This window comes from Paenibacillus tyrphae, from assembly GCF_024158745.1.
Taxonomy (GTDB): domain Bacteria; phylum Bacillota; class Bacilli; order Paenibacillales; family NBRC-103111; genus Paenibacillus_G; species Paenibacillus_G tyrfis_A.
Map to the genome: position 1 here is coordinate 1 of NZ_JAMZAW010000004.1, position 115,343 is coordinate 115,343.

Below are 115,343 nucleotides of genomic sequence, written 5' to 3' on the forward strand. Positions count from 1 at the left end.
CCATTACAACCTGAGCTGTGGTTTTCGACGCCTTTCCGCTGTTCGAATCTACTGAGAGCCTTGATGGTTTTTGTACAACTGACAATCAAGAGCAGCCTTTTTCATGATTGGCATGCTCTCCTCTATTTCCGGTTTGATTTCAATTCATCTACCGTCACAAACGAATAGCCCTCTTCCTGCAACTCCTCGATCATCTTGGGCAGGAATTCGATCGTATTGCTCAGATCGCCCTTTTTGCCGCCGAAGCTGTGCATCAGAATGATGCCTCCGGGCTTCAGATTTGCCTTGACGTTCTTCAGCATGTCCTCCGGCGTCGCTCCCGCCCAATCGCGCGTATCGACATTCCACAGCATATTGTGCTGACCGTTTTGCTCGATGGCCTCGGTCACTTTTTTGGAAACTGCACCATAAGGCGTCCGGACATACTTGGGGACCTCGCCCGTTGCATTTTGGATCACCTTGTTCAGCTTGACGATTTCGTTGTTGATTTGCTGCCCGTTCAGCTTGGTCAGATCTTTGTGGCTCCACGTATGATTCCCCAGCGCATGCCCTTCTTTGACGATGCGGGACAGAACGTCCGGGTATTTCTCCGCCTGATAGCCGACGACAAAAAAAGTCGCTTTCGCGTTATATTTTTTCAAAATATCCAAAATTTTGACGGTATATTTCGCATCCGGGCCATCGTCAAAAGTCAATGCGACCTGTTTATCCTTCTTCGGCGGCTTCGGGTTCGCTTGACTCTGGACTTGCTCTCCCTTCACCTCTCTCACTTTTGCCTCCGTCTGGGGGAGCATCGCATCGGCGATGAAATAGCCGGATAGTATCGCGAGCACAACGATACCAATCCGCAAACGCAGCAGTCGTTTTGTCCTCTTCATCTCGTTCTACCTTTCTATGAAATTTGTTTCCCTGAACCTAGTTATAAGTCAACGTTGTTACCAAAACTTCTCCAACTTGTAAACAAAATGTAACCGAGATGGACAACGATGGACAACATGGTACAAATTCCAGCAAAATAACGGGTCCTCAGGTTTTCGTGGTGAATAATGTATGACAGGTTTGGCCATGGTTTGACACCATTTTTGTGGGCAACTTGTGGGAAACGATTCTCTGGAATTAGAGTTGAATAACGCAAAAAGTCCCTGACCAGTATTGTACTGGCGGGGACTTTTTTATAAAAATGATCACCTTGAACCGTACACCTGCCACCAGCTGCTTCCCTTGTCTCCTTTCCCCCGTTCCCACGCTTGGATCAACGTGATCCGTTCAGGATCGGCCATGGACCAAGAAATATATCCTTCCCTCGCCAGCTCCGCCAAAGTCTCCAATAGCTTTTTTTCGCTCTTTCCCGTTTTCCTCTCTAATTCCCGTAATGAAGGCATCCTTCGACGGCCGGACGAGTAATTCGCAATGATCCGCAGCACTTTCCGTTCAGCATCAGCCAGCATGACGCACCACCTGTTGTACGGCAAGGATATTCTCCAGTTTGAAAACTCGCGCCGCTTGCCGCTGGAAACAAAACGCTTTGACCCTGCCTCGTTCAACCGACCGCACTGCAATCCTTCGCTGTGTCATGCTGCCGTCATTCCCAAGGTAAATGATTTCAACCTATCGGCCAACATTTCGAAGCATTTGCTTTTCCACTGTGTTCGCCTCCAGATAGAAACATTTGTTTGTATTTATTATATGCAAACAAAATGCGAACATACAACAAAAAGAGTAATTCGCTATCCCTCCTCCCCCGTGAAATCGAGATACCCGTCAAATCCGTCTCGCTCCATCTTTTCTTTAATCGCTTCCAAAATGTAAGCGTTCCTGCTCGTTTTGGCCTGCTCCGCAGCGGCATCGATCGTGTCCCGCCCGCCCTTTTTGACGACGAATTTAACCTGGTCGTAATGAGCGGCGTTGTATTTTTCCTTGGCCCGCGTGGCGGCGTTCTGCTTTTTTTCTACCATAGTTAACGCCTCCCTCTGTTCTTATAATATCAGAAAAAAATATACTGGTACCAGTACATAATAGAGATAGAAAGGAGGTGAACAAGAAACATGAAAGATTGGGTACTTCTTCTTACGGCGCTGATCCAGCTAGTAACAGCTATCATTACATTAAAAATGGCAGCCGCAAGAACAACAAAAAAGGAACCAAACGCAGCCACCCCGGCAAACGTAAATAGGTTCCTCCGAGAGGGTCGGATGCGACCCGGCCCTCTCTTCCCAATCTTAACATAAAGCAAAATTAAAATAAATGGAGGGATTAGGCATGGACAAACTCTTTTGGATCGTTTGGGTTCCGGTTTTAGTCCTCTCAGTGATCGGTCTTATTCAGGCTTTACGAAGTCGGAAATAGTTGCAGGAGGTTACGACCATGAATGAAATTCAGCAAGCATATGCGACAGCAAAAGCAGCATATGATGCGGCTGTCGAATCTGAGAATTGGGAACTGGTTGAACAAGTCGAAGACATTTATCTCGATGCTGAATCAGTCCTTGTAGAATGGGCCTTGAACGTAGCAGAAAAGACCGGCAGGCTCTCCGCTAATGAAATGGAGCTACTACGAAAAAACTGGATTCAACATCATGAACGAATCGTGAAACTTGCAATGAAGCTTTCAGTATAGGCCGGGACTTCGGTCCCTTAAAGGAGGCAAAAAGCAGCATGGTCGGTGAGCTGCGAAAATTTATAAAAACTTGCAATTCCTTCAACAATTTTGGAGTGCCGAAGCATTGGAACGGACAGACGAAGCCGGGCAGGAATTTGCCAAGGGGGACAGCTACGGCTTCGAGCTCGCAACGGCGATCATTGAAACGAAGGGACCAAAATAGCGAGGGGGCTTCGGCCCCCCGGATATAAACGCGGGAGGTATGCAGCAGGGTCGTTCAACAGTGAAAAAGCACCCATTGCGGGTGCTTACGGTTCCTGCCATCATTTATCTGTATAATATCCCAGTAAAGACTCCAATATAGCCTATCAGTTCAATTTCATACCAATCATACAGACCCAAGATACCTTTATAACCGTCCTCTTCGTACTCAATCCAATTCGGAATCTCTTCTCTGGAACTGTACACTCTTTCAACTCTAAATTCTTTCTGTTCAACTGTGGATTGAGAAGATTCTGTAACAGTAGGACTAAACTCGCGTGACGGTATTTGTTCAGCGCTTGCAGCAGAAGTAATGGAAGTGATGGCTAATGCTGAAAGTAAAGTCAAGGATGCAATTTTTTTCATGACAATCGCTCCTTTATCTTTTTTTTGTTCAGTTAATCTGAACAAGATCAACAATACAATATTTAAAATTAACTTTTGACCTTTTTGATTATCTGGCAGAAAAACGGTATTATCCTGAACAAAATTAGTCGAACTTTCCAAAAATCTTGTCGGATGCACTTCGTAAGCCGGAGGTTTAACACTTTGGCGGCCTCGATTTAACCCACTGGCTAGGCTGGCGGGGATTTCGGTTTATTACACCCTTGCCAGCCGTATCATTTCATTTCAGTGTGCGTAAGTAACCTGAGCCGCTACATTCGTTGCCTTCATTCCAGGACCAACATTGTATAGTAAGATAATAACCGTTCGATTTCGGCGCAGCAATCACCTCTCCTCCGGCTTCGCCCCCTCTACGGACTTCATGGTAAGCAACATGTTCTACTTGAAACTTATCGTAGAAATATGAAAGTGAAATTTTCGTGAATGAATCATCAAAGGGTTTTTCCGGTCTATCATCCTTGTAATGGTATGAAATTACAGTCCCTTCGGGAACATAGAGAGTAATAGTGTTCTGGTACGTTGAAAGTCCGGGAATCAGATCGGCTGCTTGACAGTAATAAAGTTTATCGCTGCAATCCCAATAAGTCTCAAGAGGATATGCCAAAGCCTCCCTTGTGCCTAAGCCCGTGAAACAAACCGCACTCAGAAGTATTGCGAATACCTTTTTTAACCCTTGCCCTTGAAAATTAAAGCTCATTTCAAACACCCTCCCACATATTAGATTTGAAATCGGTAAGCTGCATACATCGTTATATTCGGAAACGCACGGCACTAGAACATAGAAAAATCCCCGCTAGTAAATAGCTGGGGATTTTCGTTATTTATTGGCGCTATGCCGCTGCAACTTTTCCGTGATATCTCGAATATGTCGCGCCAGCTTTTCGGCAATCAACGCTTTGGCTTCCTCACGGCTAATATCGATCTTTTCCGCCCGAATCCCGCGCTGTCGCATTTCCTTCCGAACACTAGCCAGCTCATTCGTCAGCCGGACGTGTATCACCTTCGCGGCTGCAAGGTGTAGCCGTCGGGTAAGATTGCTTGAGGTGGAAATTGTCCGCGCCTCCTCTTCGATTAAGGCCAGCGCCTTCGGCAGAAGAACGGAATCGCGAAGCAGCTCTTCATTTGTCGCCGATCTATTCAACAATAAATTCAGCTCCGGCTACATCCGCGAAATTTAACAACATCCATCTGCGTTCCAGCTCCAGTTTTACGTACAGTTGATCCATTTCCGACACAATGCCGGAGATTTCGCGGTACTGACGTCCGTCGTAAAACGTGACTGTCACCTTGAGTGTGTTGGACCATGATGAGCGCAGCCGACCGAAAAGCTCCCGCTGCTCATCCTCAGTCAGTTCGGGCCGCACCTGTTTCTCTGTTTCCCTTTCCTGCTGTACAGACCTCTCACGATGCTGCGGGATCATCATATTGGACGATTCCCAGATTCCGTTCCCGCTTAATTTAGTACTCATCTCATTCGCCTCCAAATAGGAACATACGTTTGTATTATATGCGAACGGAATACGAACATGCAACAAAAAGAACGCCGCGGTTACACGCTGGCGTCCTAATTCTGAGATGTCCTCGATATAAAACTATTTACAAAAGAAAATCGCTCTGGCTCAGTCTGGCGAGGCATTTAGTTTATTTCCCATTAAGTATTAAATTTATTATTTGGAATATCCACCGTTTTTCTTCTTCGCTTTTATCTCTTAATGCCGCCAATATTGCAGCAGTAGTAACATCGTCAGTTATGTCTAAATCCTCGAATTCAAAAAGCTCATATAATTCCACATTTAAAGCCTTAGCAATCTTTTCGAGGTTCTGAAGAGTTATGTTCCTCTCCCCACGTTCCATACTCCCGATATATACATAGTGCAAGTCGGCTTTCTCTGCCAAAGCTTCTTGCGAAATTCCCATTAATTTTCGCAAAGTGCGTATTCGGGCACCTGTCTTCTGAAGAACATTCACAGTAGTCCACACCCCCTGTAGGTTAGTGTAGACAATTCCCACAAAATAGATAATGATCATAAACGTTTCTTCATTGAAACTTTTAAGTTTATATCGTAAAATTTTATTCATTGGCATAAATGTTTCAACTAGAAAACGTAAAGTTTGCCTAAAATATAGGATATGGGAGTTTGAAGTAATGCTTTTACAATTTCTTCGTTTCTTTGCGTACGTTTTAATTTGCGGGTATTTAGTTCTAATTTTCTTATGTACGATTGACTAAGTTACAAGGATACTGCGATAATTCACCAGCAAAAGAAAATCCCCGCCAGCCTAAGCCAGCGGGGATTCGTTATATTATTTTGTTACTGGCGTATACTCATTCACTTCATATGTGAGAATCTTATCGAAGATCACATAATCTTTTCTGCTTTTGAAAGGTCCTTTGTTATTGTCGTGTTTATCGATCGCATAGGAGGCCGGACCGGTTCCAGCAGCTTTTCCTTCGTACCAGGTGATGAATGCATTTACTTCAGTCGTAGAGAGATCGAACTCTTTTTCAAGGCCAGTATCTAAGGTAACGACTAAAATTGCTCTACCACCAGAAGGTGGCGTTACTTGTCTTTGTGGCGTTGCGGAAGCTTCATTAGAGTTTGCACTCTCTCCGTCGGGATTGTTTGCCGTAACAACGTAGTAATAAGTAGTTCCATTGGTAACTGTAGTATCTGTGTAGGTTGAACCATACACATCACTAGCAACAGTAGTATATGGACCTCCTGGAGTAGTTGCTCTTTTTATATTATATCCATTAGCACGGTAAACTGAATTCCAATTAAGTGTGACCGTTGCATCTCCCCCTGTAGCAGTTAGATTAGAGGGGAAACTCCCAGGAACATTAATCCGGTTCTCGAAAACATCAAATTCATAAACTAAAATGTCATAAGGTGCAAATAGAGCAACAAATTTTACATTTGCAATTGAATTAGGAAAATTAATTTGTTGGACACTCGCAGGGCCAGATGGAACATATTTATACTTATAAATAACATTTTTAGAATCATCATAAAAAATAATATCGATATTAGAATTCACAAGAAATTTAGTAGAATTTATTGTCTTAACATTATCGAATTTATACCATGCGTAAACATCTTTATTCAGTTCTGCGTAGGTAGATTCATTGCCATCAGTCCATTCTCCACGTAAGAAAACTGGACCTTCACCCACTTGATAACTTTTAGACAACTGTTTTCCATGCAAAAGTCCATTTTGATATGCAAAGGCAGGCACAGATGAAAAAAGCATAATTAACATAATTATGGATAATAATAAAGAAATTCTTCTTTTCAAAACAAATCTCTCCTTTTTTCTCATATATTTCATGTCGAATAAAATAAAATTCTACAAAATATTACATAGGTTGTCCAAACAAATATATACAAATATTATATATTAAGTAATTTATTAGCATTTTTTAGATGGTTATCCCGGTTATGTCGGCGCCTGCCCCGAAGCCTTCCGCATCTCGTTCCCAACCAGTGAATGTAATCGGCCTGCTGTTCATACGCTGCGGCCGCGGTGCCGTCTCCGGCCTGTTCTGCCTCCTGCCGTTTTGCGTCCAGCTCCTTCCATGCCGGACTCATCCAAGTATCGATAATGGTGCGGCTGTAATTCAGGAACGGCTCGGTCACAAAAACGATGAAATAACCAAGCGCATCTATCTTCATGTGACTGCGGAGCAGCGCAAGGCAATTCCGAATCGTTTTGAAAGGATCATGAGCTCATAAGATGATCAGTAGGTAATTTGTGGGTAAATCATTCTTAAACTCCCCGAAAGTCCTCTCCACACAAGCAACTTTCCTGAATTCTCCAACTTGTAAACAAAATGTAACCGAGCAGCCAAAGAGGATACTAGTCAACAAAAAAATCCCCGTATCTTGCGCAGCAAGACATAGGGACGCTTCACTTAAACTCAATAATAAATAGGGAATTGTTTTGGGAAAATGGGGCGGGACTCGGAGCGCTGACAACAGGACGGGACTCATACCATTTCCTGCCGTTCAGCAGCATCCTCCGGTTGTCCGGACTCCACTCGATTTGCTCGGGAACGATTCCCTTGTAGATTTCTTTTTCGTTCATGATATTGTTTCCTTGCAGCTTGGCCACGTACAGATTTTCGCGGCCTTTGGAGTAGGCGATATATTTGCGGTCGCGCGAGAGCTGAAACACGCCGCTCCGTTCCAGCAAAATCGTTGTCTTCGCATTCCGGCGGTCGAATAGCGTTAACGAGCCTTCCTCCCCGACAAAAACGATTTGATCGTCATTCACAAAATCGCCGTTTCCCTCGCTGCTTACGGGATGCTCATACTGGCTTACGAAGGCATCGCCTTGAAGTGAACCGAAAGCGATGTAGGGCTGACGAGCCGCTATTTTGAAAATTAATGCGCTTGCCCCGTCATCCGAAACCCGAACGGAGTAAAAATGATGGTTCTCCGTTTTCCCGGGGAACTTGAATTCCTTCGTCTCCTGACGTGTCACGTCATAAACGACAATGACAGCCTCCTGGTTCCCATTCTCTTGCACAAAGGAGACGTAACGCCCGTTATTCGACCACGACATCTGCCCCGTCACGACAACTCCCTCTTTGTTGGCCCACTCTCGCAGGACGGTTTGCTTTTGATCCGCCAAATGAAGCAGCATTAGCTTCTCTTTGCCGCCGGTCTGAACGGAAAACGAAGCATACGCGCCGTCAGCAGATACTTTGATGCCGTGCACAAATCCATTGATGTCCGGCCAGGACTGCCGGGTCTTGAATTCGTAGTCCAACTGCTCGAAGCCTCGCTCCCGGCCCCTTTTACCAAAATAGCCAAGCACGTGCTCCTTGTCGGTCCAGCCGAACAGCTCGCCTTCCTCGTTCTCCGGCAGCTTATAAATTTTGTTCACTTCGAATGTCTCGCCTAAGCTCTGCAGCTCGCGGCCTTCTTCCGCGTCGGGAATAATAACGGTCTTCGATTTCAGCGCCCCCGTACAGCCGGTGACGATAACGGCCAGCAGAACATACGCCGCCGCCCACAGGAATATCCGTTTCATTCTGCAGTTCCTCTCTTCGGCTTCGTATAAGGAAGTTCAATCGCTACGCTCGTTTCCTGATCGGCGCTCCAGATCACGATGCTTCCCTGGTGGTCGTCGATAATCGCTTTGCAGATGCTGAGTCCTAAGCCGCAGCTGCCCATCTCTTTGGACTTTCGCATATTGGCCCGGTAGAACGGCTCGAAAATTTTCGACAAATCCTCCGGACGGATGTCCTCCCCTTGATTCGTAACCGTCATGTGCACGCGACCTGTGACAAGCTGCGCCTTCACCGAAATCGCCGTATGCGCGAAGCCGTACTTAATCGCATTATCGATAATATTGATGAACAACTGCCTTAGTTTGGGTTCGCTTCCATCAACCCACAGCCCCTCCTCCACCTCGCAGCGAATCGTTTTCCGGTATCGTTCGGCTTTGAATTTCATGCCCTCGCAGACGTCTTGAAGCAGCCGCCCGGCCAACACAGGCTCGAACGCTTCCTGATCGGACGTTTCCTTGGAAAGCTCCAACAATTTGACTACCATGTCGTGGAGCCTCTTGCTTTCGTCGACGATATGGTTCATGCCTTTGTCGAAGAAGGCTTCGTCGGTTTGCCCGTTTTCCTTGATCATTTGGGCATAGCCCAGGATGGACGTGAGCGGCGTTTTTAATTCGTGCGTCACATTGTCGAAAAACTGCTTGCGATGGCGGTTCAACTCCTCCAAGCGGTCCCGGTCCTTCTGGATGCGTCCGATCTGGGCCTTGATCTTCTCGATCATCGTCCCGAAGTTATCCGCCAATTGGCCGATTTCGTCTTTCCTGCGAAATGAAAGGCGGATATCCAGATTGCCGTTCGTCACTTCCGTGGAAGCCTTGGTCAGCTTGACGATCGGGATTGTGATGTTGCGCGATAAAATATACGAAAAGATAAACGCAGCAGCGAAGATAGCGATGGTAACGTACGAAATAACATCCAAAATATGCCTGCTCTGCTCATACAGCAAGGAGAAGTCTTTGGCGAAGCGCAAAATCCCTACTTTTTTCCCGTCGATGACGACCGGGTACGAGTAGTAAGCTTCGGCCGTGCTGTCCGTGTAATTGATCGTGTAAGAAGTTTTGCCGTTCAAGGCATGGTCCAGATCGTCGCCCGTCTTACTTGGCTCTTTCCAGTTGCCCGAAGCGTAGATCAGCTCCCCATTCACACCGTAAGCGCTAATCTCGCTGGAAGTGACCTGCCGAAGCTCTTCCACCACGTCTTTCGCCATTTGGCGGAAATAGATCTCGTCGTTGCCGAAATGATTGATCATAAAAGCCTGCTTCACATAGACGCTGCTGTTCTTCTTGAGGCCGATCAAGTCCTGGGTCATGATCTTCTCGTTGCTGGTCTCGATAATCTGCACGATAAAGTGGTTGAGCAGCAAAAACGAGGCGGAAAAAATAACAAAGAGACCCAGCAAAAATTTTACTTTGATGGTCGGCGTCGGAATCATGCCATCAATCCACCTGTTTGTCAAATTTGTACCCCACGCCGAACACGGTCACGATCACGTCGCCCGCCTCCAGCTTTTTGCGCAGCCGTTGGATATGAATATCGACCGTTCGCGTATCGCCGACATATTCGTAGCCCCAAACGAAGTCCAGCAGCTCCGTTCGGGTAAAAATTTTGCCCCGGTGCCGGTACAGCGTCATCAGAAGATCGAATTCCTTGGGCGTCAGCTCGACGATCTCGTTATTTTTCCGGACCAGGCGCTCGCTTTCGATGATTTCAATATTTTTGAAACGGACCGGCTCGTCGGCCAGCTCCTCCGTAGGCTTGTGGGCCTGAGTCATTCTCCGAAGTATCGTCCGGATACGCGCGATCACTTCCCGGAGGTCGAACGGCTTGGTAATATAGTCGTCAGCGCCAAACTCCAGGCCGACAATTTTGTCCGTAATGTCCGATTTGGCCGTCAGCATGATGATCGGAATGTTCCGGGTCTCCGTTACCTTTTTGCATATATCGAGCCCGCTGACGTCCGGGAGCATCCAATCGAGCAGCAGCAGATCCGGCTGGAATTGCTCGATGGCCTTGAGCCCGTCCGCTCCGGTATGGGCAATCGTCGTAAGAAAGCCTTCTTTATTCAAGCCGTAGGCCAGTAAATCCGCGATAGCTTCTTCGTCTTCGATAATTAAAACTTTCACTTTGTCCATCTTGTCCACTCCATTCCTACCGAACATGGTAGCATACCTCATGGCTTTCGATCTACTTCGCTGTTAAAAGCGCCGGCATTTGGCTGACAAACCTTGCGGGTTCTTTTACAATTTTGGATAGGACGGCTGTAACGAAAATGGGGCTTGCAGGCACTAATAAGAGAGAGAGAAAGCTTTTACGAAACCCAGCCGACAAGAAGGTGCATTAATGTATGATCCGATAACGAAGATCTATCTGCTTTATTACGACGATTTGTACCGTTTCCTGGTTACCCGGTACCCGAACCCCGACCATATTGACGACATTATACAAAATACGTTCCTCGAAGCGCTCCGGCATATGGACAGCTTCAATGGCAGTTCTTCGCTCAAAACGTGGTTGTTCGGCATCGCCAAGCGCCAGTTGTACCGGAGTTTGCGAAAAAACAAACTTCAGCTTCCACTGGACGATTCTCCCGAATCGGAGCTCGCCGCCCATACGGATTTTAGCGACAAGGTGCTGGCTGAGCAAATCATGGAACGTTTGAACCGGCTCGATCCGCCCCATCGGGATATTATGCGGCTGCGGCTGCTCCATGGGCTATCTTTTAAGGAAATTGCGCAATTGACGGACCGGACCGAAACGTACTGCCGCGTTAACTTTTACCGGATGAAAGAAAAGCTGAGAAAGGAGTACGGCGAGGATGAACACATGTAGTATCGTGAAAGATTTAATGCCGCTCCATGTGGAGGGGCTAGCAAGTGAAGAGAGCGCCGCGCTCGTCGAACGGCATATCGCGGATTGTGAGGAGTGCCGCCGCTATTATGAGACGATGAAGCAGGATTACGAGAGCCACGAGCAGAGCCGTCCCGAGCCGGACAAGAAGCGGCAGATTGAGGAGCTGATCGCGCAGCTCGGCAAATATCAGCGCAGGATCAAGCTGGTCAGCGTACTGGTGGCCATGCTGATGACCTGCATTATCAGCGGTGCGGAAGTTCATTTTCTGTCGACAATTCCGTTCCTGATCCTCACACCGTTCGTGTGCCGCTTATACTACTCCCGTTCGCTGCCGATTGTTGCGTCAACGATTCCGTTTGGCTTGCTCGGCGGGCTGTTAAGCGAACACAATTCGAGCTATATTCCATTCGATACCGTTATCGCTCTTGTCAATGCGGCGGTCGGCGTCGGGGCTGCGCTATTGGTAAAGCAGGGGCTCAGGCAGGCGAAAACAGCAGCCAAAACGGGATTAATCGCGCTTGGAGCGGCGATCCTTTACTTCAGCTGTGCCGGTTATTTCTCCTTCTGGGGCAATCCGGTCGGATATACGAAGGCGCTGCTTCAAACGAACGACTACGTCAACCGGACGTATGAACAAGGGACGCTCGACTTCAAGAAAGTGTTCTTCAACTTCAAAGACAAGCGGCATTACGGGAAGTTCGAGTTTGTGATGAACGGCGTGCGGCAGACGGCGAGCATCGGCTTCTACCGGGACGGAAGCGTGACCGACGAGTACAAATTTAAGCTGGACAACCAATTTGGAGAAGAACGCAGCGACGATTTGAAAACTGCGATTGCCGCTGCGGTCGATCCGATGCCTTCGCTCAACGTGCAAGCTTCTCCGCAAGCCAAGCTGGAGATTACGCAGGACGAATTGGACGCCAACTTTTATTATTTGGCCCCCGACAAACTGGACAAAGCGGAGAAGCTGCGGGCCAGCGAGAGCGGGAAGCTGCGCTACGTGATCCTATTCGGCGCGTCCGATGCAAGATACGAAAAGCTGACGAAGGAAGCGTTTTTGACCAAAAGCGCAGCCGTTCTGCGAACGCTCAAAGAGCGGAAGCTGAATTATCATAGCGCCGAGATTAAAGCGATGGACCCGAGCGGGAACATTCAAACCGTCGAGCTGACCAAGCTGACAACGGAGCAGGATTTGCCCGGCAGCTACCGGGCGTTCGATCCGGAGCGGTCAAAAGATCAGCCTTAGCCGGAGCAGACGCAGGTTAGTAAACAGGTCTCGATATGGAGGCTCTTAGGGTGTTAAGAAAATGGGCTTTTACAAAAATAGAGATACAAACGGAGGTGGGGTATCCACTGGAGAAGCGATAGCGGCCGCCTTTGTCTTCGGGAAATGTCCGCTACTTAGCGGCTTCAAATCAAATTTCCCGAGGACAACAGCGGTCGGAAGTGGATACCCCACCCCATCGTAACCTCTATTACCTCATTTGACCACTTTCTTAACAGTAACACCGGCCCGATATGGCCGGTGTTTCTTGTTGCTTCGCCTGTCTCCGCCCTATCTTGTAAAAATGCACACCTTGGCATCGACGTTCAAGACTTGCGTTCCGCCGGGCAGGCAAGCCAGCGGGTCGTCCCAATGAGAATGGCCGCAGAATACGAGCGCTTCCGGCCCGCTCTCCAGTACCGCGCGAATCTCGGGGCTGCCTGGGCATCCCGTTCCGGCACATCCGGGCTTTGGTGAAGCAGCAGCGCATGAGGCTGCTTGTGGAGCAGCTTGCGCAACACTTGCAGGTAGTCCGCTTCCGTCATCCGGTTCGGCTTGTCCGGTCTGCCGATCACGCCTCCGAGACCGCCCCATGCCGCGCCGCCGAATTCGACGATTCCCGGCCGGTCGATCAGACAGATATTGCTTCGGCCGGAAAGCTGCCGCTTCTTGGCATCGTCCATCAGGTCGTGATTGCCAGCCACTCCGACGACCCAGCGAAACGTTTCGCCGAATTTAAACCATACGCCGGACGGGTCGCCGCTGCCCCCTCGCCGGAGGTCGCCATACAGATCGCCGCATAGCAGAACGCCGACCCGATCGGGAGCAATATCGGGGCGCTCGATGCCGATCAGCAGCGATAAATAGTCGGGAAGTCCTTCGCCGAGCATGACGTCTTTCCCGTCCGTGGTCCGCATCATCCCCTGCAAATCGGAGGTCACGATCAGCGCATCGACCGATGGCGGCAAAGCGCTCATCTGTCCCACGTACACAGGCAGCTGCGCTTCCGTGATACCGTCCGAACCGGTCGCGGTCCGATAGGCGAAACATTCCACAGGCTCCGCGCCGAGCGTTTCGATCCTCATGATCACGATAACCTCTCCCGGTCCGTCGCCGTAATCCCTAAAGCTTCAAGCTCCAGAAGAGCTTCCTCTACGTTTCGTTCCGGATTCAGAGAACGGATCGCCTCTACGCTGATCGCGAGGGCCGCATACAAAGCTTTGACAGGCTCGACCGGAATCGGCATGTCGAAGTAGCCTTCCGCCCAGTCGGCATAGTCCTCCGGCGTTTCGAAGATCGTTCCGAGCAAAAAATCCGAGCCGTCGTCTGCGCCTTCCGGTATCCGTACCTCCCCTATTCTCCACTGCGAATCACCGGTTTCGCGCCATATGCAGAAGGTTACGTCTTCTTTCTCCAGCGCTTCATCCTCAAGGAAAGCCAGCAAAGCTTCCGGCGCCCCGTCGTAGATTCCCGGCCATACCGCATACTCGTCTCGGGCGTGCGGGCTTAGCTCGGATTCGTGGTCGAACCCTTTCAAAATGACGCCCTCCGGCTCAAACAAAACGAACAAGTGGTCTCCGGCGCCGTTGTCGATTTTCGCAAGCGAGACGTTCGGCGCCCAATTTGGAATAAACGTATGATACCGGAGCCATTCTTCCGGGCATAAGATTACATTTAACGCCGCAAGAGTCAGCAAACGCCGCTTCAAATCATCCGGCGCCGGCAAAGCAGTCCGTGATGCCATCTCGATCCCCTTTCTTCCTGCATAAGTTCGGTACGTGCAGGACATGTACCATTTTAACAAAAATGTTGCCGTAAACCCACACGCCGAATAGTTTGGATTAATGCCGCTTTATAAATTCTTCAGAATTCCTTTAGAAATTTCTGCACTCGTTCTGAAGATTTATTCGATAGGATGAAGAAAGCAGATGGAGAAGGGAGAGCACTGGCATGAGTACGCTTCAGGAAAAGCTGCTGTTCTTGTATAAGTTCTCGCGCGCGCCTCAACAAATCGGCAGCGTGACGCCAAGCTCCGCGTTTTTGGCGAAAAAGATGGTCGAATCGGTGGCTTGGGAGAAAGTGAACGCTATCGCGGAGCTTGGCGCCGGTACTGGTGCGATTACGGAATATATTCAGAAGGCCAAAAAGGACAATACCCGCGTTCTTTTGTTCGAAAGAGATGCAGAGCTGCGTGGTCGGTTGCAGGAGAGATTCGCCGACTGCGCCTGTTACGACGATGCTCGGTGTTTGCAATCCGTTCTACGGACAGAAGGAATCAATTCGCTCGACTGCGTGATCAGCGGACTTCCGTATTTCAATTTCCCGCAAAGCTTGCGCGATCGTCTCCTCAGCGAAATTACAGCCTCCCTCAGACCGGGCGGACGGTTCGTCGCTTTTCAATATTCGCAGCAAATGCGCAAGCAGTTCGGGAGACAATTTGCCATTGAAGGGATACATTTCGTTCCGTTCAATGTCCCTCCGGCCTTCGTGTATGTTTGCCGTAAGGAGGAGGGCTGACGATGGATATCGTGTCGCTTCTCTCCTGGCTCTCACGGATGACGACAGGCGAAACGATCCCGTTTCAAGACCTCGGCTATCTTATTTATGGCTATGCGCTGGGCTGGCTCGAATCTCCTTATCGGATGATCGTACTATTGCTCGTTTGCGTATTTCTAATCCTACCGTGGAAAGGAAGAGATGACCAACGATGCAAGCCATAGTCCGCACTTGGATTGCCGATAGCGCCTTGGCGCAGGAAGGACGGTTTAAGATCAGCCGGGCAAGCTCGCAAATGCCCGTTCTGGGCCGAATCCGGGAACGGTTCGCGCTCGGGCAGCCGCTCAAGGGACTGAAGATCGTCCTTGCTCTTCCTCTGGAAGCGGCGACAGCCTGTCTCGGGAAGACGCTCCAGGGCGGGGGCGCGGAAGTGGTCCTAACCGACGGCGGCCCCCTTTCGAACAATGGCGAGATAGGTGCCGCCTTGGCAGCCGACGGGATAACCGTGATCGCCGAATCCGATTCGGAGCCGGAGTCTGCCAAGGCACGGTTTTTCTGCGCCATGGAGACGGGGCCTCATCTGATCGTCGACGACAACGGGGAACTGATACGCACGCTTCAGTCGGAGCGCCCCGACTTGATGGCGGGCATTCGCGGCGCCGTAGCACGGACGAGAGCCGGCTTGCTGCGACTGACGAGACTGGAAAAGGAACAACGGCTTCCGTTTCCGATGATCGTTCTGGACGATGCGCTCGGCATGGATCCGTTCGACCGCCGGTGCGGCACCGTACCGTCCGTATGGGATGACTTGCTGCAAACGGCGGACTTCGCCGCAGCGGGCAAAACCGTCGTGGTCGCAGGCTACGGCCGGTGTGGCAAAGCGATCGCCATGCAGGCCAAAGCCCTCGGCGCCCATGTCGTGGTCGCGGAAATCGATCCCTGGAAGGCGGTCGAAGCTTTTATGGACGGCTGCCAAGTCATGCGCTTGCAGGAAGCGGCCTTGATCGGAGACCTTCTGATTACTGCGACCGGAGCTCAAGATACGATCGGCGGGAAGCATTACTTTTTGATGAAAGACGGCGTCTTGCTCTGCCAGGCAGGACTTCCCGGCGGCGAGATCAATACGAACGAGCTTGCGGATATCGCCGTATCGCACCGCACCGTTCGGGATAATCTAGAGCGGTACGAACTGATTGACGGTCGGAAAATTTATATTTATGACGCAAAGCCGCCCGTGAACAGGAGGTCCGCGGATGATGACTGCGCAGAGATGACCGACATGCGCTTGGCCATGCTGGCTTTGTCGCTCCAATACATGAACGAGCATTACGACCGGCTAGGCAATGAAATCATGAAGGCGCCTTACTCGCTGGACGAGGAAATCGCGGTCTTAAAGCTTCAATCGCTCGGAGCGAATATCGACGAGGCTGCGGACCGATAGTCTGGTTATGGCTTTTTTAACAAATCAAGCAAGTCGAGACCAATCCGGTCGACGGAATCGCTCAAGAGACCGGACCGGTAATTCGAGAGCACGACGATGCCGGACGACCGGTCTTGATGAAATCCCATAAAACTGGAAAACCCATGCGTAGATCCGTTATGCCAAACGAACTTGCCGCGCTCGTCGATGATCCATCCCAGACCGACGCTGATCGTCTTGCTGTGACGAGCATAGGCCTGTTGGCTGATCAACAGGTCCTGACACAGCTCTTCGTTGGGATGGTCGCCCAAATGGGCGGACAGGAACGTGAGCTGATCGTTGAGCGTGGAGCGAAGCGCTCCGGCCCCGGCATAATCGCGCAGCAGCGTCTCGGGCCGCTGCACGTCTTTCCCGGCATAACCCGGAAGCATTCTCGCCTGCTGCTTCAAAGTCAGCGTGATGCCCGTGTCCGGTAAATGAAGCGGTACACATAGACGTTCGGTGATGGCCGTCTTGTAGTCCGTTCCAAGCCATCCCGCCAGAAGCCGGCCGAGTATCCCCGTTCCCTCGTTCGAATAACGAAATTTTCGCCCCACTTTGCCCGATGGTACGTTTTGCAGATAGGAAATGGCTTCCTGCAGCGTAAAGTGGCAGTATGGATCGCGATGCTGCGATTTATCGAAACGGTTGCGCCATGCTTTGAAGACCGGATAGCCCGGCAGCCCCGACGTATGCGTGGCCAAATGGGCAAGCGTCACCGGATGACGGCCGGGAAGCGATGGCTCAAACTTCCCCAGCGAATCGTCCGGGCGGAGCGAGCCCTCGGCGATCAGCAACGTGAGCAGCGAGGTAGTAAATACTTTCGTGATCGAACCGATTTCGTACATAAGGTTGTCATAGGACACCGCTCCGAACGGCCGCAAATCCCCGAAGCCGAACACAAGCCTCTCCCCTCCGCACAAGATGCCGACCGACAGCACCGCATGTTTCCTTTTGCTGACATAAGGCTGAACGATACGCTCGACAGCTTGTTCAAAATTCGTCGTATGATTCACGCGCAATCGAGTTGATCTCCTCTCTTGGAAGTCGTTTCGTTATAAACGATTAATCAATATTAATATTTTAGTAAACTTAATAATAGTTCAAAAAAATTAGTCTCCTTTCGCCTGTTCCTCTTCAACAATCGCCTTCAGCTTCAAAACAATTTTTCTCAAAGTCAAAATATCGTCCAACCCCAGCTTCGAATAGTAACGTTCAATAATGGAACGCTCGATCTGCTCGTTTCGGGCCATATATTCGGTGCCCCGCGAATCCAGCTCGACGATGATCTCCCTGCGGTTACTCGGATTGATCGACCGCTTAATGTACCCCGCTTTCTCCAGCTTGCCGAGAAATTGGCTGACGGCGCTCGGCGTAATTCCCATTTTATCAGCAATCTCGCCCGTATTAAGGCGGCCGTGCTCATGAACCATACCAAGTACAATGAGCTGCTTATCCGTAATCGTCTCATCGACCAACGCGGCATATTCCAGCGTTAGCATCACATTGGTGTCGTATTCGGCTTGGTTGATCTCTTTTACGTAACGGATCAGTTCTTCATTCATCTTAATCACCTTAACTATTAAGTTAACTTCACTATTAGTTTACCCGTTTTCCCGGCCGCATGTCAAATTTACCGAAGCCAGCCGATAAATCAATCCCGGAGCGGATGCGAAATTCGCAAGAAGCCCCTCTTTGAGGTTTCGCCGCATAGGGTCGCGGAATATAGTGGTTTATGCCACTGCGTGGGCTGCGCACGATCCTAGGAGGAATGAACGTTGAGCGAGAAATCTCCTTTTACGAAGGACGATATTACCTACGCCCTTTTCGACATCGATCCCGCCGCTTATTACCAGGAACGATACGCATACAACAATGTGATGGGTGTCGTAGCGAACGAGAGTCGGGCAACGCGGAACACGCTTGTCTACCAAAAAGCGCATTACCTGTATGAAGCGCTTCGCCGCTGCTTGTCCGACACAGCAAACAACCCGGTCAAGGTGCTCGAAGTCGGATGCGGCTCCGGAACCTTTGGCGCAAGATTGAAGCATTTTTTCCCGGAAATTGAATTGTTCGGCGTCGATATGAGCTCAAGCTGCATTGAGATCGCCAAGCAGAACGGCTTCGACCATGCGGTGACGTACGATGTCGTGCAAGGGCTGCCGTATGCCGACAACGAGTTCGACTTCATTTATACGATGGACTTCTTCGGTCATGTCGAATTCCGGAGCAAGGATCGAATGATTGCGGAACTAAGCCGCATTACGAAGCCCGGCGGATACGGCTTTCACGGGATTGAGTCGGGGTTTATCGACTATCTGAACTGCAACCCCAAGAACCCGGACGATATCGTGCGCAAATACGTGTACATGGAAGGACACGTCGGCGTCGAAACGTTGGAAGATATCCTCGACCGGTTTGCCAAGCACTTCGAAATCGTTCAAGCGTTCCCTTTTCCGATCCGCCCTCTTCTCAATATCAGCAATATTCTCAACAGCCGGTTCTGGGGAGAGGAATTCTGCTCGGCGTTCGCCGACATCGACAATCCGACGAGCCGCGTCGCAGCAGACCTTGTCATGGGTTGGTTCAACAAATATTTAACCGATCAAATGCTGCAAATCTACGGCAACGAGCTCACGCAATCCCGCGTTGCGGATACGGGTAATCCCGCTTTAAACCGGTTTATCGACACGCTGCTGCAAGGCTGCGGCTTCTCGATGACCACCTTGCGGAAGAAGCCTCAAGCTTAGCGTCTACGAGGCAGGTTCTCGGGCAAAGTCAGGAGCCTTTTCAACGAAGAAGTCTCCTGACTGCATCCATTTAATCGATGTAGCTAAGCCGCTCCATCCCTTCCTGACATATCGCCCGGATTTGCTCGATATCGATGGCCGGCCGTTCGGTACGGGTACTGTTCAAATTCACGTCCAGCACGTTGTCGATCTCGTCGCGCGAAACGTCGGCCAGCTTCGCCAGCAGGCCGAGCGCGGTTTCGTCCCGCTCGACAAGCTCCTCGTACCGCAGCAGATGAATGCCCCGGTCCGGATCGTGAAGCTCCGCATACTGCAGCGCCCGCTCGTTCCAGATCCGGGCGAACAAGCCCGCATCCCCCGACCAGTAAGACGTTTCGCTTTTCCATACAGCAGCGGGATGACGGACCAACAGTACGATAACGGCGGCAGGGTAACATGATTTCAGCAGTTCGATTTCCTGTTTCCCGTAACGGACTTCCTTGAAGCCGATTCGGTCGTGATCGTCCCGGTGTTCCGCATACATGGCGCTGAAGCATGCCTTGAGGGCTTGCGCGACCCCTTCCCTGATTCGCTCCACATCGGGCGACATATTGGCAATCCAAGTGTTCGGATCCTCGCCGCTCTTGAAGTAAGCTTCCTTTTCCTCCCTGCCTTGGATCGAGAAGTATCCCGCCAGCTCGCCGATTCTGACGAATTCGGATACGATTCCCCCGTGCTCTCCCCAAATCAGCGTTTTCCGGCGGGCATTGAAAATGCGCTGGACCAGGGTTGAGCCCGTACGGTTGGCGACGGCCGAGATGATGACATCCATTCCGATTTCCCCTTTTCGTTCAATATGGCATCCGAATCCGGATGCGGTTCGTTAACCATAGGTGCCATCTTCAAGCTTCTTTCTTATGTCTATGTCCGTCAAATTTAAAAAGAAGGAGAATTGCATATGTCTAGCGGAGCTACAGTTTGGTTAACCGGTCTGTCCGGCGCCGGAAAATCAACGATCTGCCGGCTGGTCGAAGAAAAGCTCGCAGCCGCCGGATTCCCCGTCGAGCGGTTGGACGGCGACGAAGTAAGGCGGCAGCTTTGCGCCGATCTTGGCTTCTCGCGCGAAGACCGGTTCCGAAACATCGAGCGGGTGGCCTACGTGGCCAATCTGCTCACCCGCAACCGGGTTATCGTACTGGCCTCTTTTATATCCCCCTACCGGTCCATGAGAGACTATGTACGCCGGGAGACCGATCCTTTCATCGAAGTATATGTGAAATGTTCGCTGGAGGAATGCATCCGCAGGGACGTCAAAGGACTTTACCGGAAGGCGATAGACGGGGAAATTGCTCATTTCACGGGGATTTCCGATCCTTATGAGGAGCCGGAGCAGCCCGAGCTTGTCGTCGATACGGAACAGGAAACCGAAGAAGCAAGCGCAGCCAAAGTCGTGGAATATTTAATCGCGAGGGGTTACATCAACGCGTGCATCTGAGTAAACCGCCCCTCGTCTCGCTCTCAAAAAAAAGAGGACAGGTCCGTCCCGCTTCCCGCGGAACTCCCTGTCTCCTCTTGATGCTCATTTCATGACAAGGCAAGCAGCGAGGAAAGATAACGGAACAGCATCGTCGCCGCAATGCCCGTCACAACCGTACCCAACAAGCTCCGTGTGAAATAAGCTACGGCAAATGCCGGAACGGCGGCCAGCAGAGCAACAGGCTGCGGCGAGAAGGCGCCTTTCGAAACGAGCAGCTCTTGCGCCAGCAAGGCGGACATCACGGCAATCGGGATATGACCGAGCCAGCGCAGCCCCCAATCCGGCAGCCGGATGCGGCTTAGCACGATAAGCGGCAATATTCTCGGGAGCAGCGTTACGAGCGACGCTCCCAGAAGCATCCATAGAAAGCTCGGCCTTATTTCCATTTTTCAATCCACACTCCTATACTTGCGGCAAACAAGATCGCGATCAGCACGCCTGCGCTTTCGGATATAAAAACACTTCCGGCAATGGCCGTCACCACGGCGCTAAATGCAACGAGGATATCTACGCCGGGCTTCGACCGCTCCATCAGTTGAAGCATGAACAGCCCGATGAACATGGCAGGCAACGCATAGTCCAACCCGAATTTTTCCGGGTCGGGGATCCATTGACCGAAAATGCCCCCGGCCACATTGGCGACGAGCCAGTTGAGATAGGCGGTCACGTTTAAGCCGAACATCCACTTCTCACTGCCCTTGGACTTGCCCGTTAGTCGGGAAGCGGCTACGCCGAACGTCTCGTCGGTTAACAGGGAGCCGATCCCTGCATTTCTCCATATCGGCAGATGCCGAAAATAAGGCGCCAGCGCTGCGCTCATGAGAAGATGGCGCAGGTTGACGAAAAATACGGTAAAAATGATAGCCGTGGAGGGGCTGCCCGCCGCCATCATGCCGGCAGCGATGAACTGCGCCGAACCGGCATACAGCAGCAAGGACATCAGCGCAATTTCGGCAAGGGACATACCCGCCGTCTTCTCGACGACGCCGGCCGCGAATCCGATGCTCAAATAGCCCAGCACCGTAGGCAAGCAGTCCTTCACGCCTTGAATAAAGCCTTCTTCGTTTCCGGTACTTCCCGGGTAAACCGCATGCATTGGCTTCTCGCTCATGATTCCTCCCGGGACTCGAACCGCTTTCCGGTCACGACATGAGTCAGAGCCGGGTTAATCCGCCACAGCGCATCCAGTTTCTCCGGACCGAATTGGGAAGTAATTTCTTCGAGCATGATGTCGTGCCGGACATATTCCGTCGCCACCAGCACGAGAGCCGGGTCGTGCGTCTTGACCGCCCAAGCGGTCGATTCCCCCGAAAAATTGGCAATTAGCACCTCTTCCCCGTCCCGGGCGGCAATCGTCAAGCAGCCGCCGGTACGCTCTTTCACCACCTCGGGCGTCATGTAGTCATGGTGAAACGTCGTCCCGATCTGCGTCTCCGGTGCCCCGAACAGAACGGAAAACACAGGAACGCCCTCCCGGAGATGACGCTCCACCGACGCCTTAACCTCGGGTACCTGCGGCTCCCAGACGGAAAGCCACAGCTCCTTCTCCGCTCTGCCGATCAGATCAGCGATTTCGTTCATGACCGATTCGTCGCTGCGGATGTGCCAGATGACATCCATTTCCCGCTCCTGCTGAAGCATCGTCAACGATTTCTCCAAATACGCAAAGGACTGGTCGAATTGCTTCCTCAAACGGCCGATCCATTCGTCCGCCGGCACCGGAGCGTATTTTACCGGCTCGGATGGGACAAGATGAACCGCGCCTTTGTCCATCAGCTTCCCGAGCACCTCGTAAATCATCGACCGGGGCACCCCCGAGCGCTTGCTTATTTCGTAGCCGGTGACAGGGTGCGATTTCAGCAGGCCGACGTAAGCCTTGCACTCGTATGGCGAAAGGCCGAGCTTTTGCAGTTCCTTGAATACGTCTTCCATAAATCCCTCTCATATCCTTAGTAGTTAGTATACTACCTACTTTAAACGAAAGGGATTCCGATTGTCAAAGTATATCTATTTGATGCCGGTCTTACCTCGTAAAATACGAAGTGTTCACGTCCACCTGCTGAACGCCCATAGCAATCTTATTCCTCATCTGGAGAAAAAGCGGCGTCCGGCGCATCATCGGCGCGAGCATGCGCCGCAGTCTGAGCAGCGCCGGGGCCTTCATGGCGATCAAGCGGGCCTGCATCGCTTGCATGCTCTGAATTTCAGCCACCGCCGGCTTGCGGTAAAGCTCGTACGTTGTCAGAAGCTCGGCGGGCACAATGCCGCAGCCCCCGGATTCCAACGCCTTCATCACCGTATCGTGCGCGATGACCGCATCCTGAATGGCCAGACTGTTGCCCTGCCCGGAAAACGGCGAAGCGATATGCACCGCATCTCCAAGCAAGAGCAAGCCGTCCTTCACCCATGTATCGGTCATGCCAACCTGAATATCCAGCACCGAACACTGTTTAAAGCTCCTAAGATGATGAGGCAGCACGTTCTGCAGATCCGGCTCGACGGCAATCAAAGTGCGGACAAAATCCTCGATTCCTTTTTTCACGAGCTCCGGATACGTCTTTTTCGGAATCACCCAGCCGACCTGTACTTGATCCTCGCCTTTTGGAATATAGATCAGCATGCCTTCATCTTCGATTTGAATTTGCAGCGGGTACTCCTTGCCCGGAACTTTGGGCATATCGAACCACACGAAGTCGAACTCAAACTTCCCCATCGTTTGGCTTAAGCCCGCCAGCTTGCGAATCGTGGAGTGGCGCCCGTCCGCCCCGGCGAGAAGCCGGCAGCGCATTTCGAGCTCTTCGCCCTCGTGATTTTTCGCAATCAAGCCGTGAACTGCACCCTCCTCTTCGATCAGGTCCGTCACCGCCGTCCCTCCGAAGTACGTAAAGTTAGGGTAACGGGCTGCCTGCCGGATGAAAAATTCCAGCAACGGAGGCTGCGGAATGTTCAGGCCGTAATTGTAAGGCGACTCCAGCTCGTCGAAACGAACCTCGAACAACGTCTTGCCGTGGTCTACGAACGTAAATTTGGACACATGCTGATGCGGAATATGTAAGATGTCCTCCAGCACACCGATCTGATCGAACACCTTAACGACGGACGGTTGAAAAAAATACCCCCGGAACTCGCGATCCAACCGGTTATGCCGTTCCAGCAGCGCCGTTCTCACGCCGCTCCGCGCAAGCAAATAACTGAGCATGCACCCTCCAGGTCCGGCTCCGACAACCGCGACGTCCACATCGATTATTTTCATAACAAACCAGCCTCCATTTTAGCTTATTAAGTATTTAATTAATTAAATGGTTAAAAAAATTTACGCGACGATTTTCAAAAACTGCTTGACCGAGGTCCGGATATACTCCGTACTCTGCGTGTCATCGTCTGCGAACCGGGCGGTCATTAAGAAATAAAAAACCATCGACGTCTGCACATTGCGGATCGCGACCAGCAGCTCCTGCGGGTCCAAACGAACCAGCGGCGCAACAAACGCATGCAGCAGCTCGACGCCTGTTCGTATAATTTCTTCCACCCGGGCACGTATCTCAGGATTGCGCTGCGCCTCGCCGAAGCACATCACGATCAAGTCCTGCTGCTCGCGCAAATTGCGGAACAAGGCTTGAAAATAGGCCGTCAAATTGTGCTCTAGCGAAGCTTGCTTGTCCATGGCCGCCAGCGCTTGCCGAATGGAATGCAGGAGCGTGTATTTGTCCAGTATGGCCCACAGCAAATCTTCCTTGGACTGAAAATAATGATAGATCAGGCCATCCGTAACTCCCGCTTCCTTGGCAATGTCCTTGGTCGTGCTTTCGCTGAAGCCTTTGCGGGAAAACGTCCGGAGGGCGGCATCGATCAGCTTGCTTTTCGTTTCCAACGCCTGCTGCTGGCGGCTTGTTCTTGTTTTCATCGGTACTCATCCTTTTGCGCAATGGAATTCACATTCATTAAGTGATCACTAAGCAAAATGATATATGACCCTGTCGGCTTTGTCAATCTCCGTAGAAAGCCCGGCTCCTAGGAAAACCTCCCTCCGATGCAAAAAAGCCGGGCTTCCTAATCTAAAAACAGGAAATCCGACTTTTTTGCACCTGAGCGGATGCTATTTCACTTCAAAACGCTTCAAGATGTCGTCCAGCAATAAATTGGCCGCTTTAATGCCGCCCGCCGTGTTCCAGATCGTCTCATTCACCTTGAACACCTTATTATTTTTGGCGACGTTTAAGTTTTTAAATACCGGACTGTCGAACCATTCTTTCGCTTTGTTCGAGACATCGTTTTTCCCTTTGGATTCGGATACCCAATAGAACAACATGTCGCCATCCATGAGATCCATTTTTTCCTGCGAGATCATTTCGGCAAACTCCGGCTTGTCCTGAGATGCCGGACGGGCGAACCCGAGCTGCTCCAACAGCACGCCGCTGAACGTATCCTTCTTGTAGATTTGCGTGCCTTTGAACGAGAATTTGACGATGGACACTTTGCTCGCCAATTTCGGTCCAAGCTTGGTTTTGGCGTCAGCTACGCGCTGATCGAACTCCTTCAGCGCTTTCTCGCCCTCGGCTTTTCTGTTCAGGACGTCCGCATAGAACGTGAAATTGACTTTCCAGCGTCCCGAAAGCTCTTCGGAAAATACCGTTGGCGCAATTTTCGTCAATTGTTCGTAAATTTTTTCGTGCCTCACTTTGTTGCCGATAATGATATCGGGATTGAGCTGGGCAATCGCTTCGAGATTCGGCTGATCCTCATAGCCGAGCACCGCAACGCCGTCCATCTCCGCTTTGATATGATCGTGCCAAGGCTCGCCTTCCCAAGATTGAATGGCTCCGACTGGCTTGATACCCAGCGCGAGCACGGCTTCCGTCCCTTCGTTCGTCAAGACGACGACGCGCTTCGGCGTTCCCTTGATTTCCGTCTCCCCCATGATGTGCTTGATCTTCCGTACCTCGTCCGCTTTGGCCGCAGGTGCGGATGAAGAAGCGGCTCCCTTACTCTCCGTGCCGTTAGCTGCGTTCCCGCCCGTTTCCGACGCCTTCGTTCCGCAGCCCGCAAGGACGATCATCATGCAAAGCAGAAAAAAAGCAGACATTCTAAATCGAAACTGTTTTAACAACTACGCTCTCCCCCAATGTGTTTAATAAACGGCTGCCACAAAAAAATGATAATGATTATCATTGTCATGAATGAAATTACCTGATATTAGCTGTTTTGTCAATACATTTTCGGCTGTGCCGGCCCTCCCCGACCACACGTGCAGGACAAACGCTCACACCTTGCCGGTGGAACCGAATATATTGGATTTAGCGGAACGACACCGAGAGGAAGTGGGAGCATGCCGAGCGATACGGCGAAAGAATTGTATCTCGAGTTGCTGAAGAAAACGATTTTGCATGAAATATGGCTGGAACACGAACCCGGCGCTACCTTCGAGAACCGCAGGCAAGGCTTGGACTGGCCGATGCTCGCGCACAGTATGATCGGCAGGCTGCGCATGGACAGCTTGCATCGGCATATGGATTCTGTCCTCGCGAATAACATCGAAGGCGATTTTATCGAGACGGGGGTATGGCGTGGCGGGGCATGCATCTTTATGAGAGGCTTCCTGAAGGCGAACGGCGTGAAGGACCGACGCGTCTGGGTAGCCGATTCGTTCGAAGGCTTGCCTGCCCCGGACGAAGCCCGCTATCCCGTCGATAAAGGGTCTGTATTCCACGAACAGGAGTTTCTGAAAGTCTCGTTATCCGACGTGATCAAAAATTTTCAGCGGTACGATCTGCTGGACGATCAAGTGCGCTTCCTGAAAGGCTGGTTCGAAGATACGCTGCCGACGGCTCCGATTGAGAAAATCGCCATCGCCCGGCTGGACGGCGACATGTATTCCTCGACGATGGACAGCTTGACGAACCTGTACCCCAAAGTATCTGTCGGAGGCTATGTCATTATCGACGACTATTCGATCGGTTATTGTTCGGCCGCGGTACACGATTACAGGAAGGCGCATAACATCGAAGAGCCGCTCATTCCGATCGATACGACCGGCGTGTATTGGCGCAAGACGAAACCGTAAAGGCTCGCGCCGCATGAGGGGCTGAAGAAAAAAATCTCTCGATTGACAAATTCATGCAATCGAATTTACAATAATCTTGTAGAAAATCAACATAAGGGCCATGCATTTTTTAGACCGATATCGTTATCGGTTTGAAAAACAACCCCGGTATCTCTTAGGAGACGCCGGGGTTGTTCGCTTTAAAGGGGGTGACTCATCGGAAGCCGGATCAAACGACAAAATGTAAGCGTTTCATTTTTTTGCACACACTTAGGAAGCAGGAGGACATGATATTGAAAACATTCCCGAAATTTCTTGCAGCCGTTCTTGCATTGTCGCTGACCGCAGCCCTGCCCCCGCTTTCGCCGGCGGCATCGGCTTCTCCGGATACGTCCGTGTCCAACAAACAAAACTTTTCGACGGACGTCATTTACCAGATCGTGACCGACCGGTTTTCCGACGGCAATCCGGGCAACAATCCGACGGGGAATGCATTCGACGGCACCTGCAGCAGCAATCTGAAGCTGTATTGCGGCGGCGACTGGCAGGGCATCGTCAATAAAATCAATGACGGCTACTTGACCGGCATGGGTATAACCGCAATCTGGATTTCTCAGCCTGTCGAAAATATTTATTCCGTCATCAACTATTCCGACGCGAACAGCACCGCCTACCATGGGTACTGGGCGCGCGATTTCAAAAAGACCAATCCCGCCTTCGGTAACATGACCGATTTTCAGAACCTGATCAACGCCGCTCACGCCAAAAACATCAAGGTCATTATCGATTTTGCGCCGAATCATACGTCCCCGGCCATGGAGACGAACACCGCCTTCGCGGAAAACGGCAAGCTTTACAATAACGGCGCCTTGGTCGGAAGCTATACCGGAGATACGAAGCGTTATTTCCACCATAACGGCGGAACGGATTTTTCGACGCTGGAAAACGGGATCTACAAAAACCTGTTCGATCTTGCGGATCTGGACCATAATAACAGCTTCATCGATACGTATTTTAAAGAAGCGATCCGGACCTGGCTGGATCTCGGTATTGACGGCATCCGGGTGGATGCGGTCAAGCATATGCCTTTCGGCTGGCAAAAAAATTGGATGGCTTCCATCTACAACACGAAGCCCGTCTTCACGTTCGGCGAATGGTTTCTGGGCACAAATGAGGTTGATCCCGCCAATCATCATTTCGCCAACGAAAGCGGCATGAGCCTGCTCGACTTCCGGTTCGGGCAAAAAGTGCGGCAAGTGTTCCGCGACAATGCGGATTCCATGCTTGGCCTGGACGGCATGATTACCGGGACAGCCGCAGACTATGCCCAAGTGAACGATCAGGTGACTTTCATCGATAACCATGACATGGACCGTTTCCAGTTGTCGGGCACAAGCAACCGGAAGCTGGAGCAGGCGCTTGCCTTTACGCTGACATCCCGTGGCGTACCGGCCATTTATTACGGAACCGAGCAGTATATGACCGGGAACGGCGATCCGAACAACCGGGCGAAGATGACCTCGTTCTCGACGGCAACCACCGCCTATAACGTCATCAAGAAGCTGGCCCCGCTCCGCAAGTCGAACCCGGCGATCGCTTACGGAACAACACAGCAGCGGTGGATCAACAACGACGTCTATATCTACGAGCGCAAATTCGGCAGCAGTACAGCTGTCGTTGCCATCAACCGCAGCCTGACCTCCCCCGCCTCGATCAGCGGGCTCGTTACTTCGCTGCCGGCAGGCACTTACACCGATGCGTTGGGAGGACTGCTTAGCGGTGGCGGCCTGACGGTAGGCAACGGCGGCGCCGCATCCTCGTTCACGCTGGCCGCCGGCGGAGTATCCGTCTGGCAGTACACGGCTGCGCAAACGGCTCCGGCGATCGGACATGTCGGCCCGATGATGGCGAAAGCCGGCAATACCGTCACCATTGACGGCAGAGGCTTCGGCTCGACGAAGGGCACGGTCTATTTCGGCACGACGGCCGTTACCGGCGCCAATATCGTCTCTTGGGAGGATACCGAGATCAAAGTCGTCGTACCGGCGGCCGCAGCGGGCAAATACGGACTCAAAGTCAGAACGGCCGGGGCTGCGGACAGCAACGTGTACGGCAGCTTCAACCTCCTGACCAAAGAGCAGGTCAGCGTTCGCTTCGTGGTGAACAACGCCTCGACGACGTTTGGGGAAAACGTTTATTTGACGGGCAGCGTGAGCGAGCTCGGCCAATGGGAACCGGCCAAAGCGATCGGTCCGCTGTTTAACAAGGTGATGTACGCTTATCCGACCTGGTATTACGATGTCAGCGTTCCTGCGGGGACGGCCATCGAATTTAAATTTTTCAAGAAAAACGGCAGTTCCGTCACCTGGGAAGGCGGGTCCAACCATACGTTCACCACGCCTTCCAGCGGTACGGCAACCGTAACGGTGAACTGGCAGCCGTAATGCGGCCGGATTGCAGCCGGCAAAAAAACTCGGCGAGTAAGTCGAATCACTCTTGAGTTTCCGCCGAAGAGATGCTATAGTATTGCTAAAATTAAAGGCAATGCTACCAAGCAAAAAGGTACAACCTCGTATTTCTATCGGGGCTGTGCCTTTTTTTATTGCCAAGGAGGATGCCATCATGTTACTGGAAGCTATTTACCATCGTCCAAAATCCAACTGGGCTTATGCCTATGACGAGCACACGATCCATCTGCGCCTGCGCACCAAGCGGGATGACGTCGAGCGGGTCGCCTTGATCGTCGGCGACAAGTACGCGTGGGACCAGACCGTCGAAGAGCTCCCCATGACCAAGTGGGTCAGCGATACCCTCTTTGATTATTGGCATATAGCGGTCCAGCCGCTCATGCGCCGTATGAAGTACGCCTTCCGGCTGGAATCGGGCGAAGAAACCGTCTGGTTTGTCGAAACCGGCATGCTGAGCGATGCGCCCAAGGACAGCATCAAAATGTTCGATTTCCCTTTCCTGAATCCGGCGGACGTATTCACGCCCCCGGCTTGGGTCAAAGATGCTATTTTCTACCAAATATTCCCTGAGCGCTTCGCCAACGGGGACCCGGACAACGATCCGGAAGGCGTGGAATCGTGGGGCGGCGAGCCGACGCCCAAAAACTATTTCGGGGGCGATCTGCAAGGCGTCATCGATCATTTGGATCACCTGAGCGCGCTTGGCGTCAACGCCATATATTTCAATCCGGTCTTCAAAGCGACCACCAACCATAAATACGATACCGCCGATTATATGACGGTAGACCCTCACTTCGGCACGAACGAGACGCTGAAGAAGCTGGTCAAGGCTTGCCACGAACGCGGCATCCGCGTGCTGCTGGACGCCGTCTTCAACCATTGCGGGCACACATTCCCTCCCTTCCTCGACGTCAAGGAAAAGGGAGCGGATTCCCGTTACGCCGGCTGGTTCCACGTGCGGGAATGGCCTCTCGACGTCAAGGAGGGTATTCCGACTTACGATACGTTCGCGTACGAGCCGATCATGCCCAAGCTGAATACCGAGCATCCCGAAGTTAAAGAATACTTGCTGAATGTAGCCAAGTACTGGATCGAAGAAGTGGACATCGACGGCTGGCGTCTGGACGTAGCCAATGAGGTCGATCACCGCTTCTGGCGAGAATTCCGCCACGTCGTGAAGAAGGCCAAGCCTGACGCCTACATCCTCGGCGAAATTATGCACGACTCCATGCCATGGCTCATGGGCGACCAGTTCGATGCGGTGATGAACTATCCGCTGACGAATATCATTATCGAGTTTGCCGCCAAGAAGGAACGGGACGGCGCAAGCTTTGCCAACGCCTTGGGCGCCCTCCTGGCAAGCTATCCGCAGCAAGCGAACGAAGCCGCCTTCAACCTGCTCGGAAGCCACGATACGGTGCGTCTGCTGACCCTTTGCGATGAAGACAAGCAGCGGATGAAGCTGGCTACGCTGCTTCAATTCACGCTGACCGGCACGCCCTGCGTCTATTACGGCGACGAAATCGGCCTGACCGGAGGCTACGATCCCGGCTGCCGGAAATGCATGGAATGGGACGAGGCGAAGCAGGACCGCGAGCTGATCGCGTTCTTCCAGCATGTCATCGCGCTGCGCAAACAATACGAAGCGCTACGCACGGGCGACCTGACCTTCCGGTTTGCGCAGAAAAACGATATGCGCCTTGCCTATGAACGCTCGCTGGGCAGCGACCGTTTTATCGTCGCCGTTAATGCGGACTCCACAGCCAATACGCTCGTGTTGCCGGTCACTGGCCGTCATTGGAGGGACCTAATGACCGAAGAAGACCTGATCGCAGACAATGGCGAATTGCATCTTCACTTGCCCGCGAACGGCTTCCGTCTTCTGCTCGCGCAATAAGAGCGGCCCACCGCCAATGGCCGTACGAAAAAAAGGACAAGTTCCGCAAAAATGCGGGACTTGTCCCCCAGTGTTTAGAAAGTGAGCTTCTACAAAAATAGAGAAGCATACGGAGGTGGGGTATCCACTGGAGAAGCGATAGCGGCCGCCTTTGTCTTCGGGAAATGTCCGCTACTAAGCGGCTTCCAATCAAATTTCCCGAGGACAACAGCGGTCGGAAGTGGATACCCCACCCTTTCGTAACCCTCTATAATCCTGTTTGTCCTCTTTCTCAATAAACTCAGGGACAAGCTCCGCAGATGCGGGACTTGTCCCCTTTCCTTTTGTTGCTTCGATTTGTCTCCCAACTCATACCTCAGCCTTTGCTTGCCCCTGCTGTCAGCCCTTCCACGAGGAAACGCTGCAAATAAATGAACAGGAGCGAAATCGGAACCGCGATCAGCACGGCCGCCGCCGCAAACAGCGTAAAATTGCTGTTCTGGTTGCTGCTGATCTGGTCGTACAGGCCGACAGCGAGCGTCCATTTGTCTCTTGTGCGCAGCACCATCCGCGCGAAAATAAAATCGATCCAAGGGCCGACGAACTGCGTCAGCGCAGCATAAGCGAGCATCGGCTTGGAGAGCGGAAGCATGATTTTGACGAAGATCGTAATATTGTTCGCCCCGTCGATTCGCGCCGCTTCATCCAGACTGCGCGGGATCGTATCGAAAAAGCCTTTGGCAATAAAGCTTCCGAGCAGCGGAGCGCCGAAGGAATAGACAATGATCATCGCCAGATGCGTATCCAGCAGATTCAATTCCTTCAGCAAAATATAAATGGCGATCAAGCTCATGAAGCCGGGAAACATCCCGAGAATCAACAAGGTGGACAGCGCGGTTTTGCGTCCCTTGAACCGGAACCGGGACAGCGCGTAGCCGCACAGCAGCACCATTAACGTCCCGAAAATCATCGATAAGGTTGCAATTTTGAGCGTATTCCAGTACCAGGTGCCGAACAGGAAGCTTTTGGACGTGAACAGCTCCGTATAATGCTCGAAAACGAATTGCTCGGGCAGCAAAGTTTTGCTGTACAAGGAACGGCCCGGCCGGAAGGAGGCCAGAATGACCCACAGCGCCGGATATAAGCAGCATATGCACGCCACGATCAGAAACAGATAGCTGAACGTCAGCCGAATCGCATTGCTTAATTTTCTCCCTATCATTGGATCATATCCTCCTCCCGGAACGAACGGGTCCTGCGATAATTGTAGATCGAGAACGAAGCGATGATCAGGAAAATGATAATACCGACGGCCGAGGCCATGTTGAACTGGCTTTGATTCAGCGTCAGCTTATATAACCAGGTGACAAGAAGGTCGGTTGCGCCCGCATATTGATACTCCCCTTCGACCGGATTACCGTCCGTCAGCAGAAAGATCGCATTGAAGTTGTTGATATTTCCCGCAAACTGCGTAATGAGAATCGGAGCCGTCGTGAACATGACCATCGGCAGCGTAATGATTCGGAACTTTTGAAACGCAGTCGCCCCGTCCACTTCCGCCGCCTCGTACATATCGCGCGGGATCGTCGTCAGCACACCCATGATCAGCAGCATGGAAACGGGCACGCCGACCCACATGTTCACGACGATAACCGTCACCTTGGCCCACAGCGGGTCCGTCAGCCACGGCAATTTCCCCAGTCCGAAATACGATAAATATTGGTTGATCGGTCCGAACTGGCCGTTGAACAGATTTCGCATCACCAGCAGAGAGATCAGCTGCGGAATAGCGTAAGGGATGATCATGATCGTCCGCCAAAACCCTTTGAAGCGGATATCCTTTTGCTGAATGATCAGGGCCACCAGAAACCCGCCGAAAAAGGTCGTGACGGTCGACAATACCGCCCAAATGATCGTCCAGCGCAAGACGCCGAAGAACGTATGGCTCCAAGTCTTGAGTCCGACAAGGTCCTTAAACGTCTGAAACCCTACCCAGTCGACCAATTTGGCCGGGGGCATATGGTTCGGAGAAGAATAGTTCGTGAAGGACAGCAGAATCATAAAGATAATCGGCATGACGGTAAAAAACAAAATGCCCGCCGCCGGCAGCATCAGAAACGCTTCCGCAAATTTTCTGTCCCGGATAAAGGCAAGCGACTGAATGAAATTATTCGGTCTTCCCCCCGCTTCCCGCAGCTTTCCGACGAGATACGCATCCTTGACGACAAGCACGTACAGAAGGATGAACAAGGCAAGTACCAGCAAGGTAATGACGCCCTTGATCAACAAAAAGATGGAGTGGTCGCCGGGAACCATTTTGGCAATACCGTTCACCTTCTCCAGATGCATCGCCTGTTCGCCAAGCGTTACAATCCCCCACAGCGCCTGGCCTAAATTTTGGACGAAATACTTCAGCGCCGCCGCCTCGATGAGCAGCAGCACCAGCCCTTTGAGCCATTGCCGGTTATACCATTGTCCTAAGCCTAATCCGATGCATGACAGCACCGCTGCGGTGATCCGATGTTGAGACATAGTACGACGATGCTCCTCTCCCCGAAAAAAAATTTGGAATCACCCGCCGTATTCGCGACGGGTGAACCCTTTGTCCGGCCTCCCGGTCCGTCCGTTATTGCTTTTTGCCGCTGCTGATGAGCTCTTTCAGACGGGTAGCCGCCGTATTGAGCGCCTCTTTCGGATCTTTGCCGTTGTTCCATACTTCCGTCAGCGCAGAATCAAGCGGATTCCAGACGCTGTCCATTTCCGGGATCGACGGCATCGGCTGCGAGTTTTTGAACTGCGCGACAAAACCGGAGATCATCGGATCGTTCTTGATTTGCGGGTCCTCTTGCGCCTCTTTGTTCGTCGGGATCGCTCCGACCTTCTTGTGCAGCAGAAGCTGCGCTTCTTTGCTGGAAGCGAATTTGGCGAACAGCTTGGCCGCGTTCGGATATTTCGAGAAGGAGTTGACGTACCATGCTTTTACCCCGGAGAACGATACCGCCGGCTTGCCTCCGATCGTCGGAATCGGAGCGATGCCGAGCTTGTCGCCAAGCGCTTTCTTGTAGCCGGCCAGCTCCCACGGACCGTTGATGTCCATCGCGACATCGCCTGACGTGAACAGCCCCCGCTTGATGTCCGGGTTGATGTCGCCGGATTTCACGGGCAAAATTTCTCTCAAGCTGGAATACACTTTCATCCCTGCTATTGCGCCTTCGCTGTTTAAGCCGATATCGGTTTTGTCCGTGCCGTTTTTGCCGAACAGGTATCCGCCCGTCGAAGCGATGAACGGATAGTTGAAGTACGTATTGCCGGTTTCCCACATGATGCCGAATTTATTTTTGTCTTTGTTCGTGAACGTTTTGCTGAACGCAACGACGTCCTCGAACGATTTCGGAGCTTCCTTCACCAGCTCTTTGTTGTAGTACAGCGCATAAGTTTCAGCGGCCCGCGGGAAACCGTACAGCGTGTTGTTGAAGGTAACGGCTTGAATCGCGTTGTCCGTATTGTTTTTCCTCGTTTCCTCGGCAAACGAATCGTTCGGCAGAATCAATTGCGCCGATGCGGCCCGGCCCAAATGGTCGTGCGGAAACACCACCACGTCGGCGCCAACGCCTGCCGGACCGTCGTTAGTCAGTCGGGTAACCTGGTCCGTCGGAGCGATTTCGTCGATCTGAACCGGAATATTGTATTTTTCGGTAAACAGCTTCGCTATTTCATCAGTGAACACGCGTTCATCTTTGCTCTCCCAGATTACCAGCTTGGCGCCCGTTTCCGGTGACAAAGCACCCGCTTCTCCTGCTGCCGCCGGCGACTGGGCGTTGTTGTTCGCGGCCGGAGTCTCGGCTTCCGGTTTGTTCGTGCCGGAGCAAGCTGCCATCGAGACGGATAAGGAAGATACGGCAACCAGCGCCAAGAGCTTTTTCTTAAATTCCATTTTTTTGAGTACCCCTTTCAGATTCTAAGATAGTCGTCCTGCCTTCGCGCTTGCGAAAATCAATTCGCGCAAACCTTTGCACACCGAGCTGCAATACTTGTTAAAAACAACTTAACTTCCGTCGACATTCTAGTTTGGAAACGCTTCATTCACAACACATCATACCTCGTGCACGAAAAATTGTAAAAACGTTTGCACACGCCATTTTAGCCGATTTTGGCAAAATTACTCGCTCTGGTCCCCCTAATCCTTCCATTTTCTCAAGTTTCCAGCATTTCAAGCCGTAATTCAGGGAAAACAAACCATTTTGTGATCATTTTGAAAACGCATATTTACAACTTCCCTGCTTTTGCGCTAACATTAAACCTAAAATAGAATGCACTTGTGCATGCACTTTTGTTCAAACGTTTGCACAAAATCGCATTCTACATTTGGCGTCTCGGATATGTTACCATGGGGAACATACGCAGCCTCATTCCTGCAGGACAGCGTCCTGCTGCCAAACATCCCGCAAGAAAGCGGCTCTCCTATCACCAGAACATCCGGAGGTTATGGATCCATGGCAATCACGATCGTCGACGTCGCCAAAAAAGCCGGTGTTTCCCCTTCCACCGTATCGCGCGTTCTTTCCAATCATCCCCGGATCAGTCCGGCGACCGCCGCCAAGGTGAGGGAAGTGCTGAAGGAGCTTGGCTATCACCCCAACATTATGGCGAAGAGCCTCGTCTCCAAAACGACAAATACCATCGGTTTAATTTTGCCCAGACCGGCGGAAGAGCTGTTCCTGAACCTGTTCTTCTCCGAGGTGATCCGCGGCATCGTTACCCAAGCGGCACGCACGGGGTACGATCTCATGATGACGACGGGGACAACGGAGCGGGAAGAGCTCGAAGCCGTTACCCGGCTTGTCAAAGGCCGGCGGGTCGATGGCGTGATTTTGCTGTATTCGCGTCAAAGCGATCCGCTCATTTCGTTCATGCTCGAGCACGGCTTCCCTTTTGTCCTGATCGGGCGAAGCGACGAATTTCCCGACATTTTGTCGGTGGACAACGACAACGTGCAGGCGGCTTACGATGCTACCCGCCACTTGATCGCCCAAGGGCACAAGCGCATCGGATTTGTGAGCGGCCCGCCGAATCTGATCGTTTCGGGCGACCGGATGAAAGGATATTTGCAAGCGCTCAAGGACGCCGGGATCGAAGCTCGCCCCGAATGGATCGTCGAAGGGGACTTTTTGCAGGAAAGCGGCTATCGTGCGATGTCGTTTTTCATGTGTCTCCCCGAACGTCCGACGGCGCTTGTGACGATTGACGACGTCGTCGCTTTCGGCGTGCTGCGGGGTCTGACGGAGCTCGGCTACAAGGTTCCGGACGATCTCAGCCTGGTCGGCTTCAACAACATCTCGTTGTCCGAGCTGTCGACGCCGCCGATCAGCTCCATGGATATCGGGATTTACCAGATCGGCTACACCGCTTCGCAAACGCTCATCCGGGCCGTAAAAGGCGAAGCTATGCCCCAAAAGCGCGTGATCATTCCCCACCGCCTGATCGTACGGGAATCGTCCCTCATTCAAGCTAAAGACTAGGAGAGATGCAGCACATGTACACAACGAAAAAGCCTTACTTGATCGACGCGATCGTCGGAAATTCCCGTTTTCTCGCCTCCCTGGGCCGCACCGGCCGGATGTACCGCCTGTGGTGGCCGCATATCGACTACCCGCAGCATGTGGACGAAATCCGCAGCGGCCTGTACATTGAGGGGACCACACCGGGGACGACTTGGTTTGACGGCGAGGAAGACGGCTGGCGGCACGAAGCCTCCTACGTGCCCCGGACGAACATGTTTAAGACAACGGCCGTTTCCGAGCGCTTCCCGCTGTCTGCGGAAACGGTCGATTACGCCGTTCCGGGCGAAGATTTCGTCGTCCGCCAGTATACATTCATGAACCGCGGCGAGACGCCGGTATCGTTCCGCTTTATGTATTACTCGTCGTTCCGCTCGATGGAAACGCCTTTTTACCATACGACCCAGTTCGATGAAGCGCACGATTCGCTCATGCACCTGCGGCACGAGTATATTTTTTCGGTCTCCAGTTCAAACGTTTGCACAGGATATCAAGCCGGAGCTGCCGTGTGGGAAAACGCGCAGAGCGGCCATTTAAACGGGAACGGGATCGACATGAAGCCGGACGGCGCGCTGTGCTGGCACATTGAAAAGCTGGAGCCGGGTGCAACTGTCGTGGTGCCCGTGTACATTGCCGCCGGGCAGACGCGCGAAGCCTCCCAGCAATCGCTGTCCAAAGCCAAAAGCCAACCGCATACGTACTGGTACGACTTCACGGAGAGCTACTGGCACCGGTTCCTGAACGATGCCGTGCCAGCTCCCGGATCGCGAAGCGAGATTCGCGAGCTGTACGAGCGTTCGCTGCTGGCGATGAAGCTGATGAGCGACGAGAAGTCCGGCAGCGTCGTGGCCGCTCCCGAATTCGACGAGCAATTTTCCCGCTGCGGGGGCTACTCTTACTGCTGGGGCCGCGACGCCGCGTTTATTACGACGGCGCTGGACCGCGTCGGCCTGACGGAGTTGTCCGCGAAGTTTTACGAATGGACCCTCACGGCCCAGGACCCGGACGGCTCCTGGCAGCAGCGGCATTACCACGACGGCCGGCTGGCTCCGTCCTGGGGATTGCAGATCGACGAAGGCGCCTCGATTATTTGGGGCATGTGGCAGCATTATCTGCAAGTCCAAGATGAAGCTTTCCTGCAAAACGTATGGCCGGCCGTCGAACGGGGCGCCCGCTTCCTTACCAGCTACATCGATGCGGAAACCGGCTTGCCCGCTTGCAGCATGGACCTATGGGAAGAGCGATTCGCCGAGCACACGTATTCGGCGGGTGCGGTTTTTGGCGGCTTGACGGCGGCAGCCTCTTTTGCCGAACGGCTCGGCAAGCCGGAGCTGGCAAGCGAATGGAGCCTCGCGGCGGAGCGCATCCGCCAGTCGATCGGTGAGCTGTGCTGGAACGAGGAGAAAGGCGCCTTCTACCGCGCTTTAAAGCTGGCGGTGCCGGAGTCTGTATATCGCGAAGCCCAGCAGCAAGGACTCGGCACCTCCGTAAGCGTCAATGCAAAAGGGTATACGACTTACTTTCTGGAGCACGACCCGATCGTCGATATCAGCCTGATCGGCATCTCCGTTCCATTCGGCGTCTTCCCTGCCGACGATCCGCGAGTCGTCCGCACGGCCGATACGATCGAGCAATACTTGACGTCCCCCGCGGTCGGCGGCATCAAGCGTTATGAGAACGACCATTACATCGGCGGCAATCCGTGGATCTTAACGACGCTGTGGCTGTGCCATTACCGCATTCATCGCGGGCAATACGCCGAAGCCAAGTCACTCCTGCAATGGGCGCTCGATCACCGGACGGCGGCAGGGCTGCTGCCCGAGCAGGTTGACAAGCAAACGGGAGAAACCGCTTGGGTCGTTCCGTTGACTTGGTCGCACGCGATGTTTATTTTAGCCGTCACCCTGCTGGCGGAGCATGGACAATTGGATTAAACTATACAAGCCCTTGGTTCTCCCGACGGGAGCGGCCAAGGGCTTGATTTATGTTCCGGGACATTTCGCTGTGAATACGGCGGTTGGTTGCCTGACGCGTTTACCTTGGAGCGGGATATTCGTTCAATCCGGCCCAGCCGGTGCCCGGGCCGATTTCCCCGGTCTCCCCATTCCCTGCCCGGACATCCTCCTTCTCCAGAAACGGCGTAATTTTTACCCAATCGATGTACATCTTGTCGGTGGCAAAGTTAGGCGTTCCTGCCCATTCCTTAGGAAACCAGACGCCAAGCCAAAATTTCGAGGCCGCCCGGGGAACGTTCGTATAGCTCGTATAAATCAGCTTATTGTCGATGTAGAAATCGACTCTCTTCGGATCGGTATGCCAATCGAGCCGGTACACATGCCAATTGCCGTCGATCTGCTCCGGAAAGTCCGTCACCTGCGAAGTATTCCGCGCTTCGACGACCCAGGTCGTCGTCATGATCTTTCGGAGGCTCTTGTCACCGGGCGCTTCGAAGTCGATCTCATGATTAACCTCGCTGTTATTGAAAAAAGTCCAGAAGGCGGACACCGCGCCAAGCTTCGGCAATATTTTGGCTCTCACTTCATAGCTTCCTGACGCATAGGCATATTTCGTCACGATGGACGCCCCGGTTCGTTTGCCGTCCGCCCGCGTCGAGCCGTCCCGGTTAATTCCCCGAATCGGTCCGCTGTAAAGATCGCCGTTGCCGGTTAGCTCCACGATGCCATCCCGAGTGATGGCCACATTGGCCGGAAGCACGCCGCCGTTCACGTCTTGACCGCCCCATTGCTGCTTCGCAATCAGCCATTTTTCAGGGTCGATGCCGTTCTTGAAATCGTCGAAGAACACGCCAGGGGGATGCGGCGGCGGGAGCGGACCTACCGACTTGACCGGCGGATCTTCGTCCGGCAAGCTGCCGCCGATCTTGAGAGCGACGTCATCGACATAGGCGAATTTGCCGTTGTCCGGATTTTTGTAAACGTAAACCTGCACTTTTCGGGTGCCGGGAACCGTCCGGAACGAGAGCGACTTCTTCTCGTAAGCCGTAGATTCGAAGCTCATCATAAATTTGCCGCCCGCCAGCTTCTTGTCGGTGGCATCAAGGCAGTCCGCTCCGATCCAGGCTTTTTCACCCGGGGTGCCGGCTTTGCCCGCGCCGCTTAACGTAACGATCGTATTTTCGCCTATCCCGTCAATCTTTTGCCCCATGCCGCCTTCAGTGGGACCAAGCTTCAGTGCCTTGGCTCCGCTTTGAACGTCGGTGGTTACGACGGTTGCCGATCCCCAATCCTCCCAGTCGATCTTGCCCTGTTCGAAGCCTCCGTTTTTCACCAGATTCGTATCAGCCGGAAGCGGCCCTGCGGCGAGTGACGGCGCCGGGACGGAATAGATCAATGCCGAGAGCATGGACAAACCCAGAAGAGCGCTTACAACAACGCGAAAACTTCGATTGGTCTTTTTATTCACAACGCAACTCCTCCCTTCCATCATTTGGACTATCATAAGCGAGCCACCAGGAATGCGTCAACCTTTTCTGTAAATAAAATGAAGAAAAACACCGGTCTTGTCGAACTCCGAACCCGGAGTCGATCCGACCGATGTTTTTTTCCTGCGTGACTTGCTTTCCGGCTTACAACATAAAATAAAAACTGACGCCCTTCTCGGTATTCGTTACCCCGTACCGGCTTTCGTGCAGCTCCAAAATATGCTTGACGATCGCCAATCCCAACCCCGTTCCGCCGGTTTTCCGGTTGCGGGACCGTTCCGCACGGTAAAATCGTTCCCAGATGTCATCCAATTGATCCTCGGGAATGTTCTCTCCCTCGTTGTCGATGGAGACTTTAAGCCGTTCCCCGTCGCTCTCGATGCGGACGGTAATTTCACTGCCGGGCACGGCATGACGGATCGCATTGATCAAGATGTTGAACAGCACCTGCTCGACTTTGGATTGATCCGCATAAACAGGATGCTCGCCCGCAGCCATGTGAACGACCTTCAATCCCTTTTCGTTCAAATGATGCGACAGCTTGTCAACGATATCCTCGATCAGCTCGCTTACCATAAACCGGCTCTTCTTCAGCTTGATGGTCTTCGATTCCAGCTTGGTCAGCTCCAGCATATCTTTGACGAGATCTTCCATTTTTCCCGTTTCGTCCAGTATCACTTCCAGATATCTTTCGCGCTTGCTTTCGCTAATGCCGTCCCGCAGCCCCTCGGCGAACCCCTTGACAATGCTGAGCGGCGTTTTCAATTCATGGGAAGCGTTGGAGACGAACTCCTTCTGCCGCTGCTCCATCCGCTGCTTCTGCTCCATATCCGCCCTAAGCTGCTCGTTAGCCTGATGCAGCTCCTTTAACGTATGATCGAGCGATTCGGACAAGCTGTTCAAACTGTGGGACAAGCTGCCGAACTCGTCGCTGCTCTGGATGGGCGATTTGGCGGAGAAGTCCAATTTGGCCATGCGCAGCGCGATTTTATTAAGCGTTAGGAGAGGCTTGGTCACGAATTTGGAGAAAATCAGCGAGAGCAGCAAAATCAGTATGATGCCCCCAACCCCGATATACAGGTAAAACAGCCGCAGCGCATCATATGCCTCGCTAATCTGCTGCAGCGACGTGATCGCGAAGAGCAGCTCGCTCACTTTGCCCTCACGCATCACGGGCTGAACCGCGATAAAGCTGCGCACGCCGGTAATCGTCTCCGTCCATTCCTTTTCGATCATCCGGCCGCTCTGCAATTCGGCTTTCTGGTCATCGGTAAGCGGGAACCAATCGTCAATAGCAAGGTATAATAAGCCCTGGCGCAAGTTCCATATATTCGGGCTGGGCAGCAGCGCGTCCGTTATGACGCCGGAAATTTGCTCCAACGGCCCCTCAATGCCGCTCGTTTCCGCGTTACCGATGTCCTTCATTCCGGCTTTTTTTATGACGACCGGATAGATCAGGTCTTTGGCCTGATCGTCCTCGTATACGCCCTCCACCTGTATCCGGTCGCCGCGCTGCAAATGGGCCGCCAGCAATTCCTTCTGATCGGAATCGGACATCAGCATTAAGGAAATCTTGACCGAAGCGCCTTTGTCGTCACGGATGACGATGCGAAAAAAATTGTCGTACTTCACTTTTCCTTCCAGATTCAAGATCGCGAGCTGGGCTTTATTTTGGCTGATAAACAGCCCCATCTCGCGGGTGATGCGCGGCTCGTCCCAACGGTTCGACGCATATTGCTCGCTGAAGGACTGCAGCTTTCTTTCCAACCCGTCCAATCGCTGATTCTGGTAAAATTTCTCGAAAAACAGCAACTGCCCGAGCAGAACGATCGCGTAAAACAACATGAAAAAAGACGCTGTGATCGCGAACAGCTTGAAGGTAACGCCGCCTCTTTTCATCGGTCCTCCTCAAATTTATAGCCGGCGCGGATGACGGTGCGGATATGCCGTGCCTCGTCCCCCAGCTTCCCGCGCAATTTTTTAATATGGGTGTCGACGACCCTCGGATCGCCGAAATAATCGAACCCCCATACCTGATTCAGGATCGCTTCGCGGGATAGGACGATCCCTTCGTTTTTAACCAAATAAAGCAGCAGTTCATATTCTTTGGGCGTCAGCTCGACCTCAAGCCCTTCCATTTCGACGCGGTGCGATCGTTTGTTGACGGTGACCCGGCCGAAGCTGAGCATATGATCCTCTTTACCGACCGTCCCCTCGACGCGTTTCATCAACGTTTTGGCGCGGGCGACGAGCACCTTCGGGCTGAACGGCTTGGTAACGTAATCATCGGCGCCCAGCTCGAAGCCGAGCATTTTGTCGTCGTCCTCCGATTTCGCGGTCAGGATGATAATTGGAATCGCCGATTTGGCGCGAATCCGCTTGCATACGATCCATCCGTCCAGCTCCGGCATCAAAATATCCAGAATGACGAGATCCGCATTCAGTCCATCCAGCATGTCCAATGCTTGCCTGCCGTTCTCCGCCTCGTAGACGGTCCACTGCTCCCTTTCGAAATAATCCGCCACAATCTCGCGAATGAGGCTCTCATCTTCGATGAGAAGAACTTTTCGTTCCATAGCGATGACAACTCCTGTTTATCCGGTAACGTGCTCTAACGTACTTACCTGTTCAATTATACATGAATCTTGTGTTTTTCGTGTGTCCCGGGGAGCAATTAAAACAAGAGCCTTCTTTCGCCGATAGGACACATGAAGTACACAACGGCGCGTTATAATGTCCGCAGACAAACTTGGCGCGTTCCCATCGAAAGGATGTTCGTATGAATATGATGGCCTTTCTTCAAAGAAAAGATGTGCGGCGCTTCGGCATTCTCGCGCTCTTCTGCCTGCTGTTGTTCTGGCTGAGAGGCATGCTGAACCTCATCTTGTTGACATTCTTGATGACGTTCCTCATGGATCGTCTTCATCACTTGGTCCATCGCTGGATTAAACCGATCATTCCTGTCGATTCCAAGCTGCTGCTATCCATTCTGTACGTTTTGCTTGTCGCCGTACTGGTGGCCGGGGGCTTCAAAGTGTTTCCCGCCCTGGTTCACGAAGTAGGTCAACTGATCGTAATCGTCAAGCACGTATACGCTCATCCGCAGAACGAAATCGTGAGCTATCTCGTCTCCGTCGTTCATCAGCTCGACCTTCACAGCATCATCAAGCCCGGATTGGATATGATCAAAAAGGTTGGCCATTGGGGCTTCGAATGGTTTCTGGCCGTCATTATGAGCTTGATTCTGCTGCTCAGCAAATCGAGCGTCATCCGGTTCACGCACAAGCTTCGGGCGAGCAAGATCGGATGGCTGGTGGAAGAAATCGAATACTTCGGCCAAAAATTCGTCCTCACCTTCGGCAAAGTGATCGAAACCCAGCTGCTGATTGCGCTGATCAACTGCGTGTTGACGACAATCGCCTTATGGGCGATGGGGTTTCCGAACCTGTTCGGCCTGGCGCTCCTAATTTTCGTTCTTGGCTTGATTCCTGTCGCCGGCGTATTCATCTCGTTGATTCCGCTGTGCGCTATCGCGTTCAGCCTTGGCGGTTTCGTCTATGTCATCTATTTAGTCGTGACGATTACTTTGATTCACGCCTTGGAAGCCTATGTGCTCAATCCGCGGCTGATGGCATCCAAGACGCATCTGCCGATCTTTTACACCTTTATCGTGCTCCTGTTCTCCGAGCATTTCTTCGGAATCTGGGGCCTGATCGTCGGAATTCCGACATTCGTATTTATCCTTGATTTGTTAGAGGTTCAAACGGTGGGACAGCCGATTCGCCTTGCGCTTCCCCCATCCCCTAAGGAGGAATGATCACAATGTTAAGAAAATCGATCCCGTTTGTGTTCGTAGCAGCGGGGCTGGGTATAGGCATGGTTTCGCTCCTGCTGGCGTTTCACGGCAAGGTGCTTTCTGCGGTTCTGCTGGTCGCGATTGCGGCCTTGCTGGACCTGTTCGGCGGCTATATTGCGGAAAAGCTGGAGCTGTCGGGCGAATTCGCTAAGGAGCTTCGTTCCTTATCGGAGCTGATTTCCTTCGGCGCCGCGCCGGCCATCATTATCTATGTCGTCGCCTTGCGTGAGCTGCCAGTATACGGTACGCTGCTGATCGGCTTGTTCATGGTATGCGGCGCGCTGCGGCTGGCCCGTTTCAACGTGAAAACCTGTCAAAACCGTTGTCATATCGGTCTGCCAATTACCGGAGCAGGCTGTCTGTTATCCGCATTTGCCTTGTGGAACCCGCCATCGCATCTTTTGGCGGTGACGGTGCTGGTCATTGTCGGGCTTTCTTTCCTGATGATCAGCACGATTAAGATTCCCGCATTTCGTCCAAACAAAGCCGTGTACGATACCGAAAACGTCTAGCACCAACGGCTGGAGAGGAGCTGTGTCCGCATGCAATTTATACAGGAGATGATCTTACAGTACGGATATATCGCTTTATTCTTCAGCCTGGCGCTTGGCATTGTGGGCTTGCCTATCCCCGACGAGCTGCTGATGACCTTTATCGGTTATCTGGCGTCGGTCGGTATGCTGAATTATTCGATCTCGGTCGCCGTCAGTCTCGCGGGAGCGATGACCGGCATGCTTTGCAGCTACGCGCTTGGCCGCAAGTTCGGCAAGCCGCTGCTGTGGAAGCATGGCAAATGGATCAAACTGACCCCGGAACGGCTGGAAAAAGTGGAAGCATGGTTCCAGCGTTACGGGCCTTGGACGGTCAGCTTTGGCTATTTTATTCCTGGCATCCGTCACTTGACCTGCTACTTGTCCGGCGTTATCGGCATGGGCAAGCGCAAATATTTGCTGTTCTCGGCTGTCGGCGCGTTCAGTTGGTGCATACTTTTTATCTCCATCGGCTATTTTATCGGGGCGCAGATCGACTTCTCGCATTTCCATGCGTCGCTGATGCACCGGTTTTTCTCGAAATAAGAGCTCGGACAAGCTATAGCGGAAACGAAAAAGGCACGCTTATGAGGGCGTGCCTTGAGCTTGTTGAGGAAGTAGTCAATTGAGGTAATAGAAGTTACGAGGGGGGTGGGGTATCCACTTCCGACCGCTGTTGTCCTCGGGAAATTTGATTTGAAGCCGCTTAGTAGCGGATATTTCCCGAAGACAAAGGCGGCCGCTATCGCTTCTCCAGTGGATACCCCACCTCTGTATGCATCTCTATTTTCGTAAAAGCTCACTTTCTCAACACTCTGAAGGCACGCCCTTAAAAGCGTGCCTTTTTGCTATTCTTGCCGTTTGCGCAGCGTCCGGCCGAACACGGCCAGAATCGGCAGCAGCAGCACCGCGGCGGTCACAAGGGACGCCCGAAGCGACAGACGGCTGCCGATCCAACCGACGAACGGACCGCCCCCCGTCTGGCCGAGCGCGTCCGATTGATTGATCATCGAAAGCACCGTCGCCCGGACCTTGCCTTCGATGTTCAGATTAAGCCACGTGTCGTAGATCGGCCCGCTGAGCGCTCCAATGATACCAAGCGCAAGAACGGAGCCAAGCGCCCAAGCAAAGCCGGGAGCGAAGGCAAACGACAAGATGGCGGCGACCCGCAAGCCGGTCAAAACAAACATCGCCACGACGACCACCCGTTCGCTGCCCATATCCAACCGCTTCTCGGCCAGCCGTACGACGATCAGACTGAGGAACGTCGTGAGGACGGAGATCAGGCCGAACCACATCGCCATCGAGAACGGCAGTTCGGCCGGGAAGCCGATCTCCTTGATCAGATGCGCTTCCCAAAGCCGGTCGTAGCCTTCCGACGCCGCGCCGCTGAACAGCGTGACGACGAGAATCATCAGCAGCACCGGCTCGCGGCGCACCACCCGTGCTCCGGACAGCCACGTCGACTTCATCTCCTGCCAATAAGAGAACTTGTCCAGCCGCTCCGGACGGACGAATTGGGTTTCCTTCATGAAAAGGAACAAAAACGCCCCAAGGCTGAGAAACATCAGACCGCTAATAACATAAGGCAGATTAGGAGCAAGCGTGGATAACCCGACGCTTAGTGCAATACCGATCAGCGTAGCGACAAGCGACAAGCGCTTGCCTTCCAGGAAAAGGCGCCCCACATGCTGCTCGCCGACTTCGTCAACGATCCAAGCCGTATCGGCCCCACTGATCAACGTCTCGCCGACGCCGCGGATACATTCCGCAATCAGAATCCACACGAACAGCGAAATCAAAGGGCTAACGCCCCCAAGCCACGGCGCACTGCCTTCCAGTACGTACGCGCCCCCGATCACCAGCATCCCGGCAATAACCGACAGCCGCCGGCCATACGTATCGGCGACGACACCCGTAATTCCTTCGAAAATCAATACCGACACTTCCAAAACCGTACCAACGAGCAGCAGCTCGAACGGATTTAACCCGAGTTGACTTATGTAATATACCGCATAGGTCGTAAAGGCCGTCGCATTGGCGAGCGACGTCATAAAGATTTTAGTCTTATACACTTGTGACGCGCGAAATTTCATGTAGTCAGATCCGCCTTTCCGGCAGACGGCACGTCACACAGGGCAGTACGGTTTCTTGCGCTTCCGTTTCATGCACACCGATGGACGGGTCATGCCGTTTGTTGTTTTATCGTTCCTGTAATCCTTAGGTTGAGTGAATAGGCCAAGCTTTTTTGCATAATGAAACACCTCCGATTGGTATACCTTCCATTATAAATAGTTTACAAAATATAGAAAGGGTAAATTTAAAAGTAACGAAACTCTCCCCGGTTTTGCACAACCGGTATAGTTTCCCTCGGCTGCCCTTTTCGTCGGCCGCTTACCTGCTATGCTTAAAAGTTATCTACATTTTCTCTTGAACTGTTGGATGAACTATTTTACAATATAAATATATGAATAAATGCTCATGTATTATCAGATTAAAATTAACTACTATGTCGTTTAAGGAGCTCGATGGGAATGAAGCAGGTTGACGTACTGGTGATCGGTGCCGGGCAAGCCGGTCTCGCGATGGGATATTATTTGAAACAGCAAGCGGTGTCGTTTGCCTTGCTGGATGCAAGCGACCGCATCGGGAACAGCTGGAGAAACCGGTATGATTCCTTGGTGCTGTTCACGCCTCGAAAATATTCGCTGCCGGGCATGCCCATGTCTGGCGATCCGAGCGGATTGCCGACCAAGGACGAAGTAGCAGACTATCTCGAAGCTTACGCGGAGCGTTATTCCCTGCCGGTACAATTGCAAACGCAGGTCATTTCGATGACCAAGACGAGCCAAGGCTTCCTCGTCGAAACGAATCGTGGAACCTACCGGGCGGGTAAAGTCATCGTGGCGACCGGTCCGTTCCACACGCCTTTCGTTCCCGGCTTTGCCTCAGGGCTTCCGGACGAACTCTATCAAACGCACAGCAGCGCATACCGGAATTCCGGCGAGCTGCTGGACGGACCTGTGCTTGTCGTCGGTGCGGGTAATTCGGGTGCGCAGATTGCCGCAGAGCTGTCCCGGGAGCGGCTAGTCTATTTGTCCGCGGGAAGCGAGCTGCATTTTAAACCGTTACATGTGCTGGGCAAAAGCATTTTTTGGTACTTCGATCTGTTCGGATTTATCCGTGCGGATAAAGGCTCCCTACTCGGTTCGTGGCTGAAGAGACAGCCCGAGCAAATTTACGGGCTCGAACTGAAATCGCTTATGGCGGATCAAAAAGTGCTGCTTAAGCCGAGAGCGGTCGGGGCGAAGGAAAACCGTATTCTTTTCGAAGACGGTTCCGAAGCGGAAGTCAGCAATATCGTATGGGCGACCGGCTACCGCAGCGACTACCGGTGGATACGAATCGATGATGCTGTTGATTCGCAGGGGAACCCTATTCACCGCGGCGGCGTCAGCCCGGTGTCCGGGCTATATTATCTCGGCCTGCCGTGGCAGTCGTCCCGGGGCTCGGCGCTGCTGGGCTGGGTAGGCCGCGATGCGGCGAAGCTGGCGGAAAAGATCCGGCGTTCGTAGATTTGCAGTCAGGTTTTGGTGTACAATAAAGTAAATAAATGTGACGGAGGTGCATCTATGAGCGATAGGTCATTCGCCTTGAAATCGGTTACCCCGATTCTTCGAATATTCGACGAAGCCAAAGCGAGAGCGTTTTACGTGGATTATCTCGGCTTCCAGATCGATTGGGAGCACCGCTTCGAAGAAAACTTGCCCTTATACATGCAAATTTCGCTTGGAGCGTGTACGCTCCACTTAAGCCAGCATCATGGGGATTGCTGCCCGGGGGCTGCGGTCCGCATCGAAGCCGAGAACCTCGACGCGTTCCATGCGAAGCTTGCGGCCAAAGACTATAAATACGCCCGGCCCGGCATTGAAACCACCCCTTGGGACACCCGTGAACTTGCGGTAACGGACCCGTTCGGGAACCGTCTCATTTTTTTCGAAGCATAACGAACCTCAAAAGCACATCAGGAGGGAACACAGAACGATGCCGGATATGTTAGTGAAGCTGTACGAGCTTCCGGATGACGCCCCGCTCCGGACCAAACTGGAGGACGCGGGCTTTACGATTCGCAGGGCGCTCGTGCCGGAGAAGCATCTGATCCGAAGCTGGGTAAAGGAAAAATTCAATCCCCATTGGGAGAGCGAATGCGACGTCGCGATTAGCGGACACCCGACCTCCTGCTTTATCGCTACCTTGGAGGACAAGCTGGTCGGATTCGCATGTTACGACGCGACCTGCAAAGGCTTCTTCGGCCCGACCGGCGTAGACGACGTATGCCGCGGCAAAGGGGTCGGTACCGGTCTGCTGCTGGCCTGCTTGCACGACATGCGGGCCCAAGGGTACGGCTATGCCGTGATTGGCGGCGCGGGTCCGGTCGCTTTTTACGAAAAGACGGTCGGTGCGATAGAAATTCCAGATTCCAAGCCGGGGATCTACAATGGAATGCTCCGTTAATAGGTCTCCTCTATTGACCTGAGACCGAATACAAGCTACACTAGAAAGTACAAGCAGGGGAATTTCCAGCGGCCGTGCCGCATGGAAAGGCTTCTGCTTTTCTATTTTTCCCACCCACTCTAACAAACCGGGAGGAACCCGTGAATCATCGTTCGTTACGCACTCATCTGACGCTGGCCTTCGCGGTTATGGCGATTGTGCCGGTGCTGATCCTGGGCACCATTCAGGTGCAGCAGATCAACAAGCTGACGCAAGAGTATAACAAAACGCAGGAGCATGCGACGAAGCGTCTCGCCGACGCCGTCGAAACGTACGTTTATTATTACCGCAACGCCGTAGATACGCTCGCCACAACGATTAGCGCATCCGGTCCCGGGTTTCGCGACCGGGCCGGCTTGACGCGCAAAATCCAGTCGGTGAAAAATAACCTGCCCGGCTTCTCTCAGCTCTATGTGACGGATGAGAACGGCGCGATCAAAGCTCTCTCGCCGGATGCGGAAAGCGGCAATGCGCATGCGCTGCCGGTCGGCACCGATCTAAGCTCGCGGGAGTACTGGAAAAAAGTGAAGCTGACGCTGCAGCCCGCGATTTCCGTACCGATGCATGGCGCCGAGGGCGGATCTGCGCCGTTCGTCGCCATCGCCGCTCCGCTTTACAGCGAAAACCGGGCTTTTGAAGGCGTTGTGATCGGAATACTCGACATGGGCCAAATCGCAAGGCTCGTCACCCAATACGATTACGGACCGGGCGCTTATCCCGCCGTGCTCGGTCCGGCCGGCAGAGTCATCTACCACCCTCAGAGCGAGCTGGTACAGTCCATCGCGGATTTGTCCGGCGAACCGGCGGTCCAAGCGGCGGCCTCCCTCAAGGAAGGGATGGACAAGTTCGTCTCCGGCGCCAATGGACAGAAAGAGCTTGTTTCCTTTAAAACGATCAACAGTCTTGGCTGGACAGTGTGGGTCGGCCGCTCTTACGCTGCGGTACAGGAGGCTTTTTTCGCCTCGCTTAAATCGACGTTTCTACTGCTCTTGCTTACGCTCGGCTTGACCGTGCTTCTGGGCTCCTACTTGGCCAAACGGCTGAACCGGACGATCCATGCGCTGGTTCGCTACACGCAGTCGCTCGCCGCCGACCGCTATACCGCGCCGAGCGAGCCGCTGTCTTCGCCGGGCGCGCCGTACGAGATGCACTATTTGGCAAGCCAATTTGCGCAGATGGCCGAGCAGATTCATGACAACCGGCAGGCCTTGCTTGAGCTGAACAGCGAACTGGAGCAGCGGGTCGAGGAGCGGACGCTCAGCTTGCAGCAGCAGCATGCGACGCTCGCCGCCATCCTGGAGAGCTACTCCGACGGCATCGTCCTTATCGACGTGAATCAGCAGGTCGTGCTTGCCAACCGCCGGATGGCCGAACTGTTCGGGTTTGACGGCAAAGAGCTCCTAAGCTTGACGGAGGAGGAACTGCTGAGCCGGATCGCCCGCAAGATGCCGCAGCCGGACGAGGAATTCGCCCGAATCGGCCGCAAGCCGAATCCAACCGGCAAATTTACGCTGGTCCGCTCCCCCGGCGACGAACGGGTCGTCCAACTGGCCTCGTTCCAAGTGACGGATGGCGGCAAGGAGTTCGGACGCGGCTACGTCTTCCGGGACATGACGAAGGAGCATGAGATCGACTCGCTGAAGAACGACTTGATCTCGCTCGCCTCGCATGAGTTCAAGACCCCGATTACGAGTATCAAAGGAAGCGTCGAGACGCTGCTGCGCAAGCATGCCGGATGGGACGAGGAGTTCAAGCAGGAGCTGTTGGAAGGCATTCACGAGGATATCGGCCGGATTCAGGAGCTGATCGACGAATGGCTCGACATTTCCAAGATCGAAGCCGGAGCGCTGAGCATTCATCCCGCTCCCGTCCGGGTCCGCTCTGTCGTCGAAGGAGCTTGGCAGAGACTGCCTCACACCCTCTCGGCCGATGCGCAGCTTCATATCGACTTGGACGAGGAACTGCCGCTTCTCTATGCGGACAAACGAAGAATGGAGCAAATTTTTATCAATCTGTTCACCAACTCCATCCGTTACAACGAATCGAAGCCTCATATCCGGGTCACGGCGGAGCCGAACGGGCTGAACGTGCGGATTTTCGTCAAGGACAACGGCATTGGCATTCCCGAAGCGCATCTGCCCCACATTTTCGACCGGTTCTACCGGGTCGACGTTTCGTCCAGCCGCCGTACCGGAGGAACGGGACTGGGGCTTGCGATCTGCAAAGGCATCATCGACGCTCACAGCGGCTCGATCGAAGTACACAGCACGGAAGGCACAGGCACGACGATGATCGTCTCGGTACCTATCTATTACGGCCAAACGGAGGACGACAATGAAGAAACATAAAATCATGATCGTAGACGACGAACCGAAAATTTTACGGTTTATCGCCGCCAATTTGAAATCGGCCGGTTATGAAACCGCCACGTGCGCAAGCGGCGCGGAAGCGCTGGAGGCGGTTGATCTGTTCGATCCCGATCTTATTCTGCTCGACGTCATGATGCCGGGAATGGACGGCTTCGAGGTATTGACCCGGCTCCGGACCTATACGGACGTGGCGGTCATCATCCTGACGGCACGGAGCAACTCCAGCGACAAGGTGCAGGGACTGAATCTGGGGGCCGACGATTATTTGACCAAGCCGTTCTCGCTGGATGAGCTGTTCGCCCGCGTCAGCGCCGTGCTGCGGCGCTTTGATCGCGGCAGCGGACAAATGACCGCCGCCAAGGAGCTGCGCCTCGGCCCCATCGTCGTCAATCTGGCCCAGCGCCGGGTGTGGCACGGCGACAGCGAAATCAAATTTACGGACACGGAATACAAGCTGCTTGTCCAATTGCTCCAGCATGAAGGCAAGGTGCTGACCCACGAGCAGCTGCTGACCGAAATTTGGGGCAGCGAATACCGCGACGATGTCGAATATTTGCGCGTCACCATCGCACGCATCCGGCAGAAGCTGAAAGCCGTCCTTCCCGAAGGTCAATGGATCGTAACCTACCCCGGCGTAGGCTATATGATCCAAAACGGCGGTTAAACGTCAAAAATCCATCGGCCTTATCCAAGGACCGATGGATTTTTTATATGGGCTGATTATGTTACTGCGTCTCCTGCCGCTCTTATTTCGCGGTGAGCGTGACGTTCGATGCCGTTGCCCAGTTTCCGACCGGCGCAACCGTATACGTCGTTCCCGGCGTCAGCTTGCCGCCGTTCTGCAGATCAAACGTCCCGACAGCGCCTTTGCGCGAGGTCAACTTGTAAGTCGCGTTCAGCTTGGTGCCGTCGGCGGCTGTCAGCACGATGCTGCGGAGAGCGAACAGCTCGTCTTTCGGATCTGCCGACAAGGTCACGTTCAGCGAAGCAGCATCGACTTGTTCAACGGATTGAATTTGAAGCGGCGCGATTTCTTTCGCCGTAAACGTCGGATTGGCAACGGTCGACCAATCGGAAGTGACTGTATACTTAACGCCCGGCTTCAGCGTCTGACCTTCCGGCAGGCGGAATTTCGGAGCTTGGCGCCCGTCCGTTGCTTGCGTGAACGGCACGTACGAAGCGACAATCGGCTCTCCGTTTTCCGGCGTGATCGTGACCTGCTTGCCTCTCATGGACGAAATCAACTGATACGTTTTGCCGTTGTACATGTTGTTATCGTCCAGAACAAACTCAAGACCGCCGCGCTTTCCTTGGTACGCTACGACCACGTTGCCGTAGTCGGTAACGCCGTCTTCCAGCTTCGATTCGATTTCGAACGTATCGGAAGCCACTTGCTGCACGGAGTTCATCGAAATTTTGTTCGTCATCGCTTCGAAAGTGCCAATTTTTTTGCCTTTGTAGGAGAACGTGTAGGTTGTGCCCGCTTTTTGCGGAGAAACCGGCAAAATGTAGGTCGATTTCGAACCCGATTTCAGCTGCGGAATGTTAAGCGGCGTCAAGCCGTTGTCGAACGTGAAGTTCGCTTTGGCCTTCTCCACGTCGATTTCTTCCTTCGGCAGCGGCGCGGAGAACGTAATTTGAAGCGTGATCGGGTTCACGGCCTTCCACTCCGTCACTTGAATGGAAGCGACCTGCAGCGCGGCATGGACTACGATAGCGGCTTCGGCGCGGTTAATGGGGCTGCTTCCCGAGTAAGCCGTACCCAGCGCATTTTTCAGCGTGGCCGCATCGGCTTTGGATGCCTTGGCAACAATCGCGATCAATTGATCCTGCGACAGCGAATCGTTCGGCTTAAAGCCGCCGTTCTCCCCGGTCATGGCGCCTTGGCCGACGACCGCGTTCACGTATTCGTGGAACCAGTCGGATTTCTTAACATCGCTCCATGCGGCCGCCTGGCCTGCAGCTTGAAGCTTGAACGCTTTGACTGCCATTGTCGCAAGCTCGGCTCTGGTGATCGTTTGGTTCGGACGGAAGTCATGCTGGCCGTAGCCTTGAACGACCTGGCTTTTTTCGAGCGCTTCAAGCGCCGTCTGGTAAGGCGCCGATACGCTGACATCGGTGAACGAGGCCGCTGCCTGTACATTCAATACATGAATCGGAGCAAGCGAACCGAGCGTGACAGCAGTCGTCAGCGCGACAGTCGTGATCATCTTTTTCGTTTTCATCAAAGTCATCTCGCTTTCAGGAACGTATTTTCAAGCAGGGGTTTATGAAGTTATTTCGTACATGACCTATCTTACCGCCCGAACCGTTACAATCGAATAAAAATAACGGCGGCCGCATTACAAAAACGTAAAAAAGCCTGAGCTTTCATTCTCGCTCAGGTCCCTATCCTTAAAGTTTATCAAATGCGCGCCACCGCAAATTAGTATCCGTCACCGGGATGTCCACCGCTGGCGAAGTACTCATCGTGGATGTGCTTAGCTTCTCTTCCACCGTCGTGACAGCTGTTGAGCACGGAGCGGAAATTTATCCGTATCCCCCACCCATCAATGAAAAAGCTAAAGCTTATGCGGATGAGTTAAATGCACAGCTCGTACGGGGAAGAGCGGAAGCGGAAAAATGGGGCGGCCACTCGTTGTCGCCTTCGTCCTTTACTTCCGCCGAATTGATCGGGGATTCTTCGAGTGGACGCGAGCTTCGGGAGCGGGGCTATGTACAAGATGTGACCCATTGCTCCCTGGTGGACATCTTCAAAGCTGTTCTTCCGCTTTACAAAGACGGGTTTATAAAAGCTAACGAGCTATCGAAATTTCACTGACACGGCATGAGGTCAAGCGATGGTGAAATTGACTCCATAGAAGGACAAGCCCGTTTTTCTTGCCACATTCTGAGACGATAAATTATCGCACAAAGTGCTGTATAACGGGATGCACTCCATGTTCCGCACCACCATCGCCCATCCAGCAACTACGGAAGCGGCATATCCCCTCCCGCGAAACCCGTCCAAAGTCTCAAGTCCTGCTTCGTGCGCCCGGGATGTGATGCGGACGCTGCGGCAGATCGAGACGGCCCTGGCATCGCGTACGAGTGCTATGCAGGGCTGGGCATAGTCGATTTCCGAGATCAGCCATTCGAAGCCGCCGCGCAATAATTCGGTCATATTTTCACGAGTGACACTGACTACTTCCATTGTCGGCACGGTGGTGTCAGGAATAAGATAGCAAGGTCCCATCGTGAAGCGTTCGCTTTGAAGGAGGTTCATATAAGCCTCGAAATGCTTCGGATTCGTTTGAAAATCTCTTACGATCGGTTCGTCAGCACACAACGCCTCCAATTGCCGGGCAAGCGTATCCGGGACATCATACCGAAACCGACAAAGAGCCGAACCCTCTATCGTTCGCCCTAAGAAAAACCGAGGGGCGGAAGGCTCTCCGGGCCATGGCTCGTTTATTGTGCGAAGCCTCATGTTCCGATCATGTGTAAACATGGCCTCAACATGCATTTCCATCAATTCATGGGCGGTTGGTTTGATTTTTTCCCTATCGATCATGCTTCCACTCTCCAATCCGTTACTACGACTAGGTACCTCTTTTATAAGAGTATCAGAAATGATCCGAAATAACCTGGGAAAACATAATGATAATCGAATTATCCTGTCATTCGAACCCCGCTCCACCCCATTGCCCCGAAAAATTGGAACCCTTACCCCAAGACAGCTGCACCCTATGAGCTAACTATAGAGGAACCACGATGCGCTATCCTGCCTCCCACCGGCCGATTTGACAGCTTAGAGGAACTCAGATGCGCTATTATGCTGCACAGATAGCTTTTTACTATTTTTCGACACGGATAGCGAATCTCAATTCCCCTAGTTCAGGCGGCGGTCACCGCAAAATCATTTAGCACATCCCCGTTCCTCTATAATAGATGCGGCCGTTTGCCACATTACGAGAATTAATAATTCTCAACAAATAAAAAAAGCAGAGGCGTAACCCCCTGCTCTTTCCTTCCTGCTTATTGAAGCACCCGATTCAAAAATTTATCTTGCTTCATAATAATAGCGGCGGACCGTAGAAAATGATCTTCCAGAATGCAGCCGGGATTGGAATACCGCACCCTGATGGGCGGTGATTGCCGCAATACTCCCGATCGCTATCGGGATTGATGGGCCTTGTAAAAACACACGTCACGTCTTCGAACGAGATGTCCCCGGTCCCATGGATGATCCCGCTAACCCGCTCATACCATTACAAGTTCGTCCACAAGATGGGTTTCAAGCCGCGGGGCCTCAATTGCTGTATTCGTCGTAATTTCGCGCCAATCGAAGCAACTGCGAATTGTCCGTTCGTATTTTCCATTGTATAACTGCCGGTCGGCGTTCAAGATATCCTGCAGCACCTTCCCATAATGCAGATCTTCTTTGGACGTATTGCTCCAAGCGGTTGCCATTAACTTACCGAAACGATCCCTTGCATCTAACAGCGCATCTTTGAATTCCTTCTCCTTGCCTTGATACAGCGCTGTGAATTGCTGCTGAACCTCCGGAACCTGTTCAAAATGAGCCGAATAAGCACGATCCCCCAGCTGCTGCGAGATGAGTCCACGCTCGATCAAATTGATTTGGAACATTTCCACCAAAATATCGAACGCCCCGCCTGTAAACGGTTCAGACAAATCGTGCGCCTCCCGGCCCACCGTTGACATTTTCTTATTGTTGAATGCTATCCGGATAGACCGTCCATTTCGCAATTCGCCCATCCGAGACAATTCGTTTACCGAAAACAAGTTCCCCTTGGTGCTATGCAGTAGAATGTCGAGGACCGAATCAAAATGTAACGTGGATACAATAGCCACAAGATCGCCAAAAGCTTCGTGATGTCCTCCGTATTCATCCGTGATTTGAATTTGCGGGACACCGATGACGGAGTATTTGATCGTATGTCCCATCTCGTGCGCCAGAACGTCAAAATTTTCGCAGTAGGGATTATCGTAATCCAAACCATGTCTGTCTGGCCTAGCGGGAAAACCAAACTCGAGAAAACCTTCCAATCCGGAATGGGCATTCCCCCATTCCACCCGAGGAATTAACAGGAGCTTGGGTGGATTAAACGGCCAAGGAATCGTCCTCCCGAAATAATCTTCCCAAATATCCATCACCCTCCGAACCGTCGCGTACATCGTGGCTGCCGAAAATGCGCGATCTCCAGGACGGAGATGATCGAAATGACCTTCAGCATTGGGTTGAACCGGAGGGGCATGAGGACCTTGATATCGGTACGCAAAATCAGGTGAACCGTTGAACCCGAACGGGATCTTATCCAAAGCATCGACGACGTACATTCTTTCATCTTCGGGTCCGGCTTGAACGGATCCGGGCGGAACATTGATGTATACCACTTCGGGCTGTTCGAATCCTGGCACCGTTTTATTTTGCGGATAAATGAGAAATCTGGTCCCTTGCTCTCGCGCGCGGGCATCCAATAACTGTGACATGCAGATCCTCCTTGGTTTGTATGATATAGTTCTGTAATATAATGTTTTTTTATCGAATCCTTTATACGTTAGATTGGAAAGGCAAAAAAGCCCTTGCATGTAACAAGGACTTTGCGATCAGATTAGGCTGTCATCGTCTACCCCCTGTACTCGAAGGAGCATCGAATTTACAGCCCTAGTATAGTCAAAAGCGTTCTCCACAACAACCTGCCGACAGGATTACAACAATCCGAGCGCTTTCCGCTCCTCGTCGGTAAACACGCGCGACCGGGTCAAAAACCGGACGCCCTCCGGGCCTTCAAGTGAAAACATGCCGCCTCTCCCGGACACCACGTCAATGATTAGCTGTGTATACTTCCAATAGTCATATTGAGCTTGACTCATATAGAACGAAGCGCCGCCGATCTCGCCGAGCCGGACGTCCTGTTCCCCGATCAAGAATTCCCCCTCCGGATAGCACATGGGAGAGCTGCCGTCGCAGCAGCCTCCCGATTGATGGAACATGACGGGGCCGTGTTTGTCCTGGAGCAGCCGGATTAAGGCCAACGCTTCGTCCGTTGCGAACACCTTCGGGACGGTATCCATCGCGCCTCCGGATCAGAAGAAGCCCAAGGCGTCCGTGCTGTAGCTGACCAGCAGGTTTTTCGTTTGCTGGTAATGCGACAGCATCATCTTATGCGTCTCGCGGCCAATCCCGGAGCCCTTGTACCCGCCGAACGCCGCATGCGCCGGATAGGCATGATAGCAGTTTGTCCAGACTCGGCCAGCCTGAATGTTTCTTCCGAACCGGTAAGCCGTGTTGATATCCCGAGTCCACAGTCCGGCACCCAGTCCGTACAGCGTATCGTTGGCGATGGCCAACGCTTCCTCCTGATCCTTGAAGGTCGTAACGGAAACGACCGGCCCGAAAATTTCCTCTTGGAAAATACGCATTTTGTTGTGGCCTTTGAATACCGTCGGCTGAACGTAATAACCGCCGCTCAGGTCTCCTTCGAGCGCCGCCCGGTCTCCGCCGATCAGACATTCGGCTCCTTCCTGCTTCCCGATGCTCAGGTAAGACATGATTTTCTCGACCTGCTCGGAGGACGCCTGCGCGCCGATCATCGTTTCCGTATCGAGCGGGTTGCCCTGCTTGATCGCCGCTACCCGCTGCAAGGCCCGCTCCATGAACTGGTCGTAGATCGACTCCTGAATGAGTGCGCGGGATGGGCAGGTGCACACTTCGCCTTGATTCAGCGCGAACAGCACGAAGCCTTCAATCGCTTTGTTCAGGAAAGCGTCATCCTTGGCGTACACATCCTCGAAGAACAGATTGGGCGACTTCCCGCCGAGCTCCAATGTGACTGGGATGATGTTCTGCGAAGCATATTGCATGATCAAGCGTCCCGTCGTCGTTTCGCCGGTGAATGCGATCTTGGCGATGCGGCTGCTCGAAGCGAGCGGCTTGCCGGCTTCGAGGCCGAAGCCGTTCACGATGTTCAGCACGCCGGCCGGCAGCAGGTCGGCAATCAGCTCCGCGAGCACGAGAATCGACGCCGGCGTCTGCTCCGCAGGCTTGAGCACGACGCAGTTGCCGGCCGCCAGCGCAGGTGCGATTTTCCACGTTGCCATCAGCAGCGGGAAGTTCCACGGAATGATCTGCCCGACGACGCCTAGCGGCTCATGGAAATGATAGGCGACCGTATCGCTGTCCACTTCCCCTAGCGTGCCCTCCTCTGTACGGATGCAACCGGCGAAATAACGGAAATGATCGATGGCCAGCGGCAGGTCGGCGGCAAGCGTCTCCCGGATCGGCTTGCCGTTGTCCCACGTCTCCGCGACGGCGAGCAGCTCCAAATTCGCTTCCATACGGTCCGCGATTTTGTTCAAAATTTGCGCGCGTGCAGCTGCCGACGTGCGGCCCCAAGCGTCTTTGGCGGCATGGGCTGCGTCCAGGGCCAGCTCGATATCTTCCGCCGTAGAGCGGGGAACCTCGCAAAAGGCTTGACCCGTCACAGGCGTAATATTGTCAAAATACTGCCCTTTCACCGGCGCGACCCATTGACCGCCGATAAAGTTTTCGTAGCGCTTCTTGAACGTCACCTTGGCTCCGGTTTGTCCTGGTTGTGCATAGATCATCGTTTCGTCCTCCCACGGTTGGATTGGATAGATTATGAATAGGTATATGTGTTGATACAGATGTATGCGGCGGATTCGAATGTATGCCTTGTACCGTTAATCGAGCGTCAGAACGACACGTCCGTTGACCTGACCTTTTTGCAGCCGGTCGAACACTTCATTGATCCGGTCCAGCGACTGCGTTTCGATATTCGTCTTCACCTTGCCCCGCGCCGCAAAATCCAACGCTTCCTGCAAATCTTTCCGCGAGCCGACAATCGAGCCCTTGACCGTTACGCCGTTCAACACGGTGTCGAAAATCGGGATCGGCAAATCCGCATTCGGCAGTCCGACGACGACCAGCGTGCCGCCACGGCGAACCGAACGGTAAGCCTGCTCGAACGCTTTCGGTGTCACGGCGACGCTGATTGCGGCATGCGCTCCTCCGATTTCCCGCTCTATCGCTTCGGTAGGGTCTTCCTTCTGCCCGTTGACGGTCAAGTCGGCTCCCAAAGCCATGGCAAGCTCCAGCTTATCATCATGAATATCGACGGCGACGACATGGTAACCCATCGCTTTGGCATACTGGAGCGCAACATGGCCGAGTCCGCCGATGCCGTAAATGGCAACCCACTCGCCGGGCTTCGCCCCCGTCACCTTGAGCGCCTTATACGTCGTCACGCCTGCGCAGAAGATCGGAGCCGCATCCACGTAGCTTAAGCTATCCGGAATTTTCGCCACATAAGCGGCCGGCGCTTTGCAGTACTCGGCATACCCGCCGTCCACCGAATAGCCTGCGTTGAGCTGGTTTTTGCAGAGCGTCTCCCATCCCGTCAAACAATAATCGCATTCGCCGCACGCGGAATAGAGCCAAGGAATCCCGACGCGGTCCCCGACCTTAAGCGAAGTCACGCCTTCGCCCAGCGCCACGATTTCGCCAACGCCTTCATGCCCCGGAATAAGCGGCAGCTTCGGTTTGACCGGCCAATCTCCGTGAGCGGCATGCAGATCGGTATGGCAAACCCCGCACGCTTTAATCTTGACGAGCACTTCGCCGTGGCCAATCTCCGGCACGGGTACGTCTTTAATCTCCAATTGCTGGTGAAACTCATTCACAACGGCCGCTTTCATCTTGATGAATTCCTCCCCTTGAGATATGTTTTTTGACTTCGCTATAAATAAAGCAAAAAGCGTGCCAATACGTGTGAACTGCGTCACATAAGGAAATTTTGAAAGCGTTTTATTAAAAGTTGTTTCATTCCGGAACACTTCCTCCGTTCTTTCTGGTTCAAAATAGAACAATTGCTGTGAACAAATGGTGAACCTTTGCAGGTTGTGATATTCTATACCTATATTGATGTTTCCGGAGGTGTCTTTCTTGTCATCCTTGGACATTCAGATTTATTCGGAGGTTGTAGCCAGCTCATGGAAGCGCTGCCAGCGGTACGGACTGAAGCCGACCGACCCGTTTGATGACCGTCTGCTGACCGGAAAGCTCTTTCAGGAGCGATTGAAAGAAAACGCAACACTCGTACGTCATGCCTCGCAAATTTTCGACACCATTAAACCTTTTATTCAGCAGTCCGGCCAAACGGCCCTGCTTATCGATGCCCAAGGCTGCATTCTGTACGCTGCCGGGGACCCCGGCTTTTCGAAACGGGCGGAAGCCGTTCAACTGCAAGTCGGGGCCGTATGGGACGAGAAACGCAAAGGCACCAATGCGATCGGCGTCGCCATCACCGAAAAAATTCCCGTCCGCGTCCATGCGGCGGAGCATTTTTGCCAGGCCAACGCTTTTCTTACCTGCGCTTCTTCCCCGATTTTCAGTCCGACAGGCGAGCTGATCGGCGTCATCAATTTCAGTGGCAAGCGGGAGACCTACCACCACTACAGTCTGACCCTTGCCGTTATGGTTGCGGAATCGCTGCAAAACCGGCTGCTGCTGGATGAGGAGAAGCAGGATCATCTCGTGACACTTCAAGAGCTTGAATTCACCGCGAACCATAACCCGCTCCCGCTGCTGTCGCTCGACAGGGACAATCGGATCATACGGGCGAACCAGGCGGCGCTGCGGGCCGTAGGCAAAGATGCGATCGGCAAGCCGTTCAACGGCATCGAGGGCTTTTCGGTCAAAACCATTCAGGACAGCAACCGCACCGTCTCGCGCTCCGTAGCTGTCCGCAAGCCGCAAGAAGGCCGGCACGGCCTCTACAGCTTCTCCGACATCGCCGGGATATGTCCCAATTTTGTGGAAAAGAAGGAACTGGCCTCCAAAGCGGCACTCACCGATATTCCCGTCCTTCTGCTCGGTGAAAGCGGTACGGGCAAAGAGCTGTTCGCCCAATCGATCCACTCGGCAAGTCTGCGGGCGGACCGCCCTTTCATTGCCGTCAACTGCGGCGCGATTCCGGATAGTCTGGTGGAAAGCGAATGGTTCGGCTACGAGCGCGGAGCGTTCACGGGAGCAAACCGGGAGGGAAGTACGGGTAAATTCGAGGCGGCGCATACGGGAACGATTTTTTTGGACGAGATCGGGGATATGTCGCTGCGCGCACAGGCGGCGCTGCTGCGCGTGCTGCAGGAGCGTACCGTCACGCCTGTCGGCAGCACCAAATCGAGACGCATCGATGTGCGAATCGTCGCGGCCACACACAAGCATTTGCCGCTGGAAATCAAGGAAGGGCGCTTCCGCGCGGACTTATACTATCGGCTGAAGGGCATCCAGATCACGTTGCCTTCCTTGCGAGAACGATCCGATCTGTTGACGCTCGTCGAGCATTGGCTGCATAAGAACGGCTGCCCGCACCACCAGCTGCCGGAAGAAACGAAGCGCAAGCTGCTGCGCTATGGCTGGCCTGGCAATATCCGTGAGCTGCACGGCGTGCTGACGCAAGCTTCGTTTCTCGCAGGAGAAGGGCCGATCCGTCCCGAGCATCTGCATTTTGACGAACTTGACCAAACGGACACCTTTGAATGCAGGAGTGACGGTCCGTCCGTGCCGACATTAAGGGATGCGGAGATCGGAGCGATCCAGCGGGCGCTGCGGTCGACCGGCTGGAACCTCAGCAAATCCGCCGCCCTCCTCGACATCGGCAGGACGACGCTGTACCGGAAGATCGAGCAGTATGGCATTGAGCCGTAACCGTCCGATAAAAATGAAAAACGGGAGAGCTCCCGCATCCATGCGGCGCTCTCCCGTACTTATCTTCTCTTCTGCTCGAATCTTCTCAAACTTAAATGAACGCCCTGCAGGCTTTCCAAGTTAAGGCGTGGCTTCGTACGCGCCGATATCGACGCCGCTCCCCTGCACTCTTGGCTGCCCGTCGAGATCCGTGGCACCGATGATGGCCGGCTCCGTCGACCCGGCGTTCATCGCAGGAGAGGTTGCTTTCAAATGAAAATTGTTTGCCGATGCGTTCACGAACCCGGGATCGGCAAACTTGGAGTGCGTATCGTTCCCCGTTCCCGACTTATAGGCGGCAAAACCGGTATACTCCTTGTTTTTCCAAGTCCAGGTCGCATTCGAAGTGCCTCCCGGCGCGTAGTACAAGTTATAATCGACAACATTGCCGCTGTTTTTCGTATATTCGTTATAAATCAAAATGTTTGATGCGCTGGCCACCATAATATTGTTTTTGACGATGTTGTTCTGCGTGTCATATTGGAGCAGCAGTTGGCCGCCGCCGAGATTTTTCGTATCGTTCTTATACAGCGTATTGTTGACGACGATGCAATTAACCGTCGATCCCCGCTTCGTATCGTAGCCGCCCATGGCAATGCCCGTATACCGGTTGCCGTACACCAGGTTGTTGCGGATCGTGACGCCGCTGGTCGATTTACCTTGATGCTCGCTGGCGATTTCAATGCCGATGTCGTTGTTGTAGCTGTAGTTTTGCTCGATCACGGTGTCTTTTCCGCCGTCCACATAGATACCGCCCGCTGCGTTCGAATCGTTCGGGAGCGTTTTGCCGTAGGAAGGGTTGTTGTTGGACGTAATGTTGTAGACGGTATTGCCGCGAATCAGGCCGTTTCGGGCTTGGTCGTAAGCCGGATTGGGCGCTTTTCCTTCGAAGCCGATAACGTCGATTCCGATATTGTCGTTGTCGTGAATGAGATTATTCGTAATTTCGAATGAATCGACATTCCCGTTCACCACCAACGATTCGCTGGAACCGAGCACCAGATCGCTCAGCGTGTTACCGTCGATGATGACATGCTCTAGCGCTGCCGGTGCTTTCGTGCCGTACACGGCGATGCCGTGCGAATCCCGGCCGGCCAAATCCGAGCCGAGCGTCGCGGTGTTCTTAATGTGGTGAACGTTGTTGTTGCGAAGCTCGATATGGCTGCCCGCACCGCGGACGAAGATGCCGACCGGCATTTTGCCTTTGGCCGATGTTGCGTAGTTGCGGATTTCGAAGCCTTTGAGCGTGATGTAGCTGGCATCGGCAATGTCCACGAGACCCTCACTGCCGGACACGGACAAGCCGATTCCGTCGATAATCGCCGCTTGAGCGGGAGAGCTCTCGAAGGTGATCGGTCCTGCGGCTGCCGATCCGGATTTTGAAATCTTCAACTTCTGGTTGTACACCCCGCCCAATACATAGACGGTGCTGCCCGGAACAGCATGATCGGCGGCGTATTGCAGCGTTTTCCACGGGGCGCTGCTGCTTGTACCGGGATTGCTATCGCTGCCTGACGTCGACACATAGTACGTCACGGGATTCGCTTGCGCTTGGGGCATTCCCACACTTGCTGCCAGCATGCCGAAAAGGATGGCGGCGGCTGCGATGACGCGGGGCGCCTGGTTTCGAATTCGGATCACGAACGTTCATCTCCTTTAACGTTGGATATCGGCATAGTTACTACCTGCTGCATTGCAGACTTCCCCTAAAACCACTTCTGTCGCCTGGTGCACACCACCTCCTTTAGCTGAGCATGAGGCGGCCCCCTGCAAAAAAGCCCCGCAGGCAGGCCGCCCGCGTCTCATGAACTGCGCCTCAGCTTCGAATCGCCACGGAAGTCTGCAGCCGCTCCACCGCTTCCGCGGTTGGCAGTCGTCCCGTTCCGCCGACGCCCTGCGTGGCGATCGCTCCGCAGGCGCAGGCGTAGCGGAGAAGCGCTTCGCCCCGCTGACCGCCCAGATAGGCGTGGATCAGCCCGGCGTTAAAGGCGTCCCCCGCCCCCGTCGTATCGACCGGGACGATATCGTAGGCTTTGACGGACATCGGCGTCGTGCCCGGCTGAAACAGCGCTGCGCCGGCCGCGCCGCGTTTGACCGCCACCAGCCTCGCGTCCGGCGGCAGCAGCTCCCACACCGCTTCGAGCGTCGCAGCACCGTAAATGTGCAGCAGCTCCTCTTCGCTCGGGATAAACAGATCCGTAGCGCCGAGCAGCGCGTGAATCGAAGCCCGGTGCCACTGCTGGTGCACGTCCCATCCCGTGTCGAACGATGTGCTGCTTCCCTGTCTGCGCGCGGTTTCGAACAGCGGCTTCCAATGATCGCGCATGCCGTCCTGCAGGAAATACGAGCCGAAATGCACGTGGGCAGTCTGCTTCAGCAGCGCGTCCGGCACATCCTGCGGCCGCAGCATCGGAATGCTGCCCGGATACGTCATCAACCCTCGGTCGCTCGGTGTCGAGAAGGACATCGTCACGCCGGTTTTCAGCTCCGGATCGCGCTTCACATGCGACGTATCGACGCCCATTCGCTCCAACTCGCGGATGCAGAACCGGCCGAAATCGTCTTCCCCCACGACGCTGACGAACCGGACGTCCTGCCCGAGTCCGGCCAACGAGCATGCCGTAATCGCCGAGGAGGAGCCGAGCACGATGTCGAACGAGTCGATCAGCTTCTCCCGGTTCCATTCGGGCATCAGATCGTTCCCCGAAATAATGATATCTACGTTCAATTCGCCAAACACGACGACAGACATGGTTTCTTCCTCCCTTTTTCTACTTTGGAAAAGTCCGGTGAATAAAAAGACGCTACACGTGCAGATCATTTTTCCGATCGCTGTTGTCCCCAGATTCTTATGAATTAACTCCTTTAGTCGTTAGAATCCGGGGACAAAGGCGAACGCTTACGCTTCTCCAAAACGATTCCGCACGCTCCGCTATTTATTCACCGGATTTTCTACTTCAGCTCCGGCACGAACGCACGCTCCGCCTCGTACAGCTCCTCGAACATCGCCTTGATCTCGGCAAGCGAGCAGACGGCGGAGGTGAGCGGATCGACCATCAGCGCGTGCAGCGCCATGTCCTTGTCCCGCTCCAGCACGGCCAATACGGCCAGCTCGAAGAACGCCATGTTGCTTCGGCACAAAGCGGCCAAATGCTCCGGCAGCCGGCCGAAGCGGCACGGATTCACGCCGTTGCGGTCCACCATGCATGCGACTTCGACGACGCCGTCCTGCGGCAGGTTCGAGATCAGCCCTTGATTGACGACGTTACCGTAAATGACCTTCGGCTCGTTCTTCACCATCGCCTCGATGATGACGGCGGCATACTCGTGGCTCGATTTCATTTCGAGCGGAAGCTCGCCCGACAGCTGCTGCAAAATTTCCTCGTCGTTCTTCTTCCGCCAGATCGGCCAGTTGTTCGCATAAAAGCCGGTGGCCCCGTTATACCCCGTACTGCAGTGCATGTCGATCAGATCCTGCCTTTTGCGGTAATACGGAATGTATTCGGAGAAATGGCCGCTCGATTCGGAGACGAACGCGCCGAGGTACTTCAAGGCGTCGAAACGGACCGGGTCTTTGCGCAGCAGCTCCGGGTCTTGAATTTTGTCCAGCAGCACCGGATACAGGTCCTTCCCTAGATGCGTCAATTCCACGAACCAGGACATATGGTTGATTCCGCCTGCTCTCCATTTCAATTCCTCGTACGGAACGCCCGCATATTTCGCCAGCTGGCGCGACGAATTTTGAATCGAATGGCACAGTCCGACGACTGGAATATCCGTAATGCGCGACGTCAGCAGCGTCACCGCCGACATCGGATTCGTATAGTTCAGAATGATCGTATCCGGGCACAGCTCCTCCACATCCCGGACGATTTCGATCCAGCTCGGCAGCGTGCGCAGCGTTTTGAACAAGCCGCCCGGGCCCAGCGTATCGCCGATGCATTGCTTTACGCCGTATTTTAGCGGAATTTCGAATTCGTACTTGACCGTTTCCAGCCCGACGACCTCGATCTGGTTGATCACAAAGTTCGAGCCGGCCAGCACTTCCCGGCGGTCCGTCGACGCCAGCACCTGCCAGCGTTTGCCGGTCATCTCAACAATGCGCTCGACCAATCCGCGCGCAATGGCGAGCCGGGCCGGATCGATATCGACCAGGGCGATAATCCCCTCGTCCATGCCGGAAATCCCGAAAATATCCATCACAATCTCCCGGGTAAACGCGCTTCCCGCTCCGATAATCGCAATCTTTGTCATCGCTCTCTTCTCCCGTCCTTTTGTTTACTTATGTAAAACTCACTTCATCCCCGTCATCGTCAAACCCTTAATGAACTGCTTCTGGAAAAGCAGGAACACGATAATGACCGGAACCGTAATCAGCACGGCGGCGGACATGACCACATTGTAGTTGACCGTGTGCGCCCCGTTGAAAAAGACCAGCGCGAGCGGCACCGTCATGTTGTCCGTATCGTTGAGCACGATCAGCGGCCACAAATAATTGTTCCACGACGCCATGAACGTAAAAATCCCGAGCGCCGACAGCATCGGCATAATCAGCGGCGTAATGATCCGCCACATCACCTTCAGCTCGCCCGCTCCGTCGATCCGGGCCGCCTCCATCAGATCCTTCGGAATATCCTCGATAAACTGCTTCGCCAGAAAAACGCCGTACGAGCTGACCAGATTGGGCAGAATGACCGCCGCCAGATGGTTGATCAGACCCAGCTTGGAGACGATCAGGTACGTCGGAATCATAATGACCTGGAACGGAATCATCATCGTGCCCAGCACAAGAACGAACAGTACCTTTTTGCCCGGAAACTCGTACTTGGCGAAAATGTAACCAGCGAGTGCGCTCGTGAACAACGTCGCGGCCGTGACCAGAACCGAAGTGACCGCGCTGTTCGCCAGCCATCTCCAGAACGGCGCCTCCCGGAACACCGTCTCGTACCCGGCGAAGCTCGGCTGCTCGGGCAGCAGCGTCGGCGTCGCGGAGATGATTTCCATGTTGCTTTTGAGCGACGAGAGCACCATCCACAGGTAAGGAAGCAGCATGATGCAGGCGGCCACGGTTAAAACCGCGATCAGCACGCCGTCGAATAAGGTCGTTTTCGTTTTCATGTTCCGCAGCCTCCTCTCAATGCTCCCATTGGGACCGCCCCCATCTGAGCTGCAGTAGCGTCACCAGCAAAATGATAAGCAGAAATACCGCCGCCATCGCCGAAGCGTAGCCCATATTCGAGTTGCCGAATGCCTGATCGTAAATGTTCAGCGCGAGCACCCGGGTTTCGTTGAACGGTTCCCCCTTGGTCATGACTTGGAATTGGGGGAACGCCTGAAAATATGAGACGACGGTCGTGACCGTCACGAACACCGTCGAGCGGCTCAATAGCGGCAGCGTGATATGCCGGAACATGTGCCACCGGCTCGCGCCGTCCAGCGTCGCCGCTTCGTAGTACATGTCGGGGATTGAATCGAGCCCGGCGATGAACAGCACGATATTGTAGCCGATGTCCGCCCACAGCGTCATGACAATAACCGACAACAGCGCATAGTTCGGATCGCTCAGCCAATGCACCGGCGGGATGTGCAGCTTGCTCAGCACCAGGTTGAACAGGCCGTGATCGCTGAACATCGTCCCCCAGACGACGGCCGACCCGGACAGCGGCGCGATCGCAGGCAGGAAAAAGACGGTCCGGAATACACTGCGCAGCCGCCGCGAACGGACCCGGTGGATCCCGAGCGCAATCAGCAGCGTAATGACAATGTTGACGACGACCGTGAACGCGACGAACTTGAACGTCACCCACAGCGATTTCAAGAAGATGGCGTCGTGAAACAGCCGGACATAATTGTCCAATCCGACAAACGGCGATTGGTCCGCCAGCGGGCTGAATTTGTAGAACGATAAGATCAGGCTCCAGGCGATCGGAGCGAAGGCGAACAGGCCGAACAGCAGCAGAATCGGCGTCAACGATACGAACGCGAACCGTTTTTCCTTGCGGTATTGGGCGGCTGCGCTGCTCCGGAGCGCTTTGCCGCCGGGCTTGCTGGGTATACTAGAGCTGTTTTCCATCCCTTAACACTCCCGGTTTACTTGTGTTGATCTTGACTATCATTGACGGCCTTCTCAATCGCTTTCAATCCGTTTTCCACCGATTCCTTCCCGCTCACCATGAGCTGGAAATGATCGTTGATTTGTTTAAAGAAATAGTCGCGGTCCCAGATGAGGCCGATCCATTGCCCATGCGTCAACAAGCTGACGGATGTCCTCATGAACGGGTTTTTGCTCGCGAACTCCGGATCCTCCGCGACCTCCTTCTTGGCCGGTACCGTAAAGGTGCCGAGGTTCCACGCCTTCAGATTTTCTTTCGACGAGAGGAATTGAATAAAGTCCCACGCTTCCTTGGACGCCTTGCTCTTCTTCGAAACGACCAGCCCCCACCCGGACTCGGCCGCAAAGGACGGCGGATTGTCGGTAAAAGACGGCACCGGCACGTATTCGAAATCTTTAGCCTTGTAATTGTCCAGACCGGCGGCAATCGTCCACGGTCCCCGGTAGGTCATCGCCGCCCCGCCCTTGAAGAAGTAGTCGGACGAATCGAGCTGTCCCCCGAAGGCCGTCAGATCGGTCACTTGATCCCGCACAACCAAATCCTTCAGTGCCGTCATCGCTTTCACAGCCTCGGGCGTCTGGAAATTGACATGGCCGTCGCTGCCCCAATACTTGCCGTTCTGCTGCAAAATCATCGACAGGAACGTAAACGTAATGTTGTCCCCCGAGATGAAATCGAAGCCCTTCACCTTCATGCCGCTGCCGTCGCGCACCGTCAAAGCCTTGGCGCTGTCGACCAGCTCCGTCCATGTCTTCGGCGGATAAGCGAGTCCTTTGTCATTAAACATTTTTGGATGCGCCAGCATGCCGCCGTTCTCGATATTGAATTCGAGCGGAAGCCCGTACAGCTTGCCGTCCCACTTAAACCCGCCCAGCGGGGCCTCGTAGTACGCTTTGCCGGCCTCCTCGCCGCCGGGCACCTCCGACAGCAGGCCGTTCTTGGAATATTCCGGCACCCATGTGCCGAACACCTCGGCGATGTCCGGCGGATTTTGCGCGGAAAACGAAGCTTTCAGCTTTTGGTTATAGACGTCGTAAGGGAAGCTTTGATAGCTGATTTCCACATTTGGGTGCGCTTTCATATAGCTGTCGATCAGCTTCTTATAATTATCGTTGAATGCGTCCGCCTGATGGCTCCAAAACACCAGCTTCACCTTTTGGCCGTTCCCCCCGCTTGCATTGCCGCCAGCTGCACCGGGCGTCGGCGCTTGCGAGCAGCCGGATAGTGCCACGGATAAGCCCAGAGCGGCAAAAAGCGATGCCTTAGTCAATCGTTGTGCACCTTTCATTCGAGTTCCCCTTTCTCGTAGATCGTCATCGTGGATTGGAATCGATTTCCTATCCAAAATGTACCGCTTTCATTGCGCAAAGTCAACAATTATTTTTCAGTTATTTGCGGCAAATATTGCAAAAATATATTTCTTTTTGCAGTGATCATTTCGGTTGACCTGACGCATCGTTTTGCGTAACATGAAAAGTAGAATTTGCGGCAAATTTTCTCATTATCCGATAAGAAGCGGGGTTACGTTATGCCAACACTGAAAGATATCGCGGACCGCGTCGGCGTGTCCGTCTCCACGGTGTCCCGTGTCTTGGCCAACGACGCCAACCGGACCGTGAATACCGCAACCAAACAAAAAATATGGGACGTCGCCCGGGAGCTCGGCTATCAGATCAAATCGTCCGGTGACGACGGCAGAGGCGCCCGAGGCATCGGCTGTGTCGTGTCGACGCTTCAGAACCGCCACTATCACCCTTACTTCTCGGTCATTTGCGACGGCATTGAGAAGGAACTGGCCAGACACGGCTATAAAATCGCCTTCACCTATACGCAGGAAGAGCTGAAAAAGCCGGAAATTTTGAAGCATGCCGTTCAGGACAGCCAGGTCGAGGGCTTGATCGTCATCGAAGGCATCGAGACCAAATTATACAACCATCTGAAAAAGCACATGCGCAATATCGTCGGTATCGACGTTTCGGACCCTGACATTCCAACGATATCGTACGACCGGGTGGAAGCGGCGCGCCAGGCCGTCCATCATCTGATCGAACAAGGCCACCGAGACATTTTGTTTATCGGAGGCACCGGACGCTCCGGCAAATTCGAGAAGGAGAAACGCTACCGGGGATACCGGGCGGCTTTGGAGCAGGCGGGGCTGCCGATCCGGGCGCAGCGGATCATCGACGCCGGATGGGAGCCGAACAATGCTTATCAGCTCATGCTGCGGTATTTGGACGAGCACGTCGAAGATTTGCCGACGGCGGTTTTTGCCGCAAGCGACATTATGGCAATGGCGGCGATGCGGGCGATTGCCGAGAAAGGCTACCGCATTCCGAGCGAATTCGCCATCGTCGGCTTCGACGACAACGAGCCGTCGCGCTACACGATTCCGCCGCTGTCCACGATCCATATTCCGACGTACGAGATCGGTGTTGTTGCCGCAAAAACGATGCTGCAATGCATCCGCGATCCGTACCCGCTGCCGATCAAAATTTTAGTGCCGTTCGAGCCGATGTTCCGCCAATCGAGCGAATGGATACTGCCGGGAGAAGCCCCTCTCAACAACAAAAGGACAGCCGAGTGAACTTCCGCTCGGTCTGTCCTTTTTCACTTTATTTCGTTTGGCCGTAAACAATTTCGCCTTCGATCATCGTCCACCGGACGTTATAATCCGCGTCCAGCAGCACGATATCGGCGTCGGCGCCCGGCTCAATCCTTCCCTTGCCGGCCAAGCCGAGAATGCGGGCCGGTGTCATCGAAGCCATCGCTACGGCTTCATACAGCGGGATGCCCAGCTCTACCGTCTGGCGGAGCGCCATGTTCATCGTGACCGTGCTGGAGGCAAGCGAGCCGTCCTGGAGCCGGGCGACGCCGTCCTTCACTTCCACCTGATGGCCGCCGAACAAGTACGTGCCGTCACCAAGCCCCATCGCCTGCAGCGCATCGGTAATGAGCACCATGCCTTCCGGACCTTTCACCCGGTGCATCAGCCGGACGATGGCCGGATGCAGATGGACGCCGTCGACGATCGCCTGCAAGCTGACGCGTTCGTCCTCGAGCGCCGCGACGATCAGACCGGGCTCGCGATGATGAATCGGCCGCATCCCGTTGAAGCAGTGCGTCATGTGGCTGGCGCCCAGCGCGAACGCCTCTTTCGCTTCCTCGTAGGTCGCATCGGAGTGCGCAAGAGCGACGATGATTCCTTTGGCAGCCAAATAGGCCACAAGCTCTTTGCCGCCGGGAAGTTCAGGAGCCAGGGTCACCATCTTCATCAGATCGCCCGTCTGCCGGAGGATCTCTTCCATCTCCGCGAGATCGGGATGCCGCAGGTAGCGCTCGTTCTGCATGCCTTTCCGCTTCGGATGCAAATAAGGGCCTTCCATATGGATTCCGGCAATTCGCGCTCCGGGTTCATTCCCGGCCACACGGCGCACGCACTCGATCATCGTCAGAAGCTGCTCGATCGTCGAGCTGACCGAAGTCGCCAGAAACGAAGTGCAGCCGGTGCGCACGCAGGCGCGGGACACCGCTTCGATGCTCTCGGGCGTGCCGTCCATCATGTCGAACCCGTCCGCTCCGTGAATGTGAACGTCGATCATCCCGGGGATCAACAGCCCGCCTTGACCGTCGATAACATTCGGTGCCTCATGCCCCCCTTCCTTCACTGCGGCGATCCGCCCGTTTTCAACAAGCACGGAAGCCAGCGGCAGCACTTGATCGGCAAGCGCGACTCGAACGTTCGTTATCCAATGGTTTGTCATGGGACGTACGACCTCCTAGTATAATAAGATTCAAATCATGGCAATGACCGGGAGTCAAGCATCGAACAAAAACCTCTGTCCAGATATAAGCATTAAATTCACGGCTTAACGGCCGTCAAAATAAACCGGCTGCACGTCGTATCGATATAGCCGTGCTTGTGAATATGAGCATGTATTTCTCTCAGGGCGCTCTCATACTTCCGGACGGAGAAATCCGGAATCTGCCATGGGATCGCCTGCAGATAATAAATGATGGCTCCGATATCGTAGAACCTTGTCTTCGTGTGTTCTTCGTCGCGGGATGTGATCCGCAATCCGGCACGCTCCAGCCCCTCCGCCGCCACTTCAAGGCGCCAATCGACAAGCTCGAACGGCGGTGCGCCGAGCCAATCGTTGATTTCCCTGTCGTTATCCCCGCCGACCTGCTGCGTAAGGAACGTTCCGCCCGGCTTCAGGATGCGGGCAACTTCCTGCGGAGCGAACGATTCGTGACGGTTGATGACCAACTCGAATCGGGCGTCCTCCAAAGCAAGACGCTCGTCGTCTTTCACCGGCACGACCGGTACGCCCAGCGGCTTCAGCTTTTCTGCGGCAACCGGGATATTCGGCTCGTAGCCTTCGGTCGCCACGGTATCCGCCGGAAGCGGCGCGAGCGAAGCGAGAAACTCGCCCCCGCCTGTGCCCATATCGAGCAGCGACCGGACGGCGGACAGCCGTTCCCGGACGAGAACGTAATAATTCCAGCGAAGCGGAAACTCCCGCATTCTTCCCGTATCGGTAAGATGCGAGAAATCCCACCCGGCAAACGGTTGATCGGTCTCGTTCAAGTAGTATTCGAATTCGGTTGGAGCAGGTTGAACCACCTTTTTCACCCCCGTATTTGTTAGGAAACAAAAAAATAGCGCTGCACCGCCGCAACGTTAAGACGTCCGACGGGCCTCGCTATTCATTATGGAACAAATATTCATTTTTTTCAACAAAAATAAAAATAATCTCCTATTTTGAATCCGGAATAACCCGACGTGCGAACAAGAAATGCTGGTACCAGTACTCTCCTTCTTTCTCGTCCTTATGAATATTGCTGATCACCACGCCGATCCCGGGCTGATACGTATGAAGAATTTTTCCTTCCCCCATATAGATCCCCACATGCCGGACTTTATTGAGACCCGTTTCATTCGGAAAATCTTCGTCCGAGAAAAACATCAAGTCCCCCCGCCGCATGTTCATAAACGTAATCTCTTTTCCCTGAACCGCTTGCTCTCTGGCGTTGTAGCCCAGAGAGATCCTGTGGTGACCGTACAAATATTGAACGTAGGACGAGCAATCGAACGCCTTGTCTTCGAACCGTTCCGTCCCATAGACGTAAGGAGTCCCCATATACTTGACGCCTTCCGCGATAATGGCATCGGCCGTTGCGCGCCACGATTTGGCGCCGCCGGCTTCCTTCATGCGTACGCCGTTGTCCGGCGTGGGCGGCAAGGCCGCTTGTCCACCCGGCACGTTCGAGTTGATCCGGCTTTTCGGCTGCGGTTGACTGCAGGAAGCAGCCGCTCCAGAAACGAACAGCAAGACGGATAGCGTCCATACGATTCTTTGCCACGATTTGCCCATGCAATCCCTCCTCCTCCCTATTGTGAAAATCGGGAGGCGAGGCTATGCGAGGGAATTGATGGCGTCTCAGCGACACGGACGGCAGGATTGCGACCTACAAGATCGGCGACAGCAGCCGGGTGACTGACTCACGTGCGCGGTGAAAGCGCGGACGGCTGTAATACCGCTCCAGCGTCAATTCCGTGCTGTGCTTCAAATCGTGCTCAAATATGTTTTTCAGCTTGGACGCGGTATTTCCCCCGTAGATTAAAGCATTGACTTCAAAATTGAGCTTGAAGCTGCGGATATCGATATTGGCCGTTCCGACCGAACCGACTTTGCCGTCGGCTACAATCGTCTTGGCATGAATGAAGCCCCGGTGATACAAGTAACACTTGACGCCGACATCGAGCAGATCGCCCAAATACGAGAACGATGCCCAATACACGATTTTATGATCGGGTACGGCAGGAAGCATAATTTTGATGTCGACCCCGGACAACGCGGCCATCTTCAACGCATTCAGCAGACTTTCGTCGGGAATGAAATACGGCGTCTGCAAATAAACGGATTCCTTGGCGGAGTTAATCACCTTAATATAGGCGTTCTTGATTTGCTCCCGGTCATTGTTGGGCCCGCTCGACAAAATTTGTACCCCGGCGTCCCCCTCGTGAGGCGGCAGCGGAAAATACTCCCCAATCGGGTTCAGCTTGATTCGTGAAGCCAAATTCCAATCCATAATGAACTGTGCCTGCATCTGAAGAACGGAGCTGCCTTCAATTCGCAGATGCGTATCCCGCCACGGGCCGAAGCGCGAGTCCAACCCAAGATACTCGTCCCCGACGTTAAAGCCACCGATGTACCCGCACGTTCCGTCGATGATCGCCAGCTTCCGGTGATTCCGGAAGTTCAGCCGCATGTTCACATACGGAATACGGGACGGGAAAAAGGCAGAAGCCTGACCGCCCGCCTCCAGAAGCGGCTTGAAGAAATGCCTGGATAGTCCCGCGCACCCGATATCGTCGTATAAAAAACGAACCTGCACGCCTTCCTTCGCCTTTTCGCTGAGCGCGGCAATCAGCCTCCGGCCCAATCCGTCGTCCCGGACGATGTAGTACATCAGATGAATGTGATGCTTCGCCCCAGCGATCGTCTCGAAGAGCGAGTCGAATTTGCGGTTGCCTTCCGTAAAAATATCGATCCGGTTATCCTGCGTAAAGAAGGCGTAGCCGTTCTGCAAATTCATATAGATCATATCATGGTAATCTTCCATGACCGGATCGTGGTATTCAATCCGGCGCATGGCGACCGCTTCAATCTGCTTCTGGACCAGCAGCGCCATGTTGTGCAGCTGTGCTTCCTGCGCTTTATAAATTTTGCGCTTGCTGAGGTTTTGCCCGAATAGCAAATAGGCGACGAATCCGATCCCCGGCAAAAACAGCAGGACCATCAGCCACGCCCACGTAACTCCGATATTTCGTCGCTCCAGGAAGATGACGGCAAACGCAAACATGATGTTGATAAACGAAAGCATGAAGTACAAATTTCCAAGGATGTTCAAGCTGCCAGCCACCTTTTTTCACTGCCTAACGGAACTTATGGTCCTCTCATTGTAGCATTGGACCTTGACCGGGGCAACCGGGTAGAGCCGTCGCTGCGGATTGAAAACATGCCGGAAAAAGCATACAATAATCGTTGATCATTCATTTCATTATTTATCGGACTGGTATGGAGGAGCGGAATTCATGAATCATACGATTGCGGAAGCACTGCGCCGCCGTAGAGCCGTGCGCAATTTTCAAGCCCGCGAAGTCGAAACGGAAAAGATCGAAAAGCTGCTGGAGGCCGCAACTTCGGCGCCGAACGACCGGCTTCGGGAGCCGTGGCACTTCTATGTGGTGCGCGGTGAAGCCAAGGAACGCTACACGGAGCTGGCGCTTGCATTCCTGCAGGAGCGGTTCCCTACGAAACCGGAGCTGATCGAAGCTTCCATGACGGCGGTCCAGAACACGCCGCTTCTTATTATTGTCGCGTCGGACGTCGTGCCGGGCGATGCGGAAGCGTCCGAGGACAACGAATACGCCGTCGCCTGCGCCATCCATTCCATGTGGCTGGCGGCCGGCGAGCTTGGCCTTGGGATGGTTTGGAGAACCCGGGGCGTCGGCTTGGTCCGGGACGAACGGCTTCACCGTTTTGTAGGCGCAACGGAAGGGCAAAAAATCATAGCCACGCTTTGCGTCGGCTACCCCGAAGGCGAAGCCGCGCCGACGAAACGCACGCCGTTCGCGGATAAAACCACATGGCTGTAGTCTGAATCGCAAAAAGGGCGTGCCCCATGTTTTGATAACATGTGGACACGTCCTTTTTCTATGAAGCCGAAGGATCCGATCCTGCTCTTTAGGCTTGACCGGTCAACCGTGCCTTCGTATCGGTTTCGATGCCGCCCAGTCGTTTCTCGAACGTTTTGCGCCAGCTGTCGGCCAGTTGATCAACGGCCAGCATGTCGCGCATTCCTTCTGCGTTGTTCTTCCCATGATGCATAATGCGGTTGGCGAACGTCACCGTTCTGCCGTGCGGATGACGCTCCAGCAAAATTAGCTCGTCCCCTGCCGCGACGTTCCCTTCCTGCAGCACCCGGAAGTAATAGCCGGTATAGCCGGTGTTCTGCACCCAGAGCGGCAGCTTGGGCACGCCGTATTTGACCGACAGCTTGAAGCAAGGCTGCCGCGGCTGGCTCACTTGCAGAACGGCGCCGCCCACCCGAAACGTATCCCCGATACAAAGATCGTCTTCCAGCAAGCCCTGCGTCGTCAGATTTTCTCCGAATGCGCCGTACTGCAGCTCTCTTCCGAGCTGTTTGGACCAATAAGCATAATGCTCGTAAGGATAGACGCACACCGCTTTGTCAATGCCCCCGTGATGCACGAGATCCGCCTGTCCGTCCCCGTCGAAATTCAGGGAAGACAGGAACACCTCGCCCTCGACCGGCTGCTTGTTAATGCCCGTGGACACTTCCTTTTTCTCAAACGGAACGGATTGCGGTTTGCCTACATTGAGAGAAACAATCTTGATCATCCTTTGTCCCAGCTCCTGCCATCGAAAATTCAATATTCTTTCCACTATACAGGAAAATGCGCCGGTATAAAAGAACCAATCGGAGCGTAATGTAGAGCATCCAATTTCCATCCCATTCCCAGGCGGTCAGCCCGCGAACGTTTCGAAGAGCAGGTAAATGTTCAGGACGGCGATAAAGATCGCCACGATCCACGATAATACCGTCAGCCACGGAGCGTTGACGAACTCGCCCATTTTTTTCTTGTCGCTCGTAAACTTAACGAGAGGAATGACGGCGAACGACAGTTGGAAAGATAAGATCACCTGACTGAGAATGAGCAGCTTAGCCGTCCCGCTCTCTCCCGCAATAGCCGTGACGATGACGGCAGGAATGATCGCGATCAGCCGCGTGATCAAGCGGCGCAGCCATGAAGGCATCCGGAAGTTGAGGAAACCTTCCATGACGATCTGTCCGGCCAGCGTCCCGGTTAACGTCGAATTTTGCCCCGAAGCCAGAAGCGCTACGCCGAATAAAATACTTCCGAGGGCGGTTCCCAGCAGCGGTGTCAGCAGTTGATAAGCGTCGTTGATTTCCGCCACTTCGGTTAAGCCTGCCCGGTGAAAGGTCGCAGCCGACAAGATCAGAATCGCCGCATTAATGAATAACGCGAAAAACAAAGCGATGGTCGAGTCCCAAGTGGAGTATTTGATCGCCTGCCGCTTCCCGGCCGTCGTCTGCTCGAATTGGCGCGTCTGAACGACGGACGAATGAAGGTAGAGGTTATGTGGCATAACGGTCGCGCCCAAAATACCGATGGCAATGTACAGCATTGCCGGATTGGTCATAATCTCCGCCGTCGGAACGAACCCGCGGGCGATGCCGCCGATATCCGGCTTGGACAAAAAGATTTCGACCGCGAAGCAGGCGCCGATCGTCGCGATCAGCACGATAACCAACGTTTCAATATAACGGAAGCCCTTGTTTTGCAGCAGCAGCACGAGCAGTACGTCCAGCACGGTGATCATGACCCCGTACAGCAGCGGGATGCCGAACAGCAGCTGCAGCGCGATGGCGGAGCCGATGACCTCGGCCAGATCGCACGCCGCAATGGCCAGCTCGCACAGCACCCACAGCATCATCGAGACCGGCTTGCTGTAGTGGTCGCGGCACGCTTGAGCAAGATCCCGCCCGGTGACGATTCCAAGCTTCCCGGCAAGCGCCTGCAGCAGGATCGCCATCAGATTCGAGATCAATATTACCGATAGCAGCGAGTAGCCGAACAAGGAACCTCCGGCAATATCCGTAGCCCAGTTCCCCGGGTCCATATACCCTACAGCAACTAAATAACCAGGCCCCGCAAAGGCCAGAAACTTTTTGATCCAGCTTCCGCTCTTCGGGATTTTCAAGGAACGGTATACTTCAGGCAGCGAATGCTGTGTTCTTTCCAATCTCCAGCCGCTGCCGTTCTCCGTACGCTCTTTGCTTTTGGTTCTCGGGCTTTGTTCGATTCTCGTTTGTACTCCCAGTTCTTCGTTCATGTTCTACACCTCAATCTGTATATATTCCAGCAACAAGATGCCCCAGTCAAAAAATGATGTCATCATCTAACATTCATGTCCCGGGCTAAATTTGTTGTCCAAGTGCAACTTTTGGAGTAAAAAAATAGCCGTAAAAAATACTATTCAAATTAAAATAATTCTATACTAAAAATTTTACTCGTCTATTCGTTTTCGTCAAGAATTATTTTTTTGAAGCGCGGCGGGAGTAAAAGCTTTACCGAGAATCTAGCAGGAATACATCCGCAGCACGGCGCATATCGTAGGAAACAGCGTTCCATTCGTGGGGCGACCATCGAAAGCGAAAGGGTTGGATGAGACGATGTGGGAAAGCGTGCTAAAAAAAGATCAGTTCGAGATTCGGATGAATCCGACGTACAAGTCGATCCTGTTTCAGGTTTCGGACACGGCAGGGTCTGAAGGCAGGCCGGCGTTGGTGCTGAACCAAGCCGAGCTGTTCGAACTGCTGCACGCCTTTCTGGCGATTAACCGCTCCTTTAACAAGGAGACCATGTACTATGAAGAGGGGCCTGACGGCGCCTAAGCTAAAAAAAAGAAGGCCGGGTACGCGCACATGCAAGGCGCTGCCCGGCCTTCGCTCCATTTGGATAAGATGCTGGTTCGCTCACTGTCCAGCTTCGGATGCCGCCGCCAATTGACGGTACAAGTCGGCATATTGCTGAGCCGATCTGCGCCAGCTGAAATCTTTTTTCTTGATGTTGTTCATCAGATTCGTCCACACTTCCGGCTCTCGATATAGCCGGACGGCGCGTTCGATCGTGTACAGCATGTCATGGGCGTTATAATTCGTAAAGCTGAAGCCGGTCCCTTCCCCGGTCGTTTCGTCATAGGGCGTCACGGTATCCCGAAGCCCGCCGGTTTCGCGGACGATCGGGACGGAGCGGTATCGCATCGCAATCAGTTGGCCGATGCCGCACGGCTCGAACAGCGAGGGCATCAAGAACAGATCCGACCCGGCATATATTTGGCGGGCCAGCGCTTCGTCGAACAAAATTTGCGCCGACAGCTTGTCCGGAAACGCCCCTGCGGCCCAGCGGAACAGCTCCTCGAACCGCGGCTCTCCGGTGCCCAGTACGACCCACTGCGCGTCAAGCGCCATCAGCTCGGCGATTACCCGGTCGATGAGCGCAAGCCCCTTCTGATCGACCAAGCGCGTCACCAGTGCGATCAACGGCACGTCCTTGTCGACAGGCAGGCCCAGCCGCTCCTGCAGCTTTAGCTTGTTCTCCTGCTTCTTCGCACAAGAATCCCGATAGTTGATCTCTAAATGCGGGTCCGTCATCGGGTCGAATTCCTCGTAATCGATCCCGTTCAAAATGCCTTGCAGTCGGCCGCTTTGGCTGCGCAGCAGCCCGTCGAGATGTTCCCCGTAATACGGCGTCTGAATTTCTTCCGCATACGTCGGGCTGACGGTCGTAATATAATCCGAGTACAGCAAGCCGCCCTTCAGGAAGCTCGCCCCGTCGTGCATCTCCAGCGCATACCCGTGCAGATGCTCTTCGCCCAGGGCAAAAAAGTCCTGGAACTGCTCCTTGCCGAAGACGCCCTGATATTTCAGGTTATGAATCGTAACGATCGTTTTAAGATGGGAGTACAGCGGCTGATCGCTGAAATGCGCCTTATACAGCACCGGAATCATGCCGGCCTGCCAGTCGTGGCAGTGAAGCAGGTCCGGCATAAAATCGATATGCGGCAGAGCGTCAAGCACGGCGCGGCAGTAAAAGGCGAATCGTTCCGCATCGTCACCGTAGCCGTAGCAGCCTTTGCGCCGGAAATAATATTCGTTGTCGACAAAATAAAACGTGATCCCCTCATGCTCCAGCTTTTGGATGCCGCAGTATAAGTTTCTCCAGCCCATCTGGAGAGTAAAGGAAGCGACGGTTTCCATCTGTTCCGTGAAACGTGCCGGAATGTCCTCGTACTTGGGCAGGATGACCCGGACGTCGATTCCCTGCTTCGCCAGCTCCTTGGGCAGTGAGCCGATGACATCGGCAAGTCCTCCCGTCTTGACAAAAGGTACGGCTTCTGACGCGGCAAATAACACTTTCATGGCTTCCTCTCCCTCCTTTTAAAATCCGGTAAATCAACAAACCGCTTCGCGAGCGGACCTGTCTTCCGATCGCCGCTCCACCCCGGCCTGACGTTTCTCCGGAACGATTCCGCCCGCGCCGCTTGTTTTTCACCGATATATCTTAAATCACCTTCGTCTTCGAAGCGATAAACGGCGCTTGCTTATCGCCGGTCAGCACGCGGCCGCGGCTGATAAATACGTCTTTGTCCAAGATCGCGTTCTCGATAATGACATTTTCTTCGATCTCGCAGTTTTGCAGAATGATGCTGTTTTTGACATATGCGCCCTTGCGGATTTTGACCCCGCGGAACAAGATGCTGTTCTCCACCTTGCCTTCGATGATACTGCCGTTGGCGATCAGCGAGTTGCGGGCATGGGCGTTCTCGGCGTAACGGGCCGGCGGTTCGTCTTTGACCTTGGTGTAGATCAGGTTCTTCTGGAAGAACAGCTCGCGCCATATTTTCGGATTCAGCAATTGCATGCTGTGCTTGTAGTAGCTTTGGATCGTGTTCACTATGCCAGTATGGCCTTCGTGAAGGTAGCCGTAAACGCCCAGCTTGTCGACGTTCTTCATAATCCCGTCGCGGACGAGATGATCATAACCTTGAGCGAGGCACGATTCGACCATATCGAGCAGCAGCTCCTTGCTCATGACGTACATTTCCATCGACACGTTGTCGGTGCGCAGCCGTCCCGAATGGTCCTCGATCAGCGTGACTCGGCCGTCTTCTTTGATGGCCATCCGGCGGAAGGAGGCGCATTCGTCATTGTCCGACTTTTTGTAGACAACCGTGATGTCGGCGCCCTTCTCCAAATGGTAATCTAACACGGCATTGTAGTCGATATTGCAGACGATATGGCTGCGCGAGATGATCACGTAATCCTGCCGCCCGCGGTAAAAGTAATCGCGGTGGCTGTAGAACTGGAACAGGTCGCCTCGCGCAAGTCCGGTATCCCCGTGAAGGACGGCGGGCAGGATGAACAATCCGCCGCGCTTGCGGTCCAGGTCCCATTCTTTTCCAGATCCGAGATGGTCCATCAGAGACCGGTATTTATGCTGCGTGAATACGGCGACATTCTCAATGCCCGAGTTCACCATATTGGACAACGCAAAATCGATCATCCGGTACCTGGCGCCGAACGGCACCGACGCGACGCACCGGGAGTAGGTCAGTTCCTCCAAATCGTCCCGCTCGTTGACAAGATTGATTACGCCCATCATTCGCTTCATGCGGCTTCACCCTTTCACAGAGGCACTAGTGGTCCTGCCGATACGCTCGTTGCTGCCGATCAATACGATATCCCCGCCGCCGTCCCCGTCCGGTTGCCCGATGACGCACCCGTCTTCCACAACCGTTCCTTCGCCGATAATTGCCTTATGGATGCTCACGTTGCTGCCAATCGTCACGTTCGGCATAATGACGGAGTCCCGGATGACGCTGTCCTCGCCGACCTGCACGCCGTAGAACAGCACGGAATGATCGACTTCGCCGAACACGCAGCAGCCTTCGTTGATCAACGACCGCCGCACCTGCGCCGTCGGGGCCACGTACTGCCCAGGTTGGCACGGATTGACCGAATAAATGCGCCACTCCCGGTCGTTCAGGTTGAATTCGGGCTCATCCTCCAGCAGGTCCATATTGGCTTCCCACAAGCTCTGGATCGTCCCGACATCCTTCCAATAGCCTTCGAACGGATACGCAAAAAGCGGCCGCTCGTCGCGCAGCATCAGCGGAATGACGTCTTTGCCGAAATCCTTGCTTGATTCGGGGTCGGCTTCATCCTTGATCAAGTATTCCTTGAGCGCCTGCCAATTGAAAATATAGATGCCCATTGAAGCCAGGTTGCTCTTCGGCTCCTTCGGCTTCTCGGCGAACTCGGTGATCCGGTTCTCGTCATCCGTGCTCATCAGGCCGAAGCGGCTCGCTTCCTCCCACTTCACCTCGATGACGGCGATCGTGCAGTCCGCCGCTTTGCTTTTATGGAAATCGAGCATCCGGTCGTAATCCATCTTGTAAATATGGTCGCCGGAGATGACCAGCACGTATTCCGGGTCGTACTGCTCGATGAACGAAATGTTGCGGTAGATCGCGTTCGCCGTTCCCTTGTACCAATCGCCGCCGCTTTGCTCCATATAAGGGGGCAGCACGGTCACACCGCCGCTCTTGCGGTCCAAATCCCACGGCGTTCCGATTCCGATATACGTGTTCAGCACGAGAGGTTGGTACTGCGTCAGAACGCCGACCGTATCGATGCCCGAATTCGTGCAGTTGCTGAGGGTAAAATCGATGATCCGGTATTTGCCGCCAAAATGAACCGCAGGCTTCGCCAGCTTGCTGGTCAGGACGCCCAGACGCCTTCCTTCCCCGCCGGCCAGCAGCATCGCCACACACTCTTTTTTACGCATCGGCTTTCCCCCTCCTCGTAGTCGCATTGGTACGCTTGCGTTTGATTTTGACTGGCTTGAAGATGACGGCTGCCAGCGGAGGCAGCGAAATATGCAGGCTGTCCTGCCGGTCGTGCCACGGAATGTCTTCCGTCCGCAGCACGCCCTCGTTCAGCTTGCCGGAGCCGCCGTATTCACCTGCGTCGCTGTTGAACAGCTCCACGTACTCTCCTGCGAACGGTACTCCGATCCGGTACTTTGCATGATACACGGGCGTAAAGTTGCAGACGATCACCAGCACGTCCTCCGGATTTCCGGAACTGCGCATAAACGTCGTCACGCTTTGGCGCTGGTCGTGGGGATCGATCCAGGCGAACCCCTCGGGTTGATGGTCCAGCTCCCACAGCGCCGGCTCGCGCAGATACAGTTGGTTCAGGTCCCGGACGTACCGGTGCATGCTGCGGTGACTATCGTAACCGAGCATCTCCCAATCCAGATCCTCCAGGTCCTTCCATTCGTCGAACTGTCCGAATTCGCCGCCCATGAACAGCAGCTTTTTGCCCGGATGGCCCATCATATAGCCGAAAAGCACCCGTAAATTCGCGAACTTGCGCCAGTAGTCCCCAGGCATTTTGTTGAGCAGCGATTTTTTGCCGTGCACCACTTCGTCGTGCGACAGCGGCAGCACATAATTTTCGGAGAAGGCGTACATGAAGCTGAACGTCAGCAGCCCGTGGCTTCCGGGGCGAAAATACGGGTCCGTCTCCATGTATTTCAGCATGTCGTTCATCCAGCCCATGTTCCACTTGTAGTTGAACCCGAGGCCCCCGGCGTCGACCGGCGCCGTCACGAGCGGCCAGGCGGTCGAATCTTCGGCCATCATTAGCGCATCGGGATAACAAGCGAATACCGTGCGGTTCAACTTTTTCAATAAAGCGATCGCGTCGGGATTCTCATCTCCCCCGTCGACGTTCTTGATCCACTGCTCGCGCGGCTTGCCGAAATTCAGATAAAGGAGGCTCGCGACCGCATCGACTCGCAGTCCGTCAATATGGTACATATCCATCCAGAACAGCGCGTTCGAGATCAGGAAGCTGACGACTTCCGGCTTGGAAAAATCGAAGGCGAGCGTGCCCCATTCGGGCTTCTCGGCTAAGGCGGGATCGCTGTGTTCATATAGCGGCTGGCCGTCGAACTGCCGCAGACCGTGCTCGTCTTTGACGAAATGGCCCGGCACCCAGTCCATAATGACGCCAATCCCCGCCCGGTGGCAGCTGTCGACGAAATACATGAAATCTTTCGGCGTGCCAAAGCGGCTGGTAACCGAATAGTAGCCGGTTGCCTGGTAACCCCAGGACCGGTCGTAAGGATGTTCGGCAAGCGGAAGCAGCTCGATATGGGTGTACCCCATCTCTTTCACGTAATCGACCAGTTCGCTTGCGAGTTCGCGGTAGGAATAGTAGGCACCGTCAGGCTTCTTTTTCCAGGTGCCGAGATGCACTTCATAGATGTTTAACGGGGAGCGGTAGACGGATTGGGACGCTTTGCGTGATTGCCATTCCCGGTCGGTCCATTCGTAGCCGTCCAGGGAGCAGATGCGCGAAGCCGTTCCCGGCTTGAGCTCGGACCAGAACGCATACGGATCGGCTTTATACAGCAGCGTTCCGGCAGAGGTGACGATTTCGTACTTGTAGTACTCTCCTTCCCGGACGTCGGGCACGAACAACGACCAGACGCCCCAGGTGCTGACCTTTTGCATCGCATGACCCGAGCCGTCCCAGCAATTGAAGTCGCCGACTACCCGGACTTCGCGGGCGTGAGGGGCCCAGACGGCGAAGCGGACGCCGCATTCCCCCTCCAACTCGGCCAGATGGGCGCCAAGCATCCGGTAGCTTCGGAATAAATTGCCTTCGTGGAACAGATACAAGTCCTCCGGACCGGGGATCAAGCTCATCACGTTCCGTTCATCCCCCTTTTCGATGATTGTTTCTGTCTCTACTTACACAAATACTACGCGCTTGAATAAATTCCTGTCTGAAAAGTGCAAATTCTTCGTGAATTCAGAATTTGGCAAAAACAATGGCAATCCGAAAAAGATGAAAAAAAGGATTTTGCTTCCCTTTGTGGAAGTAGTAAGTCACACCCAAAGAGAGAGGATGGATTAATGTATGAATGACAAGCTGAAAGGTTTGGCGCTGGGCCTATCGCTGGGCGTCATGCTGACGGGATCGGTCGCCTATGCGAGCGGCACTCAAATTGAGGTATATTTTAAGCAGCTCAAATATATGTTCGACGGTGTAGAGAAAAAACCGACCGCCGAGCAGGGGCAAGGTTTCATCTATAACGGCACCACCTACGTGCCGCTCCGGTTCGTCAGCGAAGCGCTCGGCAAGGAAGTAAGCTGGGACGAAGGCAGCGGGACGATCTGGGTCGGCAAGAAAGGCGATCCGAACGCCGTCGTCGCAACTTACAAGGGCGGCCAGATTACATGGGGCGAGGCCAACAAGTTCGCTTCGGTCTTGCACTTGCTAAACAGTACCGGAGAGGTTGACGAACAGTTCCTGAAGCATATGATCGGCTACAAAGTGTTAGCCGGGCGGATTACCGCGGAGCAGAAAGCCGCCCTCCCCGCTGAAGTCGACAAAGAATACGGGGAAATAAAAAAATATTTGATCGAACTGCACCAAACGGAGGACATTGCCTCCTTGCTGGCCAAGGAAGGATTGAGCGAGCAGGATGTCCGCGACTATCTCGGCCTCTACCTCGCCGCCGGAGAGGCCCTCTCCGCCCAAGCGACCGACGCGAAGCTGAAAGAAACCTACGATGCAGCTATTGCTGCAAAAACCGGTGAATACGTGATAGCGTCCGTGCGGCATATTTTGATCGGCTTCGAGGACTCCGCCGGCAAAGAGCGCTCGAAGGACGACGCCAAGAAGCTGGCGCTTGACATCGCCGGGAAGCTGAAAAACGGCGAGGATTTTGCCGCGCTGGCCAAGCAGTACACCGATGACCCGGGCTCCAAAGATTCGGGCGGTCTGTATGAGAACGAGCCGGTAACGGGCTGGACCGACGCGTTCAAGAAGGCGGCTGTCGAGCTGGAGCTGAACAAGATCAGCGAGCCGGTCGAGACGGAGTTCGGCTATCATATCATGCGCGTCGAAGCCCGCTCCACGCAGCCGTTCGACAAAGTGAAGGACGAGCTTAAAAATGACGCGATGACCAAAGCCTACCGTACGTTTATGGAGCAGGAGCTGCCGGGATTGGTCGAGAAACTGGATCTGCCTAAATCAAAGTAATACATCTATACGAAAAAAATTCGCACCATTTTGCACCATGATGTACAAGCCGGAGCGCTCTTTCGGAGCGTCTCCGGTTTTTTTGCGTCCGGCCGATGGATTCGTCTGCCGGAATCGTGTAAAATGTTGAAGAATAACGGCTCTGCCGAATGGGCAATGCTGAGACTGGAAATCAAATTAAAGGATGGTCGCTACTTATGTTTGCAGCACAAGATTGGAAAGATTACGAATTGATCGACACCGGAGGCGGCGAGAAGCTCGAACGCTGGGGCAGCATCGTCCTACGGCGTCCCGATCCGCAGATTATTTGGCCGCTGCCCAAGGAGACAGGCGTATGGCGCGGAGCCGACGCTCATTACCATCGCAGCTCCAGCGGCGGCGGCAGTTGGGAATACCGAAAGGACATTCCCGAGCGCTGGACGATCTCGTACCGCGGGCTGTCGTTTCATATTAAACCGACCAGCTTCAAGCACACCGGCCTGTTCCCGGAGCAAGCCATCAACTGGAGCTGGATGATGGATAAAATCCGCAGCGCCGGCCGGCCGATCCGCGTGCTGAATCTGTTCGCTTATACCGGCGGCGCTTCTGTCGCGTGCGCTTCGGCGGGCGCCGAGGTATGCCATGTCGACGCATCCAAGGGCGTCGTGCAGTGGGCGAAAGAGAACCTGCAGCTGTCCGGCCTCGGGGACCGTCCGGTGCGCTTCATTACGGACGACGTGTTCAAATTCGTCCAACGCGAGCAGCGACGCGGCAGCAAATACGACGCCATTATTATGGACCCGCCATCGTACGGACGCGGACCGAACGGCGAAACCTGGAAGCTGGAGACGAACCTGTATCCGTTTGTGGAAACGTGCATGAGCATTTTGACTGACAAGCCTTTGTTTTTCCTCATCAATTCCTACACGACGGGTATCTCTGCCACGGTGCTCCACAACGTTCTTGCCTTGTCGCTCGGCCGGACCCATGGCGGAACGATCACATGCGGCGAGATCGGCCTGCCGATTACGGCCTCGAAGCTGACGCTGCCGTGCGGCATCCTCGGCCGCTGGGAGGCGTAACATATGGGCCGCTCTCACCCGCACGTGCCGGTGCTCTACGAGGACAATCACGTTATCGTCGTCGTTAAGCCGCCGAACGTTCCGACGCAGGAGGACGCGTCCCGGGACCCCGACCTGCTGACGCTGATCAAAGCCGATCTCAAGGAGCGGCACCGGAAGCCTGGCAACGTGTATCTCGGTTTGGTTCATCGGCTCGACCGTCCGGTAGGAGGCGTCATGGTATTCGCCAAAACCTCCAAGGCAGCCTCCCGGCTCTCCGATGCAGTCCGTACGCGTGCGATCCGCAAGGTGTACACCGCCGTCGTGAACGGGCGGCCCAAAGAGCCTCAAGGAACGCTGCGGCATCATTTGCTGAAAGATACCAAGACCAATATGGTATCCGTCGTTCCCGCCTCGAAGACCGGCGCCAAGGAGGCGGTACTCGATTACCGCGTTCTGTCCGGCCGGGACGGCTTGTCACTCGTACAGGTCGAGCTGCACACCGGACGGCCGCACCAAATCCGCGTCCAGTTCGCGGCCATCGGCTGCCCGCTCGTAGGCGACCAGCGGTACGGCGGTGCTCAGGCGAAGCCCGGTCAGCAGATCGCGCTGTGGTCCACCCTGCTCGAATTCACGCACCCGGTCACGCAGGAAGCGCTCCGCTTCACGTCGGAGCCGCCGGGAGCCTTTCCCTGGCTGCTCTGGGACCTGAAGGCCGCAGGGGCCGTATAACCCTTTTGAACGCGATAAAACCTCCGAAACCACAATTCAGGTGGTGTCGGAGGTTTTGCTTTTTGGATTTAGGGCCTTTATTTAGTCTTAATATACACCGTCTGGGCCGCCTGGTCCCAGCTCACTTCGCTGCCAAGGGCCTCGCTGATGAAGCGCACCGGCACCATTGTGCTGGAATTGACGAGCTGCGCCGGAACTTCCAGCGGCTTCGGGGTCCCGTTCACCGTCGGCTGCGTGCTGCCGATTTGCAGGTAAATCGTCGTGTCACCTTTGATCGCCGTCACCGAGCGCTCGGCCTCGGTCCAGGAAATTACAGCGCCAAGCCGCTCGAAAATCGCCCGCATTGGCACCAGTACGCTGCCGTCTTTGTTGACCGGAGGCTGCTCGAAGGTTTGAAGCTCCCCGTCAATCATCACCTTGATGGCATCGAAGCTGATGTAGAGTGGCTTGATCTCCAGCCCTGCACCAAAATGCCGCTTGCGGAGCGCCATAATTTCCTCGAGGGACTCGGCGCGCTGGCGCAGCACCTTCTTCACCGTCGTATCGCGCAGCGCCGTCAGCTCTTGAATGGTATTCTTTTGCGTTTTCTCCAACGAAGCGACGGCTTTGTCGCGGATCTCTTGCAGGTCTTTTTCGCCATCGGTCAAGATTTTATTGATTTTTTCCTCCGCATCTGCCCGTGATAAGCTGCCGTGACGATACTTGTTCATCGTGCCCCCGGAATAGTTCTCATTCGATTCGTTGCGAAGCTCCCCCATCTTGCTTCCGGAGTAGTTCGGGTTCATTTCATTGGAAAAGTCCCACATGGTGCTTCCCGAATAGTTCGGATTATTCTCGTTATGATATTTCCACATCAGCGAGGAGCTGTAATTTTCATTAATTTGCGTGGCGAAGTTCCAATGCGTGCTCGACGAATAGTTCTCGTTATTGCCCGTTGCATATTTCCACAGCGCCCCGGACGAGTAATTCGGGTTGATTTCCCGCTTGTATGCGCTTAAGGCATCGCGATAGCTGCTGCCGCTGTATTGTTCGGCCAGACTTTTATAATCCTTATCCAACAGCGTCGTCAAATAATCGAGGTCCTCTTCGATCAGCTTATCGAATGTGCGTTGTTCGCCATGAATTTGCTCATAGAAAGCGTTGTAAGCATCGGTCGATTTCTTTTTGTCTTCCTCGTACATCCCCCGGTATTTCGATTCCAGCCGTTCGTACCGCTCCTCAACCTCCTGAATGAGTGCCTTATCGTAATTCGCCGCATACGCTTGAGGTACGGCGCTTGCCGGGATGACGTTCACCGCCGTTAAACCGGCAAGCAGCGCCATCGTCATCATGGTGTTTTTCTTCTTCATAGCGTTCCTCCTGCTTGTAAGTATGTAAGGTAGAGCATACAGGAGCATGAACTTCGATAGATGGAATGCATTTCCTTCTTTTCATGCAAAAAATGAATCTGCCGACCCATCCGGGTGGGCGCTTTATCCTACGTTAGTTTTACTTCCGTTAAATAGAGAAGCTTATTTCCCTAAGAACGAATGTTTGTTATCATAATGACACGATATTCCAATTTATAAGACTAGGTGACTTCCAGTCGCACACCGGTCCTGAGGAGGCTTCTTTATCCGATGCTAGAACGTTTGGAGCATATGCAAATCCCCGTCCGCAACGTGGAGGAAGCGATTCAATGGTACACGCTTCATCTCGGATTCCGCTTGGAAGGCCAAACGGCGGGAAGGCACGCCTTCTTGACCTTGTCTTCCGGTCCTATGCTAATGCTGTGGGAAACCCCGGAGGAAACGCACGCCAATTTCACAGTCCGTGGAGAAACGATGCCGGTGCTGCTGTATCGCACATCGGATATTCATGCTCTTCACGACAGGCTTAAGGGGATAGGCGCGCGAATTGCTTTTTACAAGGACGAAGGGTTCGGTTGGGTACTGAAGTTTTACGATCCGAGCGGTAACCTCTGGGGCGCCATACAGCCGAACGCTTAAGACCTCGGGTATTTGACGACCGGCCACTTTTCTTTTCGCAGCGCGCCCAGCAGCTCCGGACCGACGTACAAGGTGTCCTGGATCAGCTCACTCGGAGTCAGCGCCATCCATTGATTGAGCGACACGTCGGCGAAGCGCGAACTCTTAAACATTTCCAGAAACCACAATGTGTCGCTGCCGGTATTCTGGATATAGTGGCCGAAAGCGGCAGGCACGTAGCCTACGTCCCCGGCTCTATAGTCGAACGTGCGGGCCGTGCCATTAGAGGCAAATGCGGTCATCCGGCCCTGACCCGTAAGGTAGTACTGCCATTCATCGCTGTTCGGGTGCCAGTGCAGCTCCCGCATTCCTCCCGGTTCAATTTCCACGAGCGCGGCGGCAATAGCCACGGAAACGGGAAAATTGCAGGAATCCACGATCCGCGCCGTTCCGCCCGGCGTCCGGATCGGCTCCTGCGCAAGCAGTCTGTACGTGAAGCTCTGCGGGACAGTGCCGTACGGATCGGGAACCTGCTGAGTGGGGATCGGACCCGGCACCGGCGCTTGAAACATGTAGCGCTGATGCATCGGGATATGCGCGAAGGCACTTTCGGGCACGCCGAAGTTCGCGGCCAGCACGTCCTTTGGCGTGTGCGCCAGCCAATCGGAGATCGTGAACGTATCATTTTCGGTGAAGTTGCCGTTATCGAACACGAGCAGAAACTCGCAGCCTTCCTCCAGCCCCTGGATCGAATGCGGGATACCAGGAGGAAAGTACCACAGGTCTCCGACGCCTACATCGGCAATAAAATTCCGTCCGTTCTGATCGACCGCAGTGATCCGCGCCCTGCCGATCATGACGAACGCCCACTCCGCCTCCTTGTGCCAATGCAGCTCCCGTACGCCTCCCGGTGTCAACCGCATGTTGACCCCCGCGATCGTGGTTGAGATGGGCAGTTCTCTTACCGTAACTTCCCGGGACCATCCGCCATGCTCGAGCCGCATATGGGTATCGGAGAATGAAAACTTCAGATTGGGTACCGTTCCGGCATCGGTTACCGGAGGAACCAGCATGTTCGGATTCTCCAGATCCCGCAGCACATCCCGCGGCCCGGGATCGTCCGCGCCTGCCCCATCCTCCCTTATCGGCTGCGGCACATGCACAAATACGCGATGCCCCGAAGGTCGTCTATCCATCGAACACACTCCTTTGCTTCCGAATCAAATCCGTCGACGTTCGTTCGCCCCAGTATATAAGTCTATGAGCAGCGTTCGCGCATATGTGACGAAAGTTGGAAAAAGACCTGGCGCCGTCATCCGACAAGGTTGTACAAAATCTCCGAACGTCTTTTCAAAGCAAGCGGGAATATGATATGATGGATTTACAAAAAAAGTTATTGCCTGCAAAACAGAAAGGCCGCGAATGTTCCAGCATCCGCGACCTCGCTACAATAAGATTGCCCTCAAGGCGATCGGCGCAAGGAATAACCAAGCGGTAGACCTCTCGGGTTCCAAGGCTCAAGGGAGGTCTACTTCTTTTTTAAGTAGGAAAGTAAAGCGAGAATAAACATGCCGAACATGAACATCAACGTTACGGCATCCTTTACTTCCATGGCATCACCTCCTTCCGGATTCGCTTATGCGAACCCATCAATGGCAGGGGTGTGCCAACCGTCCTTGAGTGCCTTTCCCTATTGCATCCACATTATACCATACGCCATGATAAATGAGAACATATTTTCGTATTTTTAGTTTGCCAAAACGTTAAGCATTGGCAACCTTGCCCAGCAAATATACAAGCAATTGCTGATTGTGTGAGGAAATTCGGCTCAAATATTGCTGCAAAAACCGTTCGCGGATTTGCACGCCGCGTTCGCATTCGAAGCGCCCCTTCTCCGTTACCAATACCCACACGATACGGCGGTCCTTCTCGTCCCGCTCCCTTGCGATTAACCCGCTCTTTTCCATCCGGTCAAGCAGCGTCGTAATCGCCGCGGGCGTCGTCGCCAAATACTCGATGAAATCCGAAGGCTTCATCCGGTCCTGCTCGGAACCCAGCAGCCTTTCGAGCACCGTAAGCTGCCCTTCCGTCAGCGTCGGAGCAAGCTCCGTTTCCATATGCGTGCGCAAATCTTTGGATAATTTCCACCACAGCTTGGCAAATTCCTGAGTTATCACAATCATCACTCCCGAAAAACCAATCTTTTCCCTAATTATAACATTGACCTCCGGCTTTTTAAAGGTTAACCCCATGAATATTTTAGGACATAAAACGATAAAATCGGGTACCTTTTGACGGAGTTCAACATATACTGCACATGGGACGTTCGCCTATACGCGGAGCTTGTCAATCCATGGAAGACAAGGAGTGAAAGGAATGGAAGACTGGAAACGCAAAATCGGAGAAACCGCATTGACCAAAGGAATTATAAACGACCCAGACTGGCTCGAAAAGCTGGACGATTCGATGCCGGTATGGGCCGTTCTGCAATTGATGCTGGAGCTGCTCGAAAAGCTTGAGCCGCAATACACCAGCTATGATTAAGTAATCTTCAAAATATCCGTTACCGCTTCATTTTTATTGACCGGAACGACGCATTTCCCTGTGGATTTGCGGTCATCGATCGGCGTCTGCTCGGTCGAGAACGTCACTCTTCCGCCCGTACTGAGGATGGCGGTCAGGTCGAACGGCTCTTTAACAACAAAAGCGCCTTTCAACTCCGATCCGTTCGGCTTTACCCGCTTGCCCTCCTTGAATTCGAACGTAATAATCCCTTTGCCCCCGCGTCCTTGAACGGGATAATCCGCTACAAGCGAACGCTTCGCATACCCAAGCTCCGTCATGACGACGACTTCTCCTTCGTCCCCGTCGATCCAATCGGCGGCAACGACCTCATCGTCATCCTTCAACTGAATGCCGCGAACCCCGGCAGCGGCACGCCCCATCGAATTCACTTCGTCCTCCTTGAAGCGGATGGCCATCCCCTGCTTCGTTACCAGCAGCAGCTCTTTTGAACCCGTGCTGAGCAAGACGTCGAGCACCGCATCCTGATCGCCCACTTTGCAAGCGACGATACCGGTCGAACGGTTCGTAAAATATTCCTTTAGTTCTGTCCGTTTGACCTGCCCTTTGCGCGTCACGAACACGAGCGACTTGCCCGGTTCCTCGAAATCCTTGACCGGCAGCACGTGAATAATGCGGTCGTCCTTGGAAATCGGAATGACGTTGACGATGGCGGTACCGTTTTCCTTCCATTTATACTCCGGAATTTGATGCACCGGCAGCAGGAAGTATTGCCCTTTCTGCGTGAAAATCAGCAGGCTCTCCAGCGTATTGACGTCGAGCAGATAGCGAAGATAGTCGCCTTCCTTCAGACCCGTCTTGTCAATCTCGCCGCCGGAGCGTATAAACGACAGCTTGCCCGTACGCTTGATATAGCCTTCGCTGGAAAGCGTAACGAAGACGTCTTCGGCCGTTACCATGACTTCCAGATTGACTTTAAGCTCTTCCACTTCGTCCTGGATGTCCGATCGGCGGTCGATGCCGTACTTGTCGCGGATTTGCGACATTTCATCCTTAATGACAGCCAGAAGCTTCTTCTCGCTGCCAAGAATCCCTTTCAGGTACGCGATCGTTTTCTGAACGTCCTTCCATTCTTTTTCTAAAGAATGAATCTCCAGATTCGTCAAACGATACAGCTGCAAGGTCAAAATCGCATCGGCTTGCCGTTCGGTAAAGCCGAATTTGGCAACGAGGTTGTTTTGGGCGTCCTGACGGTTTTTCGACGCTTTGATTGCGGCGATGACCTCGTCCAGGATATTGAGCGCCTTGACCAGCCCTTCGAGCACATGGGCGCGGTCTTCCGCCTTCTCCAGCTCGAATCGCGAGCGGTGGGTGACCACTTCTTTCTGATGGTCGATGTATGCTTCCAGCATATCGCGCAGCCCGAGCTGCTTCGGCGTCTTGTTGACGATGGCGACCATGTTGAAATTATAGGCTACCTGCAGGTCGGTTTTCTTAAACAAATACGCCAAAATCCCCTGCGCATCTGCATCCTTTTTCAGCTCGACGACAATACGAAGACCCTCGCGGCCGCTTTCGTCGCGAACCTCCGCAATGCCTTCGAGTTTTTTCTCCAGACGGATATTTTCCATCGCCGTTACCAGGCGGGATTTCACGACCTGATAAGGAATTTCGGTAATGACGATTTGCTGGCGCCCGCCGCGCAAGTCCTCGATCGCCGTGCGCGCCCGCACATAGATGCGGCCCCGGCCGGTCCGGTACGCGTCGCGTATCCCTTCCGAGCCCATAATAATGCCGCCAGTCGGAAAATCCGGGCCCTTGATGGTGCCCATCAATTCCTCCAGCGTGCTGTCCGGCTTATCGATCAGCGCAATGCAGGCATTGACCACCTCGCGCAGGCTGTGCGGCGGAATTTCCGTCGCAAACCCGGACGAGATGCCGCTGACGCCGTTGACGAGCAAATTCGGAAACCGCGAAGGCAGCACAACTGGCTCCTTCGTCGTATTGTCGAAGTTATCCTTGAACTGGACGGTCCGCTTCTCGATGTCCCGCAACAGCTCCATCGCGATTTCGGACAGCCGCGCTTCGGTATACCGCATTGCAGCCGGCGGGTCGTCGTCCATTGAGCCCCAGTTGCCGTGGCCGTCAACCAGGACATGACTCATTTTCCAAGGCTGCGCCATCCGGACCATGCCCTCATAAATCGACGCGTCGCCGTGCGGATGGTAATTGCCCATCACGTCCCCGACCGTCTTTGCCGATTTGCGATACGGCTTATCCGGCGTGTTCCCGGAATCGTACATGGCGTACAGAATACGCCGCTGCACAGGCTTCAGCCCGTCCCGCACGTCCGGGATCGCGCGGTCTTGAATGATATATTTGGAATACCGGCCGAACCGGTCGCCTACAACCTCTTCCAGAAAGGCCGGCAAAAAATTTTCCGAGATACTCACAAAAGGCCCCCCGTTTATTCTTCAAATTCCGTGAAGTCCACGTTCTCGATGATCCAGCGCTTCCGCGGATCGACTTTATCCCCCATCAGCGTAGATACGCGCCGCTCGGCTTTGGCCGCATCTTCGATCTGCACCTGCAGCAGCGTGCGCGTCGCCGGGTCCATCGTCGTTTCCCAGAGCTGGTCGGGGTTCATCTCACCGAGTCCTTTGTATCGCTGCAGCTCGATGTTTTTGCCGAGCTCTTTGGTCAGCGCCTGCAGTTGCTCGTCGGTCCAAGCGTACCGGACCGAGCTGTTTTTGCCGGCTTTTTTCGTCACCTTGAACAGCGGCGGCTGGGCGATATACACCTTGCCCGCGTCGATGAGCGGCTTCATGTACCGGTAGAAGAACGTCAGAAGCAGCACCTGAATATGCGCGCCGTCGGTATCGGCGTCCGTCATAATGATAATTTTCGCATAATTGCTTTCCGACTCGTCGAATTCCGGGCCGACCCCTGCGCCGATCGCGGCAATGATCGCCTTGTATTCGTCGTTTTTCATAATATCGAGCAGCTTGGCCTTCTCCGGGTTCATCGGCTTGCCCTTGAGCGGCAAAATCGCCTGATGCTTCGAATCGCGCCCCTGCTTCGCCGACCCGCCCGCAGAATCGCCTTCGACGATGAACAGCTCGTTGCGGGTATAGTCCTTCGATTGCGCCGGCGTCAGCTTACCGCCCAGGTTCGAGCTTTCGCTCTTGCCCTTCTTGCCGCTGCGCACCTCTTCCCGCGCCTTTCTTGCCGCCTCGCGCGCTTTGGCCGACTGGATCGCCTTCTTCATGATCATCTGCGCGACCTGCGGATTTTCTTCGAGGAATACCGCCATTTTATCGGAGACGACCGAATCGACCGCGCTCCGCGCCGAAGCGCTGCCGAGCTGGTCTTTCGTCTGGCCGACGAATTCGACCTCGCCCATCTTGATGTTGATGACCGCCATCATGCCTTCGCGCAGATCCTGCCCGTCCAGATTTTTCTCTTTTTCCTTGAGCATCCCGTTCTTGCGCGCATAGTCGTTCATGACGCGGGTATAGGCGGTTTTGAAGCCCGTTTCGTGCGTTCCCCCGCCGCGCGTCGGAATCGAGTTGACGAAGGACACGATCGTCTCCGTGTAGCCGTCGTTATACTGCATCGCCACTTCGACTTCGATTTCGTCTTTCTCCGCTACGAAGTGAATGACGTCATGCAGCACCGTTTTTTCCTCGTTCAAGAACTGCACGAACTGGCTGGCGCCGCCTTCGTATTGGAACTCTTCCTGCTTATCCGCGCGCTGATCGGTCAGCGTGACCTTCAGCCCCGAGTTCAAAAAGGCAATTTCCTGCAGCCGCTCGTAGAGCGTATCGAAATTGATCGTCGTTCCGCCCTGAAAGACGCGTTTGTCGGGCTTGAACGTCACCTTTGTTCCGCTTTTGCGCGTCGAACCGATCACTTCCAGGCCCGTGACCGGCTCTCCGACGTGCTCCTTGCCTTGATCGTCCACCCAATATTCAAACCGCTGGCGGTGTGTTTTGCCTTCGCGGTAAATTTCCACTTCAAGCCATTCGGACAGCGCATTCGTCACGGAAGCGCCTACGCCGTGCAAGCCGCCGGACTTTTTATATCCCCCGCCGCCGAACTTGCCGCCGGCATGAAGCATCGTAAACACCACCTGCGGTGTGGGAATCCCCGTTTTGTGCATGCCGGTCGGAATGCCGCGGCCGTTGTCGCACACCGTCACGGACTGATCCTTATGGATCGTCACGTCGATTTGCGAACAATGCTTGGCCAGATGCTCATCCACGGCATTGTCGACGATTTCCCAGATCAGATGGTGAAGCCCGGACGTGCTGGTACTGCCGATATACATCCCCGGCCGCTTGCGTACCGCTACCAGTCCTTCGAGCACCTGGATATCGTCTGCACCGTAGTCCGCCGGCGCTGCTGTCGTTTTTCCAAACAAATCGAGTTGATCCGCCATCGCAGCCTCCCTAAAAACACCTATGTCTCCGCAACATTATAACATTTGATCGGATTAGTTCAATACATCTTTTTTCGTGAATACCGCAAACGAGACGATCACTGACGCGATTCCCCATACGGTCAACACCGCCAAGGAGAACGGCAAATCCATGCCTTTGATGGGCGGAAGCGTCCCGCTGAGATACGTTGTCAAGTTCAAATTGACCATGAACAAATATTTGGCCGCCTCCCAAGAAGAGACCATATTCGTCAAGATCGTGCCCGAGATGAGCAGCGCCAGCATGATGCCCATTCCCGCCGCCGTGCTGCGGACGAGCACCGAGATCATCAGCGTCATCACCGCGACGATGAGCGCCGCAAACCAAACCAGCCCGAATTCCATGATCAGGTACAGCCACTGGTCTACCGGGCGTACGAACGAAAAGTCGACCTCCGTCCCCTTCACCTGGAACCCGAAGAACACCGGCATGTCCCAGCCCCCGTAACCGAACACGACGCCCGATATAAGATAGCATAAAACTCCTGTCGCAACAACGATAAACGAGGTGAAGAGGATCAGACTTAGCAGCTTGCTCAAGAGAATTTTCCAGCGCTGCACCGGACGCGTCAGCAGCAGCTTGATCGTCCCCGTCGTATGCTCCCCCGATACCATATCGGCAGCAACGACCATAACCATGAGAGGAATGAACAGATTTACGGCATTTTTCACAAACTCTCTTGTAAAGGTTACCCCGTTCGGTTCGGCCGGATTCACATCTTTATCCAGATAGTACTGGGCCAGCTTCACTTCGACGCGGCGCCACTGCTTCCATTCCTCGGGCACGCGTCCGCTGCTGAGACTGCGGGTATAGTCCACAATCTTCTGCCGCTGCTCGACCCGCCAGTCGGTCGTTCCGAACTGCTTCCGGTTATTTTCCGCCACCTTCATTTGCGCATACGTGAACATCGGGATGATCGCGGCCAAAATAAGCAGCACGACGAGCAGCCGCTTTTTTTTGATCATTTTGATGCATTCGTTCTTGACCAGTGGATACAAACTAACCAATGCGTTCACCCTCCGTCAGCTTCAGGAATAAATCTTCCAGAGTCGGAAGCTTGATTTCGATGCCGTGGAGCGCTGCGCCCGCTTCCATGAGCTGCCTCGACAGCTCCGGAATCGCCTCCGGATTTTGTAGGGCAACCAGCCGTGGTACACCTGCTTCCGTCCCGGCCTCATCAGCAAACGAGACCGACTGCACCTCGTGATGCGATTGCAACACCTTTAGCGCAGTCTCCGCCGGGAGCACGCTCCAGACAACCATACTGACGGACTCGTCTATAAGCGACGACACCTCGCCGACCGTAATGACTTCGCCGTGACTTATAATGGCGACGCGATCGCACATTTGCTGAATTTCGCTGAGCAGATGGCTGGAAATGAACAAGCTGAGCCCGGTCTCGGCCAACTGGCGTATAAATTCCCGCAGCTCCTTGATCCCTTGCGGATCGAGGCCGTTGGTCGGCTCGTCCAAAATAAGCAGCTTCGGATCGTTCAGAAGCGCCTGTGCAATACCGAGACGCTGCCGCATGCCCAGCGAGTACGTTTTTACTTTATCGTGGATGCGCGCGTCCATGCCGACGATCTCGACCACTTCGCGGATTCGTTTCTCGCCCACGCCCGGCAGCATCCGGGCAAAATGCTCCAGGTTTTCCCAGCCGCTGAGATACGAATACAGCTCCGGATTTTCCACGATACAGCCGACGTACTGCAGCGCTTCATTATGCTCTTTGTGCACGTCGTAGCCGCAGATGCGGATCGAACCTTCCGTCGGCTTGATTAAGTCCACCAGCATGCGGATCGTCGTCGTTTTTCCCGAGCCGTTCGGCCCGAGAAAGCCGAAAATCTCCCCTGCGCGCACATCGAACGAAATGCCTTTGATGATCAGCCGTTTGCCGATCGTCTTTTTTACGTTATCGACCGCCAGAACAATGTCCGCGTCTCTCCCCTTCCGATGCTGCTCTCCGGCCTGAGCCATGCGCTTCCGTCCTCCCCGCTATTTCAAAATATCGACGATCCGATCCGCGATCCGGTCGTAGCCGTCCTGGTTCGGATGAAAGTGATCCGTATATAAATACTTGCTCAAATTCAGCTCGAACAAATCGTACGTCGGCACCAGCGTGATGTTCGGGTACCGGTTCGCCAAATCGAACGCAGCCGCGTTCCACTGCCGGATAACCGGGGCTCCTTCGCGTTGAGGGTCCAGATCGAGGAACGGATGGTACAAGCCGACGTAAAAAATTCGCGCCTGCGGATTCGCCTTGCTGACCCGGTCGAAAATTTGCTCCAGACGCTTCAATGCGTCCGGGATACGCTCGGCTGCCGCTTTCGGATTGAAGCCCGCTCCGGCTTCCTGATCCGGCGAGCCCAGGGTGCTTTTCGGCGCTTCGGCGCCTTGGATGCTTTGGGACGTCTGCGACTTCGAAGAGTCCGCGCCCGATGTGCCGCTTGTCCCGTTCGTGCCGTCGCCCGAACTAAAGATGCCCGCGCCGCCCTGGAACAAATCGTTGCCCCCGATCGTCAGCAGCACCAGATCCGCTTCGGCGAGCGACTTGGCGATGTCGGCTTTCTTGTCCCAATCCTTGAGCACATCGGCCGTCCGATAGCCCGGAATCGCAAAATTATTGTAGACGAACACCGGCTTGCCCAGCTGCTTCTCCAGCTTGTCCCTCACGCCGCCGACATATCCTTTGCCCGACAAATCGCCGGTGCCTGCGCTTAGCGAATCTCCCAGCGCCACAATGCGGATCTGATCCTTCGCTTCCCAGTTGTCCGTCTTCGGTTTCGCAGCGGGCTGCTGCGGGGCTTCTGCTGCGTCGCGCGCAGCGGGCTTCGGAAAAATAATCTGATTGATGCCATAGGCGAATCCGACAGCACACAGTACCGTCGATAACAGCGCGGCAAAGCCGACGGTCCGCCACAACCATCGCGTGGATCTCATGCGTTCTCCCCCAGTTTTCGGCAGCTTTACCTGCAAGGACTGATCAATTCAGTAACTCAGTAACTATACATTTTAGAGTAGCGGTTTGCCGCGCGATTTGCAAACTTTGGGGAGGAGAGGGGATTTTTTAAGAGGGTGAATCAGAGGCAGGCGACATGCGAAGAAAAGCGTTAAATTGTGAGTTCAGACGCTCAAATATTTAAGCGGATTTTGCTGTTGGCCGTTCTTGATGATCTCGAAATGCAGATGGACGCCGGTCGAGTTTCCCGTACTGCCCATCACGCCGATTTTATCGCCTTTCTTGACGCCGTCCCCTTCGCGGACTACGACTTTGCTAAGATGCCCGTACAGCGTCTCGTATCCGTTCTGGTGATCGATGACAATGCAGTTGCCGTAGCCCGATTTCCAGCCGGCAAACGTCACCTTACCGTGATCGGCGGCCATAATCGCCTTTTGCTCCGAGACGAAATCCGTACCGTTGTGACTTTTCCCCCAACGCCATCCGAATTCGCTCGTTACTTTGGGCTGCAGCACCGGCAGGGCGAATTTGCCCGTACCTACGCCGGGAATCACCTTCGTCCCTTGCTTCACAACCGTCCGTACCGGCAATTCGAGTATCGCTTCGTCGACCACCGACTCGCTTGCAGGCTCGCCGTTCACGCGGACGGCTTCGTAGGTCACCTGCTTCCAGCCGGGCTTGCCATTAGCCACGATCTGAATGACGCCGGCCTGCAGCTCGCTGTCTTTTTCGTAGACGATGCCGCTCGCGATTCGGACCTGCTCGGTACGCGTCTCGACCGTTTTGACCGACAAAAGCGGCTGATTGACCGAAAGTTTAATTATTTGTCCGACCCGGATCAAATCCTTCTTAATCTCCGGATTGTTCGCCCGGATCACATCGGCAGCGACTTGAAACCGCTGTGCGATCAACGAGATGCAGTCCCCTTTCTGGACCGTATACGTGAGAGGCTGGGCGGCGCCGCTTAAAATCCGGTTCAGCACGGCTTCGGACAGCTCGACTCTGCCCGGGGCGACGGCCATTTCGAGCAGTTGCACGTCCTGGGTAAACTCGGCGGTCACTTTCACCTTCGGCCGGTTTCCGTCGCCTGCTTCCGACAAGATTCCAACCTCCTTCTCTTTGGACGCGTTCAAGAAAGGCGCCTTCACCTCATCCAGGAGGGCAGCGGCAGTAAATACGTCCCTCACAATGCCGACCGGCGTGCCGTCAATCCGAATCTCCGTGGCCAAAAAAGCAAAAACAAGCTTATCGTTCAGCGCGGCGATCACCGCATCATTGTCGTAGGCGCCTTGGAACGTTTTGTTTCCTTCGAACCGAAGCTGCTCCAGATTGGACGTGACGCGCGCATGGTCGTATTGCCGCCCTACTTCTTCATACCGGGCCGCCTTCCACTGCTTGACGATTTCCGGGTCACTGACCGTCCCTACATGCTGATCGTCCAAAAACACGTCAAACCGATAGACCGGCTGCGCCTTTGCAAACCAGCGGCCCGAGATCAAGACGGCGACGATGACCGCAAAGGCCGTTCCCCATTGCAACAGCTCCAGCAGCAAGCCGGGTGTGACGATGCGCTTTTTCAACGCCCTTCCCTCCCTTAACGGATCGATTCGATGTTCGGACCAGCGAACAAGTTCACTTCCCCATGTATATGTCAGAGGTGCGCCGAGTAGACAAAAAAACAAAAAACCCCCGACGTTTCTGCTTGCGCAAAAACGACGAGGGCAGGCATAACACGACGATCCGCTTACTTGGACGCCAGTTGATCGGCCATGCGATGAAGGTTGGTTAAGCTGATTTGCAGACTATCCAGCGGGTTACCCGGACAAACGTCCTGCTCCACCGCGTACCATTCGATGCCGTTTGCTTCGCCCCACTGCAGAATCGGGATGAAGTCGATAACGCCCGTACCCACTTCGGCAAACGTCTGACGCTCGTCATTCGACATGTCCTTGAGGTGAATGATCGGCATGCGGCCGGCATATGGGCGGATAAAAGGCACCGGATCGAGGCCGCCCTTTTTCACCCAGTACACGTCGACTTCAGCCAGCACGGCGTTGTCCTTGGACGGCTCCAGCAAATATTCGAGCGCGGATACCCCGTTCACGGTCGTCTCGAACTCGAACGCATGGTTGTGGTAGCTGAGCCGGAAGCCGAGCGGAGTGAGCTTCCCTGCCACTTCGTTCAGCTTGCCGCGTACCGCCCGGTACCCTTCTTCGCCTCGTAGGTCAGCAACGATGAACGGGCAGATCAGGTCTCGCGTACCGAACAGCTTGGCCTGCTCGACAATCGTTTCAAGTTCGTTTTGCAGCGCTTCATAGCTAACGTGCATTCCTGCGGTGCCAAGCCCCGTCTCCTTGAGGACGGCTGCGATTTCTTCGGCGGTATAGCCACGCAAACCGGAAATTTGTACACCGCTCCAGCCCATCCGTTTCAGCTCCCGTAGCACGCCCGAAAAATCTTTCTCCAGCTCGTCACGCAGAGTATACAATTGTGCCGCAAACTTGTTCTTCACAACGATGTCAGCTCCTTTGAATTATGAGAGCGCATAAAACAGACCAATGCCTGACAAATGCGCTTCCGGTGGGTATTGTTCACGTTAACAATCATACCACACCGGCCAGCAATCTGTTAACCCGTTTCTTTCAAAAAGCGGTACTGCGCTTGGATCAGTCCGTGGTAAATACCTTGGTGATGCATCAATTCCTCGTGATTGCCCTGCTCCATAATTTGTCCGTGATCCAAGACGAGAATATGATCGGCATGACGAATCGTCGACAACCGGTGAGCGATGATGAAGGACGTGCGCCCGGCCATCAGCGTCTTGAGCGCTTCTTGAATTTTCAGCTCCGTCTCCGTATCGATGCTGGCCGTCGCCTCATCCAGAATGAGGATGCGCGGGTCCGCCAGGAGCGCCCGGGCAAACGAAAGCAGCTGGCGCTGCCCCATCGACAGCACGTTTCCTCTCTCCTGCACCTCGGTATCGTAGCCGTTCGGCAAATTCACGATAAACTCGTGAGCGCGGACAGCCTTGGCCGCCGCCTCCACTTCCTCGTCGGTCGCATCGAGCCGCCCGAACCGGATGTTGTCGCGAATCGTCCCGGAAAAAATGAACGTATCCTGAAGCACGATCCCGATCTGCGAACGCAAGCTTTGAATCGTCACGTCGCGGATATCGTGACCGTCGATGACAATGCTGCCGCCCGTTACATCGTAAAAGCGGCAAAGCAGGTTGATGATCGTGCTTTTGCCTGAACCGGTATGACCGACAAGCGCGATCGATTGGCCCGCCTTCACGTTCAGATCGATCCGCTGCAGCGCGTGCCGTCCTGGCTCGTATTCGAACTCCACCTGCTTGAAGTCAATGTCTCCGCGAATCGTCGGCAGCGGCCGGGCCGACGGCTTCTCCGCCACGTTAGGCTGCTCGTCGATATATTCGAAGATCCGCTCCGACGAAGCCATCGCTATAAGCATCTGCGAATACATTTGGCCGAGCCGGTTGATCGGCTCCCAGAAGCTGCCGATGTACGAGGCAAAAGCTACGAACAAGCCGACAGTCATTTCCCCGCTTTGAATGAAATAGGCCCCAAGCAGGAACAAAATAAAGTAGCCGACCGCACCGGTGACTTCAATGATCGGGTTAAACGACTGGTTCAGGGTCGAAGCGCGGTTCCACGATTTATGGTTATCCTGGTTCATTTGTTCGAAATAAGCGATGTTCTGCTTTTCCTGCGTGAACGCCTGCGTCACCTTGATGCCTTGGATGCATTCGTTCAGATGAGCGTTTATGCGCGACGTCTTCGTCTGGACGACCTGCCAGGCGCGGCGAATTTTTACGCGCACCCGTGTCGAAATCAGGAACATGATCGGAACCGTGACAATAATCGCTGCGCCCAGCTTAACATTGTAAAATAATAGGATGAAGATGATGCCGATCAGCTGCACACAGTCGATCATCAAGTTGACCGCGCCGTTCGTCAGCAAGTCTTGAAGCGAATTCACATAGTTCGTCACGCGAACGAGAATCGAGCCGGCCGGACGTTTGTCGAAAAAGCGGAATGACAGCCGCTGAATATGGCTGAACAAATCGTGGCGCAAATCGTAGATGATCCGCTGGCCGATCTCGTTCGTATACCGGATCCGGTAGTTGTTCGCGAGCCATTGAATGATATACAGCACGAACATGGTGCCTACGCAGAGCGCGAGCAGCTTGCCGTCCTTCTGCTTCAGCGCGTTGTCGATCGCAAAGGCGATCAGAAGCGGATTCAGCAGCTTCGTCAGAGCGCCGACGGCCATCATAATCAGGATGACGGGCGCCATCTGCTTCGTATACGGCTTCATATATTTACCGACGCGCTTGACCTGAATCCAGTCGAATCCTTTGTCAAGCTCCTCGTCGTCTTGATAGACGAACCGGGATTTCAGCAGTTCCTCGCCTTCGGGCTTCGAACCGCCGGATGTATTGTTCCGTTGTCCGCTCAATGTGCAAACCTCCTTACGTTGGCTTGAGAGGCAGCAGCCACTTCCGCCGTCGAGTCGTTGTGTTTAGCCTGTTCTTCGGTACCGGCAGAACCTTCCCTTTCATAGACCGGCCCTGCATCGATATCCTCCGGCTGATCGGCAAATTGAATTTTGTACGTTTCGAGGTACGGCCCCTCCTGCTTCATGAGCTCGGCGTGGGTGCCCCGCTGCACGATCCGGCCCTCATCCAGCACCAAAATTTCATCCGCATGCTTCAGCGAAGAGATCCGGTGCGCGATAATAAACGTCGTGCGGCCTTTCATCACCTCTTCGAACCCTCGTTGAATTTCGTGCTCGGTTTCCATATCTACGGCGCTCGTGGCATCGTCGAGAATTAAAATTTTCGGATTTTTTAGCAGCGCCCGCGCAATCGCAATCCGCTGCTTTTGCCCGCCGGATAGGCCCAGACCACGTTCGCCTACGATCGTATCGTAGCCCATCGGCAGCTCCATGATGAAATCGTGCGCTTTGGCCAGCTTCGCCGCCTGAATGACCTCTTCCATACTCACGTCGTTGACACCGTAAGCGATATTGCCTTTGATGCTGGAAGAAAACAGAAACGTCTCCTGAAAAACGATCGCCATTTGACTGCGCAAACTTTCCAGCGTAATGTCGCGAATGTCCGTTCCATCGAGCGTAATCCGACCTTCTTTCACATTGTAGGCCCGAAGCAGAAGCTGAATGACCGTTGATTTCCCGGAGCCTGTACCGCCTAGCAGGCCGATGACTGAGCCCGCAGGCGCATCCAAATTGAAATCGGTGAGCGCCGGATGCTTATCCGTATACGCGAAGGTTACGTTGTCGAAACGGACGTGGCCCTGTACCTTGTCAGGCTGCAAAACGAGCGCATTTTCTTTATTTTTCACGTGTTCGTATTGATGCAGCACTTCGAGCAGCCGTTCGCCGGCCGCTTTCGATTGCGTGAAGTTGTTGATATGAAAGCCAATGCCCCACATCGGGCCGATGATATACCAGATCAAGCTGAAGAAGGCGACAAGCTCCCCGAGCGAAATGCTTTCGTTCATCACCATCCAACCGCCGACGCCGAGCAAAATGACCACGCTCAGGTTAGCGAACAGCTCCATCAGAGGAAAATATTTGGCCCAAATGCCTGCGGTCAATACGTTGTTTTCCTTGTAGTTTCCGTTGCGTTCGGCAAATTTGTCAATTTCATGCGGTTCTCTTGCGAACGACTTGACCGTCCTTACCCCAGTGATATTTTCCTGCACGGAGGTCGTCATACTGCTCATCGATTGACGGATTGACCGGAACGCCGGATGAATTTTCCCCTCGAACCGGATCGCCGTGTAGACGAGAAACGGCATGCAAATCATGGTGAGGAGCGTAAGCTGCCAATTGATTGACACCATCATGATCACGCCGAAAGCAAACATCATGATCACGTTCAAAATCTGGACGAAGCCGAAACCGATAAAATCCCTTACGGCCTGCAGATCGGCCGTAAGGCGCGACATCAAATCTCCTGTGCGCGCTTTGTCGTAATACTGAAACGACAAGTACTGCAGCTTCCGGTAAAGGGCGGCCCGCAGGTTGAATGCGGTTTGGTTGCCGAGCCGCGCACTGGTCGCGCCGTGCAGAAACTGAAAGGTCGCCTTGACGATCATCACGCCGGCCACGAGAAGCGCCAAGTACGGAACGGCCGAGAACTGCCCTTTCGAAATCACTTCGTCGATCAAGTACCGAAGCAGATTCGGGTACACAAGTCCCAGCGCCGTTGCCGTCATTAAGCAAACGATCGAGGCGTACAGAAACCTTCGTTCCGACCAGTAAAACTCCTTCAGCTGCTTAAATACTTCCATGGAGCTCCTCCTTCTCCGGGCTTTGCTGCGAGAGCGCTTCCTTTCTGCGCAAAGCCTCTGCCGACACATTTTTTTCTCATGGAATACGGCTTTAGAGCCGCAAAAGCAAAAATGGCTTTCGAAGCGGAATGATGGCTCCGAAAGCGTTTCAGCTATGAGAAGAAGTGTAGCATCATACCCAAGGGGCGGCAAATACAGGTTGCTCCATAATCTTGGTTTTCCCAGAGTATTCCTTCAAATCGTCACAATATGGAAGCACAGTGCTACTATTTCTCCCGAATAATACGAAATCGTTCAAATGAAAGCCCTTTCACAAAAACAAAAATCCGAGGTCGCCCGCCATCGGACAACCTCGGATGTAACCGTTTAGCACTCAATAAAAATGTGGCTCATTCGTCTAAAAATATCGTCATTTCATCCAATAAAATTCAACAATTTGCCGTGCTTCGCCTGAAGCTCGTTCAAGTCGATCTTCATCTCGAGCGCTTCCAGCAGCCCTTCGCCGTGCTCCTCCAGCGCCTGCCGGAGTCTTGCCGCCAGCTCCTGCATCACGCTTCGCAACTGCTCTGCGTAGGCGTCCTCCAGAAAGGCCGCTTGCGTATCGGCAAAACGCGTCATCGGCCCGTTCAGCCGGGCTTCCAGCTCCCGGCGCAGCTCCGCTTTCCCGTCGCCTTCGAAGAAATGCTTCGCATTTTTAAAGAAGCCTGCCAGCCACTTCGGCTGTACGTCTGCTGCCTCCAGCATCGCGTTCAGCTCGGGCGTCTTCAGTTTAAACGGCTCGAACCCCGGAGCTTCAAAGGACGGAATTCCTCCGGTCCGGACGGCTTCCGACCAGTTCTTCGAGGCGTCACCCGCTATACGGTTGATTTTGTTCTCGATCCGCAGCGTGGTCGCCAGCACTTCCTGGTTCAAGTCAAAGGACAGCATCCGTCTCAGGTCCTCCCAAGCGGACTGCATGACCGTTTTCGAATCGCGGCGGTCGTCGCGGAATACAGCCGGGTTGAAGGCCGTATTGAACAGATCGCCGAAGCGGTAGGACGTACGCTGCTTGACATAGTACAGCAGCTCTTGAATTTCTTTGGACAGCTCGCGGGCTTCCGCGTCCGTGTCCGGGGAGGCAAGCCGCTTCTGGGCCTCGGCAAGCGCCGTACGCAGCGCTTCGGCTTGACGGCGGCGCTCGGAAGCGTCCGCCCGGGCGCTGTCCATCCAGCGCTGGAGCACATCGGCCGCACGGCGGATATCCGCATCGCCCGCCCGGACAGCCATCTCGGTCAGCTCCGCAAACGTAAAGCGGACGAACTCCCGCTCGAAGCGTAAAATGCCCGATTGCTCGACCGTTTCCCGGTCCTCCTGGATTTTCCCTTCAAGCGCATAATAGCTCGATAGCGGATAAATCCTCGGATGCCGGATGCCATGCTGGAGCAGGTTCGTTTCGACGTGCTTGACGACCCCTTCCAGCTCTTCGGCAGAGGAAGCCAAGTCTGCCGCATTGACGATGAAAAACATTTTGTCCAGCTCGAAGCTGTCTTTTACGCGTCCGAGCTGCAGCAAAAACTCTTTATCCGCATGGGAAAACGCATGGTTATAATACGTGACGAACAAAATCGCGTCGGCGTTCTTGATGTAATCGAACGCAACGCCGGTATGACGCGCGTTAATGGAATCCGCTCCCGGCGTATCGACCAACACGACGCCCTGCTCGGTGAGTGGGTTCGCATAGTACAGCTCGATCAGTTCGACGAAGCAAGACTTAGCCTCGTCGGCGGCATACCGGCCGAACTCATCGGCCGTAACGCGCAGCTCCTGCCCTAGGTGCGGGCTCATCTCCGCCCAGCCTTTCTCGACGGCCTTCAGAAACGCATAATGCGGCTTGCCCTTGCCCGGAACTTGATCGGCTGCCAGCTTATGAATCGCAGCCAGCGCCTTATCCATCGAATTTACAGATACACCCAAAACTTCCAACGAATAAAAGACATCGGAGGCCAGCCGTTCCGTCGTTTTCATTCGGACTTTGGCCGTGCCGTGCGGCCAGCCCTCTTCCGGGTCCGGCGGCATGATTTTGTTGATCGCCGCAGTCGTCGGATTCGGCGATACCGGCAGCACCCGTTCGCCGATCAACGCGTTGGCGAACGACGATTTGCCCGCGCTGAACGCGCCGAAGAGCGCGATCGTGAAGCGGTTGTTCGCCAGCCGCTCCGCCTTCTCTTCGAGCGAGCGGCGGATGCTTTGCAGCGCCGCGGCGCCGGCAAGCTCCTGCGCGGCGCCGCCCAGGCGCGCGGCGGCTTCGTGCAGCCGCCGCCGGTGTCCGCCTGCGGCGAGCGCGTCCGCGCCGCCATCGGCGTCGCCGCGGCCCGCCCGCTGCGCGAGCCACGCGAGGGACTCGCGTGACTCGCGCCCGGCGGGCGCCGCGGCCTGCGGCGCAGCCGCCGCTGCCGCAGGCGAGCCCGCCGCAGCCGCGGGCGCGGGCAGCGCCGGCGCAGCCGCTGCCGGCAGCTGCGCGAGCAGCGCGGCGCCGTAGGCGGCCTCGGCCTGCGCGAGGCGCTCCAGCTCGCGCAGGCCTGCGAGCCGCGCATCGAGCTCGGCGAGCTGCGCGCGCAGCGCCGCGAGGCGCGGCTGCAGGGCGGCCGCCAGTGCCGCGATCAGCTCGTCGCTGACGGCGTACGCCTCTTTGCGGTACAAGCTTTTCGCTTCCGCGGCAATCTGCTTCGAGTACGTCAACGTATACTCGTTTCCAAACACCGCGGCCTCGTTCACCTGACCGGCCAGCCAATCCGGCGTCAGCTCCACGTTGATCCGGTCGGCCGCCTCGGTAATGGGGCCGGCCGGCAGGCCGTGGCCTTCCAGCTTCGCTTTGACCGTCTGCTGCACGTGTCTGGCCACCTGCGTCTCCACTTGCGACGCAAAATCTTTATGCAGCGCAGCAAGCCGCTGCTCTCGCTCCGCCGCCGTCTTCGCGGCGGCGCCAAACCAGCCTACCTTGAAGCCGGGTCGGCGGCTTTCCAAATACGCGTGCGCGAAGTCCCGCGTCACGGCCGGAATGACGTTGGCGTTGTCCAGTACCGCCGCCACGTCTTTACGCACAGCTGCCTGCAGCTCCGCAGGCAGCGACTCCAGCCGCGCCAGCCCGGCGCCTGTCTCCGCATACTCCGCTTGGACAGCGTCCAGATCTTCGCCGGAGGCAGCGAGCTGCTCGCGCAGCGCTTCCTTGGCCGGCTCATTGCGCTCGGCCATCTTCTCGGCGTGCGCCGCTGCCAGCGCCCGCGCCGACTTCTCAAGGCTAAGCCGCACAAGCGGCTGCCGCAGCTCGATCAACTGCCCGAGCAGCCCCTCCAGCTTGCTCCACTCGCTGGACGGATGATTCGGCACTTTGACCGACGTATAGACGATTCCGTCCGGCCGCACGCCCCAGCTGGCGAACGCTTCGCGCACGCCTTCCTGATATGCGGCGAACGACAGTTCCTGCTCGCGATGCTTATCGATCATGTTCACGATCAAATAGAGCGGCTTGCCCCACTCCGTCATTTTTTTCGCAAACGCCAAATTGATTTCCGACTGCACATGGTTATAATCCATCACATAAAACACAACGTCAGCCAAATGCAGCGCCGATTCCGTCGCCAACTGATGCGCGTCATCCGTCGAATCGATGCCCGGCGTATCCAGCAGCGCCGCATGCTCTCCCAGAAACGGGATCGGATATCGGATTTCCACCGTTTCGATCGCTTCACCGTTACGGCAATGCTCCGCCAACTCGTCCAACGGCACCGTTTCGGATCGCGGCTCGCCCATTCCTTGAGCCTGATCGCTCGCCTCGTCACTGCGGTAAATGACCCGTGCCCCGGCTTCCCCGTTCACGATGCTCACAATGTTCGCGCTCGTCGGAATCGGACTCGACGGCAGCAGCATATGACCGCACAGCCGGTTAATAAGACTCGATTTACCGGCCGAGAAGTGCCCGCAAAACGCCAAATAAAGCCGCTCGCTCTGCGCTTTCGCCAACAGCTGCCGCAGCTTCTTTCCGTGCTCTCCGTCCCCCGTTTGTTCTACCTGCGCGAGCAGCCCGCGAACCGCCGCAAACATTTCATCCTGCGGGGTCCCACCTTGCAGCCCCTCTACGTTCCCTGTTTCTACAGACGTTGCTTCTGCTATAGTCAATTCGCTATTCATCGTTTCTCCTGCCCCTGTTCATCCTCTGTCTAAAACCAAGCGCTTGTCGTCTATCTTTTTTGCTTTCCGAACAAAAAGAAAAAACCGAATCGCTTCGGTTTTTAGTGTACCATATTTTCCGTCTCCGGAATAAATATTTCGAAAACATCGCGATGCTGCAAAATCGTAATGTCTTTATCCTTTACTTTCATGACGACAACTTCCGGACGCTGCTTCATGCGGTTCAAGTAATTTTCTGGTACGCTTCCCGACTCCGTTACAACGACGCCTTCAACCTGCTTCTCTTCGTTTTCCTGCAAAGGAGTCTCAAGCACCTTCTCGTAAATATCCGAAAACAGTTCAAAATCGCTGGTGTAGACCGATATGCATTTCATCTCTAATCCTATCCTTTCGTATTACGCTTCTTTAGTTTTTGCAGCTTTGACAGCTGCTTTCGCTTTTGGTATAGGCTTCCTATTCGAGTTCGATTTCATTCGTTTTTTACCTTCTCGGCAAAGATCGATCAGCGGGCAAACCTCGCATTTGGGGTTTTGCGCTTTACAGTGATAGCGTCCGAAAAAAATAAGCCGGTGATGCGTCTGCGTCCATTCTTCGCGCGGCACCCGTTTCATCAGCTTTTTTTCCACTTCGAGCACCGAATCGTTAACCCCGGCAAGCCCGAGCCGTTTGGATACCCGTTCCACATGCGTATCGACGGCAATAGCAGGCACGTCGAAAGCATTGGAAACGACGACATTCGCCGTTTTGCGTCCAACGCCCGGCAATTCCACCAGCTTCTCGTGTTCACGGGGAACTTCCCCGTTATACTTGTCCAAAAGCATTGCGCACAAAGCCTGAATATTCTTGGCTTTGTTCCGGAACAAACCGATCCGCCGAATATCCTGTTCCAGTTCTTCGAGCGGCACGGCCAAATAGTCTTCCGGCCTCTTGTACTTCTGAAACAACGTGGCGGTAACTTTGTTGACCGTCTCGTCCGTACATTGGGCCGACAACAGGACGGCGATCGTCAACTCGAACGCATTCGAGTGGTTTAGCTCGCAATGGGCATCCGGGAACATTTCGGCAATCGTATCCAGTATGGTTCTCGCTTGCGACTGATTCATGCTCCCTGTCCTTTCTTTCGCCTGTTTCTTACAGTTTACCGAAACACAGCAGTCGAATCAATGACTAATGCCGACAAAATGCGAACTTTTTACGAAAAAACCGCCTATGCAGCGAGAAGTTCTCACTACACAGACGGCTCAAACCGGATAAAAGTTTCAAATAAACCGATTAGGGCTTTTCAATTTCGAAAATTTTATCGTCGATCACGTAAACCATCACTTCTTCATTCTCCATAAACGTACTTGGCGCTACCGTTTGGGTGCCTTTGTGCAAATACGCTTTAGCGAATAAATTGTACGATGTCTTGTCGTTATTCGCCGTCGGCTTCAGAAGCAATTGATTCAGCACCGTATCGTAAGAGGATACCGTCCGCTTTGTTGCGGTCGCCACTTGAATGATCGCCTTGTCTTTCGCGTCCCGGATAATCTCCACCCGGTCATTTTGCTTGATCGTATTCAACGCGGCGGACGTATTGGCGTTCTGCCTGATGGTGAATTGCTGGCCGACCGTGATTACCTGGATGTTGCCTTGGAAGTCCTGAACGGTCAATGTGCCTGCCGCTACGTCCACATTCGTTACTTTGCCGCGCACCGAATTGAGCAATTGTAGATTGTCGAGCTTGGTACCGCTAAAGCTGGCTTTGACATACTCGTCGATCAAAATATCCGAGAAGGCATGGGATTGCTTGCCCGGGTTAATGATTTGATCGTTGTTTTCCACTTTAAACGTTAACTGAGAGCCTGTCTCGTCCTTCGCAGTGACTTGGTTCGTGCTGGAGTTGGTGACCAGCACTTTGTACACGCCCGTTTTCTTGGCCATCAGGTTTGTTACGAAATCCTGATTCCCTGTGAGCGTCAAACGAATCGCATCGCCGACTTTCAGGTCCGAAATGGTGCCGTTCGTTTTGTTAAACATTTCCACTGGTGCGCCAAAATTGACTTTGAACGTTAAGTTCTGCCCTCCGGCGGTACGGATAGTCAAGTCGTTTGTAATATTGCTCGTATTGATTTGAGCGATCGTGCCTTCCACATTCATTGTCGTTTCGATCTGCACGATTTTATCTTTGGACACTTTCAGGTCCACTCTTTTCTTGTCGTTGCCGCTGCCTATGAACGTGCTCTGGAAATTTGATTGCTGTATCGGACCGCCCATAAAGCGGATGGTCGTATTATCCGTCAGCCGATATGCCCCTACTCCGTCGCTCTCGGTGCTGATCGTCACCACTTTGGAATTGGCGTCATAACTAAGGATCGTCGCATAGATGAATTGCTTGACCGAACGGCTGGTAACGGAAATTTTAACGATTTTATCGTTTACCAGATCCATCTTCAACTGATCGCCGGATTCGATGTCGAACAAGCTTGGATTCGTCAACCCGTCAATCGTTATAATCGCATTGTCAGCGATATGATAGGCTCCGAGCGAGCCGCCTGCTTTATTAATCGTCAAGATCCGTTTGTCGCTGCTTAAGCTTGCCATCGTTCCTTCGACAGATTGGCTAAAATCAGCCGGCTTCTTCACGGAAACGACTTGAAGCTCGTTCGCTTTCACCTCGTAGCTGACCGCGTCGCCGACGCGCAGCTTCGAGAGGTCCGCCGTCGTGCCGTCCTGCAGCTTCACGACCGTACGCGCAGTGAGCGTAAACGATTCGTTCTGCCCAGTCCCCTGCTCCAAGAATGTCACTTGGTTTGAATCTTTGTTCAGACTGAGCACCGTACCTTCGGACGTTTTGCTGACCGGCGTCTGCTTAAGTACGATTTGCGAAATTTTCGATTCTTTGAGCAGCGTATTCCGCTTCAATTCGACGATGCTTCCCGGCGACAAAGAGCTCAAGCTCAGGCCGCGGCCGTCTTTATCCGTCACCGTGACGGTCGGGAACAAATCGTACAGCTCGTTCTTTCCGTTCCGCTGAATCGAGGCCATCATCCGGTCGGTGAATATTTCTGCCAGCGTTCCTTCGTAGGTTTCCATCTTCTGTTGATCGTTGGTGAGTTCTATGTACAGCGCCGCGCCTTGATTTTGCACCAGATACACTTCGTTCGTGAGCTTAATGTTGGACAGCGAAATCCGGCTGTCATCTTTGCCGCTATAGAGGGCGGTATCGGAAGACAGCGTATATTCCGTCGTTTGCCCATTGGCATTCAGCACGCTTATTTTGCGGTCCGTCATCTCCATCACATATCCGGTAACAACCCGGGAGGAGCGGGAGGTCGCTTCTTTATCCGCGCGGCTTAGGAACGTTGCCATTTGGGCGCGGGTCACTTTATCCTTCGGCTTGAAGCTGTTATCCTCAAAGCCTTGTACGATCTTGAGCGATACCGCCGCGTTGATATAACCGGCCGCCCACGACGAGAAATTCTTGCTGTCCGTAAATGACGAAGAGGATTGCGCCTGCTGATTGGCCAGCTCCTGTTTGCCGATGGCGCGGATGACCAGCTTGGCTACCCATTCGCGGGATGCTTCCTTAGCTCCCCAAGCCGTTTTGGCGTTTGTGCCGTCTGCAGTTTCCTCTTGAATATTAATTAAGCCGCGATCGATCGCGTAGGCGACATACGGCTTGAAGAAATTGTCTACAGCGAAAGGCAGCGCTGTTCCTGCCTTGCTCTTCGCTACCTCCGATTCAAGGCCCATAAACCGCAGTGCCATAACGATGACTTCCTGCTGAGATACGGATTTTTCTGGACCATATTCCCCTTTTTCATATCCTTCAATCACCCCGAGAGAAGCCAGCTTGGTGACATGCTTGATCGCCCAGTGCTGGTCCCCGACGTCGGTAAAGCGCTGGGAGTTGACGGAGCTTCCCGTCGAAATATTGCTTTTAGTTTCAGCCGCGGCGGCAAAGACCGGGCTTCCGAACGCCAGCGACAGCGCCAAAACAGCTGCCGCCAGTCTGCGTGCTTGTCTGGAATTGATGCTTTTCATGAAATAGCTCCTCTCGATCGACTTATGTCAGTTCATGATGTGCGTTAACTTTGGCTGCGTTTGATCGGATGCGGCAGATCCATATGTCCCATCAAGCTCTCGACCTGCTTTCCGTCAACCAGCACTTCAATGGATTTGACTTCGGAAAACTGGAACATCGTCTTCTGCAGCGCATCCAATAGCATTTCTTCCCCGCCGGAACCCAGCCTTCCGTCCTCTGCAATGGACACGTCAAGGTTCAGTTGGCCGTCTTTCAACGCGACGCTTTTGTACGTAAATCCTTTAAATAATGGAATGGTATTGTCGTCAGGGCTTTTCTTCAACTGGTTAAGTGCGGCCAAATATTTGTCCTGATCTTGCTTGATGCTGATCGTCACATCTTTTGGAACCAGTTTCTCAAGCTGGGCATCGCTGTAATACACTTTGATCTTGAGCTCTTTCTTTTCCGGGTCCTGCTTCGGGGTGGATGTCTCCGGCGGAGTCGTCGGAGTTGTCGTCTTGTCTCCGCCCGTCCCGGGCTGCGCAGTCTGTCCGCTCTTGGAGGGCGGTGTTTCTGCGGTGCCTTGTAACGGCGCTTTGCTTGTTCCGCAGCCTGCCAGCAGCAGAGCCGCGATTGCCGCAGCAGCCATTCCTTTTTGCCATGTCTTGTGCATCGTCACCCACTCCTTACTCGAGATTCAACTGCTTCTTGATGGCAGTCACGATGGATGCGGCGACCTTGCTTTGAAAAGCATCCTGATACATCAGTTCCTCTTCCGATCGATTCGTCAAGAAGCCGATCTCCAGCAGTACGGCCGGCATCGTTGAGTTCCTAATGACAACAAAACGTTCCTGCTTCACTTTGCGGTCCGGAAAACCGGTAGCCTCGACCAGATACTTATGCATCAACTTGGCAAAATCGAGACTTTGCTCCGTCCAATAATACGTTTCAGTCCCGCCGACGGTTTCTTTTCCTGCGGAATTGGCATGAATCGAGACGAACAAATCGGCGTCGGCGTTATTCGCAAGGTTCGGGCGTTCTTCCAGTTCGATGAACGTATCGTTCGAGCGGGTCATCGTCACTTCGATCTTCGGTTCCTTCTCCAGCAGTGCCGCCACCTTCTGGCCGAGCGATAGAA

104 protein-coding genes (1 of these 104 running past the window's edge) are annotated in these 115,343 nt (G+C 54.1%); 32 read left to right on the forward strand and 72 right to left on the reverse strand.

Annotated elements, in window-relative coordinates; translation table 11 throughout:
• Window positions 1-122: 122 nt before the first annotated feature.
• The 3 genes from NI000_RS06835 to NI000_RS06845 form a co-directional block, all read right to left on the reverse strand.
• Window positions 123-878 (reverse strand): polysaccharide deacetylase family protein, encoded by a 756-nt coding sequence (locus NI000_RS06835; RefSeq protein ID WP_253408982.1) that lies wholly within the window; start codon window positions 876-878, stop codon window positions 123-125.
• Between the two features lie 306 nt (window positions 879-1,184).
• The gene (locus tag NI000_RS06840) at window positions 1,185-1,448 is read right to left on the reverse strand and encodes a helix-turn-helix domain-containing protein (RefSeq protein ID WP_253408984.1); all 264 of its coding nucleotides are present in this window, start codon (window positions 1,446-1,448) and stop codon (window positions 1,185-1,187) included.
• 279 nt (window positions 1,449-1,727) lie between these two features.
• Complete coding sequence (locus NI000_RS06845; protein WP_253408986.1) at window positions 1,728-1,955, reverse strand: transcriptional regulator; 228 nt, start codon at window positions 1,953-1,955, stop codon at window positions 1,728-1,730.
• Window positions 1,956-2,032: 77 nt separating this feature from the next.
• Between NI000_RS06845 and NI000_RS06850 the strand changes: the two genes are divergently transcribed.
• Window positions 2,033-2,173: a hypothetical protein gene (locus tag NI000_RS06850; protein ID WP_253408988.1), complete on the forward strand. Its 141-nt coding sequence runs from the start codon at window positions 2,033-2,035 to the stop codon at window positions 2,171-2,173.
• A 191-nt stretch (window positions 2,174-2,364) separates the two neighbouring features.
• Window positions 2,365-2,616, forward strand: a complete 252-nt coding sequence (locus tag NI000_RS06855; RefSeq protein WP_253408990.1) for a hypothetical protein — start codon at window positions 2,365-2,367, stop codon at window positions 2,614-2,616.
• Window positions 2,617-2,925: 309 nt separating this feature from the next.
• Here NI000_RS06855 and NI000_RS06860 read toward each other — a convergent pair whose 3' ends face one another.
• The 10 genes from NI000_RS06860 to NI000_RS06905 form a co-directional block, all read right to left on the reverse strand.
• On the reverse strand, window positions 2,926-3,366 hold the full coding sequence (locus tag NI000_RS06860; protein ID WP_253408992.1) for a hypothetical protein: 441 nt from the start codon (window positions 3,364-3,366) through the stop codon (window positions 2,926-2,928).
• A 118-nt stretch (window positions 3,367-3,484) separates the two neighbouring features.
• Window positions 3,485-3,961: a hypothetical protein gene (locus tag NI000_RS06865; protein ID WP_253408994.1), complete on the reverse strand. Its 477-nt coding sequence runs from the start codon at window positions 3,959-3,961 to the stop codon at window positions 3,485-3,487.
• Between the two features lie 120 nt (window positions 3,962-4,081).
• Window positions 4,082-4,408 (reverse strand): hypothetical protein, encoded by a 327-nt coding sequence (locus tag NI000_RS06870; protein ID WP_253408996.1) that lies wholly within the window; start codon window positions 4,406-4,408, stop codon window positions 4,082-4,084.
• The gene (locus NI000_RS06875) at window positions 4,398-4,733 is read right to left on the reverse strand and encodes a YolD-like family protein (RefSeq protein ID WP_253408997.1); all 336 of its coding nucleotides are present in this window, start codon (window positions 4,731-4,733) and stop codon (window positions 4,398-4,400) included. Before NI000_RS06875 ends, NI000_RS06870 begins: the two co-directional genes overlap by 11 nt.
• Window positions 4,734-4,905: 172 nt before the next feature.
• The gene (locus NI000_RS06880) at window positions 4,906-5,274 is read right to left on the reverse strand and encodes a helix-turn-helix transcriptional regulator (protein WP_309247879.1); all 369 of its coding nucleotides are present in this window, start codon (window positions 5,272-5,274) and stop codon (window positions 4,906-4,908) included.
• Between the two features lie 294 nt (window positions 5,275-5,568).
• Window positions 5,569-6,561 (reverse strand): hypothetical protein, encoded by a 993-nt coding sequence (locus NI000_RS06885; RefSeq protein WP_253409001.1) that lies wholly within the window; start codon window positions 6,559-6,561, stop codon window positions 5,569-5,571.
• Between the two features lie 95 nt (window positions 6,562-6,656).
• Window positions 6,657-6,938 (reverse strand): hypothetical protein, encoded by a 282-nt coding sequence (locus tag NI000_RS06890; protein WP_253409003.1) that lies wholly within the window; start codon window positions 6,936-6,938, stop codon window positions 6,657-6,659.
• Window positions 6,939-7,173: 235 nt separating this feature from the next.
• A complete protein-coding gene (locus tag NI000_RS06895) occupies window positions 7,174-8,301 on the reverse strand; it encodes a hypothetical protein (protein ID WP_253409005.1) in 1,128 nt (375 codons plus the stop codon).
• A complete protein-coding gene (locus NI000_RS06900) occupies window positions 8,298-9,770 on the reverse strand; it encodes a sensor histidine kinase (protein WP_253409007.1) in 1,473 nt (490 codons plus the stop codon). The genes NI000_RS06895 and NI000_RS06900 overlap by 4 nt, the downstream gene beginning before the upstream one ends.
• A gap of 4 nt (window positions 9,771-9,774) precedes the next feature.
• Complete coding sequence (locus NI000_RS06905) at window positions 9,775-10,470, reverse strand: response regulator transcription factor (RefSeq protein WP_253409009.1); 696 nt, start codon at window positions 10,468-10,470, stop codon at window positions 9,775-9,777.
• 208 nt (window positions 10,471-10,678) lie between these two features.
• On the opposite strand from NI000_RS06905, the gene NI000_RS06910 reads away from it, so the two are divergent.
• On the forward strand, window positions 10,679-11,167 hold the full coding sequence (locus NI000_RS06910; RefSeq protein ID WP_253409011.1) for an RNA polymerase sigma factor: 489 nt from the start codon (window positions 10,679-10,681) through the stop codon (window positions 11,165-11,167).
• Complete coding sequence (locus NI000_RS06915; protein ID WP_253409013.1) at window positions 11,154-12,434, forward strand: zf-HC2 domain-containing protein; 1,281 nt, start codon at window positions 11,154-11,156, stop codon at window positions 12,432-12,434. Before NI000_RS06910 ends, NI000_RS06915 begins: the two co-directional genes overlap by 14 nt.
• A 344-nt stretch (window positions 12,435-12,778) precedes the next feature.
• Here NI000_RS06915 and NI000_RS06920 read toward each other — a convergent pair whose 3' ends face one another.
• The gene (locus NI000_RS06920) at window positions 12,779-13,543 is read right to left on the reverse strand and encodes a hypothetical protein (RefSeq protein WP_253409015.1); all 765 of its coding nucleotides are present in this window, start codon (window positions 13,541-13,543) and stop codon (window positions 12,779-12,781) included.
• Complete coding sequence (locus NI000_RS06925; protein WP_253409017.1) at window positions 13,540-14,196, reverse strand: hypothetical protein; 657 nt, start codon at window positions 14,194-14,196, stop codon at window positions 13,540-13,542. The genes NI000_RS06920 and NI000_RS06925 overlap by 4 nt, the downstream gene beginning before the upstream one ends.
• 206 nt (window positions 14,197-14,402) lie before the next feature.
• Between NI000_RS06925 and NI000_RS06930 the strand changes: the two genes are divergently transcribed.
• From NI000_RS06930 to NI000_RS06940, 3 genes are read left to right on the forward strand one after another with little or no spacing between them, the layout of a single operon-like run.
• Window positions 14,403-14,969: a class I SAM-dependent methyltransferase gene (locus tag NI000_RS06930; protein WP_253409019.1), complete on the forward strand. Its 567-nt coding sequence runs from the start codon at window positions 14,403-14,405 to the stop codon at window positions 14,967-14,969.
• A 2-nt stretch (window positions 14,970-14,971) separates the two neighbouring features.
• Window positions 14,972-15,172, forward strand: a complete 201-nt coding sequence (locus NI000_RS06935; protein ID WP_253409021.1) for a hypothetical protein — start codon at window positions 14,972-14,974, stop codon at window positions 15,170-15,172.
• Complete coding sequence (locus NI000_RS06940; protein WP_253409023.1) at window positions 15,160-16,389, forward strand: adenosylhomocysteinase; 1,230 nt, start codon at window positions 15,160-15,162, stop codon at window positions 16,387-16,389. The genes NI000_RS06935 and NI000_RS06940 overlap by 13 nt, the downstream gene beginning before the upstream one ends.
• A gap of 5 nt (window positions 16,390-16,394) precedes the next feature.
• Here NI000_RS06940 and NI000_RS06945 read toward each other — a convergent pair whose 3' ends face one another.
• Window positions 16,395-17,423 (reverse strand): serine hydrolase domain-containing protein, encoded by a 1,029-nt coding sequence (locus NI000_RS06945; RefSeq protein ID WP_253409595.1) that lies wholly within the window; start codon window positions 17,421-17,423, stop codon window positions 16,395-16,397.
• 96 nt (window positions 17,424-17,519) lie between these two features.
• Window positions 17,520-17,972 (reverse strand): MarR family winged helix-turn-helix transcriptional regulator, encoded by a 453-nt coding sequence (locus NI000_RS06950; protein WP_253409025.1) that lies wholly within the window; start codon window positions 17,970-17,972, stop codon window positions 17,520-17,522.
• A gap of 213 nt (window positions 17,973-18,185) precedes the next feature.
• On the opposite strand from NI000_RS06950, the gene NI000_RS06955 reads away from it, so the two are divergent.
• On the forward strand, window positions 18,186-19,157 hold the full coding sequence (locus NI000_RS06955; protein WP_253409027.1) for a class I SAM-dependent methyltransferase: 972 nt from the start codon (window positions 18,186-18,188) through the stop codon (window positions 19,155-19,157).
• Window positions 19,158-19,227: 70 nt separating this feature from the next.
• Here the strand turns inward: NI000_RS06955 and NI000_RS06960 are convergent, their stop codons facing one another.
• Window positions 19,228-19,968, reverse strand: a complete 741-nt coding sequence (locus tag NI000_RS06960) for a sulfotransferase (protein WP_253409029.1) — start codon at window positions 19,966-19,968, stop codon at window positions 19,228-19,230.
• A 126-nt stretch (window positions 19,969-20,094) separates the two neighbouring features.
• Here NI000_RS06960 and cysC point away from each other — a divergent pair, with 126 nt between their 5' ends.
• Window positions 20,095-20,631, forward strand: a complete 537-nt coding sequence (gene cysC, locus NI000_RS06965) for an adenylyl-sulfate kinase (protein ID WP_253409031.1) — start codon at window positions 20,095-20,097, stop codon at window positions 20,629-20,631.
• Between the two features lie 89 nt (window positions 20,632-20,720).
• Here the strand turns inward: cysC and NI000_RS06970 are convergent, their stop codons facing one another.
• From NI000_RS06970 to NI000_RS06995, 6 genes are all read right to left on the reverse strand, one after another.
• Complete coding sequence (locus NI000_RS06970; RefSeq protein ID WP_054973097.1) at window positions 20,721-21,059, reverse strand: AzlD domain-containing protein; 339 nt, start codon at window positions 21,057-21,059, stop codon at window positions 20,721-20,723.
• Entirely contained in the window at window positions 21,050-21,784 is a 735-nt protein-coding gene (locus NI000_RS06975) for an AzlC family ABC transporter permease (protein ID WP_253409033.1), read from the reverse strand. The genes NI000_RS06970 and NI000_RS06975 overlap by 10 nt, the downstream gene beginning before the upstream one ends.
• Window positions 21,781-22,605 carry a TrmB family transcriptional regulator gene (locus tag NI000_RS06980; protein ID WP_253409035.1) on the reverse strand — a complete coding sequence of 275 codons (825 nt, stop codon included), beginning with the start codon at window positions 22,603-22,605 and terminating at the stop codon, window positions 21,781-21,783. Before NI000_RS06980 ends, NI000_RS06975 begins: the two co-directional genes overlap by 4 nt.
• Before the next feature lie 91 nt (window positions 22,606-22,696).
• Window positions 22,697-23,926, reverse strand: coding sequence for an FAD-dependent oxidoreductase (locus tag NI000_RS06985; protein ID WP_253409037.1), 1,230 nt, complete (start codon window positions 23,924-23,926; stop codon window positions 22,697-22,699).
• 60 nt (window positions 23,927-23,986) lie between these two features.
• A complete protein-coding gene (locus tag NI000_RS06990) occupies window positions 23,987-24,577 on the reverse strand; it encodes a TetR/AcrR family transcriptional regulator (RefSeq protein WP_253409039.1) in 591 nt (196 codons plus the stop codon).
• Between the two features lie 192 nt (window positions 24,578-24,769).
• Window positions 24,770-25,756, reverse strand: coding sequence for an ABC transporter substrate-binding protein (locus NI000_RS06995; protein WP_253409041.1), 987 nt, complete (start codon window positions 25,754-25,756; stop codon window positions 24,770-24,772).
• A gap of 243 nt (window positions 25,757-25,999) precedes the next feature.
• Here NI000_RS06995 and NI000_RS07000 point away from each other — a divergent pair, with 243 nt between their 5' ends.
• The 3 genes from NI000_RS07000 (at window position 26,000) to NI000_RS07010 (ending at window position 31,078) form a co-directional block, all read left to right on the forward strand.
• Window positions 26,000-26,734, forward strand: a complete 735-nt coding sequence (locus NI000_RS07000) for a TylF/MycF family methyltransferase (protein ID WP_253409043.1) — start codon at window positions 26,000-26,002, stop codon at window positions 26,732-26,734.
• A 272-nt stretch (window positions 26,735-27,006) separates the two neighbouring features.
• On the forward strand, window positions 27,007-29,157 hold the full coding sequence (locus NI000_RS07005; protein WP_375540951.1) for an alpha-amylase family glycosyl hydrolase: 2,151 nt from the start codon (window positions 27,007-27,009) through the stop codon (window positions 29,155-29,157).
• Between the two features lie 178 nt (window positions 29,158-29,335).
• Window positions 29,336-31,078, forward strand: a complete 1,743-nt coding sequence (locus NI000_RS07010; protein WP_253409047.1) for an alpha-glycosidase — start codon at window positions 29,336-29,338, stop codon at window positions 31,076-31,078.
• A gap of 355 nt (window positions 31,079-31,433) precedes the next feature.
• On the opposite strand, the gene NI000_RS07015 is transcribed toward NI000_RS07010, so the two are convergent.
• The 3 genes from NI000_RS07015 to NI000_RS07025 form a co-directional block, all read right to left on the reverse strand.
• Complete coding sequence (locus NI000_RS07015) at window positions 31,434-32,279, reverse strand: sugar ABC transporter permease (RefSeq protein WP_193394410.1); 846 nt, start codon at window positions 32,277-32,279, stop codon at window positions 31,434-31,436.
• Window positions 32,276-33,589 (reverse strand): carbohydrate ABC transporter permease, encoded by a 1,314-nt coding sequence (locus NI000_RS07020; protein WP_253409049.1) that lies wholly within the window; start codon window positions 33,587-33,589, stop codon window positions 32,276-32,278. Before NI000_RS07020 ends, NI000_RS07015 begins: the two co-directional genes overlap by 4 nt.
• A gap of 94 nt (window positions 33,590-33,683) precedes the next feature.
• The gene (locus NI000_RS07025) at window positions 33,684-34,991 is read right to left on the reverse strand and encodes a sugar ABC transporter substrate-binding protein (protein ID WP_253409051.1); all 1,308 of its coding nucleotides are present in this window, start codon (window positions 34,989-34,991) and stop codon (window positions 33,684-33,686) included.
• A gap of 559 nt (window positions 34,992-35,550) precedes the next feature.
• Between NI000_RS07025 and NI000_RS07030 the strand changes: the two genes are divergently transcribed.
• Together NI000_RS07030 and NI000_RS07035 are read left to right on the forward strand one after the other, a co-directional pair.
• Window positions 35,551-36,576, forward strand: coding sequence for a LacI family DNA-binding transcriptional regulator (locus tag NI000_RS07030; RefSeq protein WP_253409053.1), 1,026 nt, complete (start codon window positions 35,551-35,553; stop codon window positions 36,574-36,576).
• 14 nt (window positions 36,577-36,590) lie between these two features.
• The gene (locus tag NI000_RS07035) at window positions 36,591-38,549 is read left to right on the forward strand and encodes a glycoside hydrolase family 15 protein (RefSeq protein ID WP_253409055.1); all 1,959 of its coding nucleotides are present in this window, start codon (window positions 36,591-36,593) and stop codon (window positions 38,547-38,549) included.
• A 100-nt stretch (window positions 38,550-38,649) separates the two neighbouring features.
• Here the strand turns inward: NI000_RS07035 and NI000_RS07040 are convergent, their stop codons facing one another.
• From NI000_RS07040 to NI000_RS07050, 3 genes are all read right to left on the reverse strand, one after another.
• Window positions 38,650-40,038: a family 16 glycosylhydrolase gene (locus tag NI000_RS07040; protein WP_253409057.1), complete on the reverse strand. Its 1,389-nt coding sequence runs from the start codon at window positions 40,036-40,038 to the stop codon at window positions 38,650-38,652.
• A gap of 163 nt (window positions 40,039-40,201) precedes the next feature.
• Window positions 40,202-41,956, reverse strand: coding sequence for a sensor histidine kinase (locus NI000_RS07045; RefSeq protein ID WP_253409059.1), 1,755 nt, complete (start codon window positions 41,954-41,956; stop codon window positions 40,202-40,204).
• Complete coding sequence (locus tag NI000_RS07050; RefSeq protein WP_253409061.1) at window positions 41,953-42,633, reverse strand: response regulator transcription factor; 681 nt, start codon at window positions 42,631-42,633, stop codon at window positions 41,953-41,955. The genes NI000_RS07045 and NI000_RS07050 overlap by 4 nt, the downstream gene beginning before the upstream one ends.
• A 203-nt stretch (window positions 42,634-42,836) precedes the next feature.
• Here NI000_RS07050 and NI000_RS07055 point away from each other — a divergent pair, with 203 nt between their 5' ends.
• From NI000_RS07055 to NI000_RS07065, 3 genes are read left to right on the forward strand one after another with little or no spacing between them, the layout of a single operon-like run.
• Window positions 42,837-43,874: an AI-2E family transporter gene (locus tag NI000_RS07055; protein WP_253409063.1), complete on the forward strand. Its 1,038-nt coding sequence runs from the start codon at window positions 42,837-42,839 to the stop codon at window positions 43,872-43,874.
• 5 nt (window positions 43,875-43,879) lie between these two features.
• Window positions 43,880-44,425: a CDP-diacylglycerol--serine O-phosphatidyltransferase gene (pssA, locus tag NI000_RS07060; RefSeq protein ID WP_253409065.1), complete on the forward strand. Its 546-nt coding sequence runs from the start codon at window positions 43,880-43,882 to the stop codon at window positions 44,423-44,425.
• A gap of 30 nt (window positions 44,426-44,455) precedes the next feature.
• Entirely contained in the window at window positions 44,456-44,989 is a 534-nt protein-coding gene (locus NI000_RS07065; protein WP_253409067.1) for a DedA family protein, read from the forward strand.
• Between the two features lie 302 nt (window positions 44,990-45,291).
• Here NI000_RS07065 and NI000_RS07070 read toward each other — a convergent pair whose 3' ends face one another.
• The gene (locus NI000_RS07070) at window positions 45,292-46,539 is read right to left on the reverse strand and encodes an MFS transporter (protein WP_253409070.1); all 1,248 of its coding nucleotides are present in this window, start codon (window positions 46,537-46,539) and stop codon (window positions 45,292-45,294) included.
• Between the two features lie 438 nt (window positions 46,540-46,977).
• Here NI000_RS07070 and NI000_RS07075 point away from each other — a divergent pair, with 438 nt between their 5' ends.
• The 5 genes from NI000_RS07075 to NI000_RS07095 all read left to right on the forward strand — a co-directional run bounded on the left by NI000_RS07075 (window position 46,978) and on the right by NI000_RS07095 (window position 52,030).
• Window positions 46,978-48,018 carry a flavin-containing monooxygenase gene (locus NI000_RS07075; RefSeq protein ID WP_253409072.1) on the forward strand — a complete coding sequence of 347 codons (1,041 nt, stop codon included), beginning with the start codon at window positions 46,978-46,980 and terminating at the stop codon, window positions 48,016-48,018.
• 57 nt (window positions 48,019-48,075) lie between these two features.
• Window positions 48,076-48,450, forward strand: a complete 375-nt coding sequence (locus NI000_RS07080) for a glyoxalase superfamily protein (RefSeq protein ID WP_253409074.1) — start codon at window positions 48,076-48,078, stop codon at window positions 48,448-48,450.
• 37 nt (window positions 48,451-48,487) lie between these two features.
• Window positions 48,488-48,958: a GNAT family N-acetyltransferase gene (locus tag NI000_RS07085; protein WP_253409076.1), complete on the forward strand. Its 471-nt coding sequence runs from the start codon at window positions 48,488-48,490 to the stop codon at window positions 48,956-48,958.
• Window positions 48,959-49,098: 140 nt separating this feature from the next.
• The gene (locus tag NI000_RS07090; RefSeq protein WP_253409077.1) at window positions 49,099-51,345 is read left to right on the forward strand and encodes a sensor histidine kinase; all 2,247 of its coding nucleotides are present in this window, start codon (window positions 49,099-49,101) and stop codon (window positions 51,343-51,345) included.
• Window positions 51,332-52,030, forward strand: coding sequence for a response regulator transcription factor (locus NI000_RS07095; protein ID WP_253409079.1), 699 nt, complete (start codon window positions 51,332-51,334; stop codon window positions 52,028-52,030). The genes NI000_RS07090 and NI000_RS07095 overlap by 14 nt, the downstream gene beginning before the upstream one ends.
• A gap of 82 nt (window positions 52,031-52,112) precedes the next feature.
• Here the strand turns inward: NI000_RS07095 and NI000_RS07100 are convergent, their stop codons facing one another.
• Window positions 52,113-53,591 carry an S-layer homology domain-containing protein gene (locus NI000_RS07100; RefSeq protein WP_253409081.1) on the reverse strand — a complete coding sequence of 493 codons (1,479 nt, stop codon included), beginning with the start codon at window positions 53,589-53,591 and terminating at the stop codon, window positions 52,113-52,115.
• 218 nt (window positions 53,592-53,809) lie between these two features.
• Here NI000_RS07100 and NI000_RS07105 point away from each other — a divergent pair, with 218 nt between their 5' ends.
• Window positions 53,810-54,187, forward strand: coding sequence for a 2-phosphosulfolactate phosphatase (locus tag NI000_RS07105; protein ID WP_253409083.1), 378 nt, complete (start codon window positions 53,810-53,812; stop codon window positions 54,185-54,187).
• A 12-nt stretch (window positions 54,188-54,199) separates the two neighbouring features.
• On the opposite strand, the gene aac(2')-IIb is transcribed toward NI000_RS07105, so the two are convergent.
• The 5 genes from aac(2')-IIb to adhP form a co-directional block, all read right to left on the reverse strand.
• A complete protein-coding gene (aac(2')-IIb, locus tag NI000_RS07110) occupies window positions 54,200-54,919 on the reverse strand; it encodes a kasugamycin N-acetyltransferase AAC(2')-IIb (protein WP_253409084.1) in 720 nt (239 codons plus the stop codon).
• A 689-nt stretch (window positions 54,920-55,608) separates the two neighbouring features.
• Window positions 55,609-56,862: a hypothetical protein gene (locus NI000_RS07115; protein ID WP_253409086.1), complete on the reverse strand. Its 1,254-nt coding sequence runs from the start codon at window positions 56,860-56,862 to the stop codon at window positions 55,609-55,611.
• A 219-nt stretch (window positions 56,863-57,081) separates the two neighbouring features.
• The gene (locus NI000_RS07120; RefSeq protein ID WP_253409088.1) at window positions 57,082-57,447 is read right to left on the reverse strand and encodes a DUF779 domain-containing protein; all 366 of its coding nucleotides are present in this window, start codon (window positions 57,445-57,447) and stop codon (window positions 57,082-57,084) included.
• A 12-nt stretch (window positions 57,448-57,459) separates the two neighbouring features.
• Window positions 57,460-58,980, reverse strand: coding sequence for an aldehyde dehydrogenase (gene adh / locus NI000_RS07125; RefSeq protein WP_253409090.1), 1,521 nt, complete (start codon window positions 58,978-58,980; stop codon window positions 57,460-57,462).
• Between the two features lie 96 nt (window positions 58,981-59,076).
• Entirely contained in the window at window positions 59,077-60,090 is a 1,014-nt protein-coding gene (adhP, locus tag NI000_RS07130) for an alcohol dehydrogenase AdhP (RefSeq protein ID WP_036680493.1), read from the reverse strand.
• A gap of 247 nt (window positions 60,091-60,337) precedes the next feature.
• Here adhP and NI000_RS07135 point away from each other — a divergent pair, with 247 nt between their 5' ends.
• Window positions 60,338-62,101, forward strand: a complete 1,764-nt coding sequence (locus tag NI000_RS07135) for a sigma-54-dependent Fis family transcriptional regulator (protein ID WP_309247878.1) — start codon at window positions 60,338-60,340, stop codon at window positions 62,099-62,101.
• Window positions 62,102-62,221: 120 nt separating this feature from the next.
• On the opposite strand, the gene NI000_RS07140 is transcribed toward NI000_RS07135, so the two are convergent.
• The 6 genes from NI000_RS07140 to NI000_RS07165 all read right to left on the reverse strand — a co-directional run bounded on the left by NI000_RS07140 (window position 62,222) and on the right by NI000_RS07165 (window position 69,541).
• A complete protein-coding gene (locus NI000_RS07140; RefSeq protein ID WP_375540956.1) occupies window positions 62,222-63,772 on the reverse strand; it encodes a choice-of-anchor Q domain-containing protein in 1,551 nt (516 codons plus the stop codon).
• Between the two features lie 184 nt (window positions 63,773-63,956).
• On the reverse strand, window positions 63,957-64,892 hold the full coding sequence (locus NI000_RS07145; protein WP_253409092.1) for a carbohydrate kinase family protein: 936 nt from the start codon (window positions 64,890-64,892) through the stop codon (window positions 63,957-63,959).
• A gap of 200 nt (window positions 64,893-65,092) precedes the next feature.
• Complete coding sequence (melA, locus tag NI000_RS07150; RefSeq protein WP_253409094.1) at window positions 65,093-66,394, reverse strand: alpha-galactosidase; 1,302 nt, start codon at window positions 66,392-66,394, stop codon at window positions 65,093-65,095.
• A 39-nt stretch (window positions 66,395-66,433) separates the two neighbouring features.
• Window positions 66,434-67,258, reverse strand: coding sequence for a carbohydrate ABC transporter permease (locus NI000_RS07155; RefSeq protein WP_253409096.1), 825 nt, complete (start codon window positions 67,256-67,258; stop codon window positions 66,434-66,436).
• Between the two features lie 16 nt (window positions 67,259-67,274).
• Window positions 67,275-68,213, reverse strand: coding sequence for a carbohydrate ABC transporter permease (locus tag NI000_RS07160; protein WP_253409098.1), 939 nt, complete (start codon window positions 68,211-68,213; stop codon window positions 67,275-67,277).
• 17 nt (window positions 68,214-68,230) lie between these two features.
• Window positions 68,231-69,541, reverse strand: coding sequence for an ABC transporter substrate-binding protein (locus NI000_RS07165; RefSeq protein ID WP_253409100.1), 1,311 nt, complete (start codon window positions 69,539-69,541; stop codon window positions 68,231-68,233).
• Window positions 69,542-69,781: 240 nt separating this feature from the next.
• Between NI000_RS07165 and NI000_RS07170 the strand changes: the two genes are divergently transcribed.
• Window positions 69,782-70,837 carry a LacI family DNA-binding transcriptional regulator gene (locus NI000_RS07170; protein ID WP_253409102.1) on the forward strand — a complete coding sequence of 352 codons (1,056 nt, stop codon included), beginning with the start codon at window positions 69,782-69,784 and terminating at the stop codon, window positions 70,835-70,837.
• Between the two features lie 28 nt (window positions 70,838-70,865).
• On the opposite strand, the gene nagA is transcribed toward NI000_RS07170, so the two are convergent.
• The 4 genes from nagA to cls form a co-directional block, all read right to left on the reverse strand.
• On the reverse strand, window positions 70,866-72,014 hold the full coding sequence (gene nagA, locus NI000_RS07175; RefSeq protein ID WP_253409103.1) for an N-acetylglucosamine-6-phosphate deacetylase: 1,149 nt from the start codon (window positions 72,012-72,014) through the stop codon (window positions 70,866-70,868).
• A 98-nt stretch (window positions 72,015-72,112) separates the two neighbouring features.
• Window positions 72,113-72,877, reverse strand: a complete 765-nt coding sequence (locus NI000_RS07180; RefSeq protein ID WP_253409105.1) for a class I SAM-dependent methyltransferase — start codon at window positions 72,875-72,877, stop codon at window positions 72,113-72,115.
• A gap of 133 nt (window positions 72,878-73,010) precedes the next feature.
• On the reverse strand, window positions 73,011-73,628 hold the full coding sequence (locus tag NI000_RS07185) for a C40 family peptidase (RefSeq protein WP_253409107.1): 618 nt from the start codon (window positions 73,626-73,628) through the stop codon (window positions 73,011-73,013).
• 94 nt (window positions 73,629-73,722) lie between these two features.
• Complete coding sequence (cls, locus tag NI000_RS07190; protein WP_375540957.1) at window positions 73,723-75,141, reverse strand: cardiolipin synthase; 1,419 nt, start codon at window positions 75,139-75,141, stop codon at window positions 73,723-73,725.
• Window positions 75,142-75,352: 211 nt separating this feature from the next.
• On the opposite strand from cls, the gene NI000_RS07195 reads away from it, so the two are divergent.
• A complete protein-coding gene (locus tag NI000_RS07195) occupies window positions 75,353-75,916 on the forward strand; it encodes a nitroreductase family protein (RefSeq protein ID WP_253409111.1) in 564 nt (187 codons plus the stop codon).
• A gap of 88 nt (window positions 75,917-76,004) precedes the next feature.
• Here NI000_RS07195 and NI000_RS07200 read toward each other — a convergent pair whose 3' ends face one another.
• Together NI000_RS07200 and NI000_RS07205 are read right to left on the reverse strand one after the other, a co-directional pair.
• A complete protein-coding gene (locus NI000_RS07200) occupies window positions 76,005-76,682 on the reverse strand; it encodes an MOSC domain-containing protein (RefSeq protein WP_253409113.1) in 678 nt (225 codons plus the stop codon).
• Between the two features lie 126 nt (window positions 76,683-76,808).
• Window positions 76,809-78,200, reverse strand: coding sequence for an Nramp family divalent metal transporter (locus NI000_RS07205; RefSeq protein ID WP_301292378.1), 1,392 nt, complete (start codon window positions 78,198-78,200; stop codon window positions 76,809-76,811).
• Between the two features lie 352 nt (window positions 78,201-78,552).
• Here NI000_RS07205 and NI000_RS07210 point away from each other — a divergent pair, with 352 nt between their 5' ends.
• The gene (locus NI000_RS07210) at window positions 78,553-78,762 is read left to right on the forward strand and encodes a hypothetical protein (RefSeq protein ID WP_253409115.1); all 210 of its coding nucleotides are present in this window, start codon (window positions 78,553-78,555) and stop codon (window positions 78,760-78,762) included.
• A gap of 81 nt (window positions 78,763-78,843) precedes the next feature.
• Here the strand turns inward: NI000_RS07210 and glgA are convergent, their stop codons facing one another.
• From glgA to glgB, 4 genes are all read right to left on the reverse strand, one after another.
• Window positions 78,844-80,289: a glycogen synthase GlgA gene (gene glgA / locus NI000_RS07215; RefSeq protein ID WP_253409117.1), complete on the reverse strand. Its 1,446-nt coding sequence runs from the start codon at window positions 80,287-80,289 to the stop codon at window positions 78,844-78,846.
• A gap of 142 nt (window positions 80,290-80,431) precedes the next feature.
• Window positions 80,432-81,541, reverse strand: a complete 1,110-nt coding sequence (gene glgD, locus NI000_RS07220; RefSeq protein WP_253409119.1) for a glucose-1-phosphate adenylyltransferase subunit GlgD — start codon at window positions 81,539-81,541, stop codon at window positions 80,432-80,434.
• Window positions 81,542-81,547: 6 nt separating this feature from the next.
• Window positions 81,548-82,717 (reverse strand): glucose-1-phosphate adenylyltransferase, encoded by a 1,170-nt coding sequence (locus NI000_RS07225; protein WP_253409121.1) that lies wholly within the window; start codon window positions 82,715-82,717, stop codon window positions 81,548-81,550.
• Entirely contained in the window at window positions 82,710-84,650 is a 1,941-nt protein-coding gene (glgB, locus tag NI000_RS07230) for a 1,4-alpha-glucan branching protein GlgB (RefSeq protein WP_253409603.1), read from the reverse strand. Before glgB ends, NI000_RS07225 begins: the two co-directional genes overlap by 8 nt.
• A 214-nt stretch (window positions 84,651-84,864) precedes the next feature.
• Here glgB and NI000_RS07235 point away from each other — a divergent pair, with 214 nt between their 5' ends.
• The 3 genes from NI000_RS07235 to NI000_RS07245 all read left to right on the forward strand — a co-directional run bounded on the left by NI000_RS07235 (window position 84,865) and on the right by NI000_RS07245 (window position 87,764).
• On the forward strand, window positions 84,865-85,992 hold the full coding sequence (locus NI000_RS07235; RefSeq protein WP_253409123.1) for a peptidylprolyl isomerase: 1,128 nt from the start codon (window positions 84,865-84,867) through the stop codon (window positions 85,990-85,992).
• A 197-nt stretch (window positions 85,993-86,189) separates the two neighbouring features.
• Window positions 86,190-87,053, forward strand: a complete 864-nt coding sequence (locus NI000_RS07240) for a class I SAM-dependent methyltransferase (protein ID WP_253409125.1) — start codon at window positions 86,190-86,192, stop codon at window positions 87,051-87,053.
• 3 nt (window positions 87,054-87,056) lie between these two features.
• Window positions 87,057-87,764, forward strand: coding sequence for an RluA family pseudouridine synthase (locus NI000_RS07245; RefSeq protein WP_253409127.1), 708 nt, complete (start codon window positions 87,057-87,059; stop codon window positions 87,762-87,764).
• Window positions 87,765-87,841: 77 nt separating this feature from the next.
• Here NI000_RS07245 and NI000_RS07250 read toward each other — a convergent pair whose 3' ends face one another.
• Window positions 87,842-89,113: a copper amine oxidase N-terminal domain-containing protein gene (locus tag NI000_RS07250; protein ID WP_253409129.1), complete on the reverse strand. Its 1,272-nt coding sequence runs from the start codon at window positions 89,111-89,113 to the stop codon at window positions 87,842-87,844.
• Window positions 89,114-89,383: 270 nt separating this feature from the next.
• Between NI000_RS07250 and NI000_RS07255 the strand changes: the two genes are divergently transcribed.
• Window positions 89,384-89,752 (forward strand): VOC family protein, encoded by a 369-nt coding sequence (locus tag NI000_RS07255; protein WP_253409130.1) that lies wholly within the window; start codon window positions 89,384-89,386, stop codon window positions 89,750-89,752.
• Here NI000_RS07255 and NI000_RS07260 read toward each other — a convergent pair.
• The 3 genes from NI000_RS07260 to NI000_RS07270 all read right to left on the reverse strand — a co-directional run bounded on the left by NI000_RS07260 (window position 89,749) and on the right by NI000_RS07270 (window position 91,914).
• A complete protein-coding gene (locus NI000_RS07260) occupies window positions 89,749-90,927 on the reverse strand; it encodes an oxalate decarboxylase family bicupin (RefSeq protein ID WP_253409132.1) in 1,179 nt (392 codons plus the stop codon). The two genes, NI000_RS07255 and NI000_RS07260, sit on opposite strands and share 4 nt — an antisense overlap.
• Window positions 90,928-91,259: 332 nt before the next feature.
• On the reverse strand, window positions 91,260-91,343 hold the full coding sequence (locus NI000_RS36715; protein ID WP_220389023.1) for a putative holin-like toxin: 84 nt from the start codon (window positions 91,341-91,343) through the stop codon (window positions 91,260-91,262).
• Window positions 91,344-91,494: 151 nt separating this feature from the next.
• Window positions 91,495-91,914 carry a MarR family winged helix-turn-helix transcriptional regulator gene (locus NI000_RS07270; protein ID WP_253409134.1) on the reverse strand — a complete coding sequence of 140 codons (420 nt, stop codon included), beginning with the start codon at window positions 91,912-91,914 and terminating at the stop codon, window positions 91,495-91,497.
• A 193-nt stretch (window positions 91,915-92,107) separates the two neighbouring features.
• Between NI000_RS07270 and NI000_RS07275 the strand changes: the two genes are divergently transcribed.
• On the forward strand, window positions 92,108-92,275 hold the full coding sequence (locus NI000_RS07275) for a hypothetical protein (protein WP_193394500.1): 168 nt from the start codon (window positions 92,108-92,110) through the stop codon (window positions 92,273-92,275).
• Here the strand turns inward: NI000_RS07275 and gyrA are convergent.
• The 15 genes from gyrA to NI000_RS07350 all read right to left on the reverse strand — a co-directional run.
• Window positions 92,272-94,707 carry a DNA gyrase subunit A gene (gyrA, locus tag NI000_RS07280; RefSeq protein ID WP_253409136.1) on the reverse strand — a complete coding sequence of 812 codons (2,436 nt, stop codon included), beginning with the start codon at window positions 94,705-94,707 and terminating at the stop codon, window positions 92,272-92,274. The two genes, NI000_RS07275 and gyrA, sit on opposite strands and share 4 nt — an antisense overlap.
• A gap of 14 nt (window positions 94,708-94,721) precedes the next feature.
• Window positions 94,722-96,695: a DNA topoisomerase IV subunit B gene (gene parE, locus NI000_RS07285; RefSeq protein ID WP_253409138.1), complete on the reverse strand. Its 1,974-nt coding sequence runs from the start codon at window positions 96,693-96,695 to the stop codon at window positions 94,722-94,724.
• A gap of 54 nt (window positions 96,696-96,749) precedes the next feature.
• Window positions 96,750-97,742: an ABC transporter permease gene (locus NI000_RS07290; protein WP_253409605.1), complete on the reverse strand. Its 993-nt coding sequence runs from the start codon at window positions 97,740-97,742 to the stop codon at window positions 96,750-96,752.
• Entirely contained in the window at window positions 97,735-98,712 is a 978-nt protein-coding gene (locus NI000_RS07295; protein ID WP_253409140.1) for an ABC transporter ATP-binding protein, read from the reverse strand. The genes NI000_RS07290 and NI000_RS07295 overlap by 8 nt, the downstream gene beginning before the upstream one ends.
• 18 nt (window positions 98,713-98,730) lie before the next feature.
• Window positions 98,731-99,675, reverse strand: coding sequence for a GDSL-type esterase/lipase family protein (locus NI000_RS07300; RefSeq protein WP_253409141.1), 945 nt, complete (start codon window positions 99,673-99,675; stop codon window positions 98,731-98,733).
• Between the two features lie 183 nt (window positions 99,676-99,858).
• Window positions 99,859-101,274 (reverse strand): peptidoglycan DD-metalloendopeptidase family protein, encoded by a 1,416-nt coding sequence (locus NI000_RS07305; protein WP_253409143.1) that lies wholly within the window; start codon window positions 101,272-101,274, stop codon window positions 99,859-99,861.
• Window positions 101,275-101,438: 164 nt separating this feature from the next.
• Window positions 101,439-102,206, reverse strand: a complete 768-nt coding sequence (locus NI000_RS07310) for a sugar phosphate isomerase/epimerase family protein (protein ID WP_253409145.1) — start codon at window positions 102,204-102,206, stop codon at window positions 101,439-101,441.
• Window positions 102,207-102,322: 116 nt separating this feature from the next.
• A complete protein-coding gene (locus NI000_RS07315) occupies window positions 102,323-104,173 on the reverse strand; it encodes an ABC transporter ATP-binding protein (protein WP_375540952.1) in 1,851 nt (616 codons plus the stop codon).
• Window positions 104,170-106,032, reverse strand: a complete 1,863-nt coding sequence (locus tag NI000_RS07320; RefSeq protein WP_253409147.1) for an ABC transporter ATP-binding protein — start codon at window positions 106,030-106,032, stop codon at window positions 104,170-104,172. The genes NI000_RS07315 and NI000_RS07320 overlap by 4 nt, the downstream gene beginning before the upstream one ends.
• 414 nt (window positions 106,033-106,446) lie before the next feature.
• On the reverse strand, window positions 106,447-110,199 hold the full coding sequence (locus NI000_RS07325; protein ID WP_253409149.1) for a dynamin family protein: 3,753 nt from the start codon (window positions 110,197-110,199) through the stop codon (window positions 106,447-106,449).
• A gap of 101 nt (window positions 110,200-110,300) precedes the next feature.
• Window positions 110,301-110,573 (reverse strand): hypothetical protein, encoded by a 273-nt coding sequence (locus NI000_RS07330; RefSeq protein WP_010501064.1) that lies wholly within the window; start codon window positions 110,571-110,573, stop codon window positions 110,301-110,303.
• 21 nt (window positions 110,574-110,594) lie between these two features.
• The gene (gene nth / locus NI000_RS07335) at window positions 110,595-111,302 is read right to left on the reverse strand and encodes an endonuclease III (protein WP_054977631.1); all 708 of its coding nucleotides are present in this window, start codon (window positions 111,300-111,302) and stop codon (window positions 110,595-110,597) included.
• A gap of 169 nt (window positions 111,303-111,471) precedes the next feature.
• Window positions 111,472-114,225, reverse strand: coding sequence for an S-layer homology domain-containing protein (locus NI000_RS07340; RefSeq protein WP_253409151.1), 2,754 nt, complete (start codon window positions 114,223-114,225; stop codon window positions 111,472-111,474).
• A gap of 44 nt (window positions 114,226-114,269) precedes the next feature.
• On the reverse strand, window positions 114,270-114,878 hold the full coding sequence (locus tag NI000_RS07345) for a GerMN domain-containing protein (RefSeq protein ID WP_253409153.1): 609 nt from the start codon (window positions 114,876-114,878) through the stop codon (window positions 114,270-114,272).
• Window positions 114,879-114,891: 13 nt separating this feature from the next.
• A protein-coding gene (locus NI000_RS07350) for an N-acetylmuramoyl-L-alanine amidase family protein (protein WP_253409155.1) crosses the window boundary here: on the reverse strand, window positions 114,892-115,343 show its end. It continues 1,423 nt past the right edge of the window; the window shows 452 of its 1,875 coding nt (coding positions 1,424-1,875); its start codon lies off the right edge, out of view; its stop codon occupies window positions 114,892-114,894.

Bases quoted from the DNA above. Each gene is read 5' to 3' on its own strand.
- NI000_RS36715 (WP_220389023.1), bottom strand. From the start codon at position 91,343: ATGGAAGTAAAGGATGCCGTAACGTTGATGTTCATGTTCGGCATGTTT.
- NI000_RS06985 (WP_253409037.1), bottom strand. From the start codon at position 23,926: ATGAAAATAATCGATGTGGACGTCGCGGTTGTCGGAGCCGGACCTGGA.
- NI000_RS06940 (WP_253409023.1), top strand. From the start codon at position 15,160: ATGCAAGCCATAGTCCGCACTTGGATTGCCGATAGCGCCTTGGCGCAG.
- melA (WP_253409094.1), bottom strand. From the start codon at position 66,394: ATGACAAAGATTGCGATTATCGGAGCGGGAAGCGCGTTTACCCGGGAG.
- cls (WP_375540957.1), bottom strand. From the start codon at position 75,141: ATGCTTTCGTTTATCAACATCATGTTTGCGTTTGCCGTCATCTTCCTG.
- NI000_RS07070 (WP_253409070.1), bottom strand. From the start codon at position 46,539: ATGAAATTTCGCGCGTCACAAGTGTATAAGACTAAAATCTTTATGACG.
- NI000_RS06910 (WP_253409011.1), top strand. From the start codon at position 10,679: ATGTATGATCCGATAACGAAGATCTATCTGCTTTATTACGACGATTTG.
- glgA (WP_253409117.1), bottom strand. From the start codon at position 80,289: ATGAAAGTGTTATTTGCCGCGTCAGAAGCCGTACCTTTTGTCAAGACG.
- adh (WP_253409090.1), bottom strand. From the start codon at position 58,980: ATGATCTATGCACAACCAGGACAAACCGGAGCCAAGGTGACGTTCAAG.
- NI000_RS06835 (WP_253408982.1), bottom strand. From the start codon at position 878: ATGAAGAGGACAAAACGACTGCTGCGTTTGCGGATTGGTATCGTTGTG.
- NI000_RS07325 (WP_253409149.1), bottom strand. From the start codon at position 110,199: ATGAATAGCGAATTGACTATAGCAGAAGCAACGTCTGTAGAAACAGGG.
- NI000_RS07205 (WP_301292378.1), bottom strand. From the start codon at position 78,200: ATGAACGAAGAACTGGGAGTACAAACGAGAATCGAACAAAGCCCGAGA.
- NI000_RS07095 (WP_253409079.1), top strand. From the start codon at position 51,332: ATGAAGAAACATAAAATCATGATCGTAGACGACGAACCGAAAATTTTA.
- NI000_RS07255 (WP_253409130.1), top strand. From the start codon at position 89,384: ATGCTAGAACGTTTGGAGCATATGCAAATCCCCGTCCGCAACGTGGAG.
- glgD (WP_253409119.1), bottom strand. From the start codon at position 81,541: ATGAAGCGAATGATGGGCGTAATCAATCTTGTCAACGAGCGGGACGAT.
- NI000_RS07050 (WP_253409061.1), bottom strand. From the start codon at position 42,633: ATGGAACGAAAAGTTCTTCTCATCGAAGATGAGAGCCTCATTCGCGAG.
- NI000_RS07115 (WP_253409086.1), bottom strand. From the start codon at position 56,862: ATGTCACAGTTATTGGATGCCCGCGCGCGAGAGCAAGGGACCAGATTT.
- nth (WP_054977631.1), bottom strand. From the start codon at position 111,302: ATGAATCAGTCGCAAGCGAGAACCATACTGGATACGATTGCCGAAATG.
- NI000_RS06895 (WP_253409005.1), bottom strand. From the start codon at position 8,301: ATGAAACGGATATTCCTGTGGGCGGCGGCGTATGTTCTGCTGGCCGTT.
- NI000_RS07170 (WP_253409102.1), top strand. From the start codon at position 69,782: ATGCCAACACTGAAAGATATCGCGGACCGCGTCGGCGTGTCCGTCTCC.
- NI000_RS07020 (WP_253409049.1), bottom strand. From the start codon at position 33,589: ATGTCTCAACATCGGATCACCGCAGCGGTGCTGTCATGCATCGGATTA.
- NI000_RS06980 (WP_253409035.1), bottom strand. From the start codon at position 22,605: ATGGAAGACGTATTCAAGGAACTGCAAAAGCTCGGCCTTTCGCCATAC.
- NI000_RS06990 (WP_253409039.1), bottom strand. From the start codon at position 24,577: ATGAAAACAAGAACAAGCCGCCAGCAGCAGGCGTTGGAAACGAAAAGC.
- parE (WP_253409138.1), bottom strand. From the start codon at position 96,695: ATGGCGGATCAACTCGATTTGTTTGGAAAAACGACAGCAGCGCCGGCG.
- NI000_RS07320 (WP_253409147.1), bottom strand. From the start codon at position 106,032: ATGGAAGTATTTAAGCAGCTGAAGGAGTTTTACTGGTCGGAACGAAGG.
- NI000_RS06970 (WP_054973097.1), bottom strand. From the start codon at position 21,059: ATGGAAATAAGGCCGAGCTTTCTATGGATGCTTCTGGGAGCGTCGCTC.
- NI000_RS07330 (WP_010501064.1), bottom strand. From the start codon at position 110,573: ATGAAATGCATATCGGTCTACACCAGCGATTTTGAACTGTTTTCGGAT.
- NI000_RS07015 (WP_193394410.1), bottom strand. From the start codon at position 32,279: ATGATAGGGAGAAAATTAAGCAATGCGATTCGGCTGACGTTCAGCTAT.
- NI000_RS07245 (WP_253409127.1), top strand. From the start codon at position 87,057: ATGGGCCGCTCTCACCCGCACGTGCCGGTGCTCTACGAGGACAATCAC.
- NI000_RS06935 (WP_253409021.1), top strand. From the start codon at position 14,972: ATGGATATCGTGTCGCTTCTCTCCTGGCTCTCACGGATGACGACAGGC.
- pssA (WP_253409065.1), top strand. From the start codon at position 43,880: ATGTTAAGAAAATCGATCCCGTTTGTGTTCGTAGCAGCGGGGCTGGGT.
- NI000_RS07270 (WP_253409134.1), bottom strand. From the start codon at position 91,914: ATGATTGTGATAACTCAGGAATTTGCCAAGCTGTGGTGGAAATTATCC.
- NI000_RS06915 (WP_253409013.1), top strand. From the start codon at position 11,154: ATGAACACATGTAGTATCGTGAAAGATTTAATGCCGCTCCATGTGGAG.
- NI000_RS07065 (WP_253409067.1), top strand. From the start codon at position 44,456: ATGCAATTTATACAGGAGATGATCTTACAGTACGGATATATCGCTTTA.
- NI000_RS06840 (WP_253408984.1), bottom strand. From the start codon at position 1,448: ATGCTGGCTGATGCTGAACGGAAAGTGCTGCGGATCATTGCGAATTAC.
- NI000_RS07225 (WP_253409121.1), bottom strand. From the start codon at position 82,717: ATGCGTAAAAAAGAGTGTGTGGCGATGCTGCTGGCCGGCGGGGAAGGA.
- NI000_RS07085 (WP_253409076.1), top strand. From the start codon at position 48,488: ATGCCGGATATGTTAGTGAAGCTGTACGAGCTTCCGGATGACGCCCCG.
- NI000_RS06900 (WP_253409007.1), bottom strand. From the start codon at position 9,770: ATGATTCCGACGCCGACCATCAAAGTAAAATTTTTGCTGGGTCTCTTT.
- NI000_RS06845 (WP_253408986.1), bottom strand. From the start codon at position 1,955: ATGGTAGAAAAAAAGCAGAACGCCGCCACGCGGGCCAAGGAAAAATAC.
- NI000_RS07030 (WP_253409053.1), top strand. From the start codon at position 35,551: ATGGCAATCACGATCGTCGACGTCGCCAAAAAAGCCGGTGTTTCCCCT.
- adhP (WP_036680493.1), bottom strand. From the start codon at position 60,090: ATGAAAGCGGCCGTTGTGAATGAGTTTCACCAGCAATTGGAGATTAAA.
- NI000_RS07235 (WP_253409123.1), top strand. From the start codon at position 84,865: ATGAATGACAAGCTGAAAGGTTTGGCGCTGGGCCTATCGCTGGGCGTC.
- NI000_RS06890 (WP_253409003.1), bottom strand. From the start codon at position 6,938: ATGAAGATAGATGCGCTTGGTTATTTCATCGTTTTTGTGACCGAGCCG.
- NI000_RS07035 (WP_253409055.1), top strand. From the start codon at position 36,591: ATGTACACAACGAAAAAGCCTTACTTGATCGACGCGATCGTCGGAAAT.
- NI000_RS06975 (WP_253409033.1), bottom strand. From the start codon at position 21,784: ATGAGCGAGAAGCCAATGCATGCGGTTTACCCGGGAAGTACCGGAAAC.
- cysC (WP_253409031.1), top strand. From the start codon at position 20,095: ATGTCTAGCGGAGCTACAGTTTGGTTAACCGGTCTGTCCGGCGCCGGA.
- NI000_RS07155 (WP_253409096.1), bottom strand. From the start codon at position 67,258: ATGAAAACGAAAACGACCTTATTCGACGGCGTGCTGATCGCGGTTTTA.
- NI000_RS07080 (WP_253409074.1), top strand. From the start codon at position 48,076: ATGAGCGATAGGTCATTCGCCTTGAAATCGGTTACCCCGATTCTTCGA.
- NI000_RS07340 (WP_253409151.1), bottom strand. From the start codon at position 114,225: ATGAAAAGCATCAATTCCAGACAAGCACGCAGACTGGCGGCAGCTGTT.
- NI000_RS07195 (WP_253409111.1), top strand. From the start codon at position 75,353: ATGAATCATACGATTGCGGAAGCACTGCGCCGCCGTAGAGCCGTGCGC.
- NI000_RS07010 (WP_253409047.1), top strand. From the start codon at position 29,336: ATGTTACTGGAAGCTATTTACCATCGTCCAAAATCCAACTGGGCTTAT.
- NI000_RS06875 (WP_253408997.1), bottom strand. From the start codon at position 4,733: ATGAGTACTAAATTAAGCGGGAACGGAATCTGGGAATCGTCCAATATG.
- NI000_RS07100 (WP_253409081.1), bottom strand. From the start codon at position 53,591: ATGAAAACGAAAAAGATGATCACGACTGTCGCGCTGACGACTGCTGTC.
- NI000_RS07345 (WP_253409153.1), bottom strand. From the start codon at position 114,878: ATGCACAAGACATGGCAAAAAGGAATGGCTGCTGCGGCAATCGCGGCT.
- NI000_RS07160 (WP_253409098.1), bottom strand. From the start codon at position 68,213: ATGGAAAACAGCTCTAGTATACCCAGCAAGCCCGGCGGCAAAGCGCTC.
- NI000_RS07275 (WP_193394500.1), top strand. From the start codon at position 92,108: ATGGAAGACTGGAAACGCAAAATCGGAGAAACCGCATTGACCAAAGGA.
- NI000_RS07120 (WP_253409088.1), bottom strand. From the start codon at position 57,447: ATGGATACCGTCCCGAAGGTGTTCGCAACGGACGAAGCGTTGGCCTTA.
- NI000_RS06930 (WP_253409019.1), top strand. From the start codon at position 14,403: ATGAGTACGCTTCAGGAAAAGCTGCTGTTCTTGTATAAGTTCTCGCGC.
- NI000_RS06855 (WP_253408990.1), top strand. From the start codon at position 2,365: ATGAATGAAATTCAGCAAGCATATGCGACAGCAAAAGCAGCATATGAT.
- NI000_RS06865 (WP_253408994.1), bottom strand. From the start codon at position 3,961: ATGAGCTTTAATTTTCAAGGGCAAGGGTTAAAAAAGGTATTCGCAATA.
- NI000_RS07000 (WP_253409043.1), top strand. From the start codon at position 26,000: ATGCCGAGCGATACGGCGAAAGAATTGTATCTCGAGTTGCTGAAGAAA.
- NI000_RS06995 (WP_253409041.1), bottom strand. From the start codon at position 25,756: ATGTCTGCTTTTTTTCTGCTTTGCATGATGATCGTCCTTGCGGGCTGC.
- NI000_RS07045 (WP_253409059.1), bottom strand. From the start codon at position 41,956: ATGAAAAGAGGCGGCGTTACCTTCAAGCTGTTCGCGATCACAGCGTCT.
- NI000_RS07165 (WP_253409100.1), bottom strand. From the start codon at position 69,541: ATGAAAGGTGCACAACGATTGACTAAGGCATCGCTTTTTGCCGCTCTG.
- NI000_RS07250 (WP_253409129.1), bottom strand. From the start codon at position 89,113: ATGAAGAAGAAAAACACCATGATGACGATGGCGCTGCTTGCCGGTTTA.
- NI000_RS07200 (WP_253409113.1), bottom strand. From the start codon at position 76,682: ATGATCAAGATTGTTTCTCTCAATGTAGGCAAACCGCAATCCGTTCCG.
- NI000_RS07055 (WP_253409063.1), top strand. From the start codon at position 42,837: ATGAATATGATGGCCTTTCTTCAAAGAAAAGATGTGCGGCGCTTCGGC.
- NI000_RS07105 (WP_253409083.1), top strand. From the start codon at position 53,810: ATGTCCACCGCTGGCGAAGTACTCATCGTGGATGTGCTTAGCTTCTCT.
- NI000_RS07185 (WP_253409107.1), bottom strand. From the start codon at position 73,628: ATGGGCAAATCGTGGCAAAGAATCGTATGGACGCTATCCGTCTTGCTG.
- NI000_RS07025 (WP_253409051.1), bottom strand. From the start codon at position 34,991: ATGGAATTTAAGAAAAAGCTCTTGGCGCTGGTTGCCGTATCTTCCTTA.
- NI000_RS06950 (WP_253409025.1), bottom strand. From the start codon at position 17,972: ATGAATGAAGAACTGATCCGTTACGTAAAAGAGATCAACCAAGCCGAA.
- NI000_RS07260 (WP_253409132.1), bottom strand. From the start codon at position 90,927: ATGGATAGACGACCTTCGGGGCATCGCGTATTTGTGCATGTGCCGCAG.
- NI000_RS06960 (WP_253409029.1), bottom strand. From the start codon at position 19,968: ATGGATGTCATCATCTCGGCCGTCGCCAACCGTACGGGCTCAACCCTG.
- NI000_RS07300 (WP_253409141.1), bottom strand. From the start codon at position 99,675: ATGAGATCCACGCGATGGTTGTGGCGGACCGTCGGCTTTGCCGCGCTG.
- glgB (WP_253409603.1), bottom strand. From the start codon at position 84,650: ATGAGCTTGATCCCCGGTCCGGAGGACTTGTATCTGTTCCACGAAGGC.
- nagA (WP_253409103.1), bottom strand. From the start codon at position 72,014: ATGACAAACCATTGGATAACGAACGTTCGAGTCGCGCTTGCCGATCAA.
- NI000_RS07145 (WP_253409092.1), bottom strand. From the start codon at position 64,892: ATGTCTGTCGTCGTGTTTGGCGAATTGAACGTAGATATCATTATTTCG.
- NI000_RS07295 (WP_253409140.1), bottom strand. From the start codon at position 98,712: ATGGCTCAGGCCGGAGAGCAGCATCGGAAGGGGAGAGACGCGGACATT.
- NI000_RS07075 (WP_253409072.1), top strand. From the start codon at position 46,978: ATGAAGCAGGTTGACGTACTGGTGATCGGTGCCGGGCAAGCCGGTCTC.
- NI000_RS06925 (WP_253409017.1), bottom strand. From the start codon at position 14,196: ATGGCATCACGGACTGCTTTGCCGGCGCCGGATGATTTGAAGCGGCGT.
- NI000_RS06905 (WP_253409009.1), bottom strand. From the start codon at position 10,470: ATGGACAAAGTGAAAGTTTTAATTATCGAAGACGAAGAAGCTATCGCG.
- NI000_RS07240 (WP_253409125.1), top strand. From the start codon at position 86,190: ATGTTTGCAGCACAAGATTGGAAAGATTACGAATTGATCGACACCGGA.